The 111,099-nt window shown below is 63.3% G+C and carries 112 protein-coding genes, 2 tRNA genes, 2 rRNA genes, 4 pseudogenes and 1 other annotated feature (1 of these 121 only partly in view); of the genes and pseudogenes, 59 read left to right on the forward strand and 61 right to left on the reverse strand.

What is annotated here, in order from left to right:
• From PAA8504_RS11915 to PAA8504_RS11990, 17 genes are all read left to right on the forward strand, one after another.
• Positions 1 to 105 (forward strand): 23S ribosomal RNA (locus PAA8504_RS11915); the annotation flags it as partial.
• 108 nt (positions 106 to 213) lie between these two features.
• Positions 214 to 328: ribosomal RNA gene (rrf, locus tag PAA8504_RS11920) — 5S ribosomal RNA — on the forward strand.
• Between the two features lie 46 nt (positions 329 to 374).
• Positions 375 to 451, forward strand: a tRNA-Met gene (locus PAA8504_RS11925).
• A gap of 521 nt (positions 452 to 972) precedes the next feature.
• A complete protein-coding gene (locus PAA8504_RS11935) occupies positions 973 to 1,521 on the forward strand; it encodes a carboxymuconolactone decarboxylase family protein (protein WP_108894426.1) in 549 nt (182 codons plus the stop codon).
• Between the two features lie 72 nt (positions 1,522 to 1,593).
• Positions 1,594 to 2,058, forward strand: a complete 465-nt coding sequence (locus tag PAA8504_RS11940) for a nuclear transport factor 2 family protein (RefSeq protein WP_108894427.1) — start codon at positions 1,594 to 1,596, stop codon at positions 2,056 to 2,058.
• 10 nt (positions 2,059 to 2,068) lie between these two features.
• Positions 2,069 to 2,689: a pyridoxamine 5'-phosphate oxidase family protein gene (locus PAA8504_RS11945; RefSeq protein ID WP_108894428.1), complete on the forward strand. Its 621-nt coding sequence runs from the start codon at positions 2,069 to 2,071 to the stop codon at positions 2,687 to 2,689.
• 69 nt (positions 2,690 to 2,758) lie between these two features.
• Positions 2,759 to 3,769, forward strand: a complete 1,011-nt coding sequence (locus tag PAA8504_RS11950) for a helix-turn-helix transcriptional regulator (protein WP_108894429.1) — start codon at positions 2,759 to 2,761, stop codon at positions 3,767 to 3,769.
• 501 nt (positions 3,770 to 4,270) lie between these two features.
• Entirely contained in the window at positions 4,271 to 5,152 is an 882-nt protein-coding gene (locus tag PAA8504_RS11955) for a cysteine hydrolase family protein (RefSeq protein ID WP_245897612.1), read from the forward strand.
• A gap of 44 nt (positions 5,153 to 5,196) precedes the next feature.
• Positions 5,197 to 5,682 (forward strand): YHS domain-containing (seleno)protein, encoded by a 486-nt coding sequence (locus PAA8504_RS11960; RefSeq protein WP_108894430.1) that lies wholly within the window; start codon positions 5,197 to 5,199, stop codon positions 5,680 to 5,682.
• Between the two features lie 110 nt (positions 5,683 to 5,792).
• A complete protein-coding gene (locus PAA8504_RS11965) occupies positions 5,793 to 6,059 on the forward strand; it encodes a hypothetical protein (RefSeq protein ID WP_108894431.1) in 267 nt (88 codons plus the stop codon).
• Positions 6,060 to 6,125: 66 nt separating this feature from the next.
• Positions 6,126 to 6,851: a histidine phosphatase family protein gene (locus tag PAA8504_RS11970; protein ID WP_108894432.1), complete on the forward strand. Its 726-nt coding sequence runs from the start codon at positions 6,126 to 6,128 to the stop codon at positions 6,849 to 6,851.
• 226 nt (positions 6,852 to 7,077) lie between these two features.
• Positions 7,078 to 7,557, forward strand: coding sequence for an AraC family transcriptional regulator ligand-binding domain-containing protein (locus PAA8504_RS22695; protein WP_281259947.1), 480 nt, complete (start codon positions 7,078 to 7,080; stop codon positions 7,555 to 7,557).
• A complete protein-coding gene (locus tag PAA8504_RS22700) occupies positions 7,475 to 7,810 on the forward strand; it encodes an AraC family transcriptional regulator ligand-binding domain-containing protein (protein WP_281259948.1) in 336 nt (111 codons plus the stop codon). Before PAA8504_RS22695 ends, PAA8504_RS22700 begins: the two co-directional genes overlap by 83 nt.
• Positions 7,811 to 7,891: 81 nt before the next feature.
• On the forward strand, positions 7,892 to 8,083 hold the full coding sequence (locus tag PAA8504_RS22490) for a helix-turn-helix domain-containing protein (RefSeq protein ID WP_245897613.1): 192 nt from the start codon (positions 7,892 to 7,894) through the stop codon (positions 8,081 to 8,083).
• Positions 8,084 to 8,192: 109 nt separating this feature from the next.
• On the forward strand, positions 8,193 to 9,020 hold the full coding sequence (locus PAA8504_RS11980) for a Rossmann-fold NAD(P)-binding domain-containing protein (protein WP_108894433.1): 828 nt from the start codon (positions 8,193 to 8,195) through the stop codon (positions 9,018 to 9,020).
• Between the two features lie 25 nt (positions 9,021 to 9,045).
• Complete coding sequence (locus tag PAA8504_RS11985) at positions 9,046 to 9,474, forward strand: DUF4345 domain-containing protein (protein ID WP_108894434.1); 429 nt, start codon at positions 9,046 to 9,048, stop codon at positions 9,472 to 9,474.
• A gap of 60 nt (positions 9,475 to 9,534) precedes the next feature.
• Positions 9,535 to 10,038: an anthrone oxygenase family protein gene (locus tag PAA8504_RS11990; RefSeq protein ID WP_108894435.1), complete on the forward strand. Its 504-nt coding sequence runs from the start codon at positions 9,535 to 9,537 to the stop codon at positions 10,036 to 10,038.
• Between the two features lie 80 nt (positions 10,039 to 10,118).
• Here the strand turns inward: PAA8504_RS11990 and PAA8504_RS11995 are convergent, their stop codons facing one another.
• The 4 genes from PAA8504_RS11995 to PAA8504_RS12010 all read right to left on the reverse strand — a co-directional run bounded on the left by PAA8504_RS11995 (position 10,119) and on the right by PAA8504_RS12010 (position 12,731).
• Positions 10,119 to 10,799, reverse strand: a complete 681-nt coding sequence (locus PAA8504_RS11995; RefSeq protein ID WP_108894436.1) for a hypothetical protein — start codon at positions 10,797 to 10,799, stop codon at positions 10,119 to 10,121.
• Positions 10,796 to 11,260 carry an SDR family oxidoreductase gene (locus PAA8504_RS22495; RefSeq protein ID WP_245897614.1) on the reverse strand — a complete coding sequence of 155 codons (465 nt, stop codon included), beginning with the start codon at positions 11,258 to 11,260 and terminating at the stop codon, positions 10,796 to 10,798. The genes PAA8504_RS11995 and PAA8504_RS22495 overlap by 4 nt, the downstream gene beginning before the upstream one ends.
• 99 nt (positions 11,261 to 11,359) lie before the next feature.
• Entirely contained in the window at positions 11,360 to 12,043 is a 684-nt protein-coding gene (locus PAA8504_RS22500; protein ID WP_245897615.1) for an NAD(P)H-binding protein, read from the reverse strand.
• A 13-nt stretch (positions 12,044 to 12,056) separates the two neighbouring features.
• Positions 12,057 to 12,731, reverse strand: a complete 675-nt coding sequence (locus PAA8504_RS12010) for an IS110 family transposase (RefSeq protein WP_181375784.1) — start codon at positions 12,729 to 12,731, stop codon at positions 12,057 to 12,059.
• Positions 12,732 to 13,121: 390 nt separating this feature from the next.
• Here PAA8504_RS12010 and PAA8504_RS12015 point away from each other — a divergent pair.
• Positions 13,122 to 13,657: pseudogene (locus PAA8504_RS12015) on the forward strand (ATP-binding protein); the annotation flags it as partial.
• A gap of 751 nt (positions 13,658 to 14,408) precedes the next feature.
• Positions 14,409 to 16,217 carry a sensor histidine kinase gene (locus PAA8504_RS12020; RefSeq protein WP_108894438.1) on the forward strand — a complete coding sequence of 603 codons (1,809 nt, stop codon included), beginning with the start codon at positions 14,409 to 14,411 and terminating at the stop codon, positions 16,215 to 16,217.
• A gap of 266 nt (positions 16,218 to 16,483) precedes the next feature.
• On the opposite strand, the pseudogene PAA8504_RS22780 reads toward PAA8504_RS12020, so the two are convergent.
• The 11 genes and pseudogenes from PAA8504_RS22780 to mutM form a co-directional block, all read right to left on the reverse strand.
• Positions 16,484 to 16,639: pseudogene (locus PAA8504_RS22780) on the reverse strand (IS3 family transposase); the annotation flags it as partial.
• Positions 16,562 to 16,685, reverse strand: a sequence feature (AL1L pseudoknot). Its footprint overlaps the pseudogene before it by 78 nt.
• Positions 16,620 to 17,015, reverse strand: coding sequence for a transposase (locus PAA8504_RS22965; RefSeq protein ID WP_108894439.1), 396 nt, complete (start codon positions 17,013 to 17,015; stop codon positions 16,620 to 16,622). Its footprint overlaps the feature before it by 66 nt. The gene PAA8504_RS22965 and the pseudogene PAA8504_RS22780, both read right to left, overlap by 20 nt.
• Positions 17,016 to 17,065: 50 nt before the next feature.
• Positions 17,066 to 17,449: pseudogene (locus PAA8504_RS12030) on the reverse strand (transposase); the annotation flags it as partial.
• Positions 17,450 to 18,003: 554 nt separating this feature from the next.
• Positions 18,004 to 20,421: a DNA topoisomerase (ATP-hydrolyzing) subunit B gene (gyrB, locus tag PAA8504_RS12035; protein WP_108894440.1), complete on the reverse strand. Its 2,418-nt coding sequence runs from the start codon at positions 20,419 to 20,421 to the stop codon at positions 18,004 to 18,006.
• A gap of 178 nt (positions 20,422 to 20,599) precedes the next feature.
• Positions 20,600 to 21,679 carry a DNA replication/repair protein RecF gene (gene recF, locus PAA8504_RS12040; RefSeq protein ID WP_108894441.1) on the reverse strand — a complete coding sequence of 360 codons (1,080 nt, stop codon included), beginning with the start codon at positions 21,677 to 21,679 and terminating at the stop codon, positions 20,600 to 20,602.
• Positions 21,680 to 22,203: 524 nt separating this feature from the next.
• A pseudogene (locus PAA8504_RS12045) lies at positions 22,204 to 23,465 on the reverse strand (IS256 family transposase).
• Positions 23,466 to 24,012: 547 nt separating this feature from the next.
• A complete protein-coding gene (gene dnaN / locus PAA8504_RS12050) occupies positions 24,013 to 25,131 on the reverse strand; it encodes a DNA polymerase III subunit beta (RefSeq protein ID WP_108894442.1) in 1,119 nt (372 codons plus the stop codon).
• A 79-nt stretch (positions 25,132 to 25,210) separates the two neighbouring features.
• On the reverse strand, positions 25,211 to 26,602 hold the full coding sequence (dnaA, locus tag PAA8504_RS12055; RefSeq protein WP_219928928.1) for a chromosomal replication initiator protein DnaA: 1,392 nt from the start codon (positions 26,600 to 26,602) through the stop codon (positions 25,211 to 25,213).
• 492 nt (positions 26,603 to 27,094) lie between these two features.
• Positions 27,095 to 27,358 (reverse strand): 30S ribosomal protein S20, encoded by a 264-nt coding sequence (rpsT, locus tag PAA8504_RS12060; RefSeq protein ID WP_108894444.1) that lies wholly within the window; start codon positions 27,356 to 27,358, stop codon positions 27,095 to 27,097.
• A 155-nt stretch (positions 27,359 to 27,513) separates the two neighbouring features.
• Positions 27,514 to 28,290, reverse strand: a complete 777-nt coding sequence (locus PAA8504_RS12065; RefSeq protein ID WP_108894445.1) for an enoyl-CoA hydratase — start codon at positions 28,288 to 28,290, stop codon at positions 27,514 to 27,516.
• A 62-nt stretch (positions 28,291 to 28,352) separates the two neighbouring features.
• Positions 28,353 to 29,204, reverse strand: coding sequence for a bifunctional DNA-formamidopyrimidine glycosylase/DNA-(apurinic or apyrimidinic site) lyase (gene mutM, locus PAA8504_RS12070; RefSeq protein WP_108894446.1), 852 nt, complete (start codon positions 29,202 to 29,204; stop codon positions 28,353 to 28,355).
• An 87-nt stretch (positions 29,205 to 29,291) separates the two neighbouring features.
• Here mutM and ubiE point away from each other — a divergent pair, with 87 nt between their 5' ends.
• Both ubiE and ubiB read left to right on the forward strand, forming a co-directional pair.
• Complete coding sequence (ubiE, locus tag PAA8504_RS12075; protein WP_108894447.1) at positions 29,292 to 30,044, forward strand: bifunctional demethylmenaquinone methyltransferase/2-methoxy-6-polyprenyl-1,4-benzoquinol methylase UbiE; 753 nt, start codon at positions 29,292 to 29,294, stop codon at positions 30,042 to 30,044.
• Position 30,045: 1 nt separating this feature from the next.
• The gene (gene ubiB / locus PAA8504_RS12080) at positions 30,046 to 31,578 is read left to right on the forward strand and encodes a 2-polyprenylphenol 6-hydroxylase (protein ID WP_108894448.1); all 1,533 of its coding nucleotides are present in this window, start codon (positions 30,046 to 30,048) and stop codon (positions 31,576 to 31,578) included.
• 5 nt (positions 31,579 to 31,583) lie between these two features.
• Here ubiB and PAA8504_RS12085 read toward each other — a convergent pair whose 3' ends face one another.
• Together PAA8504_RS12085 and PAA8504_RS12090 are read right to left on the reverse strand one after the other, a co-directional pair.
• On the reverse strand, positions 31,584 to 32,276 hold the full coding sequence (locus PAA8504_RS12085; protein WP_108894449.1) for a flagellar hook capping FlgD N-terminal domain-containing protein: 693 nt from the start codon (positions 32,274 to 32,276) through the stop codon (positions 31,584 to 31,586).
• 9 nt (positions 32,277 to 32,285) lie between these two features.
• A complete protein-coding gene (locus tag PAA8504_RS12090) occupies positions 32,286 to 33,599 on the reverse strand; it encodes a flagellar hook-length control protein FliK (protein WP_108894450.1) in 1,314 nt (437 codons plus the stop codon).
• A 77-nt stretch (positions 33,600 to 33,676) separates the two neighbouring features.
• On the opposite strand from PAA8504_RS12090, the gene PAA8504_RS12095 reads away from it, so the two are divergent.
• The 10 genes from PAA8504_RS12095 to PAA8504_RS12140 all read left to right on the forward strand — a co-directional run bounded on the left by PAA8504_RS12095 (position 33,677) and on the right by PAA8504_RS12140 (position 41,668).
• Positions 33,677 to 33,940 carry a rod-binding protein gene (locus PAA8504_RS12095; RefSeq protein ID WP_108894451.1) on the forward strand — a complete coding sequence of 88 codons (264 nt, stop codon included), beginning with the start codon at positions 33,677 to 33,679 and terminating at the stop codon, positions 33,938 to 33,940.
• The gene (locus tag PAA8504_RS12100) at positions 33,933 to 34,268 is read left to right on the forward strand and encodes a hypothetical protein (protein WP_108894452.1); all 336 of its coding nucleotides are present in this window, start codon (positions 33,933 to 33,935) and stop codon (positions 34,266 to 34,268) included. Before PAA8504_RS12095 ends, PAA8504_RS12100 begins: the two co-directional genes overlap by 8 nt.
• 85 nt (positions 34,269 to 34,353) lie before the next feature.
• Positions 34,354 to 34,962: a CDP-alcohol phosphatidyltransferase family protein gene (locus tag PAA8504_RS12105; RefSeq protein ID WP_108894453.1), complete on the forward strand. Its 609-nt coding sequence runs from the start codon at positions 34,354 to 34,356 to the stop codon at positions 34,960 to 34,962.
• A gap of 10 nt (positions 34,963 to 34,972) precedes the next feature.
• Positions 34,973 to 36,163, forward strand: coding sequence for an ABC transporter substrate-binding protein (locus PAA8504_RS12110; protein WP_108894454.1), 1,191 nt, complete (start codon positions 34,973 to 34,975; stop codon positions 36,161 to 36,163).
• A gap of 15 nt (positions 36,164 to 36,178) precedes the next feature.
• The gene (locus tag PAA8504_RS12115; protein WP_108894455.1) at positions 36,179 to 37,852 is read left to right on the forward strand and encodes an ABC transporter permease; all 1,674 of its coding nucleotides are present in this window, start codon (positions 36,179 to 36,181) and stop codon (positions 37,850 to 37,852) included.
• The gene (locus tag PAA8504_RS12120; protein ID WP_108894456.1) at positions 37,845 to 38,477 is read left to right on the forward strand and encodes an ABC transporter ATP-binding protein; all 633 of its coding nucleotides are present in this window, start codon (positions 37,845 to 37,847) and stop codon (positions 38,475 to 38,477) included. The genes PAA8504_RS12115 and PAA8504_RS12120 overlap by 8 nt, the downstream gene beginning before the upstream one ends.
• A gap of 201 nt (positions 38,478 to 38,678) precedes the next feature.
• Positions 38,679 to 40,007: a flagellin N-terminal helical domain-containing protein gene (locus tag PAA8504_RS12125; RefSeq protein WP_108894457.1), complete on the forward strand. Its 1,329-nt coding sequence runs from the start codon at positions 38,679 to 38,681 to the stop codon at positions 40,005 to 40,007.
• A gap of 88 nt (positions 40,008 to 40,095) precedes the next feature.
• Positions 40,096 to 40,458: a flagellar biosynthesis regulator FlaF gene (flaF, locus tag PAA8504_RS12130; protein WP_108894458.1), complete on the forward strand. Its 363-nt coding sequence runs from the start codon at positions 40,096 to 40,098 to the stop codon at positions 40,456 to 40,458.
• Positions 40,455 to 40,859, forward strand: a complete 405-nt coding sequence (gene flbT, locus PAA8504_RS12135) for a flagellar biosynthesis repressor FlbT (RefSeq protein WP_108894459.1) — start codon at positions 40,455 to 40,457, stop codon at positions 40,857 to 40,859. The genes flaF and flbT overlap by 4 nt, the downstream gene beginning before the upstream one ends.
• Complete coding sequence (locus tag PAA8504_RS12140; RefSeq protein WP_108894460.1) at positions 40,856 to 41,668, forward strand: DUF1217 domain-containing protein; 813 nt, start codon at positions 40,856 to 40,858, stop codon at positions 41,666 to 41,668. Before flbT ends, PAA8504_RS12140 begins: the two co-directional genes overlap by 4 nt.
• A gap of 4 nt (positions 41,669 to 41,672) precedes the next feature.
• Here the strand turns inward: PAA8504_RS12140 and PAA8504_RS12145 are convergent, their stop codons facing one another.
• Complete coding sequence (locus tag PAA8504_RS12145; protein ID WP_108894461.1) at positions 41,673 to 43,001, reverse strand: FliI/YscN family ATPase; 1,329 nt, start codon at positions 42,999 to 43,001, stop codon at positions 41,673 to 41,675.
• Between the two features lie 89 nt (positions 43,002 to 43,090).
• On the opposite strand from PAA8504_RS12145, the gene PAA8504_RS12150 reads away from it, so the two are divergent.
• The 9 genes from PAA8504_RS12150 to PAA8504_RS12190 are packed head-to-tail and all read left to right on the forward strand — an operon-like array spanning position 43,091 to position 47,600.
• A complete protein-coding gene (locus tag PAA8504_RS12150) occupies positions 43,091 to 43,465 on the forward strand; it encodes a FlgB family protein (RefSeq protein ID WP_108894462.1) in 375 nt (124 codons plus the stop codon).
• 9 nt (positions 43,466 to 43,474) lie between these two features.
• On the forward strand, positions 43,475 to 43,852 hold the full coding sequence (gene flgC, locus PAA8504_RS12155) for a flagellar basal body rod protein FlgC (protein ID WP_108894463.1): 378 nt from the start codon (positions 43,475 to 43,477) through the stop codon (positions 43,850 to 43,852).
• Between the two features lie 24 nt (positions 43,853 to 43,876).
• Complete coding sequence (fliE, locus tag PAA8504_RS12160) at positions 43,877 to 44,155, forward strand: flagellar hook-basal body complex protein FliE (protein WP_108894464.1); 279 nt, start codon at positions 43,877 to 43,879, stop codon at positions 44,153 to 44,155.
• Positions 44,156 to 44,158: 3 nt separating this feature from the next.
• A complete protein-coding gene (locus tag PAA8504_RS12165; RefSeq protein WP_108894465.1) occupies positions 44,159 to 44,428 on the forward strand; it encodes a flagellar biosynthetic protein FliQ in 270 nt (89 codons plus the stop codon).
• Between the two features lie 3 nt (positions 44,429 to 44,431).
• The gene (locus PAA8504_RS12170; RefSeq protein ID WP_108894466.1) at positions 44,432 to 45,145 is read left to right on the forward strand and encodes a flagellar hook-basal body complex protein; all 714 of its coding nucleotides are present in this window, start codon (positions 44,432 to 44,434) and stop codon (positions 45,143 to 45,145) included.
• Positions 45,146 to 45,154: 9 nt separating this feature from the next.
• Positions 45,155 to 45,940, forward strand: coding sequence for a flagellar basal-body rod protein FlgG (gene flgG, locus PAA8504_RS12175; RefSeq protein WP_108894467.1), 786 nt, complete (start codon positions 45,155 to 45,157; stop codon positions 45,938 to 45,940).
• Positions 45,937 to 46,362, forward strand: a complete 426-nt coding sequence (flgA, locus tag PAA8504_RS12180) for a flagellar basal body P-ring formation chaperone FlgA (RefSeq protein ID WP_108894468.1) — start codon at positions 45,937 to 45,939, stop codon at positions 46,360 to 46,362. The genes flgG and flgA overlap by 4 nt, the downstream gene beginning before the upstream one ends.
• Positions 46,363 to 46,379: 17 nt before the next feature.
• The gene (gene flgH / locus PAA8504_RS12185; RefSeq protein WP_245897616.1) at positions 46,380 to 47,078 is read left to right on the forward strand and encodes a flagellar basal body L-ring protein FlgH; all 699 of its coding nucleotides are present in this window, start codon (positions 46,380 to 46,382) and stop codon (positions 47,076 to 47,078) included.
• A gap of 9 nt (positions 47,079 to 47,087) precedes the next feature.
• A complete protein-coding gene (locus PAA8504_RS12190) occupies positions 47,088 to 47,600 on the forward strand; it encodes a flagellar basal body-associated FliL family protein (RefSeq protein WP_108894470.1) in 513 nt (170 codons plus the stop codon).
• 74 nt (positions 47,601 to 47,674) lie between these two features.
• On the opposite strand, the gene PAA8504_RS12195 is transcribed toward PAA8504_RS12190, so the two are convergent.
• From PAA8504_RS12195 to PAA8504_RS12235, 9 genes are all read right to left on the reverse strand, one after another.
• Complete coding sequence (locus tag PAA8504_RS12195; RefSeq protein ID WP_108894471.1) at positions 47,675 to 48,025, reverse strand: hypothetical protein; 351 nt, start codon at positions 48,023 to 48,025, stop codon at positions 47,675 to 47,677.
• A complete protein-coding gene (locus tag PAA8504_RS12200) occupies positions 48,022 to 49,086 on the reverse strand; it encodes an EscU/YscU/HrcU family type III secretion system export apparatus switch protein (RefSeq protein WP_108894472.1) in 1,065 nt (354 codons plus the stop codon). Before PAA8504_RS12200 ends, PAA8504_RS12195 begins: the two co-directional genes overlap by 4 nt.
• A complete protein-coding gene (locus PAA8504_RS12205; RefSeq protein WP_108894473.1) occupies positions 49,083 to 49,859 on the reverse strand; it encodes a flagellar biosynthetic protein FliR in 777 nt (258 codons plus the stop codon). Before PAA8504_RS12205 ends, PAA8504_RS12200 begins: the two co-directional genes overlap by 4 nt.
• On the reverse strand, positions 49,856 to 51,934 hold the full coding sequence (gene flhA / locus PAA8504_RS12210; RefSeq protein ID WP_108894474.1) for a flagellar biosynthesis protein FlhA: 2,079 nt from the start codon (positions 51,932 to 51,934) through the stop codon (positions 49,856 to 49,858). The genes PAA8504_RS12205 and flhA overlap by 4 nt, the downstream gene beginning before the upstream one ends.
• Positions 51,935 to 52,073: 139 nt before the next feature.
• Complete coding sequence (locus PAA8504_RS12215; protein WP_108894475.1) at positions 52,074 to 53,975, reverse strand: hypothetical protein; 1,902 nt, start codon at positions 53,973 to 53,975, stop codon at positions 52,074 to 52,076.
• Positions 53,972 to 54,835, reverse strand: coding sequence for a flagellar motor stator protein MotA (motA, locus tag PAA8504_RS12220; RefSeq protein ID WP_108894476.1), 864 nt, complete (start codon positions 54,833 to 54,835; stop codon positions 53,972 to 53,974). Before motA ends, PAA8504_RS12215 begins: the two co-directional genes overlap by 4 nt.
• A 3-nt stretch (positions 54,836 to 54,838) precedes the next feature.
• Positions 54,839 to 55,306, reverse strand: coding sequence for a MotE family protein (locus tag PAA8504_RS12225; protein WP_108894477.1), 468 nt, complete (start codon positions 55,304 to 55,306; stop codon positions 54,839 to 54,841).
• Positions 55,307 to 55,419: 113 nt separating this feature from the next.
• A complete protein-coding gene (locus PAA8504_RS12230; RefSeq protein WP_181375786.1) occupies positions 55,420 to 55,836 on the reverse strand; it encodes a hypothetical protein in 417 nt (138 codons plus the stop codon).
• Between the two features lie 11 nt (positions 55,837 to 55,847).
• Positions 55,848 to 56,360: a flagellar basal body-associated FliL family protein gene (locus PAA8504_RS12235; protein WP_108894478.1), complete on the reverse strand. Its 513-nt coding sequence runs from the start codon at positions 56,358 to 56,360 to the stop codon at positions 55,848 to 55,850.
• 127 nt (positions 56,361 to 56,487) lie between these two features.
• Between PAA8504_RS12235 and fliF the strand changes: the two genes are divergently transcribed.
• From fliF to fliP, 4 genes are read left to right on the forward strand one after another with little or no spacing between them, the layout of a single operon-like run.
• A complete protein-coding gene (gene fliF, locus PAA8504_RS12240; protein WP_108894479.1) occupies positions 56,488 to 58,071 on the forward strand; it encodes a flagellar basal-body MS-ring/collar protein FliF in 1,584 nt (527 codons plus the stop codon).
• Positions 58,068 to 58,673, forward strand: a complete 606-nt coding sequence (locus PAA8504_RS12245; RefSeq protein ID WP_108894480.1) for a hypothetical protein — start codon at positions 58,068 to 58,070, stop codon at positions 58,671 to 58,673. The genes fliF and PAA8504_RS12245 overlap by 4 nt, the downstream gene beginning before the upstream one ends.
• Positions 58,666 to 58,962: a FliM/FliN family flagellar motor switch protein gene (locus PAA8504_RS12250; protein ID WP_108894481.1), complete on the forward strand. Its 297-nt coding sequence runs from the start codon at positions 58,666 to 58,668 to the stop codon at positions 58,960 to 58,962. The genes PAA8504_RS12245 and PAA8504_RS12250 overlap by 8 nt, the downstream gene beginning before the upstream one ends.
• Positions 58,962 to 59,687 carry a flagellar type III secretion system pore protein FliP gene (gene fliP, locus PAA8504_RS12255; protein ID WP_108894482.1) on the forward strand — a complete coding sequence of 242 codons (726 nt, stop codon included), beginning with the start codon at positions 58,962 to 58,964 and terminating at the stop codon, positions 59,685 to 59,687. Before PAA8504_RS12250 ends, fliP begins: the two co-directional genes overlap by 1 nt.
• A 57-nt stretch (positions 59,688 to 59,744) precedes the next feature.
• Here the strand turns inward: fliP and PAA8504_RS12260 are convergent, their stop codons facing one another.
• From PAA8504_RS12260 to bchF, 15 genes are all read right to left on the reverse strand, one after another.
• Complete coding sequence (locus PAA8504_RS12260) at positions 59,745 to 60,206, reverse strand: c-type cytochrome (RefSeq protein WP_108894483.1); 462 nt, start codon at positions 60,204 to 60,206, stop codon at positions 59,745 to 59,747.
• 102 nt (positions 60,207 to 60,308) lie between these two features.
• The gene (gene hemA / locus PAA8504_RS12265; RefSeq protein WP_108894484.1) at positions 60,309 to 61,520 is read right to left on the reverse strand and encodes a 5-aminolevulinate synthase; all 1,212 of its coding nucleotides are present in this window, start codon (positions 61,518 to 61,520) and stop codon (positions 60,309 to 60,311) included.
• The gene (gene puhE, locus PAA8504_RS12270) at positions 61,510 to 62,295 is read right to left on the reverse strand and encodes a putative photosynthetic complex assembly protein PuhE (protein WP_108894485.1); all 786 of its coding nucleotides are present in this window, start codon (positions 62,293 to 62,295) and stop codon (positions 61,510 to 61,512) included. Before puhE ends, hemA begins: the two co-directional genes overlap by 11 nt.
• An 11-nt stretch (positions 62,296 to 62,306) precedes the next feature.
• Positions 62,307 to 63,434, reverse strand: a complete 1,128-nt coding sequence (gene acsF, locus PAA8504_RS12275; RefSeq protein WP_108894486.1) for a magnesium-protoporphyrin IX monomethyl ester (oxidative) cyclase — start codon at positions 63,432 to 63,434, stop codon at positions 62,307 to 62,309.
• A complete protein-coding gene (locus tag PAA8504_RS12280; protein WP_108894487.1) occupies positions 63,431 to 63,757 on the reverse strand; it encodes an O2-dependent cyclase accessory protein in 327 nt (108 codons plus the stop codon). Before PAA8504_RS12280 ends, acsF begins: the two co-directional genes overlap by 4 nt.
• A gap of 1 nt (position 63,758) precedes the next feature.
• Positions 63,759 to 64,259, reverse strand: coding sequence for a photosynthetic complex assembly protein PuhC (gene puhC, locus PAA8504_RS12285; RefSeq protein ID WP_181375787.1), 501 nt, complete (start codon positions 64,257 to 64,259; stop codon positions 63,759 to 63,761).
• Positions 64,260 to 64,270: 11 nt separating this feature from the next.
• Positions 64,271 to 64,900: a photosynthetic complex putative assembly protein PuhB gene (puhB, locus tag PAA8504_RS12290; protein ID WP_108894489.1), complete on the reverse strand. Its 630-nt coding sequence runs from the start codon at positions 64,898 to 64,900 to the stop codon at positions 64,271 to 64,273.
• Positions 64,901 to 64,904: 4 nt separating this feature from the next.
• Entirely contained in the window at positions 64,905 to 65,660 is a 756-nt protein-coding gene (gene puhA / locus PAA8504_RS12295; RefSeq protein WP_108894490.1) for a photosynthetic reaction center subunit H, read from the reverse strand.
• 12 nt (positions 65,661 to 65,672) lie between these two features.
• Positions 65,673 to 67,097, reverse strand: coding sequence for a PucC family protein (locus PAA8504_RS12300; RefSeq protein WP_108894491.1), 1,425 nt, complete (start codon positions 67,095 to 67,097; stop codon positions 65,673 to 65,675).
• Positions 67,094 to 67,912, reverse strand: a complete 819-nt coding sequence (bchM, locus tag PAA8504_RS12305; RefSeq protein WP_245897617.1) for a magnesium protoporphyrin IX methyltransferase — start codon at positions 67,910 to 67,912, stop codon at positions 67,094 to 67,096. Before bchM ends, PAA8504_RS12300 begins: the two co-directional genes overlap by 4 nt.
• A complete protein-coding gene (bchL, locus tag PAA8504_RS12310; RefSeq protein ID WP_108894492.1) occupies positions 67,912 to 68,832 on the reverse strand; it encodes a ferredoxin:protochlorophyllide reductase (ATP-dependent) iron-sulfur ATP-binding protein in 921 nt (306 codons plus the stop codon). Before bchL ends, bchM begins: the two co-directional genes overlap by 1 nt.
• 62 nt (positions 68,833 to 68,894) lie before the next feature.
• Positions 68,895 to 72,443, reverse strand: coding sequence for a magnesium chelatase subunit H (locus PAA8504_RS12315; protein WP_108894493.1), 3,549 nt, complete (start codon positions 72,441 to 72,443; stop codon positions 68,895 to 68,897).
• The gene (gene bchB / locus PAA8504_RS12320; protein WP_108894494.1) at positions 72,433 to 73,953 is read right to left on the reverse strand and encodes a ferredoxin:protochlorophyllide reductase (ATP-dependent) subunit B; all 1,521 of its coding nucleotides are present in this window, start codon (positions 73,951 to 73,953) and stop codon (positions 72,433 to 72,435) included. Before bchB ends, PAA8504_RS12315 begins: the two co-directional genes overlap by 11 nt.
• A gap of 70 nt (positions 73,954 to 74,023) precedes the next feature.
• The gene (locus PAA8504_RS12325; protein WP_108894495.1) at positions 74,024 to 75,310 is read right to left on the reverse strand and encodes a ferredoxin:protochlorophyllide reductase (ATP-dependent) subunit N; all 1,287 of its coding nucleotides are present in this window, start codon (positions 75,308 to 75,310) and stop codon (positions 74,024 to 74,026) included.
• Positions 75,307 to 75,795, reverse strand: a complete 489-nt coding sequence (gene bchF, locus PAA8504_RS12330) for a 2-vinyl bacteriochlorophyllide hydratase (RefSeq protein ID WP_108894496.1) — start codon at positions 75,793 to 75,795, stop codon at positions 75,307 to 75,309. Before bchF ends, PAA8504_RS12325 begins: the two co-directional genes overlap by 4 nt.
• Before the next feature lie 164 nt (positions 75,796 to 75,959).
• On the opposite strand from bchF, the gene PAA8504_RS12335 reads away from it, so the two are divergent.
• Both PAA8504_RS12335 and ppsR read left to right on the forward strand, forming a co-directional pair.
• Entirely contained in the window at positions 75,960 to 76,736 is a 777-nt protein-coding gene (locus PAA8504_RS12335) for a cobalamin B12-binding domain-containing protein (protein ID WP_108894497.1), read from the forward strand.
• A 31-nt stretch (positions 76,737 to 76,767) separates the two neighbouring features.
• On the forward strand, positions 76,768 to 78,168 hold the full coding sequence (ppsR, locus tag PAA8504_RS12340; protein ID WP_108894498.1) for a transcriptional regulator PpsR: 1,401 nt from the start codon (positions 76,768 to 76,770) through the stop codon (positions 78,166 to 78,168).
• A 4-nt stretch (positions 78,169 to 78,172) separates the two neighbouring features.
• On the opposite strand, the gene PAA8504_RS12345 is transcribed toward ppsR, so the two are convergent.
• Positions 78,173 to 78,673, reverse strand: coding sequence for a cupin domain-containing protein (locus PAA8504_RS12345; RefSeq protein WP_108894499.1), 501 nt, complete (start codon positions 78,671 to 78,673; stop codon positions 78,173 to 78,175).
• Positions 78,674 to 78,766: 93 nt separating this feature from the next.
• On the opposite strand from PAA8504_RS12345, the gene PAA8504_RS22505 reads away from it, so the two are divergent.
• Complete coding sequence (locus tag PAA8504_RS22505) at positions 78,767 to 79,072, forward strand: HNH endonuclease (protein WP_108894650.1); 306 nt, start codon at positions 78,767 to 78,769, stop codon at positions 79,070 to 79,072.
• A gap of 16 nt (positions 79,073 to 79,088) precedes the next feature.
• On the forward strand, positions 79,089 to 79,985 hold the full coding sequence (locus tag PAA8504_RS12355; RefSeq protein WP_245897618.1) for a DMT family transporter: 897 nt from the start codon (positions 79,089 to 79,091) through the stop codon (positions 79,983 to 79,985).
• On the opposite strand, the gene PAA8504_RS12360 is transcribed toward PAA8504_RS12355, so the two are convergent.
• The 6 genes from PAA8504_RS12360 to PAA8504_RS12385 all read right to left on the reverse strand — a co-directional run bounded on the left by PAA8504_RS12360 (position 79,982) and on the right by PAA8504_RS12385 (position 88,144).
• Positions 79,982 to 83,329, reverse strand: a complete 3,348-nt coding sequence (locus tag PAA8504_RS12360; RefSeq protein ID WP_108894500.1) for an efflux RND transporter permease subunit — start codon at positions 83,327 to 83,329, stop codon at positions 79,982 to 79,984. The genes PAA8504_RS12355 and PAA8504_RS12360 overlap by 4 nt on opposite strands.
• Positions 83,326 to 84,792 (reverse strand): efflux RND transporter periplasmic adaptor subunit, encoded by a 1,467-nt coding sequence (locus tag PAA8504_RS12365; RefSeq protein WP_108894501.1) that lies wholly within the window; start codon positions 84,790 to 84,792, stop codon positions 83,326 to 83,328. The genes PAA8504_RS12360 and PAA8504_RS12365 overlap by 4 nt, the downstream gene beginning before the upstream one ends.
• 110 nt (positions 84,793 to 84,902) lie before the next feature.
• The gene (moaB, locus tag PAA8504_RS12370) at positions 84,903 to 85,445 is read right to left on the reverse strand and encodes a molybdenum cofactor biosynthesis protein B (RefSeq protein WP_108894502.1); all 543 of its coding nucleotides are present in this window, start codon (positions 85,443 to 85,445) and stop codon (positions 84,903 to 84,905) included.
• A 26-nt stretch (positions 85,446 to 85,471) separates the two neighbouring features.
• Positions 85,472 to 86,296, reverse strand: coding sequence for a glutathione-dependent disulfide-bond oxidoreductase (gene yghU, locus PAA8504_RS12375; protein WP_108894503.1), 825 nt, complete (start codon positions 86,294 to 86,296; stop codon positions 85,472 to 85,474).
• A 50-nt stretch (positions 86,297 to 86,346) separates the two neighbouring features.
• A complete protein-coding gene (locus PAA8504_RS12380; RefSeq protein WP_181375788.1) occupies positions 86,347 to 87,102 on the reverse strand; it encodes a uracil-DNA glycosylase in 756 nt (251 codons plus the stop codon).
• 19 nt (positions 87,103 to 87,121) lie between these two features.
• Positions 87,122 to 88,144: a complex I NDUFA9 subunit family protein gene (locus tag PAA8504_RS12385; protein WP_108894504.1), complete on the reverse strand. Its 1,023-nt coding sequence runs from the start codon at positions 88,142 to 88,144 to the stop codon at positions 87,122 to 87,124.
• 141 nt (positions 88,145 to 88,285) lie between these two features.
• On the opposite strand from PAA8504_RS12385, the gene PAA8504_RS12390 reads away from it, so the two are divergent.
• Positions 88,286 to 88,371, forward strand: a tRNA-Leu gene (locus PAA8504_RS12390).
• Between the two features lie 61 nt (positions 88,372 to 88,432).
• Positions 88,433 to 89,140: a DUF6538 domain-containing protein gene (locus PAA8504_RS12395; RefSeq protein ID WP_108894505.1), complete on the forward strand. Its 708-nt coding sequence runs from the start codon at positions 88,433 to 88,435 to the stop codon at positions 89,138 to 89,140.
• 31 nt (positions 89,141 to 89,171) lie between these two features.
• Here PAA8504_RS12395 and PAA8504_RS12400 read toward each other — a convergent pair whose 3' ends face one another.
• Positions 89,172 to 90,050: a LysR family transcriptional regulator gene (locus tag PAA8504_RS12400; protein WP_108894506.1), complete on the reverse strand. Its 879-nt coding sequence runs from the start codon at positions 90,048 to 90,050 to the stop codon at positions 89,172 to 89,174.
• A 99-nt stretch (positions 90,051 to 90,149) separates the two neighbouring features.
• Between PAA8504_RS12400 and PAA8504_RS12405 the strand changes: the two genes are divergently transcribed.
• Together PAA8504_RS12405 and PAA8504_RS12410 are read left to right on the forward strand one after the other, a co-directional pair.
• Complete coding sequence (locus PAA8504_RS12405) at positions 90,150 to 91,709, forward strand: proton-conducting transporter transmembrane domain-containing protein (protein ID WP_108894507.1); 1,560 nt, start codon at positions 90,150 to 90,152, stop codon at positions 91,707 to 91,709.
• Positions 91,706 to 94,072, forward strand: coding sequence for a YbcC family protein (locus PAA8504_RS12410; protein WP_108894508.1), 2,367 nt, complete (start codon positions 91,706 to 91,708; stop codon positions 94,070 to 94,072). The genes PAA8504_RS12405 and PAA8504_RS12410 overlap by 4 nt, the downstream gene beginning before the upstream one ends.
• A gap of 396 nt (positions 94,073 to 94,468) precedes the next feature.
• On the opposite strand, the gene PAA8504_RS12415 is transcribed toward PAA8504_RS12410, so the two are convergent.
• The 9 genes from PAA8504_RS12415 to PAA8504_RS12455 all read right to left on the reverse strand — a co-directional run bounded on the left by PAA8504_RS12415 (position 94,469) and on the right by PAA8504_RS12455 (position 105,060).
• The gene (locus tag PAA8504_RS12415; protein WP_108894509.1) at positions 94,469 to 95,173 is read right to left on the reverse strand and encodes a VIT1/CCC1 transporter family protein; all 705 of its coding nucleotides are present in this window, start codon (positions 95,171 to 95,173) and stop codon (positions 94,469 to 94,471) included.
• A gap of 49 nt (positions 95,174 to 95,222) precedes the next feature.
• Entirely contained in the window at positions 95,223 to 95,441 is a 219-nt protein-coding gene (locus tag PAA8504_RS12420; RefSeq protein WP_108894510.1) for a hypothetical protein, read from the reverse strand.
• Positions 95,442 to 95,771: 330 nt separating this feature from the next.
• Positions 95,772 to 96,437, reverse strand: a complete 666-nt coding sequence (gene fzlA / locus PAA8504_RS12425) for an FtsZ-binding protein FzlA (RefSeq protein ID WP_108894511.1) — start codon at positions 96,435 to 96,437, stop codon at positions 95,772 to 95,774.
• 60 nt (positions 96,438 to 96,497) lie between these two features.
• Complete coding sequence (gene mtgA, locus PAA8504_RS12430; RefSeq protein ID WP_108894512.1) at positions 96,498 to 97,214, reverse strand: monofunctional biosynthetic peptidoglycan transglycosylase; 717 nt, start codon at positions 97,212 to 97,214, stop codon at positions 96,498 to 96,500.
• Between the two features lie 44 nt (positions 97,215 to 97,258).
• A complete protein-coding gene (locus tag PAA8504_RS12435) occupies positions 97,259 to 97,507 on the reverse strand; it encodes a hypothetical protein (RefSeq protein ID WP_108894513.1) in 249 nt (82 codons plus the stop codon).
• Positions 97,508 to 97,556: 49 nt separating this feature from the next.
• The gene (locus PAA8504_RS12440; protein WP_108894514.1) at positions 97,557 to 98,237 is read right to left on the reverse strand and encodes a class I SAM-dependent DNA methyltransferase; all 681 of its coding nucleotides are present in this window, start codon (positions 98,235 to 98,237) and stop codon (positions 97,557 to 97,559) included.
• A gap of 119 nt (positions 98,238 to 98,356) precedes the next feature.
• Positions 98,357 to 102,895, reverse strand: coding sequence for a glutamate synthase large subunit (gltB, locus tag PAA8504_RS12445; protein ID WP_108894515.1), 4,539 nt, complete (start codon positions 102,893 to 102,895; stop codon positions 98,357 to 98,359).
• Positions 102,882 to 103,352 carry a GFA family protein gene (locus PAA8504_RS12450; protein WP_181375789.1) on the reverse strand — a complete coding sequence of 157 codons (471 nt, stop codon included), beginning with the start codon at positions 103,350 to 103,352 and terminating at the stop codon, positions 102,882 to 102,884. The genes gltB and PAA8504_RS12450 overlap by 14 nt, the downstream gene beginning before the upstream one ends.
• Positions 103,353 to 103,623: 271 nt before the next feature.
• Positions 103,624 to 105,060, reverse strand: a complete 1,437-nt coding sequence (locus PAA8504_RS12455; RefSeq protein WP_108894653.1) for an NAD(P)-dependent oxidoreductase — start codon at positions 105,058 to 105,060, stop codon at positions 103,624 to 103,626.
• A 229-nt stretch (positions 105,061 to 105,289) separates the two neighbouring features.
• Here PAA8504_RS12455 and PAA8504_RS12460 point away from each other — a divergent pair, with 229 nt between their 5' ends.
• Together PAA8504_RS12460 and PAA8504_RS12465 are read left to right on the forward strand one after the other, a co-directional pair.
• Positions 105,290 to 106,093, forward strand: coding sequence for an undecaprenyl-diphosphate phosphatase (locus tag PAA8504_RS12460; protein WP_108894517.1), 804 nt, complete (start codon positions 105,290 to 105,292; stop codon positions 106,091 to 106,093).
• A 50-nt stretch (positions 106,094 to 106,143) separates the two neighbouring features.
• Positions 106,144 to 107,001, forward strand: coding sequence for a D-amino-acid transaminase (locus PAA8504_RS12465; protein WP_108894518.1), 858 nt, complete (start codon positions 106,144 to 106,146; stop codon positions 106,999 to 107,001).
• Between the two features lie 4 nt (positions 107,002 to 107,005).
• Here PAA8504_RS12465 and PAA8504_RS12470 read toward each other — a convergent pair whose 3' ends face one another.
• Positions 107,006 to 107,371: a hypothetical protein gene (locus PAA8504_RS12470; protein WP_108894519.1), complete on the reverse strand. Its 366-nt coding sequence runs from the start codon at positions 107,369 to 107,371 to the stop codon at positions 107,006 to 107,008.
• A gap of 52 nt (positions 107,372 to 107,423) precedes the next feature.
• Positions 107,424 to 107,972 carry a TlpA family protein disulfide reductase gene (locus tag PAA8504_RS12475; protein WP_245897627.1) on the reverse strand — a complete coding sequence of 183 codons (549 nt, stop codon included), beginning with the start codon at positions 107,970 to 107,972 and terminating at the stop codon, positions 107,424 to 107,426.
• Between the two features lie 22 nt (positions 107,973 to 107,994).
• On the opposite strand from PAA8504_RS12475, the gene argH reads away from it, so the two are divergent.
• The 5 genes in view from argH to PAA8504_RS12495 are tightly spaced (at most 13 nt apart) and all read left to right on the forward strand, a layout consistent with a single transcriptional unit that may run on beyond the window.
• On the forward strand, positions 107,995 to 109,392 hold the full coding sequence (gene argH, locus PAA8504_RS12480) for an argininosuccinate lyase (protein WP_108894521.1): 1,398 nt from the start codon (positions 107,995 to 107,997) through the stop codon (positions 109,390 to 109,392).
• Entirely contained in the window at positions 109,389 to 109,541 is a 153-nt protein-coding gene (locus PAA8504_RS22080) for a hypothetical protein (protein ID WP_181375790.1), read from the forward strand. The genes argH and PAA8504_RS22080 overlap by 4 nt, the downstream gene beginning before the upstream one ends.
• Positions 109,541 to 109,867, forward strand: a complete 327-nt coding sequence (locus tag PAA8504_RS12485) for a DUF2834 domain-containing protein (protein ID WP_108894522.1) — start codon at positions 109,541 to 109,543, stop codon at positions 109,865 to 109,867. The genes PAA8504_RS22080 and PAA8504_RS12485 overlap by 1 nt, the downstream gene beginning before the upstream one ends.
• Before the next feature lie 13 nt (positions 109,868 to 109,880).
• Entirely contained in the window at positions 109,881 to 110,720 is an 840-nt protein-coding gene (locus PAA8504_RS12490; RefSeq protein WP_108894523.1) for an alpha/beta hydrolase fold domain-containing protein, read from the forward strand.
• On the forward strand, positions 110,714 to 111,099 hold the 5' portion of the coding sequence (locus PAA8504_RS12495; RefSeq protein ID WP_108894524.1) for a hypothetical protein. The gene runs 55 nt beyond the window's last position; 386 of the gene's 441 nt are visible here — the first part of the coding sequence; it begins with the start codon at positions 110,714 to 110,716; its stop codon lies beyond the right edge, outside the window. The genes PAA8504_RS12490 and PAA8504_RS12495 overlap by 7 nt, the downstream gene beginning before the upstream one ends.

Raw genomic sequence — 111,099 nt, forward strand, 5'->3', positions numbered from 1 at the left:
GGTATCCCTGAGGACCGTGGTAGACCACCACGTCGATAGGCCGGAGATGTAAGCGCAGCAATGCGTTCAGTTGACCGGTACTAATTGTCCGATAGGCTTGATCTGATCCGGAAGAAGGCTGACTGCCCTTCCAGACCAGAAGCATACATCCCAGTGATACTTGACTTGGACCCTATCCGGCGCACAACGCGCCGGGCATGGGCTTTTCCTCGGTTTGGTGGTCATAGCACGAGCAAAACACCCGGCTCCATTCCGAACCCGGTCGTTAAGTGCCGTAGCGCCGATGGTACTGCGTCTCAAGACGTGGGAGAGTAGGTCGCCGCCAAACCTAGAAAAAGCCCCAACGTATCTCTCATTCGATGAAACAAAAGCACCGCGGGGTGGAGCAGTCCGGTAGCTCGTCAGGCTCATAACCTGAAGGTCATAGGTTCAAATCCTATCCCCGCAACCAAATCCTGTTCGCGTTATTAAACGCCTATGAGCCGCCCCCGGGGCGACGTTTGCGTTTCCACCACACGTGGAAGCACTGGGGAAGCAAGAGGGGCCGAAGTCCTTCACATCGCTGCGTAATCCGCGCTCGTTCTCCAACACCCCCATTTGCCGGCGCCCCACCTCAGCGACGATGGTCGTTCTCGATCGAAAGAAGCCGTTCCGCTTTCACCATGTGACCGCTCGGTACCGCGTCTGGCGCACCGGCAGATACGAGGCTTCGACAGTGCGGATGATCTCAAGCTTTTCCGATGCGGAATACCTCATTCCTCGTACTCCCCATCCATTGCCGGAGCTGCCGCCCGAATTTCGGACACTGACATAAGCTACGATTTGCAGTCTGCTGAAGTGCAGTGAACGCAATCCACGTCGGCATCCTCTTCTTTGGCAGTCCCTGCAAAAGCGCTGGCAGACCCAGCCCATACGCGCAGGACAGATGATGCTTAATGTCGGGTCATCCAAAAACACCAAGGAAGACCCGTCATGTCCCGCATTGAAATTCCCGTTTCGATCGACGCGGCGCCCGCCGCCGCGCGCCCCCTGCTCGAGGGCGTCAAGAAGGCCCTGGGCAGCGTGCCGAACCTTTTCCGGATCACCGCAAACAGCCCCGCGGCCCTTGAGGGTTATTTGGCCCTGAGCAGCGCCGTCGCGAAAGGCACCCTGACGCCCCAAACCCGCGAGCGGATCGCCCTGGCGGTCGCGCAGATCAACGGCTGCGACTACTGTCTGGCGGCGCATACGTATCTCGCGCGGAACGTCGCGAAACTGGGCGACGCCGAGATCTCGGCGAACCGGGCTGGCGGATCCTCGGATCCCAAGGCCGACGCCGCCGTCCGCTTCGTCACCAAGCTCGTCCACGAGCGTGGCAGGGCTTCGGATGCCGACGTCGCGGCCGTCAAACAGGCGGGCTACACCGAGGCGGAGGTCGTTGAGATCGTGGCGCATGTCGCGCTGAACACGTTGACCAACTACCTGAACGAGGCGCTCGGCACGCCCATCGACTTCCCGGCCGTCAGCGCATCGGCAGCCTGACTGTCCGGGACCCCGGTCGCGCCCCTCCCACGCGACCGGGGTTCATTCCCCCATCTCGATCAGGTCCGCGCCATGACACGCCCCCCAATACCGCCTTTCGACGACACCTCGGCCCGGACAAAGGTCCGGCGGGCGGAAGACGCCTGGAACAGCCGCGCACCTGAACAGGTTTCGCTGGCCTATACGCCCGACAGCCAATGGCGGAACCGGGCGGAGATCTTTCAGGGCCGAGAGCGGATCGTCGACTTCCTGACCCGCAAATGGGCGCGCGAACTGGACTACCGCCTGATCAAGGAGCTCTGGGCGTACCGCGGCAATCGCATCGCTGTGCGCTTCGCCTACGAGTATCGCGCCAACGGCGGTGTATGGTTCCGGGCCTACGGCAACGAGAATTGGGAGTTCGACGGCGACGGCCTGATGCGCCGGCGCATCGCGTCGATCAACGATCTGCCCATCGCCGAGGAAGAGCGGCTGTTCCACTGGCCCCTGGGCCCCCGACCCGGGGATCACCCCGGCCTCACCGACCTCGGGCTCTAGGAGACGCACCATGTCGAATGCCTTTGCCAGGATCGCCTTCACGGCGCGCGTCCGCGAAGAACAGGCCCGGCTCGGGTCTGCAGGGACGTATGACCGTCGTCTGTCCCCGGATGTGGAATGCGACGACGAACTTGGCCCACGCGAGGCGGTGTTCTTGTCCGAGCGTGACGGTTTCTTCCAGGCCACGGTGTCGGAGGCTGGATGGCCCTATGTCCAGTTCCGGGGTGGCGCACCGGGCTTCCTGAAGGTCATCGACCAGCGGACGATCGGATATGCCGACTACCGGGGCAACCGGCAATACATCAGCGCTGGCAACCTTCGCCACGATGACCGGGTGTCGATCATCGCCGTCGATCATGTCCGGCGACAGCGCCTGAAGCTTCTGGGGCAGGTCCGGATCACCGAGGATCCCGAGATCGTGGACCTGTTGAACGGGTTCGACGGGCCTAAGGCCGACCGCGGCATTGTCATCCGGATCGCCGCCTTCGACTGGAATTGCCCCAGGCATATCCCGGTACGCCTTACTGATGCGGAACGCGACAGCGAGATTGCGCACCTCACTGCCCGTATTTCCAGCCTCGAACAGGAACTGGCCAACAAGGGCGTTGCGACGCCTCACGTCACCCCCTGAATGATAAGGCATTTCTCACTCGGCGGCAGAAATTCTGGTCAGGGGGTCACTTTCGGCATACGTTTGGCCATGCCTACCGTGATCGCAGGGTTCGCACGTGCCATGGCCAGCGCGGCCGGGATGACGCTCAGAAACGACGGGGCGCTCGTTTCTGGCGGAGTGGTCGTGCGCCGGCTGCCTCAACCCGCGAATGGCAAGCTGAAGGACACCGACTATTTCGAGCTTCTGGACTGGATCCGTCGCGGGCATGGGGACGAAGTCGTGCTGGTCGAAGCCTATTCCAGAATGATCCATGTCGACGATATCGGCGCGCTTGGTCTGGCGATAAAGACGGCGCCGACCCTGCGTGCCTCTTTGGAACGGGTCGAGAGGTACTGGCGGGTGGTCACCGACACCGCAGCCTATTGCCTGGATACATCCAGCGACCCCGCGCTTTTCATTTTCGAGGCCCGGACCAGGCATCACCCGGTACTCGAATTCCGCAACGAAGGTGCGCTGGCCGGGTTCGCCCGGAATATGCGCCGGTTCGTCGAGCAGGAGCTGGTCCTCGAGTACGTGGCCTTTCGCCACGAATGCCGTGGAGACCAAAACCGCTATGCGGCGCTGTTCGGATGCCCGGTGCATTTCGCGGCCGACCGGAACGCGATTGCCCTGAAGCCCGAAATGCTCGATCTTCCGAACCGTCTGGGCGACGAGGGGATATCGAATTTCCTGACCGCCCACCTCGAGACCGAGATTGGCACCCTCAGGGATGATCCTTCGGTCCGGGCCGAGCTTTTGCAACGGCTGGCCCCGTCGCTGAGCAACGGCGTACCTCAAGCAGCCGACGTGGCGCGGGACATGGGGATGAGCGAACGCACACTCTATCGTCGGCTGGCAGAAGAGGGGCTGACCTTTCGCGACGTCCTGACCGAAGCGCAGTCATCGCTCGCGCAGGAGCTTTTGCGCGACAGCTCTAGTTCGATCGCCGAGATCGCGTTTCTCACGGGTTTTTCCGAACAAAGCGCCTTTAGCCGCGCGTTCAAGCGATGGGTCGGACTGGCCCCGGCGCAGTTCAGGCACCAGGTTTCCCCATCTTAGTGACGTCAATATCTAGAACGGTCGGACGACTGGCAGACTTGGCCGAACCCCATATGAGGACAACGGCTGATCGTGGTCCTGCCGTGAGCCGGTGTCGTCCCGTGTGATGGCCTTTCCTTGGGTCATCAGGATCCCGACCCCGCGGACCGGAGGGGCCTAAGCACCTCGGATGATCAGCGTTTCACTACGTTCCGAGAGGACATCCGCATCGCCGGTAAGACCCGGCTCAGGCCTGAAGCACACGGGTTACCTTCGACCGAGAGACGCCGATCCTTTTTCCGTTTTGTACCGATAGCCTATCAGGTTCGATCTGCGCGCGAGAAAGTTCGCCGCGCCAAAAGCGTGGCAGGTGTGGCCAAGAGCTTGGCAGACCCGGCCGATACCCCGGTCCCGCCATCCGGCACATTCATCCCACCGACCCAAGGCAAGCGACCCAAGGCATGGCCCGACAGGACGCTTTCCCGCGGGAAGAGGTTGAAAGCCACGCGAAGGAGCCCGACAATGAACCACGATCACGATCACGATCACGATCACGATCACAATCGCAGTTGCACCTGCGATGCCACCCCGGAACGCGTCGACATGGCGCGTCGGCGGCTGATGGCGGGGGCGGCCGGCGCCGCGGCCACGGGCGCCGCAGCACTCACGCCCGGCAGTGCCGCTGCCGCGACCGAGGAGGCTGAAGCCTTCTATGCCGACCCCGTCGAGCCGGGGTTGCCGCAGGTCGACATGGCGATCGAGCGAGGCCGCACGGCACTTGTCGTCACCGATCCGCAGATCGATTTCCTGTCCGAGGATGGCGTCACTTGGGGCGTGGTCGGCGAAAGCGTGACCGAACAAGGCACCGTCGACAATATCGGGCGTCTGTTCGCCGCCGCCAAGGCCGCGGGGATGCCGGTCTTCATATCGCCGCATTACTACTATCCGCATGACCACAAGTGGCAGTTCGAGGGCACGCTGGAAAAGACCATGCACTCGATTGGCATGTTCGACCGGCCCGGTCCCCTGAACCTCGACGAATTCCAGGGCTCTGGCGCCGACTGGATGCCGCAATACAAGCGATACATCGAAGATGGCGAAACGGTCATCTGCTCGCCTCACAAGGTCTACGGCCCTGCGCAGAACGACCTGAACCTTCAGCTGCGCAAACGCGGGATCGACAAGGTCATCCTGGCGGGCATGTCGGCCAACCTCTGCACCCAGGCACACCTCTACGAGCTGCTCGAACTCGGGTACGAGGTGGCCGTGGTGCGGGATGCGACCGCGGGCGCAAAGGTGCCCGAAGGAGACGGATACCTCGCTGCGATCATCAATTTCCGGATGGTCGCCAACGGCGTGTGGTGGACCGACGATGCCGTCGACCGCATCGCGCGCCGGGCCTGATCGAACGACCCCTCTCACCCCAACCCCCTGGAAGGACCAGAACGATGAAGACCTCTCTCAAACTGTGCGTGCTCGTCTTAGGCGCCGCGATCATCGGATCCTCCGCCGCGTTCGCTGCGGACGAATACAACGTGACCAACAGCCTGACGGCGACGGGCAACCCGCTGGGGATGCACGGTGTGGACCCGGTGTCGATGTTCGAAAGCCAGACCCCGCAAACCGGCGATGCCGTCCATACGACGGCCCATGACGGGGTGGACTACTACTTCGCCACCGAAGACGCCCAGCAGAATTTCGACGCCGATCCAGCTGCGTACTTGCCGCAATTCGGAGGCTTCTGCGCCTTCGGTGTCTACAAGGGCAAGAAGCTCGACGGGGATGTCCGCTATGCCGACATCGTCGACGGCAAGCTCTATCTCTTCGTCAACGCGGCGATCTTCGATCAGTACCTCGAGAACCGCGAAGACGTCCTGTCAGGCGCTTACGAAACGTGGACGGATATCCAGTCCACGCCTGTCGAAGACCTCTGATCCGACCCGCCTCCGTCTGGAGGCATCCACCACCCCCACCAAACCGCAAAGCTTCGCAGCTTCGGCGCAAGCCGTTGGCCCGTAGCTATTTCCCCAAGAAAGGACACACCATGAACTTCCGACTTGCCGCCCTCGCCATCGCCGCCTCGTCCGCCATGGCCGCACCGATTGCAGCCCAGGACTACGACTTCGCGTCGATGCAGCAGGGGCTGACGATGCTGGAACTGAACGTCTCAAGGATCCTCCGGGACAACGGGTTCGACACCGACGTCTCCAAGCTATCCCTGTCTCAGATCGTACAGATCATCTTCATCGCCGAAAACACCGACGAGGACCGCAACGTGCGCAACAGGATCCTCGCCGCGATCGAGATGTGATCGCCCATTCAGCAGTCAGGCCCGGGGTCAGCCCCGGGCCTGCATTCGTCATAACAGGGGTCGACCATGCACCGCCTTATGTTCCTGATGGCAATTCCCTTTTTCACCGCCGCTACTGGGGGCGCATCGCCACCTATCGCCGCGGTTACGGCCCATGTCGGCGAGATGAGTGCGACTATCGCCACCAGGCCGGATGGGGCCCGTGAAACGCTTCGGTTCGAGCCGCTGCAGATGCTCGACGACCTGTTCCGCAAAGATATCGTGCTACTGATGCGGCACGGGCCGACAGACTGGAGCGTGCGTGACGAGGTCGACGTTGCACCATCCGATTGCGGCGGACAGCGCAATCTTTCCGATGACGGACGTCAAAACATGGTGGACCTCGGGGTTCTTCTGGCCGGCAACGGAATTCGTCCCGATACCATCGTCGCCAGCCAATGGTGCCGCAGCCGCGACACGCAAAATGCGTTGGTCGAGGGCTTTGGCCTTATTGACCCGGAGTACAGCCTCTCAGTCGCGCTTGCGGAGGACACCGGCGTCAATCTGCTGCTTTCCCTGCAAGGCGCGGCGACGGTGACACCATTGCGCGATCTGATTGCCGGTTGGACGGGAGAGGGGAAAACCGGGCCATTGCTGATCGTCAGTCATTTCACGAATATCGAGGAATTGACGGAATTTCATGTTTACGAAGGCGAGATCCTCGTTCTCGATCCAAAACGAGACGGCCGTGTTCTCGGGTATCTCCGATTGCGCAGTGCCGAACCCGATATCGGGCATTTTTCCCGGCATTGATCATTCCTCGGTGCCAAACGCGCTGAAAGCGACGGGGCGGGGGCCTGGCGCCGTCTGGAAGAGGCCGTGTCCGGCTCGCGGGCGGGAGTGACCACGCGGGTACGCTATCTGCGCCGCCTCGGGCGAATGTCAGCGCAACTTCACCGGGGCATGGCGCCACGGGCGACAGTAGCGCGCAACCAACCCGGCTCTCGGCAGACAGAACGCGCGCCGTAAAGTATCGGGCATGGGATACGTCACGTCGTTCTTCGCGCGCAAGATGGTGGCCGCGGCAAGCGACGGCATCGACACGGCCGGGATGTTGTCCCCGATCGGGATCGACCCAGAAGGGCCTCGGAACCCCAGTCAGATGATCCCCGCCGCGCGCTATTGCGACATGCTCGAACGCATGGCCGGGCAGATCGACGTAACAGGCATTCCAGTGCGCACGGGCGCGTCGATGCGGCTCGACGAATACGGCGCGCTGGGACCTGCGTTCAAGGCCGCGACGACGCTGAGGGCCTCTTACGCCCGGATCGAGCGGAATGCCCGCCTGTGGACCAGCGTCGTGCGGTACGAACTGCGGCCTGCGAGGGGGGGGTACGCTTTTCATCATGCACCGCGCCGGGGACAGGCGGCTGGGGATGCGGCTGTCGAACGAGGCGACCCTCGCCAGCGCCGTGTCGGTCGCACGGGAAGTCAGCCCCGTGCCGGTCACACCAAGTGAGGTTCTGGTGCGGCATGTCGGCCCGCGGTCCATTGCGGCTCACAAGGCGTGGTTCGGCTGCCCGGTGAGGTTCGACGCGGAGTATGACGCGATCCTCTACGCGGACGAGACGCTGGACCGGCCGAACATTCTCGGCGACGAGGGGATTTCCCGCTACCTGATCTCGCATCTCGACGCCGACCTGTCGCGGACCTCAGACGCCCCCGAAGTGATGAGCCAAGCCAGGGACGCCATCGCGAAAGCGCTGAGTTAAGGCAGCCTGAAGATAACAGAGATCGCGGGCGGCCTTGGGTTCAACGGGCGTTCGTTTCATCGGCGTCTGTCCGACCACGGGATGAGCTACCACACCCTGACCGAGGAGACGCGCCGCGATCTTGCCGAGGGGCTGCTTCGCGACGATTGGCATTCCCTGGCCGAAATCGCCTTCCTCACCGAATTCTCCGAGCACAGCGCCCTCACCCGGGCCTTCAAGCGCTGGAGGGGCATGACACCCAAAAGCTATCGCAAGGCCCGCGCGAACCCATGAAGCCGCCTTGGCGCCGTGGGTCAAAACGATGGCGAGCGCGGTCAAGATCTGGCCGGGCCCGCCCGGCTATTTACAAGGCTACCGACACTGAAAGCCAGGGAGATGATCCATGCAAGACCGACCCATCCTCGTCATCGGCGCGACCGGCAAGACCGGCCGCCGCGTCGTCAGCCGCCTCGAAGCGCGCGGCGTCGCCGTCCGCCGCGGGGCGCGCAATTCCGCCACCCCGTTCGACTGGGAAGCGCCTGACACTTGGGCCTCGGCCCTGACCGGCGCGCGCGCCGCCTACGTCACCTATTTCCCCGACCTCGCCTTTCCCGGCGCGGTCGAAAAGCTCGAGTCGCTCTGCGAGACGGCCCGGGATGTCGGGGTAGAACACCTCGTGCTGCTTTCTGGCCGGGGGGAGCATCATGCCCGTCTGGGCGAGGACGTGGTCCGCACCTCGGGCATGGGCTTCACCATCGTCCGCGCGGCGTGGTTCGCCCAGAACTTTTCGGAAGGCTACCTGCGCGACCCGATCCTCGCGGGTGTCTTGCCGATGCCGGGCGGCGACATCGCGGAGCCGATCATCGACATCGACGATATTGCCGACGTCGCGGTCGCCGCTTTGACCGAGAAGGGTCACAAGGGCCAGCTCTACGAGGTCACGGGCCCGCGCCTGATGACCTTCGCCGACATGGCCGCCACGCTCTCGCAGGCCACGGGTCGCGAGATCCAACACCTGCCGATCACCTTCGAAGACTTCCACGCGAACGTCGCCCAAGCCGGCGGAGAGTTCGTCGCCGACGTCTTTACCGGCATTGCGCGGGAGACGCTGGACGGCCGGAACGCGTACACCACCGACGGCGTGATGCGGGCTATCGGACGCCCGCCCCGCGACTTCGCCGACTTCGCGCACGCCGCGGCCCGCGTCGGAGCGTGGACGAGCGCCGCCTGATCACCGCCAGGGAAAGGAATTCGACATGCGCACCAGAATTCTCGAGAAAATCGCGCTCGGCGTTTCAGGCTTCACGGCTCTGTCCATCGGCAGCTTCATCGTCACCGTGCCGCATGCGTTCTACGCAGGCTACGGCATCGCGCTCGGCCCGGATGCATCTCTTCTCAGCGAGCTTCGCGCACTCGGCGCCGGCCTTGCCGCCTCCGGCATTCTCATTCTGCTCGGCCTCTGGCGACGCGCGTTCCGGCCTGTTTCGATCGCCGTTGCCCTCACTGTTTTCCTTGCCTTTCCGGCTGGGCGACTGATCGGGCTGGCCCTTGACGGCATTCCGTCCGGTAGCGTGATTGCGGCCCTCGCAATCGAGATCGCAATCGCCGCGCTTCTCCTCGCCGCGTTCCGACGGCCGCTGTTGGAGTCGGCCGCGTCGAACCCAGCCGCGCGTCCCGCACACTGACCATGCACGCGGCGCGGCCCACGCCGCCGCGCCGCCCCTAACGCCAAAGGAACCCGCCCGATGTCACCTCTCGTCTTCTACCTCGCTCACGCCACCGTTCTCGGCTATGCTCTGGTCGGTGGTGTCTTCCTCGCCTTCTCCGACTTCATCATGCGCGCCCTGTCGCTCACCAGTGGCCAAGGCGGCGCCGAGGCCATGCAGGTGATCAACCGCGAGGTTTTCCGCTGGGTCTTCATGACCCTCTTCCTCGGCTTGGCGGCTGTGTCGCTCGTGTTGGTCGTCCATGCCGCGTTCTGGCTCGATGGCGCTTTGGCCATGGCGATTGCCGCGGCCGGCATCGTCTACCTGCTCGGCTGCTTCGCGGTCACGGTCGTTTTCAATGTGCCGATGAACGAGGCGCTGGCCGGGATGGACCCGACTCAAGATGCGACGCGGAGCTATTGGACGGGTACGTACCTGCCACGCTGGACGTTCTGGAACACGGTCCGGACCATCGCATGCGGCCTAGCGGCAACGCTGCTGCTCTTTGGGCTGACGGCACTGTCCCGGGCGCAGCCTACGTGACGAGTGGGGGCAAGATCTGGGTCGGCAACGGCTGGAAGATGCGGTTGTAAAGCAACCCAAAGTCCCAGTGCGAAGGGACGTCATGCGGCGGTCTTCGTTGCAATAGAGGTCTCGCCGCCGCGGAGAAGCACAACTCCTGCAGCGCCGAACCACGCGATGGCGCCAAGGCCAAAGACGGCGCCGGCGATCTCTCCAAGCGGCGGCAGGATGGTCACGAGCCCCGCGGCCCCGCTGATCGCTCCGATCCCGACGGTGGCGCGACCGAAGAGGCCGGTCGAAAGGCCCGCGACGCTGACCGCCAAGATCCACGCGCCTCCGGCGATTTCATTACCGCTGCCGAGGCCCAGTTCGACCGCGTGAAGCGTCTGCCACAGGGCGGCTGCGGCATCCGGATCGGCGGCAAGAGCGTGGGCCCGTTCGACGGCGACATTGGCGATCATCCCGGCGCCGAGGACGAGGGTGGCCCAGATCAGGCCGATCGCCCCGGTCAGGGCGGCGGCGTCGGGCCGTGATCGCGCGATCTGCTGGCGGAGCGCGACGACAAAAACAACCAGTGCCAGCGCGTTCACGACGTAGACCGTGGTATTCCAGGAGATCAGCAGGCCCGGACGCTCGGAGATGACGGCCGCGATGGCGGCGGCGTCGATCTCGTCCGGCCCAAAGCCCAGCGGGGCGAGTACGGTGAGCAGCAGCGCAAAGCCCACAAGGTAGGTTGCCGCACAGGTCAGCGCGGCGAGGTCGCTGGCGTTGCGAAGGGTCATGAGCGGGGTCCTTGCGGTATTGCGCCGTCGCGGCGGCGAAGGGGTGCGAAGTGGTCGGCCAGATGCCGTGTTCCGAACCGGGGCGCGACCATGTCGAGTCCAAGCGCGGTCAGGAAAAAGCGCGCGGGGCCGCTCAACCGGCGCGGCAGGATCGGCAGGACGCCCAGCGCGGTCCGGCGCAGGGTGTCCGGCAGGTGGGTGATGCGCGGCTTGGCCCCGAGGGCGGCGAAGGCGGCGCGGGCGATCTCGTCCTGCGTCATCACGTCGGGCCCGCCGATCTCCACCCAGCCTCTTTCGGCGTCCGTTGCGTCTGCGATGGCCGTCGCCAGGTCGGCGCCGTGGATTGGGTTGAGGCGTTGCGAGCCGTCCCCGAACAGCCAAACCCGGCCGCGTCGCGCCATCGCCAGAATCTCGCCCATGTCGGAAAAGTATCCGGTCGGCGCGATCACCGTGGCGGGCATGTCGGAGGCACGGAGCGCCCACGAAGGCGAACTTGGCCGCGACGAGCGGCACGCCCGTCATAGCGTCTGCGTTCAGGACATGAACATAGGCAAAGCGGCCTACGCCCGCAGCCTCCGCCTCGCGCAGCAGGTTGAACTTGGCCTGATAGTCGACGTCCCGGTAGCCAACCCGTCGGCCTGCCGCGTGATGCCGAGCGAGGAGACGACGAGCTCCGTGCCGTCAATGATCCCCTTGAGCGTATCGGGCCGCGTGGCCTCGGCCTCGACCGTCAGATCGGCAAGGGTCCCGGCCCGCCGGGCGTCGCGAACAAGGGCCGTGACGTGGTGCCCGCGCCGGGCGTATTCCGCGCAAAGGAAGCGCCCGAGATAGCCGGTCGCACCGGCGACGAGAACGTTCATGGATCGACTCCGGGGTTCAGGACAGGCCCACGCCGAGCGCGGCGGTGGCCATGGAAAGGAGGACTGGCGTCCAGAGCAGGCGCTCTGGGCGCGCGGGCTCGCGGCATTCGCGGCAAGGGACAGCAGGGTGAGTGCCACTGCGGGCCAGAACAGCGCTGTTAGCGAGAGGACGCCAATGCCATCCCGGGCGAGCACCGCGCCGGCCATGGTTCCGAGCAGCGCGGCCTGAACTCGCGCCAGCGCCCGCCACACGGGGGGCAAGCGGCCGGGAAAGCGGCCGCCGACCGTGAACCGACCGAGCGGAGCGCCGGCGGCGTTTGCCAAGTGCATCAGCACCGGCAACGCCGCCAGTCCGGCATAGGCGAAGGCAAGGGCCTGGGTCATCCGCCGCCCCTCATCACCGCCGCAAGCGCGCCTGAAGGAAACGCCGCGGCGCGCGCGCTCTCCCCTCCGCGAGGCCGATATCGCCCCAGAGGCGTCGCGGCGGATAGGAGCTCCGCCATGAGGGCTGGCGCGGCCCTCCGGTCAGAAGGTGATGCAGACCGGCCATGCGGGTGTGGATGTCGTGCCTTGCGCCCTGCCGCTCGACCTGTGTCAGCCGTTGCGTGAGAAAACGGCGCAGGACCACTTGCCTTGCCATCTTGAGCCGCGTTCTCGCGGCGGTGCGATCCTTGATCAGGCCTCGGCGGAACACCAGTAAATCGCGTAGATCTGCAACGACTTCAGGCTGTGCCACCGTCGGTTCGAGCTGCAGGGTAGCCCCCATCCTGGCCAGCATCTCGGCGTCGAGTCGGTCTGTCTTGGCAACACGCCCGATCGCTTCCGCGAACCGTCGTGCCTGTCGGGGATTGACCTTCGCGAAGGCCAGTCCCCGGCGCGACAAATGACGCTCGAGTTCCCGATGATATGCGCCGGACGCTTCGAAGACGATGACCGCAATATCATCCGACGCCCACTGCTCAGGCGCGGCCAAGCCAGCGGCATCATTCGGAAACTGCCGGTACTCATTTATCAGTGAGCAATACGCAACGAGCATGGCCTTGGAAACGTCGACGCCGATTGCATCCTGCATGGAGTATCTCCCACCTCGTCTTGTCATGCGGGCCGGCAGCCCAGGTATCCGTTCAGGTTCGAAGACAAAGCGGGGGCAACCATACTCGGCAACGGTCCCTGACGACCAAGAGGGGTACGATCCATCCCCCGCCACCACGCCGATTTGCGCGATCTGCGTGGTGGCTCCCATCATGCAACAAGAGCTGAGACATCAATAAGACAAGAGGGCACTATCACATGAAGGCGGCACGCTTCCCTGCCTACAAGGATCTCTTCGACTTCGCCGGTCGTCCAGAAGGGCGCCATCGGTTCGAGCCTGATGGACGACGAAATCAACGAGGCCGCGGTGCGGGCGCTCCATCGCGTGCCGCGTTCATGCAAGGGGCAAAGAACGTCTGTGCTGATCGGTGGGCCGGGCACTGGCAAGACCCACGTCGCGGTCGTGCTGGAAGCACGCCTCCGGCGTGACCCTCGGCGTTCAGGCTGTCGAGCATCACCGGCGAAAGGTCCGCTTCCTTTCCACCATCGAGTTAGTCAACACGCTCGAGCAGGAAAAGGCCAGAGGCAAGGCAGGGCAGATCGCCGAGGCCCTTACCAAGCTCGACCTGGTGATCCTGCCCTCCCGTCAGCATGCCTTGGATGCGCCTGCCGGGTAATAGACGAGTTGGGCTACCTGCCGTTCAGCGCCCCGGGCGGCGCGCTGCTCTTCCATCCGGCTCGAGCAAGCTCTACGAGCGCACCAGTGTCGTCATCACCACCAATCTCAGCTTCAGCGAATGGGCCACGGTCTTTGGCGACGCCAAGATGATCACCGCCTTACTCGACCGCCTGACCCACCGCCGCCACATCCTTGAGGCCGGAAACGACAGCTTCCGCTTCAAAGCCAGCTCAGCAGCCGCAGCCCGGAAAAAGAAGGAGACAAACCCGCCCGTGACCCCTGCATAACCCGAAATCCATAGTTAGACGTGGCTCACTTCTCGATGGAAAACCCGGCTCAGCTCTGGGTGAAAATCGACAGATCCACGGGTCCGAAATTTCAGGGGAGCCGTTCCCCGAAAGGACGCCACAAGATGCTGTTTTATTCCGAAAAAGAATCGATATATTGATTTATTTACCTTTCTGCGGCATGTGAGACCTTCAGGTGATGCTGGTAAGTCGGTCGCCGGCCTTTGCCCCGCACGGCTTGGTCAAGCACCGCCTCAGCTGACGGCCAGGTGCTACCCGAGCTGGCTCTCTAGCGGTCGGCCCTCTGCCGCCGTTCACCGCTCCCATGTTAACCTAAGGTGCGGCCCGCCAAACCGGCCATTCATGCACCGTTCAGCAATTCTCAGACACGAAACTTAACCAGTTTGACGAGGCTAGTTTAGTTTCCTACCGCTAATGTAATTGTGAAGAAGGGAGCGCTCTTCGTTTCTCATACTGGTTGTGGGCCAAAGGCGGATATGTATTACGCTTTTGGGGGAGTCCCTGCTCGCAAGAAGTCGCTGAACCCGGAAAAGCTGCTGAAAGCCTTGACAGCAACTTTGAAACCGTCGTTTCTTCAGTGATATTACCTAAGGTAACAGAGGCAAATGGTCGTTTTTTCTTGATCAATATTGCGCATAAGCTCGGGCGAGCCTGCTTACGGAATTGAGACAGCCGTTCTCGTTGTTTTTCCAACGCATTAGCTGGCAGGAGCTACGGCCAGGAGGTCTGGATGAGGACGAAAACAATCGAGCTTTCGTTCGCCGATGCCTATCCCGGGTTGGGTAGCTACGTCTGGCGTCCGGCAGACGGTCGTCTCGACTGGTCGCCAGGATTGGCCAGAATATACGGCCGTGGGGTCGCGCCAAGCACGGAGGCGGAATTCATGTCATGCCTTCACCCTGACGACCGGCTACGGGTTGAAGGAGAGACCGAATCGTTTCTCACGGGCAGCGCGTCAACTTACTCGCATAGTTTCCGCATCCTGCGTCCTGACGGTGAAGTCCGCTGGCTCGTCGATCGCGCTTGGATCGAGCGTGACGCGCAGGGCCGCGTAAAGGCGATTCACGGCGTAAACATAGACGTGACCGAATCCCGTCATCTCGACCGCGTCATGCCCTATGGCGATGAGCACGATGTCGAATTGCGCGCAGGCCAATCTCCGCGCAACTACTCCGACTGGGCGCATCTCGAGATCGGTGCACGCACCGGCGGCATCGCGCTCGCTACCATTGACTATCGTGCGGGCACCTTCGTTCTGAGCGCGGCCGCGGCGCGGCTCTTCGGCCTCGGCGACGCCGAGATGACCGTCTCCCGGGAAGCCATTCACGCGACCTTCCATCCCGATGACCGCGGTCGCGTAGAGAGCGAGACCCGCGCCGCGATTAACCCCAGTTCCGGAGGTCGGCTTTCTACAGAGCACAGAATCTTGCGACCGGACGGTTCGGTTCGCTGGGTACGGGTCCAGAAGAGAATTGATTTCGAGAGCCGCGACGGTCAGCGGCATCCTGATCGCGGCATCCTGGCGGCGGTGGATATCTCCGAGCAAAAGCGCGCCGAGACCGAATTGCAGGAGAGTGAAGAGCGGCTCGCGCTCGCGCAGGAGGTTGCGGCGATTGGCGTCTGGGATCTTAACCTGAATGAGAATTCTGCCGTCTGGACTGACAAGCTCTACGACTTGCTGCAAATTGAGCGGGGCACACCGCCGTCCGTGGACCTATTCTACCAATATGTTCATCCTGAGGACATTGGCGCGCTGCGACAGGCACTTCAGACCTCGATTGATCAGCGGCTTGAGTTTCATGCGGAGTTCCGGATCGTGCGACCCGATGGAAAGGTGCGCTATTTCCTTGGCCGGGGACGCGTCGTGGAGGAGGTAGAGGGCCACCCCGTGCGGATGATTGGAGTCAACTACGACATTACTGAGCGCAAGGAGCAGGCGGCGCACACAGAATTCCTCCTGGAAGAAGTCAACCACCGGGCCAAGAATATGATCTCTCTGATCGGCGTCATCGCCAAGCGCACTGCCGAGTCCGGGATCGAAGGTTTTACGGAGCGGTTCTCGATGCGCCTCTCAGCCCTCGCGGCAAACCAGGACTTGCTGGTGAGCGCAGAGTGGAAAACCGTCGATCTGGAGGATCTGGTTCGTGCGCAGTTGGCGCATTTCAAAGACCTTCTGGACCGCCGCATCTTGATCGAGGGGCCAGCCCTGTCCCTCTCTCCGGCGGCGGCTGAAAGGTTCGGTATGGCGCTGAACGAACTGGCAACCAACGCCGCGAAATATGGGGCTCTGTCGCGATCCGAAGGGGTCGTGCAGATTACTTGGCGGATTGAAACAGACGGGGAGGCGCCATGTCTTGTTGTCGTGTGGCAGGAGGCGGGCGGCCCATCAGTGAATTCTCCGACCCGCAAGGGTTTTGGTAGTCTTGTCTCCGGGTCGATCCTCGAGGCGGCCTTGAATGGCAAGGTCGAGGCCAATTACGCTGAAGACGGCTTGCGCTGGACGATGCGCTGTCTACTCGATCACATCGCAAACGGCTGAACAGGTCGTCAGCTGCGGCAAACGGACGTCATCCATTCATCTAATGAAGAGGACCCAGTGCTCGTCACGCGACGAGTTCCGCGCAAAACGATGACAAATATTAGACGATTCTATTCTGCAAAGACACTTGTATGAAAATCTGTTGGCACGCGTCTCGCGTTTCTTGAGGGTCCGTTCTGTATCATTGGTTATGATACCGTCGGGGCGGCGGCGGTCACATGATTAGAGCCTATCATCGCCAGTTCTACCAAGCGTCAGGAGAGGTATAGCGCATCATCGCGCCGGACGCGTTTGGACGCCCGCGAAGGGCCCCGGGCGATCGCCTTCTGCTCATAGTAAGTGGACGGGGCGATCGGCAGCACGCGACAGATCGGCTCGACCCCGAACTCCTCCCGGAAATCATCAATGAATGCAGTCATTTGCGGAACGGGCGGTCGAGCTCCGTCCCGCTGCGCGGCAACACATGCTTGCATGTGTGAGAGCGGGGGCAAAATACGCACTGGCCGTCTTCAGGATCTCGTTCGCCTGGCGCAGTTCGCGCACCTCGCGCACCTCGCGCTCCAGCTCCTTTATCCGGGCCTTCTCTACGCTGGTCGGGCCGGCTTCCTTGCCCACGTCACGCTGGGCCTTCTTGTACCAGACCCGCAAGCTATCCGCGGAGCAGCCAAGCTTCTGGGCAATGTCGCGCACCGCCGCCGTCAAAGTGCTGTAGCCATCGAGATGGTCCGCAACCATCTGCACAGCCCGCTCGCGGAACTCGGCCGGGTACGGGCTCGTCGTGTTCTTCTTCCTGTCCATAGAAAGCAATCCTTTGAGAGGTTTGCTCTCCGGGCAAGCCGGGGCGGTTCAGTCACCTCGAACAGGTTTCGCAGCAGCTCGCTGTTGCGAAACCGGCCATGGCGGTTCTTCGAGAACGTCGAGTGATCCGGCACGCGGTCGGCGAGGTCGAGGTGGCAGAACCAGCGATACGCCAGGTTCAGATGCACCTCTTCGCACAACCGTCGCTCCGACCGGATGCCGAAGCAATAGCCGACCAGCAGCATCCGGATCAGGAGCTCGGGATCGACGGACGGACGGCCGGTATGGCTGTAGAAATCCGCGAGATGGCCGCGGATGCTCCTCAGATCGACGAATCGGTCGATGGATCGCAGGAGGTGATCTTGAGGGATGTGATCCTCCAGCGAGAACTTATAGAACAGCGCCGGTTGCGCCTCCTGCCTCGGTCCCATCATCGCCGGCCCTCCCGCCCAGTGGTGGAATTGAATCAGCCCGATGCCCAAATTAAGCCGAGTTGTTCAACAGAATACGCCGTCTTCTCCAAACGCCGCGCAAGCGTGGAGGGAGATAATGCACCCGCAAACGGTAGGGAGGTCCGCACAGCAGGCCTCCGGATGGTGCGCCGAAGGCCCGGTTACCGCCCTTCATGTCGGGGGCGGATTTCGCCTTGGGGCGGTTCCCATCGCGGGCCAACCGAGCAGCAAGCCACACCGTCTCATTCGGCCCGTATCGGAAATCCTTCGCCAAGCCTGTCGTTTTGCTGCTGACCGTGGTGGGTTCGCGCATGGCCTAAGCCGCCGTTCGTGGCCGGGCACATGCTGCGTCGTAGTTCCCCAAAGCGGGCATGGCCTCAGACTTGGCGACAGAGATGCAGGCCACCCCCGGCCCAAACCGTCATGTAAGGTGCGGTCCGCCACTTGGGTGCCGCGTCCTACCTGTGCGCAAGCTTTTGGGCAAATCGCGCAAACTTATGGGGATCGCGCACAATTGCACTCGATCCTACAAAAACTCAAGTGTCCAAGTTCTCGACTGAAAGGGCGTTCGAGCGTATGAAGTCGCGGCGGGGTTCTACGATGTCTCCCATCAGCTTTGTGAATACGTCATCAGCTTCAGCGACGTCCTCAATCTTCACCTGCAACAGCGTCCGCGCTTCTGGATCGAGGGTTGTCTCCCAAAGCTGGTCGGGGTTCATCTCCCCCAGACCCTTATAACGCTGGAGGGTCAGTCCCCGCTCGCCCTCGTCGGTGATCGCGTCGAGAAGGTCCAGCGGACCATGTATTTTTTGCTCCCGCTCCTTGCGCACGAGCTGAGCCGGGTCGGTGTAAACGCCTCGAAGGCGATCGGTTTCGTTGCCCAGTCGGCGCGCTTCGCCGGAACGAAGAACGGCACCATCAAGGGTGCGCAATTCCTCGACCCCGCGCAGGACACGGCTGAGGCGAATGCCATGATCCTGGGTGATGCGACCTTGCCACCCGGTCTCGTACTCCACCGCGATCTGATCCAAGCGGCTTGCGACCCGATCCGCGACGCTTTGCAGGTCGCTGTCTACCTCGCCGACGGCGAACGCCCCGGCAATGGCAGCCTGTTCCAGGATTTTCTGGCTGTAGTGCGTGGGGAAGGATTGAAGGATACGACGTACCTGCCGCGCTTCTTCGATGACGCGCAGAAGGTCATTCCCGGCAATCTCATCGCCGTTGTTCAGACGCAGAACCGCACCCTCGGCGCCTTGTTCGATCAGGTAATTCTCGAGGCTGGGCTCATCCTTGAGATAAACCTCGGACTTGCCGCGCATCACCTTGTATAGCGGAGGCTGCGCGATGTAGAGATATCCACCCTCGATGATCTGGGGCATCTGCCGGAAAAAGAAGGTCAGAAGCAGGGTCCGGATGTGCGCGCCGTCGACATCGGCGTCCGTCATGATGATGATCTTGTGATAGCGCAACTTCGAGATGTCGAACTCGTCCCGTCCGATCCCGGTGCCGAAGGCGGTGATCAGCGTACCGATCTCGTTCGAGGCGAGCATCCTGTCGAACCGCGCACGCTCGACGTTCAGGATCTTGCCGCGCAGGGGCAGCACAGCCTGATTGAACCGCGCACGGCCCTGCTTGGCCGATCCGCCGGCACTGTCGCCCTCGACCAGGAACACCTCGCGCTGCGCCGGGTCTTTCACCTGGCAATCGGCCAGCTTGCCGGGCAGGTTCGCTACGTCCAGCGTGGACTTCTTCCGCGTCATCTCGCGGGCTTTGCGGGCGGCTTCGCGGGCCAGCGCGGCTTCGACGATCTTCGTGACGATCTGGCGCGCTTCGTTCGGGTTCTCCTCGAACCACTCGGCCAGCTTCTCGTTCATCAGGCTTTCGACCGCCGGGCGCACCTCGGACGAGACCAACTTGTCCTTCGTCTGGGACGAGAACTTCGGATCGGGCACCTTGACCGACAGAACGGCCGTCAGACCTTCGCGCGCGTCATCGCCGGTGAAGTTGACCTTTTCCTTCCGCGCGATCCCGGATTGCCCGGCATAGATGTTCAAGGTGCGGGTCAGGGCGCCGCGAAAACCCGCCATATGGGTCCCGCCATCCCGTTGGGGAATGTTGTTCGTGAACGGCAACACCATCTCGTTGTAGCTGTCGTTCCACCACATGGCGACTTCGACCGTGATGCCGTCACGCTCACCCGTGAAGAAGATGGGTTCGGGGATCATCGACGATTTCGAACGGTCCAGGTACTTCACGAACTCCCGGACTCCGCCCTCGTAGTAAAGTTCGGTCTCCAGTGGTTCGGCTGGACGCTCATCCCGGATGACGATGCGCACGCCCGAGTTCAGGAAGGCCAGTTCCCGCAGCCGGGTTTCCAACGTCTTGAAGACGTAGTCCAGATTGCTGAATGTGCTGGTCGACGCAAGGAACCGAACCTCGGTGCCTCTCTCACCGTCGGCATCTCCAACGACTTCCAGATGTTTCACGGTTTCGCCACGCTCGAACCGGGCATGGTGCTCCTTGCCGTCCCGCCAGATCCGCAGGTCCAGCCAATCGGACAGGGCATTGACGACAGAAACACCCACGCCGTGCAGTCCGCCCGACACCTTGTAGCTGTTCTGGTCGAACTTCCCCCCGGCATGAAGCTGGGTCATGATGACCTCGGCGGCGCTGACGCCCTCTCCTTCGTGGATGCCGACCGGAATGCCGCGTCCGTTGTCGCGGACAGAGACGCTGGCATCGGAATGCAACGTGACAGTGACACGGTCGGCATACCCGCCCAACGCCTCGTCAATGCCGTTGTCGACGACCTCGTAGACCATGTGGTGCAGACCCGATCCATCATCGGTGTCGCCGATATACATGCCGGGGCGTTTGCGCACGGCTTCCAGGCCCTTGAGGACCTTGATGGAATCCGCGCCATACTCTTCCTGTCGAAGCGTGCTCTCAGCCATGTCCGCCTGCGTCTGATTGGGTGTATGACGTCTACCTCCCCTAGGCGGGAATGTCACGCGCATGCCACAATATTTGGTAGTCTCGAGGCACCCTTGCGACCCTTTTGCGGGGACGACCGGAAACGGTTGCAGACTTAGGGCGCGCGGCCACACGGAAATGTGCAATATCCTGCTTCAATCAGGGGCCAATACGGCTCTCGCCAGCGCCTTCCGTCACTTCCAAGTGAAGCGCCCGTTCGCCCAGGCCCGCGAAAAGCTCCGCCCCCGTTCCCGTCATCCAGGCCTGCGCCCCCAGCCCTTCCATCTCGTCATAGAGAGCCGTTCGCCGCGTAGCGTCGAGATGCGCGGCCACCTCGTCCAATAGGAGAACTGGGGCAGTGCCAAGATCGCCCTTCAGGGCGCGGGCATTGGCAAGGATCAGAGAGATCAGAAGCGCTTTCTGTTCCCCGGTGGAGCATTGTGCCGCCGGGACCCCTTTGTCGCGATAAACGGCCTGAAGGTCGGCGCGATGTGGTCCCGCCAGTGTGCGGCCGGCCGCCAAATCGCGCTGGCGGTTCTGCTCAAGGATGTGGACGTCGAAATCGGATGCTCCCTCAGGAAACACGATCTTCAGGTCAGATACAGGAAAATGTGTTATCGCAACATTCTGGGCGGCTGCTACCTTATCAAGCGCATGGGCACGACCGGCGATGATGTCCCGCCCGGCATCGGCCATCTGTGATTCCAGCGCGCGATACCAGACCGGATCACGCACCTGATCCTTCAGCAACCGGTTACGCTCCCGCATGGCTTTCTCGTAGGCCAGCGTCGCTTCGGCATGGCCGGGCAGGAAAGAAAGGGTCATGCGATCCAGGAAACGGCGCCGCCCGTCTGCCCCCTCTGTCCAGAGCCGGTCCATCGAAGGCACCAACCACAAGATGCGTGCGATCCTGGAAAGGGCCGATTGGGGCACGGCCTTGCCGTCGATCCGCACGATGCGACCGTGATCCGGCTCGGCCCGGGTGTCGACGTCATGGACCGTCCCATCCTGTGAAATCTCGGCCCCCACGCGCCAACCCAGCGACTGTGGTCGCCGCATCAGCTCATCTGCACTGGCGCGACGCAGACCGCGACCGGGCGACAGCAGGGAAATCGCCTCGATCAGGTTGGTCTTGCCCGCGCCGTTCGGGCCATGGATCACCACCGGTCGCGCGTCGCATTCGACGACTGTTCGCCGATGCGACCGAAAATATGATAGCTCCAGCCGCTTTAGATGCATCCAGGCTCCGCTTTTTCACCCTTGGGAAATACCCCGGGGGAGTCCGGCACGGCCGGACTGGGGCAGCGCCCCCGTGCGCGGCCGATAATTCCCATGGTGCCCGACTGATATTCACGGACAGCAGCTTTGGTTCCTTGCTCAGATTGTCAAGCTATCGCCCCGGCCAAGTGATACCCTTTTCCCAGAGCGCCGATCGCGCTGGGCAGGGCGACCAATCGCTCCGCACAACCGATCTGCGCGGGCTACCAAACTATGCCGACGGAACGCAGGCATTCGGCCGGCCATTCTGGATACTCACCGACCCTGGTCGGCAGGCAACGGACATTCCGACGTGGGCCCGTGGCCCGAAGTGTCATTCAGGCCCGCCCGGCAAACTGTCGAGATCCGGTTGGATATCGACAGCAAGGCGACCTTCGGCCTCGGGGTCCGGTGTAAGGGTGATCACTGGCATCAATTTGGGTCGTGTCGCGAATGCCGTGGAAATTCCCTGGCAGCGTGCTCCGGGCATATGAAGGTTCGGTTTCTCAGGCGGCGAGGTCAAGGGGTATGGGTTCGAGGGGCTGAGAGGGGGTTTCCCAGCCATCTACCTTGCGCATCTGGATCTGCCCGGAGGCGAGCAGCGCCCAGAGCAGCATCGGCTCAGTCTCGGCACCGGGCAGCACGGTCTGGGTCTTGATGAGGCGGCGGAACTCCCCGTTCAGACGCTCGATCGCGTTGGTGGTCCGAGCGGACTTCCATTGCGACGGGTCAAGCCGTGTGAAGGTGAAGAGCCGATCGCCTACTTCTTCCAAGCTGTCGGCCACCGCCCGGCCCTTCAGGCGCCATTTGCGCAGGAACGCCTTGCGCCTCTTCTCGATGTCGGCCGCTGTGCCGGCGTAGATCATGTCGCGATAGTCTTCGTTCAACTCGTCGTGGAGATGCTTCGGCGCATGGGCCAGGAAGTTGCGTTGTTCGTGAAGCGTGCAGCGCTGGATCGGCAGGTCCTCGCCCCACAGCGCGACGAGCGCGGCCTCCAGCCCCGGTGCGCCATCGACGATCACGAATTCGGGCCGTTTCAGGCCGCGTGCGTCCAGATCATCGAGAAACTAGCGCCAGGCGGCCGAGCTCTCGCCGCCCATATTTCTGATGGATAGCAATACCTTCTGGCCATCCACTGCCCGGCAGGCGATTGCGCAGCAATCTGACGATAGGGGCGGCGCACGCCGATGGCGGCCAGCACCGAGATGTTCGTGGCTTTCCGGTCCAGCCGTGTCCGGATGACGGTACCGTCGAGGATCAGGCGGACGATGTCCTCCCCGGCGAGGTCGCGAGCGCACCAGGCGTCCCAGTGCACCTTGCGCCAGGCGCGACTGACCACGTCCTTGCTGACGGCACCCTCGAAGAGCCCGAACAGCGCTCGTTTGACCCGGCGCGTGTCGGTACCGGCGAGGTAGACCGCGGCGATCAGGGCCTTGGCTTTCTTCGTCAGCCGTTGGTAACGGGGCAGCGCCTTCGAGCGCCATTCGGTCACCTTGCCTGTCTCGTCTTCGATCCGGGCGCGTGGCACCCGCACCTTCTCGGTCCCGAAGGTGCCGGTGAACTGCCGTTCGCGGTGCCCGTGGCGATACCCTTTCGACGGGCCGTCGCTCCGGTCTTAGCGAAGGCGGCCGAGAAAGGTGGCGAGCTCCTCATCGAAAACGGCCTCGATGGTCGCACGCACGCTCGCGCGCAGCCGATCCTCGATCGGATCGAACCCGGCGTCGCTCCCCGGTAGCGGAAAGGCCGAGCTGTCGGCAATCTGGTTCATGGCGTGATCTCCCTGGCGGTTGCCGCCGCCGGTTGGGTGGGTGTCAGTTCACCCGGAGATTACGCCGCCTTCAAATTTCCATCACTTCTGAGACACGACCTCAGTTTGCCCAGCTGCTCGTTGGCCTGATGGATGAGACCCGGCTCTGTAAGTATGCGCCCCACCTAACCGTCAGAATTCCCCAAGCGATTCTCTCTCTTCGATTTGCACAACAACGCCAGTCCACGCGGACCGTGTTTTTCGCAGGCCGTGAAGAGGTCGCGACGAATAAAGACCGGACGCTCATTAGCGAGCAGGCCCCGAGACCTGCCTCGACCCACACGTAGTCCGCCGTGACGCTGCGTGCGGTTCGGGCCACGCCTAGCTCCGAGGCTGGGGCGTTTTCCACGCCGCATTACCAGCCGAACGCTTCGCCAAACGACGCTTCCAGTATACAGTCCCGGCAGCCGTTGCCTTCAGTGTTCTACTCAACAGTCTGATCGAGATTTCGGCAACACCGCCTCGCTGCGACAACCAACCGCCGGGCAGCGCGCCCTAACACCGCGTGTCAGACGCGCATGGGCATGACAACGTAGACCGCGCTGGTATCCGCGCCCTCGCGCATCAGCGTGGGATCCCCGGAAGAGTTGAATAGAAAGACGGCGTTCTCCCGATCCACCTGGTTCGCGATCTCCAGAAGATATTTCGCGTTGAACCCGATCTCCAGCTTCTCGTCCGAGTAGGAGACGACGAGTTCTTCTTCGGCGTTGCCGGCATCGGGTGCATTGACCGACAGGATCAGGCGGTCGTCCTCCAACTGAAGCTTGACCGCGCGGCTACGCTCGCTTGATACGGTGGCCACCCTGTCGACGGCACGCGCGAAGTCGCTGGCATCGACTTCAAGGCGCCGTGTGTTGTTCTGGGGAATGACGCGCATGTAATCGGGGAACGTGCCGTCGATGACCTTCGAGGTCAGCGTGATGTCAGGTGTGGCAAAACGCACCTTCGTCTCGCTGACCGACACGGCGATTTCCATGTCATCGTCGTCTAGAAGTTTGCGCAGCTCCCCCACGGCCTTTCGGGGAACGATCACGCCTGGCATCGTTTCCGCCCCGTCGGGCAGGCCGGCGTCGATGCGCGCCAGCCGATGGCCATCCGTCGCGACGCAGCGCAGCACGCGACCCTCTTCCGAGTCGGCCACGTGCATGTAGACGCCGTTCAGATAGTACCGCGTTTCCTCGGTCGAGATCGCGAATTTGGATTTGTCGAACAGACGGCGCAGCACCGGGGCCGGGGCCCTGAAATTGGCGCCGTACTCGGCGTTCGCCATAACGGGAAAATCCTGCCGAGGCAGGGTGGCCAGCGCAAAGTTCGATCGACCTGCTTCGACGGTCAGACGACCCGAAGCGTTGTCGTCGGTCAAATTGACCAAAGCGCCGTCGGGCAGTTTGCGCACGATCTCGTGGAAAACCACGGCGTTGACAGTGGTCGATCCGGCGCGTTCGACCTTGGCCGGGGCCTTGTCGACAACCTCGATATCAAGGTCGGTCGCCCGGAACTGAACCTCGTCACCCTCCGCCTCGATCAGCACGTTCGCTAGGATCGGAATCGTGTTCCGTCGTTCGACCACCGATTGCGCCCGGGCCACCGCGCGCAGAAGGGCGCCCCGCTCGATGCTGATCTTCATGTCCGTCTCCTGAGAATCCCCGGGAGCGTCACGCTAGCCGGATCGTTGGCCCACGCAACCGGTTTATGGCAATTTACCGTTATTGCGCCTTCAGTGCACGGCGGAGAAGGTCCACGTCCTCGGCAATGCCCTGATCGCTGTCGATCAATTGTTCAACCCGCCGGACACCGTACATGATCGTGGTGTGATCGCGCCCGCCGAACTTCCGCGCGATTTCGGGAAGGGACCGGTCGGTCATCTCTTTCGCCAGGAACATCGCCACCTGCCTGGGACGGGCGAACACCCGGTTCCGCTTGTGACTGAGAAGGTCCGATACACGAATGGTATAGTGATCGGCGACCTTGCGCTGAATCTCGTCGATGGTCACCTTCCTGTCGGCGTCTTTCAGGAGGTCGTACAGGAATTCCTGCGCCATGTTCACGTCAACCTCGCGCCCGAGGAACGACGAATGGGCGAAAAGCCGAGTCATCGCCCCTTCAAGTTCCCGAACATTCTGAGTGATCCGGTGGGCAAGGAACTCCATCACGCCGTCGGCGATACGGGCTCCGGGGAACTGATTGGCGAAGATCTCTTCCTTGCGCTGCAGGATACCTAGCCGCAGTTCGTAGCTCGTCGGATGGATGTCGATGACGAGGCCCGAGTTCAGGCGACTGACGATCCGTTTTTCCAGACCGTCGATATCCCCGGGGGCCGCGTCCGAGCTCAGGATGATCTGCTTCTTCTGGTCCACCAACGCATTGAACGTATGGAAGAATTCTTCCTGGGTATTGTCCTTGCCGGCGATGAACTTGATGTCGTCGACCATCAGCACGTCCACAGATCGGAAAAGCTCCTTGAAGCCCATCATATCCTTTTCGCGCAGTGCCTGGATAAAACGGTACATGAACACTTCGGCCGAGATGTAGAGGACCCGGGCCGCCGGGTTGCGGGCCTGCAGTTCCCACGCGATGGCGTGCATCAGATGCGTTTTGCCCAAGCCAACGCCCCCATAGAGGAATAGCGGATTGAACGTCACCGGGCCCCCGTCGGCCACGCGCCGGGCGGCAGCATGCGCAAGCTCGTTCGGCTTGCCCACGACAAAGGTGTCGAAGGTTTGGTTTTCGTCCAGGCGCAGCGAATCGACCGCTGCGGGTTTGGACGGAGAGCGGTCGGGCCTGATCGCGACCGGAGTGGTGGCATCGGCGACCTTCGGGGACGGCTTCGCAACCGCGGCAGCATCGGCGCTGACACCTTTCTCGACGATAAAGCTCAGGCGGGTAACGGTGATCCCGAAGGCGGCAGCTTCGCGGCAGATTGCATCTCGGAAATAGCGATCGACCCAGTTTCCCATGAAGTTCGACTGGACGCGGAAGGACAGAGAGTCGCCCGAAAAAGCTTCGAATTTCAGGGGTTCGATCCAAGTGGTGTAGTTATTGTGGCCGATCTTCGCCTTCAATTCCTGCCGAATTTTTTCCCAAATTTCAGCCGTCATTGCATCCACCATCCTGTCGAGCCCCTGGCGGCCCGGATCGGGCGCCTTCCTTAGCGTACATGACCAGGCGACAAACGGTCCCCATCCGCGGCAATAAATTGCCGCGCAAAGGCCGTTCGAACGGCAAAGATCGACATGTCCAACAGGTGGCAGCCTGTCAGCCATAACGTCTGAACTACTCGGACAATCGACACCGCTGCGCCGGGTTCAATCCGGCTTTCCGCGTCAGGGACAAGGTCGTTGGAAGCGCTTCACCGCGCTGTCGTGCCTTGTCGTCGGTCGATCTGTCGTCCCCCAGCATGAATCGCCAGAGGACCATAACGACCGCAGGCCAGCCGACACAAGACAGACAAATCCGTTGACTCTTCTTTAACGCCGTCGCGCGTGTTGGCGCGAGATTCGGGGTGGGCGGCAGGGGCTGAAGACCGTTGGCCCTATGTAAAAAAGCACGCCCGGTGGGCGTGCTTTCAGCGCATCGTCAGGCAGTTTCGGTCAGGCCAGCGATTTAACCCGGCTCGACAGGCGCGAGACTTTTCGTGCTGCGGTGTTCTTGTGAAGGATGCCTTTCGTCACGCCGCGCATGATCTCGGGCTCTGCTGCGTGCAGCGCCTCTTTCGCGGCGGCCTGATCTCCCGAAGCGATCGCTTCTTCGACGCGGCGCAGGTATGTGCGGATGCGCGACCGGCGGGCCTTATTGATTTCGTAGCGGCGCTCGTTCTGGCGTGCGCGCTTTTTCGACTGCGGGGTGTTTGCCATGGGGTCTACTCTTTCGGGTCAGCTATATAATTTGTCGCGCGAGCAAACCCGATAGCCCGGGTTCCCACCGGGTCGATCCGGCCTAAGCGGGCCTCACACGCATTACCGGGCGCCACTACACCAAAAAGTCGCATCTGTGAAGGGCCCCGCAGGGTCTATTTATCCCGAAACTGCGCCTCGCGCTTCTCCAGAAAGGCGGCCATCCCTTCCTTCTGGTCCTCAGTGGCGAAGAGGGCGTGGAACAGGCGGCGTTCGTGAAGCAGACCCTCGGCAAGGGACGTCTCGTAAGAGCGGTTCACCGCTTCCTTCACCGCCATGACGGCCATCTGGCTCTTCTCGGCGATCTTTTCGGCGGCGGCCATCGCCTCTTCCATCAGCTTCTTGGATGGAACGACCCGGCTGACGAGGCCGGATCGTTCGGCCTCCTGCGCGTCCATGAAACGTCCTGTCAGATGCATTTCCATCGACTTCGACTTGCCGACGAAGCGAGTCAGTCGCTGTGTGCCACCGATACCGGCCACCACCCCAAGATTGATCTCGGGTTGGCCGAATTTGGCGCTGTCCGAGCAGATGATGAAGTCGCACATCATGGCAAGTTCACATCCCCCGCCCAGCGCGTATCCCGACACTGCGGCGATGATCGGCTTGCGGCAGGTCTCGATTGCGTTGACCTCCCGACCGAACATATCTGTCGTGAAGACGTCGACGAAGTTCTTCTCCGACATTTCCTTGATATCGGCCCCGGCGGCGAATGCCTTTTCCGATCCTGTCAGGACGATGCAGCGGACCTTCTCGTTCGCCGACGCGTCACTTACGGCTTGGGCAAGTTCCTTCAGCAAGGTGCTGTTCAGGGCGTTCAGCGCATCCGGCCGGTTCAGCCGGATGAGTGCGATGTGATCCTCGATTTCGACGACAATGGTCTTGAAGGCCATGAACCTGCTTTCGCTGTGGACGTCAAAGACGCAGCCTTACCAAGCCGCACGGGTGGATCAAGTCATCTTTGACACACAGCACAATGGAAGGTCGAGCGTCCGGACTGCACGATACGACGTACCGTTCCCGGGCAGTCAGGCGTGACGCACGCCGCATTCTCTCGGTCATAGACGCGGAACCCATGCTGGAAATACCCAAGGGCTCCGTCGGCCTGACGATAGTCGCGCAGGCTGGAACCGCCGGCAGCAATTGCATCCTGCAACGTTTCGCGGATGACCGGCACGAGCGACCTGACGCGACGTTCCGAGATGCGACCGGCCTTGCGACGGGGCGAAATTCCCGCCCGATGAAGGACTTCGCAGACATAAATATTTCCAAGGCCGGCCACGACGCGTTGATCCAGAAGCGCGGTCTTGACTGGTGAGGTCTTCCCGCGGAACGCTGCGACCAGATGGTCCTCGTCGAAGCGGTTTCCCAGCGGTTCCGGTCCCAGACGGGCCAAAAGCCAGTGATCCTCCAAAGCTTGACTCGGCGCAAGATCCATGGCGCCGAACCGACGCGGATCGTTGAACGTCACCCGTCGCCCGTCCTCCATGTGGAACACGACATGATCGTGTTTCCCGGCGGCGACGATGTCGGTGTGGAAATCCGCTGTGCGAGAGCCGTCCACCTGCATTCGGCCGGACATCCCGAGATGCACGATCAACGTCTCTCCCCGGTCCAGATGCAACAACAGATATTTCGACCGACGCCCCAGGGCTTCGATCCGCGCCCCGGTCAAGCGGTCTGCCATCTTGTCGGGGAAAGGCCAGCGCAAATCCGGTCGGCGCACTTCGGCGCATGCGATCACGCGGCCTTCCATCGCGGGTGTCAGGCCGCGACGAACCGTCTCGACTTCGGGCAATTCGGGCATGGGGCCTCCTCTGGCGGGGGCGGTCGCATTGTAAGCGCCGGGCAGCGGCCTATAAGAAGGACCGAACCTCAAGGACCGCAAGACCCCATGGCAAACCGCGACGACACAACCACCCATTTTGGCTTCGAAACGATTCGCGAAGACGAAAAGGCCTCGCGCGTTCACGGCGTCTTCACCTCGGTCGCCTCGCGCTACGACATTATGAATGACGTGATGAGCGTGGGGATCCATCGGCTGTGGAAGGACGCTATGATGGACTGGTTGGCCCCCCGGCCGGGTCAAAACCTGCTGGATGTCGCCGGCGGCACTGGAGATATCGCGTTCCGCTTCCTGCGCCGCGCGCCGACAGCGAAGGCCACCGTGCTCGACTTGACGTCGTCGATGCTGGACGCTGGGCGACAAAGAGCTGAAGCCGAGGATATGGCCGGTCGGCTAGATTGGGTCGTCGGCGATGCGATGGCCTTGCCTTTCGCCGCGAACAGTTTCGACGTGTACACGATTTCCTTTGGAATCCGGAACGTGACACGGATCGCGGATGCACTTTCGGAGGCTTACCGCGTCCTGCGCCCAGGCGGGCGCTTGATGGTGTTGGAGTTCAGCCAGATTCCCAACGACATGATGCAGAAGGCCTACGATTTGTACTCGTTCAACGTGATTCCGCGGATGGGGCAGGTGATCGCGGACGACCGGGCATCCTACCAGTATCTGGTCGAATCGATCCGCCGCTTTCCCGACCAGGAAGCCTTCGCCGGCATGATCCGCGAGGCCGGGTTCGAGCAGGTGAAGTATCGCAATCTTTCCATGGGGATCGCCGCGCTGCATTCCGGCTGGAAGCTCTGAGATGCGCGGGCCGCACAACATCTGGCGGCTGATCCGCACTGGCGCGACGCTCGAGCGGACGGGTGCGATGATCGTCGTGCTGGACGCCTTTCGCGCACCGCGATCTTTGCGAATCGCCGCCCGAACTTTGGGCTGGCCATTCAAATGGCTGGGATACAAGGGCGATCCGGCCCTGCCCCCGGCGACGCGCGCGATCCAAGCCCTTGGCCCGGCCTATATCAAGTTTGGCCAGGTTCTGTCGACGCGGCCCGATGTGGTCGGCGACGAGTTGGCGACGCAGCTCCGGGTTCTCCAGGACAGGCTGCCCCCGTTTCCCCGGGATGTTGCCTTGGAAACAGTTCGACGCGAACTCGAGATAGATCCAAACGAAGTTTTCGAGGAATTTTCCGAGCCGGTGGCCGCCGCCTCGATCGCGCAGGTGCACCATGCCCGTTTGCGGGACTCCGGCAAGGAAGTCGCGATCAAGGTGCTGCGTCCGGGGATCGAACGGGCGTTCAGACGCGATGTTGATGCCTTCTATCTGGCTGCGCGACTCGTCAATTTGCTTGCGCCATCTGCCCGTCGCCTGAGGCCGCTCGAGGTCATACGCCATTTCGATGGCGTGGTAAAAGGTGAACTCGACCTGCGGCTCGAGACCTCCGCATCGGCGGAATTTGCCGCAAATACCGCTGAGGATGCGGGTTTCCGCGTTCCGGAAATTCACTGGTTCCTGTCTTCCCGCAGGGTCATGACCCTGGAATGGGCCGACGGCATCTCGGCAAGCGATATCGCGGCGATCGATGCGGCTGGCCATGACCGCAAGGCACTCGGCGAACGGGTGCTGCGTCTATTCCTGAGCCATGCGTTGCGCGACGGTTTCTTCCATGCCGACATGCATCAGGGCAATCTGAAGGTCGCGCGCAACGGTGATATCATAGCGCTTGATTTCGGGATCATGGGCCGGCTCGACGAGTATACGCGCCGGGTCTATGCCGAGATCCTGTTCGGCTTCATCCGGAAGGATTATCGTCGGGTCGCAGAAGTTCATTTCGAGGCCGGCTACGTTCCCGCCGATCAGGACATCGACGAGTTCGCGCGCGCCCTGCGTGCTGTGGGGGAGCCTATTTTCGGAATGGATGCGACGCGCATCTCGATGGGACGACTTCTGAATTATCTATTTGAAGTGACGGAGCGGTTTGGCATGCCGACCCGGACCGAGCTGATCCTGCTTCAGCGAACCATGGTTGTCGTAGAAGGGGTCTCCCGCTCGCTTTACCCGCAGATCAACATCTGGGAGGTCGCGCAGCCGATCGTCGAGGAATACATTCGCGAAAATATCGGTCCCAAAGCCCTTTTCCGGGATATGGCCCGGACGCTTCGCGTCCTTGCGCGGTTCGGGCCAAAACTGCCCAAAATGGCGGAAGACACCCTGATCTGGAGCGCCGTAGAAAGGGAGGAGGAGCGGGCGATGTCCTTGTTCTCACACCCCGTCGTTGTCGGCGCGGTTTCCTCCCTGGTGACCACGATCGTCATTGGCGCAGTTTTTCTGATCTAGGTCGGTTATGTCCCCGGTCTTTGCCGAACCGCGGTCACGGCATCTGCCGGAATCTCCAGGTCCTCCCCGAAAGACAGAATGGGACCCGTCGCGCTCATACGTACTTCGGATACCGGTGCGTAGACCGAAGCGCCCTCTGCGGCGATCAATTCGCCCGACTGGAACCCTTCAACAGTGAAGCTGTACGCACCCGCGGTCGCCGTCTGCCCGGAATGCGTCTGGCCATTCCAGTTCACGGCTGTTTCCGACCCGTTGAGGGTCTGGCGGAAGACCTCCGTTCCAGCTGGATCTCGGACGACAAGCTGCTGAATTTCGCCTAGGCCTCCGGTCGGCGGCGAAACCGTGATTGGCGAACCGGTAAACTGCGCCGGCATGACCGCCTCGACTTCCTTGCCGATCCACTGCGTCATGCCGGTGAATTCGGCTTGGCTGGCTTGCTTGGCCATATCTGCAAGAAGCTGGTTTGTCTGCACCTGTTGTTCGACACTGGAGAACGTCGCAAGCTGCGTGGCAAATTCTTCGGCCTTCATCGGATTGAGCGGGTCCTGATTGGTCATCTGCGTTGTGAGCAGTTTCAGGAACATCTCGAAATCCGAGGAAATTTTAGTGCCGTCGCCGGATTTTGTTTCCGTACCGGCCTTTGCGCCGGTATTCTGAGACGCTGTGATTGATTGTGGTGTGGTCGTAACCGTGTCCATTCGAAACCTCTAAAAGCGCAGATCTAGGCCATCGGCTTGGGGCTGGCCGATGGTTGCGGGAAGCGGGGGCGTTTCGGCAGCTAGCTGTACAGTCCCCAATATTGCAGGCTGGCGGGTGAACGACTGTTGTTGACGTTTGTTGGCGCCGGAATCCCCAAAATCAATTTGCGCATCCGCGATCCCCGCGTTTTTCAGTTCCGCAGCCAAGTCGGCTGCATGGCGGCGGAGAAGTTGCATGGTATCGTCCCTGTCAGCAAAGAGCCTGACGATCATCCCGGCGTCGCTCGATGACATTGTGATGCGGACTTTGCCCAATTCTTCGGGTGACAGCGCGACTTCACAGGTATTTCCATCGGATCGAACGATCGCACTGGCGAGGCTTTGCGCCACGGGACGCGCCTCCGCCGGTGTGGAATGCGAGACACTATTCAGAACGGGGTTATGGGAAGATGCCTGAATCAGTTCAGGGCTTGAACTGTTGCTCAGCTTGACGCTGGAGCTTCCTTCAAGGGACAGTTGAGCGATCGGGCTAAGTTTCGGGCGATCCATCCAGAATATCTGGGGGGCGATTGCAGGTTGCGTGTTTGCCTTGGGCTGCGCGGGCTCCGCCGTGACGGAACTGCGCTGAGCTAACTCGGTCCCAATTTCGTGTCCGGTCTCCTTTCGCGAGGTGGGTGAGCTGTGACTCGTCAAATCACTGGCAGACTTTGGAGAAGCATCAAGAGAGTGGCGCTGCTTCAGGAGGTCGGTGCCAACTGTTTCTTCGCCATCTGAAGTCGGCACGCCGGGGTTGGGGTCAGTTTTTCCACCCTTATCCGACGGGGTGCCGGCAGCATCGACGATAACCGTACCCAAAGCCGCTGGCCCATTCTCGCTGGGACCGGCGGACGTGGAAGCGCTACTATCTATCGAAAGTTCCTTCACCGAGCCTTCGGGTGCTGTTGCGTTTCCCAGCGGCGGCTCCGCCCCGGCAAACCCACTATCTCCGTACGCTAGGTTTTGTGTTCGCGGGAGGGGCGGTTCGTCGGGATCACCGCCCGGCTCTTCGGCGATGCCAAGGAGAATTTCGGTGTCCTCGGAGCCATCGTCGGTTCCCTGTAATCCATGATCATCCGGCGCGTCTGCCCTTCCTGGGCGTTTTGTATCCCGGGGGGGCAACGCTTCGGTATCAACAGCGTCCCAAGTATCTGTTTTCCCCCTCTCTTCGGCTTTCTCCAGCGCGTCTTCCCAACCGCTCCCCTGCCCCTCCTTCGGAAGGGTTCCGGCAGCGGGGCGATTGGGCTTTGGTGCCAGGATAGTCTGTGGTGCATTGATCTGGGTCATGAAGCGACTGAAACGCGAAATGCTTACTATTTCTTTACCCGGAAAGAGAATGGTGTCGGAAACGCAGGAGTGAACGCATGGAAATTCTCGCAGCAGGACCGACTACGCCGCGGGCCGTCGAAATGAGGAAAACAGCTGAGAAAATGGAGGCCGCCTTCCTTGCCGAAATGCTGAAAGGGGCGGGTCTGGGTGAGATGGACGGTGAGTTTGGTGGAGGCATCGGTGAAGGGCAGTTCGCCTCACTGATGCGTCACGAGCAGGCGAAACTGATGGTGGACGCCGGGGGAATCGGATTGGCCGAACACTTATTCCGCGCAATGGGAGATGCCGAGAATGCGTAACCCTCTGCGGCGGCTCGAAAAACTTTTGAAGCGGGAGCGCGATGAGCTTCTTGTCGGGAATATCCAGGGTGCTCTGGCCCTGCTGGACGAAAAAGAACGGCTGGTGCGTGACCTCGAGAACAGTCAGCCCGAAGGCACGGAACTTCAGAAAATTCAGACCGAGGCTGCCCGAAACCTTGATCTGATAAAGGCGGCCTGGAACGGGATCACGGCTGCACGATCCCGTATCGAGGTTGCGCAATCGACACCTTCCCTGAGAACCTACGGCGCGGATGGGCATTCCTCGGAGGTGTCCGGGCGGAAGAACGGGCTGGAGCGACGAGCGTAAGCTGCTCGCAGGTTTCACGTTTTCGACAGGGTGATTGCCTGAGCATTCCGAACTGTGGAAGGTCCAGCGGCAAAGAGGAGGCCGCATGCTGGATCCCGTGGTCCGAAGGTTCATCGATCCGCCGCTCGACCGCGCAGGACGGGTTCTGGCAGGGTGGGGCGCTTCTGCCGACGCAGTTACACTGGCCGGACTTGCCCTGGGACTTCTCTCGGCAGGCCTGATTGCGCGGGGCCTGTTCGACTTGGCGCTGGCCTTCCTTTTGGTGTCGCGGATTGCGGACGGGCTCGATGGGGCTGTCGCTCGAGCCTCGGTGAAGACGCAGTTCGGAGGGATGCTCGATATTGCCGCCGATTTCCTGTTTTACGGCGCGATCCCGCTGGCCTTCGCAGTCGCTTCTCCTTCGGAAAACGCCGTCGCTGCGGCTTTCCTCTTGCTTAGTTTTTACTTCAACGCGACGACATTCCTCGGGTTTGCTATCCTTGCGGAAAAACGGGGAATGGATACCGCCGCGCAGGGCGAGAAAACGCTCTACTATTCGAACGGACTGCTCGAGGGGACCGAGACGATTGTGTTCTTCGTCGTCCTGTGTCTGTTGCCGGACTACTTCCCCACGCTAGCCTACGTTTTCGGTGGTTTGTGCTTCATCACCGCGACGCTTCGCCTTCTGGCGGCGCGTCGGATTTTCGCGAACTGAAAGGACTTGCATGCGATCTTTCTTGCCCATCGTTCTCTCACTGGCGCCCCTGTCGGCGCTCGCTGAAACGGCCCTGCTGGATTGGGATTCGATCCTCGAGGAGGCCGAGGGGCAAACCGTGTATTGGCACGCATGGGGCGGGTCCACGGCGACGAACGACTTCATTACGTGGCTGGGCGATAAGGTCGAGGACGAGTACGGAGTGACCCTTGAGCATGTGAAGCTGACCGATACGGCCGATGCGGTTACCCGGGTGCTTAGCGAGAAGCAGGCCGGGAAGGATGATGAGGGGGCGGTCGATCTTATTTGGATCAACGGGGCGAATTTTGCCTCTATGAAAGAGGCCGGACTTCTATTCGGCCCTTGGTCCGAGGGTATCCCGAATGCCGATCTGGTCGCGGACGACGAGATCGTGGCCAGTGATTTCGGCACCGCGGTGGATGGGCTGGAGAGCCCATGGGCCAAGGCGCAGTTCGTCTTCATGTACGACAGCGCGGATGCCGAGCCCTTGCAGTCCATGGACGCGCTGCACGACTGGGCTGCCGAGAATCCCGGTCGCTTCACATTTCCCCAGCCGCCCGATTTCCTGGGGACGACTTTCCTGAAACAGGCACTGGTCTCGCTGGTCGAATCGCCCTCCGTCTTGCAGGAGCCGGTCGATCAGCATGACTTCGAAGCCGTTACCGCACCGCTATGGGCCTATCTCGACTCGCTCCAACCTAACCTGTGGCGCGAGGGGCAGACCTATCCCGCAAGTGGACCGGCGCAATTCCAACTGGTCTCGGACGAGGAGATCGACATAGCACCTACTTTGTCCCCCTCGGAAGCCTCGACCGCGATCGCCAATTTCCAATTGCCCGACAGTGTGCGGACTTTTGTGCCCGAGGGAGGGACCATCGGGAATGCCAGTTTTGTGGCGATCCCGTTCAATTCGGGCTCCAAGGCGGGTGCGATGGTTGTCGCGAACGCAATCCTGTCGCCCGAAGTGCAACTGCGTCAGCAGGACCCGGACGTTCTCGGGTACGGCACCGTACTTGATATGGACAAACTCAGCGCTGATCAGGCGCAGGCGTTTGATGAGCTTGAACTTGGGATCGCGACATTGGGTCCGGCCGAATTGGGCCCGGTTCTGCCCGAGCCGCATTCCAGCTGGTCCGCCGCTGTCGAGGAGGCATGGATCGAACGCTACGGCGCCGACTGACGGAGCGCGCTGGGAATGGGACGGGTTTTTCCCGCGCTTGCCGTTGCCGTCATGATCGGCCCCGTTTTGGCGGGCCTCTGGGGGGCCGCGTTGCCCGCATTCGGGCACCTTCCCAGCGCCGGATTCCAGGGTCCGTCGTTGATCGGTTTGCAGAGGCTGATCGAATGGCGCGGCGTTGTTGAAGCGTCTGTTCTTTCTGTCACGACCGGAGTGTCGGCCACCCTCGGGTCTCTATGCATCGTCGTCCTGATCGTATCGGGTTGGTCGGGCACGATGGTTTTTACATGGTTGCAAAGGGTGCTCTCCCCCCTGCTTTCGGTGCCGCACGCTGCGGCCGCTTTCGGCCTGGCGTTCCTCGTCGCGCCTTCGGGTTGGCTTCTCCGACCAGCGGCCCTGTTTCTGGGGTGGGAGAGGCCGCCGGACATGCTGGTGGTCGGCGATCCCCTTGGGTTGACGATGACGGCCGGGCTGATCGCGAAAGAGGTTCCGTTCCTCCTACTCATGACCTTGGCGGCGTTGCCACAGGCCGATAGCCAAAAGTCCAATCTGATCGTGCAAAGTTTAGGCTATGGGCGCGTAACGGGTTGGCTGAAGTCAGTTTTCCCGCGGGTCTATGCTCAGATCCGCCTGCCGGTGTATGTCGTTCTGGCATATTCGATGTCGGTCGTGGATGTCGCGATGATCCTCGGTCCGACCACGCCGCCCACGCTTTCGGTTCAGATTGTCGAGTGGATGGGATCGCCCAACCTCTCGAACCGCCTGACAGCGGGGGCGGGGGCCATATGGCAACTGGTTCTGGTCTTGGCGGCGCTTCTCGTATGGCGGGCCGTCGAGCGGCTGTGCGCGTGCCTTGGGCGGAAATGGGCCGGTGAAGGTCAGCGCGACGTGGGCGATGCGCCCGCGCGCGCAATGGGGTTCGGATTTCTGATCTTCACGTCCGGCGCCGTGCTGTTGGGCCTTGCCGTGGTCGGCCTTTGGTCAATAGCGGGCTTCTGGCGTTTTCCCGCCATGGTTCCAGATACCTTGACGCTTGGCATCTGGGCACGCCACTCCGACGATCTCGCCGCGACCGTCGCGGACACATTCGTCGTCGCGGGCATTGCGGTCGCTATCGCCATGATACTGACGGTGGGTTGTCTCGAGACTGAATATCGCAGGCGCCGCCCCATGACGCCCGCCGCGGTTTGGCTTCTCTACGCGCCGCTCCTTGTCCCCCAGACGGCGTTTCTTCCCGGTCTTCAAACCCTGCTTCTCTCTTTCGGGGCCGATACCGGGCGGGCCCCGGTAGTGTTCGCGCACCTCGTGTTCGTCCTGCCTTATGTGTTCCTGTCGCTGGGGGACCCGTGGCGCGCGTGGGACACACGCTATGCCACGACTGCGGCAGCCATGGGCGCGTCATCCACCCGTGTGCTTGTTTTCGTTCGTTTCCCGATGCTGGTGCGCCCCTTGCTGACGGCCATAGCGATCGGTTTGGCTGTAAGCGTGGGTCAGTATCTTCCGACATTGCTGATCGGTGGCGGGCGGGTTGCCACGCTTACCACCGAAGCTGTTGCACTGGCCTCGGGCGGCGACCGGAGGGCGATCGGGGTGTTCGCCGTCGCGCAGACCCTAGCGGCGCTTTTTCCATTCGCGCTTGCCCTCGCAGTACCGGCGCTGGTCTTTGCGAACAGACGAGGCATGCATGTCTGAGGGGCTGGTTCTCTCGAACGTCACGATTAAACTTGCGGGGACCGAAATCGTCGCCGTGAACAGGCGCATCGGTCCGGGCGAAGTTCTCACTGTCATGGGACCTTCCGGATCGGGTAAATCGACGCTGCTCAGTTATCTGGTCGGAACGCTTCCCCGCGCGTTCGAGGGGGCGGGCGGGATCGAGTTGAACGGGCGAAAACTGAATGGCTTGCCGACGAACCGACGCCGAATCGGCATACTATTTCAGGACGATCTGTTGTTTCCGCATCTCTCGGTGGCCGGTAATCTGGGGTTCGGGGTTCCGCCTGGACCACGCAAGGACCGACGCCAAACCATCGAAGCGGCCCTGGACGAAGTTGGTTTGACCGGGTTCGGGCCACGTGATCCGGCAACGTTGTCAGGGGGGCAAAAGGCGCGTGTCGCCCTGATGCGAACGCTACTGGCCAGGCCCGAAGCGCTGCTGTTGGATGAGCCGTTTTCCCGTCTGGACGCCGACCGACGGACGCGCACGCGTGACTTGGTATTCTCGATCACACGCGCGCGCGCACTGCCGGTCCTTCTCGTGACGCATGACGCCGAGGATGCGGCCGCCGCCGGTGGCGAGCCATTCCTTCTAGGTGGTTAAAGCTCGAATTATTCCAAATTTCCCAGTTGTTGCCATGGTCTTACCCCGGCGTTGTTAGGCCTCTGTTAGAACTTTTGCCCCACGTTGCGGATGTCGAAAACAGACGCACCGTCCCTGGGCGGACAAGGTCAGAACGGCCACAGCATTTGCCCTAGGGGCGATTTCCGGGCGCATAAAGCGGCCCGAACGAAGAGGGAAATTATGTCCAGCATTCTGACCAACACCGGCGCGATGGTTGCGCTGCAGTCGCTGAAGTCGATCAACAAAGGCCTTGGCGAAACCCAGAGCATGATTTCGACCGGTAAGAAAGTCGCCAATGCGAAGGATAACGCGGCGATCTATGCCATTTCGAAGGTCATGGAATCCGACGTCTCCGCTTTCAAGGCCGTCAGCGAAACGCTGTCGATGGCCGAATCCACTGTCGGCACGGCGGCAAACGGTGCCAAGAAGATCGGCGAACTCCTTGTCGAGATCAAAGGCAAGATCACGTCGGCCAGCGGCGACGGCATCGACACGCAGAAAGTCCAGGACGACATTACTGCGATGGTCGGCCAGATCACCAACATCGTCGACTCGGCCCAGTTCAACGGTGTGAACCTGCTCGACGGTTCGAAGGACACCGATGGCTTCTCGGCACTGGCTTCGCTGAACCGCTCTGCTGACGGGTCTGTCAACAACGATTCGATTTCGTTGGCGACGGCGGACTCCAATCTGTCCACGTCGAGCGGCACCGCACTCACCGTAGGTGACGCAGCTGCGGGCGTGACCGGCACCGAAGTATTCAACGTCGGCAACCAGGACAACTCGGGTGCGAGTGGCATCGTGGACGGCGCGGTCACGCTGACAGCTGCTGACGGGACGGCCACCACCGACGGTATCACGATCGGCGGCTTCGACTTCCAGGATGCTGCCGGTGCTACCGGCGGACTGTCCGCGCGCGCGGCTGATGCTGCCGGTGTGGATACCGCAAGCGTCGCTGCCTTGGTCGCTGGCGATGTGATGACCATCGACATCGGCAATACTCAGGCGCGCTACACCATTCGCGAAGGTGACACGAATGGCGATGTGTCGTCGGGTCTGCGGACGGCTCTGCTTGATGCCGGTCTGGATACCGACAAGACGAGCGTCGGTGTCGATGCGAACGGGTTCCTGCAGATCTCGAACCTGACGACCGACGATGTTGAAGTGAACATCTCGTCTGCTCGGGCGAGCGGCGGCCTTGCCGGCTTGGACAATCTGAACGTTGTGAGTGATCTTTCCGGCGCCCAAGCAGATATCGAGACATTCATTCAGAACGTGGCTGATGCCGAGGCGACGCTGGGTACCACCGCCAAGCGTCTGTCGATCCAGAACGAGTTCGTCTCGACCCAGATCGACTCGTTCAAGCAGGGTATCGGTGCTCTGGTCGATGCCGACATGGAAGAAACCTCGGCCCGCCTTCAGGCGCTTCAGACCCAGCAGCAGCTCGGTGTTCAGGCGCTGTCGATCGCCAACCAGGCACCGCAGTCGATCCTGTCGCTCTTCCGCTAATCTAATTCGCGGGGCGCCATAACGGCGCCCCGCGTTTTCCGTCTCATTCACGCGAACTTAACGCGCACGCTCCCAAAAAGGACAAGACGTGAACGCATATCTCATGGCTCGAACGGCCTATACCGAAGCGCCTGACACGATCAAGTCGGCAAAGGCCGCTGAATACGATGTTTTCGCGAAAGCCACAGCCGCGCTCAAGGTCGCGAAGTCATTTCCGGAAATCGCCAAGGCGATCTCCGACAATCGCCGCCTCTGGACATGTATTGCAGTCGATGTTGCCGGAGATGGTAATCGCCTGCCGGTTTCCTTGCGCGGGAACCTCCTTTCTCTCGCCCAATTCGTTGCTCTGCAAAGCAGCAAAGTCTTGCAGTCGGGGGAAGGGATTGAAGAATTGATCGAAATCAATACTGCGATTATGTCCGGCCTACGTCAGAACGGTCGATCCGAATGAGCGGCTTAGTTTTGAAGCTCGCGCCGAGGGAGCGCCTGCTGATCAATGGCGCCGTCATCGAGAATGGGGCACGTCGCGGTAGGCTCAATATCATGACGGCGGGTGCGCATATCCTGCGACTTAAGGATGCAATTCACCCTGAAGAGGCCAACACACCCGTCCGTCGGCTATGTTATGCTGCGCAGCTCACCCTATCTGGTGATAAGCGTATTGAAGACCTGGCCCCGGAACTCCTCGTCGGGATTGCCGAACTGTCTTCGGCGCTGCGTGATGCGGGAAGTCACGAGATTCTTTCCGAGGCCCGCCAAGCAGTCGTCGCCGCACAGCCGTATCAGGCGTTAAAAGCGCTGAGGAAACTACTTCCCGTGGAAGATTCTATTCTGGGAGTTCCTGTAGCATGAGTTTTTCCCCCATCGTTCCCATGGGAGGGTTGGGGGGCTTCAGGTTCCTCAACAGGACCCGCGAAACGCAGCAGGCGACATTCGAAGCGCAACCCCGAATATCGCGAAATATCGAGGCGTTCTCTGCGCGAATAGCAACCGTTTCTTCGGCCAAGGAGCTGGTCGAAGATCGTCAATTACTAGAAGTCGCACTTGGGGCCTTCGGTCTCGATGAAGACATCAATAGTAAATATTTGATCGAACGTGTTCTCTCGGAAGATCCGGATAACGATACATCTCTTTCCTCACGTTTTGCCGATAAGCGCTATCAAGCCCTATCTGACGCGTTCGGTTTCGGCAAGCTCGGTGGACCAAGTACTGCCTTTCCCGGTTTCTCGGATAAGATAATCGCGCAATATACGGATCGGCAATTTGAAGTCGCAGTCGGAGAAGTTGATCCTGACATGCGCCTTGCGCTTGGGTTTTCGCGCGGTCTAGAAGAAATTGTTGCAAAAGACATGTCGAATGACGCTGCGTGGTTCACCGTCATGGGGAATCGTCCGCTCCGCACAGTGTTGGAGACGGCGTTGGGGTTGCCAAAAAGCTTGGGAACGCTCGACATTGATCAGCAGCTCGAGGTCTTCAAGGATCGGGCAAAAGCCAAATTCGGTACGAATAGTATCAATGATATTGCGGCAAAAGATATGAGCGCGACCGTCACGGACACATTCCTGCTCAGGAGCCAAGTGAACGCCCTCGCCGAAAATCAGCTCTCTGGTGCGAGTGTCGCGCTCTCGCTTCTTCAGAGCGCGCCTCGCTTTCTACTCTAGGGTATTAGCTGCCTTCCTGCCGGCGAGATAGGCACCTAGCAAGCGCTACGAAGCTTTCGTGTGACGTTCCAGCCTCGCTTTGCCCAAGGAACGCGTCGAGTTTCGGCCAGGCCTGAACCGCTGCGTCGAGCGTTCGATCGTTACCTGCAGCGTATAGACCTGCTTGGATCATCATCTCCGACCTCTCGTAGGCGCCGATGAGGCGCCGCGCCTCGCCGATCAAGGCATTTTCCTGGTCTGAAGCTGCGTCCGGCAGGGAGCGGGATACCGACCGCGATAAATCGATCGCGGGAAACCGACCCCGTTCTGCAATGGTCCGGTCCAGAACGATGTGCCCGTCCAAAAGCCCGCGTAGAACGTCAGCGACCGGGCTTTCCATGTCGCTGCCAGCGACGAGAACCGTCAACACCGCGGTGATATCGCCCTTCTCGTCCTCCCCTGGGCCGGTACGTTCAACAAGTGAAGCAATCTCGGCGGCCATCGATGCTGGGTAACCGCCCAGCGCCATGGCTTCCCCTCGTGCTGCGGCAACCTGACGGTGTGCTTCTGCGTGGCGGGTGATCGAATCGCCGAGCAAAAGAACCTGCCGGCCTTCATCCCGGAAATGCTCGGCTACGGTGATAGCGGCCGGAAGGCACCGGGCGCGGACGGATGCTGGAGCGTCCGAAGTGGCCGCCACGATCACGCTCCTCGCCAAACCTTCGGGCCCCAGAATACGTTCGATGAAATCCCGGACTTCCCGGCCTCGTTCGCCGACCATTGCAATGACGATCACATCAGCTTCCATTCGGCGGGTCAGAGCGCCCAACAATGTGGATTTGCCGACTCCGGAGCCCGCGAACAAGCCGACTCTTTGACCTCGCACGATCGGCAGAACGGTGTTCAGCGCCCGCAGACCCGTTTCGAGGCGTTTCCCGAAACCCCGTCGATTCACGGGATCGGGCGCGTTGCAGGTCAGCGGGCGCTGCGTATGCCCCGGAAGCAATTGCCGCCCGTCGATCGGTCGCCCGTCGGGGTCTATGACGCGCCCGAGCCAGCCGGAATCTGGCGCAATCTCTCTTACCCCGATACTGACGACCGGATCCCCGGGGCAAAGGCCAGTCACCGGACCGTCGGGCATGACGACCAAGCTGTCCGAATCACCACCCAGTATCTCGCCCGCCACGCGGCGCCCGGAATGACCGAGACGCACCCGGTGTCCCACCGCCGTGGAACCCGAGAGGCCTCCTATTCGGACCACGGGGCCTTCGAAGGCCAGAATGACACCCATGGGACGCTCTAGGCGTATGTCGGCAAGGGCGGCGGTGACGTTCTCGAACGATGAAAGTGACATATCGGGTTCTCCGCTGATCGTAACTCAACCTCTCATTAAGGAATCTTTCTTAAGCCTTCGTTGAACCGAAACGATGGAGCAAAGCCAGGATGGCCGACCTCGGTGTAAGTGCGATGGCACACAGGCTTGCGGCGTATTCCGCTGCCCGCCAGGAACAGATCGCCCGGAATGTGGCGAACGCGGACACCCCAGGGTATCGGGCGACGGATCTGCCCGATTTTGCCCAATCCTTGGATCAGTCACAATCCATGCGCGCAACGCGCCCCGGCCATTTCGGAGCCGATGATCATATCAACATCAGCCCCATGTTCCGAAGCGATGAGGCTTCGCCGAATGGCAACAACGTCTCGCTCGAAAACGAGATGATGCAGGCCGCGACCGCGCGTCAAAGCCACGATCTGGCCCTTTCCGTTTACTCTAGCGTTAGGGGCATCCTGTCCACTGCGCTCGGCCGGCAGAGATAAGGATAGATCATGTCAGATATCATTGGCTCTCTGGGGATTTCGGCGAGCGGAATGCATGCGCAATCGATGCGCCTGCGCCATGCGTCGGAGAATATCGCGAACGCCGACACCCCAGGCTATCGCCGCAAGACGATCCCGTTTCAGGAACTTGCGGATGGCGGCGTTGCCCCAGGTCGCGTCCGACTGGATCGGGGAGAGCTTCCGAAGGTTTATGATCCATCCCACCCCATGGCCGATGGCAGCGGCCATTATGCGGGGTCGAACGTAGACCTGATCGTGGAGATCGCGGACGCGCGCGAAGCGCAGCGATCTTACGAAGCCAACCTCAAACTGTTCGATCAGTCGCGGCAGATGGCCCAGGGGCTACTCGATCTGCTCAAACGCTAATCACGTAAATTCAGGAGATCCAGAATGGATATTTCAGCCGCCTTCGCCGCGCAGCGCTACGCCGCGGCTCGCCCTGCGATGCAGCCCGACCCCGCCGTGGAAGCCGCCGCTCAGGCCGCAACCAGCTTTGCCGAAACCTTGCAGAAGGGCGAAGAGACCGCCCGTTCTGCGATGACCGGCGACGCCAGCCCCCACCAACTTGTCGAGGCGTTGGGAAAAGCGAAATTCGCTGTCGATACGGCCGTGACGGTGCGGGACAAGGTCGTGGAGGCGTACCAGGAAATCCTGCGCATGCCGGTCTAGGCCATGATGACGGAAGGGGTTTTCTACGACACGTTGCGGCAGGGGCTTTGGATCGCTGTCGAGCTCTCGGCGCCGATCCTGTCGGTTGCGCTTATCGTCGGTCTGACGATTGGCCTGTTCCAGGCCCTGACCTCCGTCCAGGAAATGACGCTGACGTTCGTACCCAAGCTCATGGCGATCGGCGCGGTGTTCTGGGTCACGATGGGGTTCATGACCCGGACGCTCGTTACCTATTTCGACGCAACCATCGTGCCGCTCGTTGCAGGAGGCTGATCTATGGATAATGCAGGTTACACGTCCCTGACCAGACTTTCCGGTCTCTCGCGCGAAATGCAAACTCTGGCCAACAACGTCGCGAACGCATCAACGCACGGGTTTCGCAAAGAAGGGGTGATCTTTTCGGAGCATGTCGCCGCAATCGATGATGCTCCATCGCTCAGCATGGCCTCCGGAGATGTCAGAATGACGTCGTATTTGCAGGGATCGGTCGAACCCACAGGCGGGACTCTGGACCTTGCGATTGAAGGAGAGGGCTTTTTCCTGGTCGAAACCCCTGAAGGAGAGGCTTTGACGCGAAACGGCGCCTTTCTCCCGAACGCGGCCGGCGATCTTGTCAATGCGGATGGAATGCGGGTTCTCGATGCCGGGGGCGCGCCGATCTTTATTCCGCCCGATGCTGGTCAAATTTCGGTTGCGCGGGACGGTACCCTGTCGATCGACGGCCAACCGATGTCGCAGATCGGCTTGTGGAAGCCCGCCGCGCCCGAGGACATCGAACGCCGCAGCGGTCTGCTTTTCGCGCTCAAGAACCCGCCCGAGCCGGTCGAGGCCCCGACGATTCTCCAAGGACACCTGGAAGGATCGAACGTCAACGCTCTGACCGAGATCAGCCGCCTCGTCGAAGTCCAGCGCGCGTATGAGCTGGGCCAAAGCTTCATGGAAAAAGAGGACCAGCGCATCCGCTCGGTTCTCAACACACTCGGACGATAGGAGACCGATATGCGTGCCTTGTCCATTGCCGCCACCGGCATGAGCGCCCAGCAAACGCGGGTCGAAGTTATCTCGCACAATCTCGCGAATATGAGCACGACAGGGTACAATGCCCGCCGTGCCGAGTTTGCGGACCTTCATTACGAACAGGCGGTCCGGCCTGGAACTCTATCGTCGACCACCGGAACCGAACTGCCGACCGGGGTGCAGCTTGGCCTCGGGGTTCGGACATCCGCCGTGACGATGGAAGTCGCCCAAGGGTCCCTCGTCCAGACGGGTGGCGATCTCGACCTGGCGATCGAAGGCCGGGGGTATATCGAGGTCGAACTTCCCTCGGGTCAGGCAGCGTACACGCGGGATGGATCCCTCAAGCGCTCGGCCGAAGGGCAGATCGTCAATTCCGAGGGTTATCCCGTCGCGCCCGACATTACGATTCCGGAGGACACGCGCACCGTAGCCATCAACGCTGACGGCGAAGTCTATGGTTATTTCGAAGGCCAGGTCGAGCCGCAGCTCCTGGGGCGCATCTCGCTCGTCGGATTCTCGAACGTCAAAGGCCTCGAAGCCATCGGGTCGAACCTGTTCGTCGAATCCCCCGCCTCGGGAGCGCCTGTGGTCGGCGATCCGGGAACGGAAGGGTTGGGCACGTTCCGCCAAGGCTATCTCGAAGAAAGCTCGGTTGATTCCGTACGCGAGATCACCAAGCTGATCGAGGCACAGCGAGGCTATGAGCTGAACGCCAAGGTCATCACGGCCGCCGACCAGATGCTTGGTGCGACGACGCAAATCCGATGATCCGACTCGCTATTCTTCTCGCCCTGATGGCGCCGCCCGCGCTCGCGGATATCCTTGTTGCCGCCCGCACGATCCGTGCGCAATCGATGATCGGCGCAGAGGATCTGTCCCTTACGGCGGGAAGCCCTAATGGCCTTTTGTCCGATCCATCCGATGCCATCGGAATGGAGGCCAGGGTCACGCTTTATGCCGGGCGGCCAATACGGCCCGGCGATATTGGCCCACCGGCCTTGATCGAAAGGAACCAGATCGTGACGATCCACTACGCCCAAGGCGGCCTTCGTATCAGGACAGAAGCCCGTGCGCTCGACCGGGCCGGTGCGGGTGACCATGTGCGGGTCATGAACATGTCTTCGCGGGCAACGGTCTTCGGCGAAGTGCAGCCGGATGGCTCGGTCCTAGTAACGGGAATGTATCAATGAAACGTGTCGCGATTCTCATGATGGGCCTTGCGGCTTGCGGGCAAACTACGGGCATAAACGCGCCACCGCCATTGACGCCGGTCGCCGAAAGCCCGGAGCTTGTTGCCATGCAGAGCCCGGGGTTGCCGCTTTCTCTAGACCCCGGATTTCCGGCCCAATCGGCTTCCCTCTGGGCGGGCGGCCGCGATTCCCTGCTTGGTACGAGTCGGGCCGAGACCCGAGGCGATATTGTCACTGTCATTATCGAGATCGACGACAGGGCCGAATTTTCCAACAGTTCGGACCGATCCCGAACCGGCAGTGAGACGATGTCAATGCCCAGCCTGATCGGTATTCCGCAGCGATTGAACGGGCGTCTGCCCGACGGCGCAACGATGGAATCCGCCGTTGGCCTGAATTCGGACAGTAGTTTTTCGGGCGACGGGAAGACGTCCCGCAACGAGAAACTGACGCTGCGGGTTGCAGCGACTGTTACTGACATTTTGCCCAACGGTAGTTTTGCGATCGAGGGGCGGCAAGAACTCCGGCTGAATTACGAGCTGCGTGAACTGGTCGTCACTGGTTTCGTCAGGCCAGAGGATATTTCACGCCGCAACGAGATCCTCTACGACAAGATCGCAGCCGCCCGCATTTCGTATGGGGGGCGCGGACAGATCACGAATGTTCAGCAACCGCGATACGGCCAGCGCGTGGTCGATGCCGTCCTGCCATTCTGAGGTGATCCAATGGGAAAGATTCTGCCCCTGATAATTGCACTGATCGGATTGGGCGGCGGCGTGGGCGCAGGAATTGCCCTGCGGCCCGATCCTACGTCCAACCTTCCGGATGTCGCGTCTTCAGAAGCGCCATGCGGGCCGGTGGGCACGCCAGATAATGCCGTGACCGATCCGCAGCCAATTGTCGAGGAGCCTGCGGAAGGTATCTTTTTCGAATTGGGAAACCAGTTCGTAATTCCGGTCTTGGATGCCGGGCGCGTCGACTCTCTCGTCGTCGTGTCCCTGACGCTTGAGATTGCCCCCGAAATCGAAGCCGCCGTTGCCGAGCGCGAACCGCGCCTGCGGGATCGGTTTCTGCGGGTGATGCTCGACCATGCCAATACCGGCGGCTTCGACGGTGCGTTCACTTCGAACGGGGCGATCGACAGGCTGAAGAAGTCCTTGGAACAGACGGCGAAAACCGAGGTTGGCACCGGCTTCTTCGGCATCCTTCTCACGGATATCGGCAAGCAGGAGGCTTGAGCCGGCATAGGCAGCTGGGGAAAGCAAGCGCATCCACGGGGCATTCGTGAGAACGGCGAACCTCAGGTCCCCGGCTATCGCCTTTTGCCGGCACCCTCGGCCAAGCGCCGCGCCACATCGGCGCGGCCAAAAGCTTTCCGGGCCACGTCAAGAACTTGCTCATGGCCAGCACGCAGACGGGCGTGCTGGCTTTGCAGCACCCGCAGGCGTTCCTCGGTCGCGGCCATCCACGCCATTTCCGCTCCGGATACGCGGGCAAGATCCAGTGCAGCGTCAGCCTGACGTGCCGCACGCTGGTCCTGGATTTCCGCGATCTCACTTCTTAGTCTTGCCATTTCCGCCATGATGACGCGAACCTTCGAGAGTTCGCGGTCGCTGATGACGCCGGCAATGTCGGCCAGGTCTTCCAATTGTTTATGGTTCACCTTGCTTTCGCCTTTCTGCGCATATCCTCCGAGAACCTGATCGCGACCGCGACAGCGGCATAGTGCTCGGGCCGGATCTCGTGCCCGATTTCCACGGCGCCGTATATGGCTCGCGTGGTCGGCGGATCGGGATGGATTGGAACTCCGGCCTCGATGGCCACCTCGCGGATCCGTGCGGCCACGACATCTACGCCCTTGGCAACGCAGACGGGCGCCCCCGGATTGGACCGCGACCATTTCAGCGCAACGGCATAATGGGTCGGGTTTACAAGGACGACGCTGGCATCCGGAACATCCTGCAGCATCTTGTTCGAGGCGATCTCCATCCCTTTTTGCCGGCGTTGCTGCTTCATGTGGGGATCGCCCTCGGAGTCTTTGTGCTCGTCCATCAGTTCCTTGCGGGACATGCGGTGCTTGCGCAGGTGTTCGGCCTGCTGAAACAGTAGGTCGACGAAGCCGATGGCTAGCGCGACGATCAGCACAATGCTCATGAACTGCACTGTCATGGACAGGGCTCGGGCCGTGCCGATGGCGGGTTCGACCAATACCAGGGAAAGGATAGACGGCATGCTCTGCGCAAGGAACACGAACAGCGCGACGGAATAGATCACCAGTTTCGCGGTGCTCTTGGCGAACTCGAACAATCCCGCGCCGCCGAACTTCTGCTTTGCGTTCGAAAGGATGGAGATACGGCTGATCTTGGGTTTCAGCTTGGTGCCGGTCACCGTGAAGGACCGCTGCCCGAGAATTGATAGCAGGGCGAAGGCCATGGGAAGCAGGATCCATGGGGTCAGGACAAGGCCCAGAGCGAGGCTGAGCGGAAGCAGGACGGCCCCCGACGGCGGCTCGAACGGCGCGCTCTCCAACAATCGTGCTAGATTGGCCCCAGCCTGTTGCAGGGAGGTCGCCCCGAAAACACCCGCGGCCAACAACATCCCGGCATAGCTTGCGGCGGTGGTCAGGTCAGTCGACTTGGGGACTTCACCCTTCTTGCGCGCATCGTCGAGCTTCTTCTGACTTGGCTCGTGGGACTTTTCGGCTTCGTCGTCGGAACCGCTCATCTGGCCGCTCCGGTCGGGTCGAGGAAGAAGGCGTCCATCGTGGACAGCCAGACCTGAAGGGCAAACGGAAGCGACAGTGCGACGAGAACCAGCCCGCCGAGCGTGATCGCCGGGGCCCCCACGAAAGCGACCATCAGCTGGGGCATGGCGCGATTGATGACGCCCAGGGTCAAGTTATACAAAAGCGACGTGATCACGAACGGCATGGCCAGCCCGAACGCCAGGGCGAAAGCACGGGCCACCCGCGTAATTCCCCAATCCAACAGGTCCCCCGGCACCGGCAATTGTCCGGGCGGCAAAAGGTCGTAGGAATAGACGAGGTAGGCCGCGATCTTGACGTGCAGGCCCAGCATGACAGCCAAGGCCAGTCCCGCGACGACCATGATGTGCGAGATCGTCGGTTGCGGATCGAGACCGGCGCCGCCGAAGATCTGCGCCAGTGAGATCGACTGCGCAGCCATGGCCCCGGCGACTTGAAGGGCGATCACGAAAAGGCGTAGGATCGCCCCCAAGGTCAGGCCGATTATCGTCTCGCTCAGCAGCAGCCGCCCGATCAAGTCCGCGGGCCCGACATCGGGAAGGGCGGGTGCCACGGCCGGGGTCGCGATCAGCGTGAAGGCAAATGCCACGACCAGGCGGACGCGCACCGGGACGGTGCGCTCTCCGAATGCCGGCAGAAGCGCCATCGCCGCTCCGATGCGAAGGAAAACGGCGAACGCCGCCAGGAAGGCGACGCCGACCAGTTCCGTCAGGGCGGTCAGGGCGGCGATCACGCTGGAACGGTTCCGACCAGGGCTGGCTGCGCTTCGGTCCCCAACTCCTCGAAGCTGAGCACAGGGTTGGTCAGGCCTTTTGCGGATAGAACCATGCGCAGGAAACGCCGTCTGTTGGCCGAGGTTACAATGGCGGGGAAGACGCCGCGTTCTGCCGCATCGTTAAGCGTTCCCGCAGCGCCCTCGATCAGCCTGTTGAAGGCGTCCGGCGGCAGTGCCACGTTCGCCGCCGCGGCCTCTCCACCCAATTGATGCTGCTGGAACGTTTGTTCCCACTCCGGGGCCAGCTGGATCAGCGGGACGGACCCGTCGGGCCGTTTCAATTCGGCGATGAGCTGGAAACTCAGGCGCTGACGCACGATCTCGCAGATCGCCTCGGCCGTCGCGGCCTGCCCTCGACCCTGGGCGATTGCTTCGAGGATCAGCGGCAGATTGCGGATCGACACACGTTCTTCCAGAAGAAGCTTGAGGACTTGAAGCAGAAGCTCGTTCGGGACCTTGTCCGGAACAAGTTCCTCGATCAGCCGCCGGTTGGCGTTGGCGCGGTCGGGATCCGACAAGTTGACGTACTCGTCCAGCAATCGCCGGAGCGTCTTGAGTGTCATCAAGCGGTGAAGGTTCCTCTTGATGATTTCCAGCAAATGCGTCGCCAGAACCTCGGCGGGGCTGACCGTCGTGACGCCAAGCGTCGCGGCGTCGTCTTGGGATTCGGCGTCGATCCAACGCGCCGGCGCACCGTAGACAGGCTCTTCGACATCCGATCCGGGGGGCAAGGCCGCGCGGGACGTATCGCCCAGCAAGGCCAGGACGCGCGAAGGTTCGATGACGCTTCTGACGCGTTCGACCCCGTGAATGCGAATGACATAGGTTCCATCCGGAAGGCCCGGATCGTCGGTCAATCTAATTTCAGGAAGAACCAGGCCGAAGGATCGGGCGACATGCTGGCGCATGTTTCCAATCCGGGAGTCGAGACCAGTCCCTGGATCCAATACAAGCGGGACGAGATCCGGCGCGAACTCCAAGTGGATTTCGTCGAGATCGAGCGTATCCCCCATGGATCTTGGGGGGATCGCTTCGGTTTCAGGCGCCTTGGCTGCCTGTCTTTCGCGTGCCAGCGCCGCTTTGTGGGCCGAGTAGGATAGCCATCCGAGTCCTACCGCGCCGGCCATGAACGGCACGAATGGCAGACCCGGGACAAGGGCGAACAACCCCAGAAGGAATGCTACGGTGGCCAATGCGGACGGGTGGCGGCCGAACTGTTCGAAAAGGGCAATGTCGGTCGATCCGTTGGCGCCCCCGCGTGCCAGCAACAGCGCCGACGCGATCGAGATGATGACGGCGGGGATTTGCGTAACCAGACCGTCGCCTACCGTGAGGATCGCATAGGTCTCGAACGCGGATCCGATCGGCATCCCATGGACAATCGTCCCCATGGCGAGTCCCATCACGAGGTTCAGGAGCGTGATGAGCAAGCCTGCGACCGCATCGCCTTTCACGAATTTGGAGGCGCCGTCGAGCGAGCCGAAGAACGTCGTTTCTTGCTGTTCCGTCTCACGCCGGCTCTTGGCCTCGGCATGGTCGATCGCGCCGGCGCTCATGTCGCTGTCGATGGCAAGCTGCTTGCCCGGCATCCCATCCAGCGCAAAGCGTGCACCAACTTCGGCCATCCGGCCGGCACCCTTCGTGATGACGATGAAATTCACGATCATCAGAACGCCGAAAACCACGAGGCCCAGGAACAGGCTGCCCCCCATGACGAACATGGCGAACCCTTCGATCACGTCTCCCGCCGCACCGGTACCGGTATGACCCTGGCCGATGATCAGTTTGGTGGAACTGACATTCAGCGAAAGGCGAAGCATCAGCGCAGCAAGAAGAACGGTCGGAAAGGACGAGAAGTCCAAAGGCCGTTCGATGAACAGCGTCGTCGTGAACATCAGAATGGCCAGCGCGAAGGACGCAGCCAACCCTACATCTAGAACCCACGCGGGCATCGGCAGGATCATCATGACGATGACCGCCATCAATGCCATCGACAACAGCACAGTCGGCTGGAAGACTGCGCGGATGTTCATGGCACCTGCCTGCGATGCGGGTAACGCAGGCCGGACTCGGAAGGCGTTGTTTGACGGCCCATTCTAGGCGCACCTCAAATCGGTATCGGTACGCCCTGAGTAGCAGTCATTTCGTTGACAAAGTCCTAAGCGCGTTTCCCTATTCCGAGAGGATCTGGGAAAGCTGTTCCCTCAACGCGGCGGTATCCTCCACTAGGCGCGAACTCCGGGCGGTGACGGTGTCCGAAAGCACCGGCGCAGGCGGGGGGGGCTCGGGAATACGGCTGGCGATAAGGGCTGTCGCCTGCTGTCGCAGTTCTTCAGCATCTTCGCCTTCGATACCGGCTAGAAGTGTTTCTGACCGTTCGGGCTCATCCTTCGAGATGGCGATCTGGGCCCGTAGAAGTTTCTCGCCCCGCAACGGCAGCCCTATGCCACGGTCAAGCACGCTGATCGCGAGGTCCGGAACATGCAACCTCGTTGCGCGACTGGCGATCTCAAGTCGAAGCTCGGCGTCCGCGATAGGGTGATCGGAGAGCCGCATCATCTGGCGCAGGAAGGTGGCATCGCCAAGGCCCAGTACACTTTCGAACAGATGCCGATTCAGATCCACGGCCAAAGCTGGCGTATGGGTTGCAACGTCGCGAATTTCATCGCTCGCTTTTTCGAACCGCGCACCGGCAATCTCCGCCAGGATGACCGCCCTGACGATACGATCTTTTTCCAGGCCTGTGATTTCGGGCAGCAGGGCACGAGCTTGATCCAACACCGAGACTGGCACGCTGTCCCCCGCGTCAAGAATGTTTTCGATCATGACGCGGATGGCTTCCGCAGCCTCCGGGGTTCGACGGGATACGATAGCCTGCAACTCGTCGCTCGATGGTGGGGCGTCCTCCATGGCGATCGAGGCCAGATCAGGCTGAGGATCGTCGCCTGCTGATCGAGTAGCGTTCCGAAGAATGGTGGCTTCTTCCTCACGCCCGAGGGCCAGCAGACTGGACATGGCGCGCCGTTCCAGGAACGGGCGGACCGGTTCGGGCGCGCCTTGGAGGGCAGAAACGATGGTAGCTACGCGATTCGGCAGGACAGGTGGATCGGCGATCAGGGCCATCAGCGACATGAGCGGTCCGCACTCGGCCGCTTGGGCAACTGCGGGAGCTTCGATGCTGTCATCCATCAAGTACGCAAGTTCTGTCAGAATCTGACGGTCTGAACCCGGATCCGGATACGCCTCTAGAAGCCGAGCCGCTTCGATACCCATGCCGGCTGCGATCATCCTCTGCGCCTCGGCCGTCATCCAGGTTAGATCGCTTTCGGTGCTCGGCACGTTGCGGCGAGCCGTCATCCAGTCTTGCAATTCGTCTTCGGCAAATGGCGGACAGACGATCTGCGGCGGGACACTGGAATACCCTCGGCCATCGCGCGTCTCAGTCTCTTCCGCGCGATATTGGGCGCCTGGTTCGGCGCCCTCTTCTTGCCTGCTTTCCAATACGCCACCTGAGGCTGCAAGAAGGTCACCCTGCAGGCGCGACCGAAGGGCCGCTACCCGATCTTCATGATCTTCGGAGCGGGGGGGCGCAGAGACATTGCGGGTCAGCAAGCCGGGCAACAATGACACAGGGGGAGCGATCGGTCCTGCCGGGGCTTCGAACCTCGGTTCAATCCGAGACTCCGCGAACTCGGGTTCCGGCTCTTCCAGGGTTGGATCGGTGCTAGCGGGTCCGTCGAATATATCGATGGCGAGCCCTCCGTTGGGGAAACGGAACGTCTCGAACCTGCAATCGCATTCCAGGTCGATGGTTAGGGAATTGGCGGAGTTTTGGGCAAAATCAGCAACGCGGTCTCGGTCGATCCGTCGAAACACATCCGAGAGATCATACGCAATTGCCCGATCCGTACTCAGTACGAGCGACGTGTCCTCCCGGGCAAGCGTCCAATCCGGGAAAGCCGAATAGTCGATTGCGACCCGAGTGAATCCCTGATGCTCGGCGGTGCGGACCGCAGCCTCCTGCGCCGAAGCCACCAGGGGGACGATCACGAACAGGATCGACAGGCGGATCATGCGGACTTCGACCCCTTCAGCGCTTCTTCCAGATCGTCGAATGCAGGGCGCTGATGACCGGGGACGTTCTGGCGTCCGACCTCGATACAGATCGAAGGGCTGTGGTGATGCAGATTGGCGACGAGCACTTCGCGGATCAGCTGATAGAAATGCGCATCTTCCTCGGCCACGGCCTTCATCTTTGCGGCGAACGGACCGACGAAACCGTAAGCCAGAAACACGCCGAGAAAGGTGCCCACGAGTGCTCCGCCGATCATTTTGCCCAGGACCTCGGGCGGCTGATCGATTGCCGCCATGGTCTTGATGACCCCCAACACCGCTGCGACGATGCCAAGGGCTGGCAAACCATCCGCCATATTCTGCAAGGCGTGACTGGAGTGAAGCGCCGCGTGAAGGTGCGCCTCCATACGCTTGTCCAGGACTTCTTCCACCTGATGCGGATCGTCGTAATTCATGCTGGCCGAGCGCAGTGTGTCGCAGATCAACTCGACGGCTTCACTATCCCCCTGAATCTTCGGATAGGCACCAAAAATCGAGCTCTCGGCCGGGTTCTCGATATGCGTTTCCACAGCCAGCGGATCGGACTTGGCCATCCGGATCAGCTCGAACAGCAGGCACAGCAGGTCGCTGTAGTCTTCGGGTTTCCATTTCACACCCTTGAAGACCTTTTTAATGTCCTTGAGGGTGTGCTTGACGGTTGCGCCGTCGTTCGACAGCAGGAATGCCCCGACCGCCGCCCCCATGATCATCGTCATCTCGAAGGGGAGGGACGTCAGAATGATACCCAGTTTTCCGCCGGCGGCGAGATAACCGCCGAAAACCATCACGAAGACGACGACAACGCCGACGATAGCGATCATGACTTACTCCTCAGGAAGATCGGCGTGACGCCCTGCCAGCATGACGCTGATGGCATAGGCGACGTCGGCCGGCATGGCGGCCAAGATTGCGGCGGAGGCGGCCGGCGACATGAGGCCCATGAACCCCGCGGCGAAGGCGGGCGGCATCTGCTCGAACAGCGGGGCGGCCTCCGCGGGCTTCATGTTCTCATAAACGGTGGCTAGGCGACTCAGATCATCCTCGGCCGCGCGGTCTGCCAGTTGAAGCAATTCGCGTAACTCGAGCTCCGCCGTTTCGATTTCTTCCAGTTGAAGGGCAAGGGCCTCGCGTCCCGCTTCGAGGCGGTCCGCCTCGGCCTGAAGCTCTTCCTCGCGCGCGTCGAGGTCTGCCTCCCTGGCTTGCAACGCTGCCAATAGCGTGGCGATCTCGTCTTCGGGTTGCTCCGGGGTTGCAGCGTGCGCCTGTGTCACCCTGACGATTTCGCTGGCCATCGCGATGGCTGTCCCATCCCCCAAACGCAAGATTGCCGAAGCTAGAAGGAATCCGGCCAAGACCGGCAAGGCTCCCAAACCGACTCGGCGAGCCTTGTGGCGGAATTTCCGTTTCATCGGACACCTACCGTGGAGCGCTGAGCGAAAAAGGATTGTGTGGCTGGCGCCGCGCTTCGATCGGCCGAGCGGGCCGAAGACGTGAATATGGGCGCGGGGGACGGCGTGCTCGGCGGAGGCGGGGGGGCCGTGTCGACGTCGTGCAGGGCTGCGACATGCAGTTCCAGCCGGCGAGCCACGGAATCGGCCCGTTCGGTCAGCTCCTTCAGCGTGGCTCCAGAGCTATCGGACGACGCTTTCGCGGCTTCCAGCGCTTTGGTCAGATCGTCGACCTGCGCAGAGAGGACAGCCACGGCTCCGCCAACTCCGCGTTCGAGGTCGGTGAAGCGCGTCAGTCGTCGAGACAGGACGAAGCAATAGAATGCCGCGCCAATGGCGCCGGTAATCAGTAAAATATCGGCGATAAGGTCCATTCTGGTGCCTTTCAGCTTAATACAAATTCCATGACCAGGACGTCGCGCACCTTCCCGGCGCCGACGACCATGTCGACCCGACGGAGGAGCTGGGCACGGATCTGCATCAGTGCTCCGGCGGTGCTTAAGGACGAGGGCTCAACCGCGCGCAGATAGCCGTTCATGACGTCGATGACCCGCGGCATGAGGTGTTCCACGTCCGCTTTGTGCCGATTCGCCACCTCCAGTTGTGCCCGAAAGCGCAGGTGACGGTTGTTGTTCTGGCCCGACAAGGAGACGACCAAAGGCTCTACGGCGATGAACCCTACCTCCTCGGCAGTCAGCGATCCAATGATCTCTATCTCTTCCACCGCGGCGCCATCATCTGCGCCGGCGGATTCGACCTCTTCCGAAGCACCGCCCAGAATCAGTCCGGACCAAACTGCATAGAACCCGCCACCGCCCAGAAGGACTGCGGCAATCGCACCAATGATCAGGCCCGTTCGCCCCTTCTTGGGCGGTTCGTCTTCGCCGTCCTCGGCCATGCGATCCCGTCTCCGTCTTTCGTTCCGGTGAGATCAAATAAACCTAAAGACACTAACCAATTGTTAAGTCCGGACGGGCAAGAAGACCGCAAGACGGGCAGAAGCCCCGGGTGACAGGAGGTCGGTCGTGCAGGAACTGATATCGGTGTGGCAGGCATTGTCGCTGCAGCGTCGTATCGTCGTGATCGGGGCGACGGTGGCCATGTTCGCTCTGGTCCTTGGTGTGGCGCGCATGGCATCCAGGCCTGAAATGTCGCTCCTTTATTCCGGTTTGGAGCCCGGTGCTGCGGGTGAAGTAGTGCAGGCGCTGGAACAGCGGGGCGTCGTCTACGACGTGCGGGCCGGGGCGATCTTCGTCGAGGATTCCCAGCGTGACGGCCTGCGCATGACCTTGGCAAGCGAAGGGCTTCCGGCCGATTCTTCGGCAGGGTACGAGCTTTTGGATCAGATGTCCGGGTTCGGGACCACCAGCCAGATGTTCGACGCGGCCTATTGGCGCGCAAAGGAAGGCGAACTGGCACGTACGATCGTCGCGTCGCCGTCGGTGCAGGCCGCACGGGTGCATATCGCGAACACGGGCACGAAACCGTTCCAGCGCGATGTCACGCCCACCGCGTCGGTCACGATCACCCCGGCGGGCGGGGGCATTTCGACGTCGCATGCGAAAGCGCTTCGGTTCCTCGTCGCGTCCGCCGTGGCCGGTTTGTCGCCGGAACAGGTATCGATCATCGACGGGAATGGCGGTGTCATTCTGGGCGGTGAGGACACGCCGCAAGGTGGACAGGGCCAGAGCAAGGCCGAGCAACTCAAGCGCAACGTAGAGCGCTTGCTGGAAGCCCGCGTGGGCTACGGCAACGTCGTCGTCGAGGTGAATGTCGAGACGGTGAACGAAACCGAACAGATCGTGGAGCGGCGAATCGACCCCGAGAGCCGCGTCGCGATCAGCCAGGATATCCAGCAGAGCAAGGAATCGAGCTCAGATGCCGGCGGTGGTAACGTCACCGTGGCCTCGAACCTCCCCGGTGGCGATGCCGAAACCGATGGCCCTACCGCGTCGAGCCAGATGAGCGAGAGCCGCGAGACCGTCAATTACGAGGTTTCGCAGATCGAAAGGCAGGTGACGCGGGCCCCCGGTTCAGTCTCGCGCATTACCACCGCCGTCCTGATCGACGGGGTTACCCAGACGGCCGAAGACGGCACCGTCGAGTGGAGTCCGCGCCCCGAGACCGAGATCGCCGCCCTGCGCGAGCTTGTCGCCGCCACCATCGGCTTCAACGAGGACCGTGGCGATACCCTGTCGGTTCAGAGCATGAGGTTCGAGCCGCTGCCCTCCGAAGGAACAGCGCCGGGATCGGGGGCCTTCACTGGGCCGATCGACGTGATGCGCCTTGCTCAACTTGCGATCCTCGCACTTGCCGCGATCGCGCTGGGTCTGTTCGTCGTCCGCCCGATCTTGGCCAAAGGGTCCGCCGCTACGGCTCTTCCCGCGCCCGATACCGATACGGAAGAAGACGGCGAAGTGCTCTCGGGCGAGGTGTTCTTCGGCGACGGTATGCCAATGATGGGAGATGGGGGCGGGTTCTTCGTCGGCGACGACGAACCGTCCGAGCCTACCGCAGTCGAACGCTTGCGCCAGTTGATTGACGAACGCCAGGAAGAATCGCTCGAAATCCTGAAGTCCTGGATGGAAGATGATGGAGAGAAAGCATGAATGCGCGCCCCCTCGAACTTGAGGACTTTAACCTCTTCGTGGACACGGCGGTTGCCCCAGTCGAGGCTTTCGACGGAGAGCGACTGGAAGCCGAGAAGCTGGAATCCTTCGACAAGGGCTATACGGCCGGATGGGACGACGCCACCGAAGCGGTGCAGCGAGATACCGAATCCCGTTCGCAGGTCTTCGATACGCGCCTGGAAGAACTCTCTTTCACCTTCCACGAGGCCCGCGCCCACGTGATGCGCGGTCTGTCGCCCTTGATCGAAGCGATTGTGAAAACCGCCCTGCCGCGCCTTCTCCACGAGACCCTCGGTCCGCGCTTGATCGAGGCGTTCGAGGACATGGCGGGGGATCTTTCCAACCCCGAAATTCGGGTCCTGACCGCGAAGGGTGAGGCCGCCGAGGTGATGCGCGCCCTGGGCGACAAACCGCGTTTTCCCGTCGAGGTCCTGGAAGAGGAAAACCTGCCAGAGGGCGTTCTGCAGGTCCGACTGGGCGACAAGGGGCGCGAGATCGATCTTGGCGCGATGGAGCAGGTTCTGACTGACGCGCTGTTTGCGCTGGACACACATAACGAGGAGCTTCTGTCCCATGGATGACGACATCCAAGAAACGCCGGCCGAGCCGATACGATCGCAAAACCCGCTGCATCACGTTCCGGTCGAGATCACCGTCGCCGTCGGCAAGGCGCGCCCCAAGCTGTCAGAGCTTCTTAAGATGGACCAGGGGGCCGTCCTGACGCTGGACGCCAAGGTCGAGGATCCTGTTCTTCTTTATATCGGCGACCGGCTTATCGCCAAGGGCGAGCTGGAAGAGTTGGAGGGCGAAGATGCGGGCCTTCTGGCCGTTCGCCTGACCGAAATCGCGGATATGGAAAGCGGCCTCTGATGCGTCTCGGCCTCTGGCTTCTGCTGTTCGCCGCCGCCGTGGCGCTGCCGGCAGAGGCACAGCAGATCTCCATTGATTTCGACGGCGAAGGTACGCTGGCGGGGCGGGGCATTCAGTTGCTGGTGCTGATCACGGCCCTAAGCCTGGTGCCTGGACTTCTGGTGATGATCACGTGCTTTCCGTTCATCGTCACCGTTCTGTCGATCCTGCGCCAAGGCATCGGACTTCAGCAGTCTCCGCCCAACATGCTGATTGTCACACTGGCCCTGTTCCTGACCTATTTCGTGATGGAGCCTGTATTCACCGAAGCTTGGGAAGTGGGCGTCACCCCGCTGGTCGACGGAATCCTGTCGATCGAGGAAGCGCTGCCCCGGGCATTGGAGCCATTCCGAGTCTTCATGGCCGGCCGCGTCGACCCCGCGACCTATGAAGCGCTGGCGACCCTGCGCCCCGAAACTGCAGACACCGGTCTTGCGCCGGACTCCCCCCTGTCGATGCTGGTCCCCTCCTTCCTTCTGTCCGAGATCGAACGGGCCTTTCAGGTGGGCTTCCTGGTGTTCCTGCCATTCCTGATCATCGACCTCGTTGTCGCCGCGGTTCTGATGTCTATGGGTATGATGATGGTGCCACCTGCAATCGTATCTTTGCCCTTCAAGCTGGCTTTCTTCGCCGTCGCGGACGGGTGGACGCTGATATCCGGGGCCCTGGTGACAAGCTACTTCTGAACGACAGAAGGCCGCCCGGGGGGGGGGGCGGCCTTCCGGGATTTCAGGACGTTGACCTCAGCTGCCGCTGTCTTCCGACATCTCTTCGTCCGGCCCGAGGGACTGGAGGTAGGCGAACACGTTCTGGGCGTCTTCCTCGTTGCGCAGGCGGAACGACATCTTGCCGCGCGCGCGACTGTCAAGAAACTCGGAAAGGTGGCCAGAGGGGTCCTGAACATACGGCACGAAATTGGCCAAGTCCCACTGCAGACCCGCCTCTCCAGCTTCGACCATGGCATCGGAATAGCGGAAATCCTCGACCGTGCCCGCTGTGCGTCCCACGACACCATAAAGGTTGGGGCCCGTGCGGCCGGCGCGACCGGCCAGCGTCTCACCCTCGTCGTTCACAACGACATGGCAAGCCTGGCACTGGTTGAACACCGTTTCGCCGGCCGCTGCATCGCCCGCCATCTCATGACTTTCGGCAAAGGCCGGTGCTGCCAAAAGACTGGCGGCAAAAGAAAGCACGACTAGTTTCATAGGAAATTTTCCTCCCATTGCGGGGCAAGTCCGCCCCGTGAACTTTTCTTTTGAAAGAATAGCTTTGAGAAAGCACCAGTCAATTGGCTGGCCCTTGGGCAATCAAGCAACTTGTCGCGACAAGGCGCATTGCTTCCACAGACCGTTCAGCGCCTCGACCAAATGGTCGATATCGGCGTCCGAGTGAAGCGGCCCTGGCGTGAAACGCAGCCGCTCGGTGCCCTTCGGAACAGTCGGATAGTTGATGGGCTGCACATAGATCCCGTAGCTTTCCATCAGTACGTCCGCGATCATCCGGCATTTAACCGGATCGCCGATCATCACCGGAATGATGTGGCTGGGGTTCGGCAGATGCGGGATGCCCAGCCGGTCCAGCCGCTCACGCAAGCGCGCAACCTGACGGCGCTGCCGCATCCGCTCGATCTCGGAGGTCTTCAGGTGCCGCACCGCGGCCGTTGCTGCAGCCGCGACCGCGGGCGGGATCGCTGTTGTGAAGATGAACCCCGACGCGAAGGACCGGATGAAGTCGCACAACGCTTTCGAGCCGGTGATATACCCGCCAAAGCACCCGAACGCCTTGCCCAGTGTCCCCTCGATCAGGGTGATGCGGTCCATCAGCCCTTCGCGCTCAGCCACGCCACCGCCGCGGGGGCCGTACATGCCCACGGCGTGCACCTCGTCCAGATAGGTCATGGCGCCATGCTTTTCGGCGACATCGCAAATCTCGGCGATGGGGGCGATGTCGCCATCCATGGAATAGACGCTCTCAAAAGCTACAATCTTCGGCACGTCCGGCCCGTAGGCCGACAGCTTGCGGTCCAGATCCTCGGGGTCGTTGTGCCGCCAGATCACCCGCTCGGCGCGGGAATGGCGCATCCCTTCGATCATGCTGGCATGGTTCAGCGAGTCCGAGAAGATGACCGCCCCCGGCAGCCGCGATCCCAAAGTCGACAGGGCCGCCCAGTTCGACACGTAGCCCGACGAGAACAGCAGCGCGTCATCCTTCCCGTGCAAATCGGCCAGTTCGTGCTCCAGCGCGACATGGTGATGCGCCGTCCCCGAGATGTTGCGGGTCCCGCCCGCACCGGTGCCGCAAGATTGCGCCACGTCGACCATCGCTGCCACCACGTCGGGATGCTGGCCCATGCCCAGGTAGTCGTTCGAGCACCACACCGTCACTTCATCGGGTCCCGGTCCGTGGTTCCTTACCTTCGGGAACTGGCCGCAGACGCGCTCCAAGTCGGCGAAGAAGCGGTAGTTTCCTTCGGCTTTCAGGGCCGAAAGCTGATCGGTGAAGTGCCGTTCAAAGTCCATTCTTCGCCCCTCCTTCGGGCATTTTCGTCTTGGGGGCCGGGATCGCCCAGCTCCAGAGTTTCGCGTCCGGCAGGGGCAGGACCATCAACCAGTGTTCCAGAAGCGCCAGCCCCGTCAGAGCGGCCAGGAGGGCGAACTGAACGTCGCCCGTAAAGATCGACCGTTCGATCCAGCAATAGACCGCGGCCGTCAGCAGAAGGATCGAGATCGGAAACAGCCACGAGACCGGCCCCTGCCGGAAATAGCTTGGCAGATGCGCTAGCGGACGCGGCAGGAATTCGGCATTGATGCGCGGCACGCCCAGAAAGATGTTCAGCTTGGCCGAGATGCGCGCGCCCCAAAGTACCGCATAGGTCCAGAAGCCCGTCGGGTTGCCTTCGAAAGCCAGCGCCCAGAAGAACACGAGGCCCGCGGTCAGCAGAAGCTCGTGCCAAGCGATGACCCGCCAGGCCGCGCGGAAGCGCTGGGCGCCGGTCACGCAGAACGGCATCGGCGCGCGCGACGGGCCGGTAACGCAGCCGGTCAGGAACGACAGTTCGATCCAGCCCCAGACCGCCAAGGCCGACAGGAACCCGCCATATGCCGCACCGGGCATGCCGGCGGTCACGATGGCCCCGGCGATGCCGGCGACCAACACGGGCAAGGCGCCCAGGACCACGCGCCCATGCGCCCCCCGGCCGCGTCCGTCGGCGCGCTGGACCACCCACAGGATCGCGCCGGTGGAGAACCACCAGACGAAAAGCGCGAACAGCGCTGCGATCCAGGGGGTGTCCACGGCCGTCTCCCTCAGTAAGCCGGTTCGAGGCGCACGTCGTCGGGCACCGCGTTCTTCTTCACCGGCATGGTGTAAAGCGACACGAACGCCGCGGCGGCCTTCGCCCCCGCCGCCGCACGCCCCATCATGCCGGACACACCACCGCGCGCCTTGGCCGCATCCATCTGACGCACAGCCCGTTCCATGGCACGACAGCCGTTGATGAAGCGTGGATTGTCGAGGTCCAGTTCGACCGGGAAGACCTGCCGTGCGATCTCGCTGGTCTTGCGAAAGACCTCCATGTCGTACCAGTCGATATCGACGCCAAGCGCCTCGTGGAACTTCGGCCGCGCATGGTCGCGCACCCACATGGTCGAGAACACGGCCGTCAGGAAGAACCGGATCCACAGCTTGTTGGCAAAGCTCTGCGTGATCTTGGGATCGGTCCGCATCAACAGGGCGAAGGCCTCACCATGGCTGAACTCGTCGTTGCACCACTCCTTGAACCACTTGAAGATCGGGTGGAACCGATGCTCCGGGTTCGCCTCGAGGTGGCGATAAATGGTGATGTACCGCGCATAGCCGATCTTTTCGGACAGGTAGGTCGCGTAATAGATGAACTTGGGCCGGAAATAGGTGTACTTCTTCTCGCGCGTGAGGAAGCCCAGGTTCACCGCCACGCCCGCCTCGCGCAGCGCGTCGTTGATGAAGCCCGCATGGCGTGCCTCGTCGCGTGACATGTAGCTGAACAGCTCCTTGATGTCCTCGTTCGTGCCGCGGCGCTTCATCTCCTTATACAGCACGCAGCCGGAGAATTCGGCCGTGCAGCTCGAGATCAGGAAATCCAGAAGCTCGGCCTTCAGCTCGGGCTCCATCCCCTCCCAGTCGACATGGTCCCAGTCCTCAGTCTTGCGGAAGTGGCCTTTGTTGGGGTCGTTGCGCATCTGCTCCATCAGCTTGTCCCAGTCCGCGCGGACGGGGCTGACGTCGATGGCGTCTAGCTCGGCGAAATCGGTAGTATAGAAGCGCGGCGTCAGAAGCGTGTTCTGCATCGCAAGCGCGGTGGCGGCCTCGCTGTCGAATTTCGACTGGGCCTGCTGGATCGCCAGGCCTTCCTCGACCGTGGTGGCGTCGGCGGTGTGAGGGGTTTGCACGTTCATGCCCGGCACTCCTCTCCGCCGGTGCCGCTGGCCGACACCTCGTCACTGAACGAGAACTCGCATAGCTCCATGAACTCCATGTCGCCGGTCAGCTTGGTCCACAGACGCTCCAGCCCCGAGGCGCGGCGGATCGTGGCCATGCGGCTTTCACGAACCTCCTCGCCCCAGCCGGCCATCACAGGCGTGCCGTGGACCTGAACCGTGTCGCCGGGGTGGATGACCGCCCCGTTATCCAGCCGGACATGTGCCGACAGTTCCTCGAACTTGTGGACGACCTCGACCGTGCAGGGCGCGGTCTCGACCGTTTTCGTGAAAAATCCCATCTCATTCCCCTCCTTGGCTGCTGCCCGGGGCATCCCCGAACAGGACCTCCCAGTGCCGGGCATTACCGGCCCCGAAAGAGGTCAATTCGGCGCTCCACCCCGTGGCGGGGTCGGACAGCACCAGCCGCCCGTTGGCGAGACGGGCGAGCGTCACGGGCGGGTTGCCCGAAATCCGGTGAACGACGCGCTGTCGGTTCAGCGCATCCCCCACCACGGCGATGAAGGCGCCGTTGTCGGTATCAAGAAGGATGGTGCCGTCCGGCGCAATGGCCGTGGCGGCGATCGAGTCGCTTTCCAGCACGAAGGTCCGGCTTTCGACCACCGCCGCAGCTTCGGGCACGCCGGACAGGGGCCGGTCGGTAACGCTGGCCCAGGTCGCAAGACCCAGCGCGCTCAGCGCCATGGCGCCCATCGCGACCAGAAGCTTGCGCGGAATCATCTCGCGGTCGCGTTCCTGCATCTCGCGCCGCTCGGCATCGTAATAAAGGCCCGTGTTCCGCATCGTCCTCATCCTCACTCGGCGGCCATGGCGCTCAGTTCGGGGCGCGTGCTGCGCGCCTCGACCGCGTTGGCCAGTATGCCTGCAATCAGTTTCGCGTCTTTGACACAGCGCAAAGCGGGCTTCACGTCGCGCATGTGCCACGGCCGGACATGCGGCCACAGCACCACGTAGGACAGCCGCGTCTCGCTGGCCGGCGTCAGCGCGATGGTCCCCGTCCCGGAGCGTCCCAGCGCCAAGTCGGCCGACGCGATCTTCGGGAAGGGCAGGTTCACCGTCAGGGTCAGCGCCGCGCCGATGCGCATGGCGACCCGCTCGGTCGTAATGGTATAGACGGTCGCGCGCGCCTGCACCCAAGCGATCGCGAACAGGATGGCGCAGGCCACCAAGCCCACCGCCAGGATCGGTACGCCGTAGCCCATGGCGCGCAGCCATCCGAACTCTGCCGCCAGCGAGGCGCCCCGCGCGAAGGCCAGCAGCACGAAATACCCCGCGATCCATTTCAACGACAGGGACGACACCGCCAGCGCCCAGGCGTCCGGGCGGCCCTGCCACAGGACCGACTCGCCGCGGGGCAGCGATTCGGGCAGGCCGGGGATCTCCTCGATGGTGAAGTCGGGATCGTTGCGATAATCGCGGGGCATCGGATCAGGCTCCCTTACAGTAAAGTTCACCGCCACCGTAGAAGGCGACGATCTTCTCTTCTTCCAGCAGCGTGATCTCGCGGTCCGACTTTGTCTTCGGCACCTGCGCCATACGGGCGGTGTTCAGCGTGCGGATGTCGACATAGCGCTGCTTCATCCGGACCAGCTGCATCGGCGCAAGGCAGCGCCCGCCTGCCTCCAACTCGATCTCCAGATAGCGGATCATCTGCTCGGGCACGTCGATCCACAGGTCGACAACCGTGCCGGCGACATGATCGTCGTTGCACACGACCGGCATCCCGCGCGGATCGCGCCCCGCGCTGACGAAGAAAGACTCGTGCTGTGCCATGGGCTGGATCTTGGCGTGGCCGTTGCCGTCCCGCTCGACCCGGTCACGACGCGGCACCCAGCTGGCCGGGCCCACGCCGTCCAGCATCGGATCGCCGGTGGGCTTGTGCGGGAACCCTTCCGACAGGGCGGTCCGGGCCATGGCAAGTTCGGCGCGACGATGCTGCTCTTCGTTCTCGGCAGAGGGAACGATGACATCGGGCATGCCGTCGGGCATCAGGAACGCCTTGGGCTTGGGCACCGGGAACGGCCCCTGGTTCGGGGCGACCGTGCCGTCCTCTTTCTCAAGGGGATAGCCTTCGCGCATGTTCTCGGTCTGCAGGTAGTAGACCAGCAGCGCGAAGAACAGCCAGAAGCCCCAGATGGCGACCGCCGCCAGATCCGTATCTCCGAAAAATTCAACACCGACCATGATGTCCTCCTGTCAGGTTGGGAAGTCGGCAAGACCGATCTTGCCGTCTTCGCGGGTCTCTATGGGATGGACGAACGACAGGCGGACCAGAGGCCCGAGGACCGCAAGCGTTCCGAACAGCAAAGCAATTTCAATATGGTAAACCGTGGTATAGCCGATTGCGGGCGTATCCAGCGTCGCCCCCAGCGCGCCCGAAGCGGCCAGCGCGCCCACCCCGTCCTTCACCGCGCCGCCCAGCCCGATGGCCAGCCCCGCGGCGGTGGCCTGCGCCGCCCCCCACGCGCCCAGCGCCAGCCCCCGGCCGGCAACGCCGCGGGCGGGCAGGGTCATCGCGGCCGTCAACGTCGCGACCGAGAACAACCCCCCGCCCAATCCGATCCCGATGGCCCCGGCATAGAACAGCGCGGGCGCCTGCATTGGCGGGGCGAATATCACGGCCGAAAACGCGCAGACCCCGAACAGGATCCCGCGCGCGGCCATGCGGAACGGGTCCAGCCCGCTGGTCAACCACCGCGCCGCGAAGGCAAAGCCCACAAGCGCGCCGCCGGCCCACATCGCCGACAGCCACGTGGTGTGCCCGACGCTCAGCCCCAGTATCTCGCCGCCGTAGGGCTCCAGCAGCACGTCTTGCATGTTGAAGGCCAGCGTGCCCGCAAACACTACGGCCAGCAGCCGCCCGGCATCCCCGCCGCTGGCGAAATCGCGCCACGCTTCGCCGAAGGCAGGCCGCGGTTCGGCCCGCTCAGTGCGGTTCTGGGGGCGCACACGCTCCTGCTTCCACAGGGCGATCAGGTTCAGCGCAACCGTGGCCAGCGCCGCACCCTGCACGACCCGGATCAGGGCTAGCGGGGTGAAATCCGCCAATAGCCAGCCCATCACCAGCGCCGAAATGCCCATGCCCAGCAGGAACATCACGTAAAGCAGCGCCACGACCCGGGGCCGCGTGTCTTCGTCCGCGCGGTCGCAGGCCAGCGCCAGGCCAGCGGTTTGCGTCATGTGCAGCCCGAAGCCCGTCATGATGAACGCGGCTCCCGCCAGCACTTCGCCGGCGAAGGGCACGTCGTGAACCGTGTCGCCGCCCAGCACCAGCAACGCGAAAGGCATCAGCGCCAGACCGGCCATCTGCCACAGGGTTCCGAACCAGAGGTAAGGCACCCGCTTCCAGCCGATGGCGCTGCGGTGGGTGTCGCTGCGATGACCCAGAAACGCCCGGAACGGCGCGACCAGTACCGGCAGCGCGATCATCGCGGCCACCAGCATCGCGCCCAAACCAAGCTCGACGATCATCACCCGGTTCAGGGTGCCCAGAAGCAGCACGCTCGCCATGCCCACGCTGACCTGGAACAGCGACAGCCGCAGAAGCTGCCCGATGGGCAGCCCCTCGGACGCGGCATCCGCGAAAGGAAGATAGCGCAGGGGAAGGCGAGCAAGGCTCATGTGGCGACCTCCAGGCAGGTCGAGATATAAAAGCCCGAAGAGATCCGATCGACGACCGAAAGCTTGCGCACGCATCCCCCCCGTTCCAGGTGCCGGGCCAGGCGGCGCGGGGCGTGGGGAATCATCACGGGCGATCTGTCGGATTTGGGAAACAGCCGCCCGATCCCCCACATCGCCGTCAAAAGCGGCGTGCGCGGGGCGACGGTAAAGACGATCTTTCCCTCGGTCCGGTCCGACAGGTCGGCCAGCAAGGAACAGATGTCGAGGGCGTCGTAATACAGAAGCGAGTCCATCGCGACCACGTGGTCGAAACGCCCGAAGGCATCGTCACGCAGATCGCCGGTGCGGAACTCGACACGTGCGGCCAGATGGTCGGGGAGCCGGGTGCGTGCCACATCCAGAAGGCTCTCGCTGATATCAACTGCAACGACCTCGGCCCCGCGCTCGGCCAGCGCTTGGCTCAACTGCCCGACCCCGCACCCTGCATCGAGGATGCGCATCCCGCTCAGATCATCTGGCAGGCGCGACAGGATCAACGCGCGCATCTCGTCCCGGCCCGCGCGCACAGTGCGCCGCACCCAGCTCACGTCGGCGTCCGAGGTCAGGCGCGTCCACACATCCGTCGCGGTGCGATCGAAATAATGCTCCACCCGGTCGCGGGTCTCGTGCCAGTCCGACCCGTCGGGACGGTTGCCCGACGTTTGTCCGGCGTTTGACCGGCCGGTGTCCGGCGCAGAGCCGCCCCCGGCACGGCCCATGTCCGACGCAAGCCCGACAGGTGCGGGACGGATTTTCCGGGCGGGGCGCAGGGGCATCAATCGAATCCCAGAAGCTCGAAGATGTCGCGATCTTCCATCGGTGCGGGCGCCAGACCTTCCGTTCCGGCATACAGCGCCGTGGCCAGACGGATATATTCCGCCCGCGCCCGCACGATGTCCTCTTCGTCGTCCATCTCGAAAAGCGTTTTCTTTTTCAAACGACTGCGACGGATCGCGTCGATGTCGGGCATATGCGCGATGCGCTCGAACCCGACGGTGTCGCAATAGCGATCGACCTCGTTGGTGTCCTTGCTGCGGTTCGCGATGCAGCCGGCCAATCTTACGTTGTAATTCCGGGACTTGGCCTGCACCGCCGCGATGATCCGGTTCATCGCATAGATCGAGTCGAAGTCGTTCGCGGTCACGATTACTGCCCTATCGGCATGCTGCAACGGCGCCGCGAACCCGCCGCAAACGACGTCGCCCAACACGTCGAAAATGACCACATCGGTGTCCTCAAGCATATGATGTTGCTTGAGAAGTCGGACAGTCTGCCCCACCACGTACCCACCGCAGCCGGTGCCCGCGGGGGGGCCGCCTGCCTCGACACACTGGACGCCGTTCCAGCCGACGGACACGAAATCCTCGGGGCGCAGTTCTTCGGCGTGAAAGTCGACGTCCTTGAGGATGTCGATCACCGTGGGCTGAAGGCGCCCGGTCAGGGTAAAGGTGGAATCGTGTTTGGGGTCGCAGCCGATCTGAAGAACCCTGTGGCCCAACTTGCTGAACGCGGCCGACAAATTCGACGAGGTGGTCGATTTCCCGATGCCGCCCTTGCCATAGATCGCGAACACCTTGGCCCCGTCGATCTTCATCGACGCGTCTTGGTGGACCTGAACGGACCCCTCGCCATCTTCCCCGAGGCGCGGAACCCCGGCGGCTCTCCTCAGCGTCTGAACGTCGTCTTTCGGGCTCATTGCGTGCCCCCCTGAATTCGTGTGGCGTGGCCTGTTTTCGGAATGAAAACAGACTTTTGCGGCTATTCTGCCGCGATGCCTTCCATGCGGTCTTCCAACTCGTCCGCCGCGCCTTGAAGGGCGGCCAGCGTCTCTTCGTCCGGTTGCCAATAGGCCCTGTCCGATGCCTCCAGCAGGCGTCCCGCCATCCGTGCCGAGGCGGTCGGGTTCAGCTCGGCCAGGCGGCGGCGCATCTTTTCGTCCAGCACGAAGGTCTCGCTGAGGCGCTGATAGACCCACGGCTCGACCTCTCCGGTGGTGGCCGACCAACCCATCGTGTTCGTTACATGCGCCTCGATCGCGCGCACGCCCTCGTGCCCGTGCTTCAGAAGCGGCTCGTAAAAACGCGGGTTCAATGCACGGCTGCGGGTTTCCAGCGAAACCTGCTCCTGCAGGGTCCGGACCTTTCCCGCCCCGCGGGTCTGGTCGCCGATGTAAACCGGTGCGGCAGTCCCCTTGGCCCGCTTCACGGCGCGGCTGATGCCGCCCAGCGTATCGAAATAGTGATCGACGGTGGTGACCCCCAACTCGACCGACTCAAGGTTCTGATAGGCCAGATCGACCGTTTTCAGCGTTGCCTGAAGCAACGCGGCCTGTGCGCTGGGCTTGCCGTTTCGGCCGTACGCGAAGCCCTTGCGGGCCTGGTAGGCGTCGGCAAGCTCATCCTCGTGCCCGAAGCTCGAGGCATCGACCAACTGGTTGACGTTCGAGCCGTATGCCCCTTCCGCGTTCGAAAATACGCGAAGGCTTGCCGTTTCCATATCGCAGCCTGTCTCGGACGCGTAGGCCAGCGCGTGGGCGCGGACGAAGTTCTGGGCCTCGGGCTCGTCGGCCGTGGCAGCTTTCCACGCCGCCTCTGCCAGCATCCGGGTCTGCAGCGGAAGCAGGTCACGGAAAATCCCCGAAAGCGTCATCACCACGTCGATCCGGGGGCGCCCCAGCTTTTCCAGAGGCACCAAGTCGGCACCACACAGCCGCCCGTAGCTGTCGAAGCGCGGGCACGCTCCCATCAGCGCCAGCGCCTGTGCGATCGGTCCGCCATCGGACTTGATGTTGTCGGACCCCCAAAGCACAAGCGCGACCGAACGCGGAAGCGACTTGTGCGTCTCCAGCAGAAGCTGCGCCTGCCGTGCGCCGTCGGCCATCGCCCAGGCGGTGGGCATCCGGAACGGGTCGAAGGCGTGGATATTGCGCCCGGTCGGCATGATTTCGGGGCTCCGGATCAGGTCGCCGCCAGCGACGGGGGGAACGAACCGGCCGGCAAGCGCCCGCAGAAGGGCCGGGATCTCGGTCTGCTGGGTCAGTGCCGCGTCAATGTCCGCGCGCCGCTCGGCGTCCATCGCGGGCATGGCGTCCAACATCCGGGCGCGCTGCTCGGCATCCATGCCGCGGCCGACGATGTGAAGCCCGTCGGTGATCAGCGCCTCTTCCGTCTCGAGCAGCCGCAGCCACAGATCGCCGGGGGCCGTGCCGCCCAGATCGACCGCCTCGGCTTGCGTTGCGATCAGCGTCTCGACCTCGGCCCGCGCTTCGCCCGGGGGCGTCCCGCGCCAACGGGTCAGCGTTTCCTTCAGCTCGGCCAGTCCCTTGTAAAGGCCGGCTTGGCCCAGAGGCGGCGTCAGGTGCGTTACGCAGACGGCGTTCGCGCGCCGCTTGGCCAGCGTCGCCTCGGACGGGTTGTTCGCCGCATAGAGATAGACGTTCGGCATGTTGCCGATCAGCCGGTCTGGCCAGTCGGCCCCGGACAGGCCCGCCTGCTTGCCGGGCATGAATTCCAGCGCGCCATGCATTCCGAAATGCAGTAGGACATCCGCCCCGAAGCTTTGCTTGAGCCAGCGATAGAAGGTGACGAAGGCGTGGGTGGGGGCGAAGCCTTTCTCGAACAGAAGGCGCATCGGGTCGCCTTCGTAGCCGAAGGCCGGTTGGACACCGACGAAGACGTTTCCGAACTGCGCGCCCAGAACGAAGACACCACGCCCGTCGCTTTGGTGACGACCGGGGGCGGACCCCCAGGCGGACTCGACCTCGGACAGCCACGGTGTGTCGCGCACCATGTCATCGGCCGGGACGTGGGCGGCGACGTTGGCCTCCTGCCCGTATTGCGCGGCGTTGCCCTTGAGGACCGCGACGCGCAGCGCGTCGACATCGGCGGGTAGATCGACATTGTAGCCCTCGTCGCGCATGGCGCAAAGGGTGTTCCACAGGCTTTCGAAGACCGACAGATAGGCGGCCGTTCCGATGGCCCCTGCATTCGGGGGAAAGCCGTAGAGGACGATGGCGGCCTTACGTTCGGCCACTTTCGACCGGCGCAGGTCCACCAGGCGCCCCACCTTGTCGGTCAGCGCGACGATCCGTTCCGGGCAGGGCGCCATCGCGCGGGCCTCGGCGGTCGGGCGGCAGGCGCGGCGGCATCCATCACATCCGGTATCGCTATGGCGGCCAGCGAAGACGGTGGGGTTGGTCGCGCCGTCAATCTCGGGCAGGGCAACCAGCATCGTGGTCTCGACCGGGCCAAGCCCCTGCGAAGACCCGGCCCATTGGCCAAGCGTCTGGAATTCCAGCGGATGAGCGGCGACATAGGGCACGTCCAGCCGGGACAGGACACCGACCGCGGCGTCGCTGTCGTTGTAGGCCGGGCCACCCACCAGGCTGAACCCGGTCAAGGAGACCAGCGTATCGATCCGGTCGTGGAAATAGCTTTCGACCGCGGGGCGTCCGTCGAGGCCGCCGGCGAAGGCGGGCAGGACACGCAGCCCATCGGCTTCGAGGGCACGGATGACGGCGTCGTAATGGGCGGTATCGCCAGACAGGATGTAACTGCGCATCATCAGAAGACCGACGGTGCCGCGGGGGCTCTCAGGCTGCGGAAGCTTGGCGGGGTCCGTGACGATGCGGTCGGTCAGGTCCGGGTGATACAGGCCGACTTCGGGATACTCGACGGGCAACGCGGCCTCGGCGCCCCGCCACCGGGTCTCGGACGTGTAGCGCGAGATCAGGAAGCGGATCATCTGTTCGATGTTGTCGTCCGAACCGCCCAGCCAGTATTGCATGGTCAGGAACCAGGCGCGCATGTCCTGCGCCTTGCCGGGGATGAAGCGCAGGATCTTCGGCAGCCGGCGCAGCATCGTCATCTGCCGCGCACCGCTGGCCTGACCGGGCTTGGACGAGCCGCGCAGCTTCTTCATCAGCTTGCCCAGGCCCGACGGCGGGGCGGCCATGTCCAGATCGCCCATCCGGGTCAGCTTCACGATGGCCCCGTCCGAGACCATGCCGACCATCGCGTCGCACCGGTCGCGGGCTGCTTCGAGGTTGGGCAGGATCGCGCGGATATGTTCCTCGAGGAAGATCAGCGAGGTGACGACGATATCGGCCCGGTCGACAGCCTCGCGCGCCGCCTCTAGGGCGGCCGGATCCTCGCCCCATTCGGCAGCGGCATGGACTGTGACGGCAAGCCCGGGGAAATCCCGTTCGAGCCGGGGCAGGACGCGGGCGGCCGGACCCGCGGCGTGGGCGTCCAGCGTCACGATCGCGATGCGATAGCCCGCCTGCATATGTCCAAGCTCATCGCGCATAATGGGCCTTTGCCTCGTACAGGGTGTCCACCCCGATCTCGCTGACGCCGCGTTCGGCGGCGAAAGCCTCGGTATTGCGGCGGGCCTTCGGGCGCACGAAGAAGGGGATCTTCTTCAATTCGCGCTCGGCTGCCTCCAGCCAAACGACCGCATCCGTGGGGGCGGGGGCCTGGGGGGCCGTGTCCTCGGACCGCGCGACGGCCTTGCCGCCATGGTGGCTGGGGCCCGCTTCGTCGTGGAACTCGAAATCATCGCGGAACATGTGCAGAAGGTGTTCTTCCAGGCCCATGACCAGCGGGTGGACCAGTGTGTCGAACAGGACGTTCGCCCCCTCGAACCCCATGATGGGGGAGTAGCGGGCAGGGTAGTCCTGTACATGTACGGGGGCAGAGATGACGGCGCAGGGAATGCCCAGGCGCTTGCCGATATGACGCTCCATCTGGGTGCCCAGGATCATCTCGGGGGCGGCCTCTTCGATGGCACGCTCCACGTCCAGGTAATCGTCGGTGATCAGCGGTTCGACGCCGTACTCCTTGGCGGCCTTGCGCAGGGCGCGGGCGAATTCGCGATTGTAGCAGCCCATGCCGGCCACTTCGAACCCCATCTCGTCACGAGCGACGCGGGCCATGGCGATGACGTGGGTGGCGTCGCCGAAGAGAAAGACGCGTTTGCCGGTCAGGTAGGTCGAGTCGACCGATTCCGAGTACCAGGGCAGGCGCAGCCCCGCCTCGGACGGGCGCTGGGCGTCGGGTGCCAGTTTCAAAACCTCGGCGACGAAATCGCGCGTCGCCCCGACGCCGATCGGCGTGGTCTTGGTGTAGGGCTGGCCGAAGGTCTTCTCGCAATGCCGGGCTGCGGCTTCGCCAGTTTCGGGATAAAGCAAGACGTTGAAATGCGCGGCCCCCATGCGGACGATGTCCGCGGGGCTGGCCCCGAGCGGTGCGGTGACGTTCACCTCTATCCCCATATCGGCCAGAAGCGACGTGATCTCGGCGACGTCGTCACGGTGACGGAAGCCCAGGCCGGTGGGGCCGAGGATGTTGCAGGTCACACGTGCCGTCCGTTCGACCGGCGCCGCGAGGGCGCGCACGATCTGGTAGAACGTCTCGTCCGCGCCGAAATTCTCCTTGCGCTGGTAGGACGGTAGTTCAAGCGGGATGACCGGAATGTCGAACCCCATCGAGGCCGCCATGCCCCCGGGGTCGTCCTGGATCAGCTCAGCCGTGCAGGACGCACCGACAATGATCGCCTGCGGATCGAACCGCGCCACGGCGTCCTCGCAGGCGGTGCGGAACAGGTCGGCGGTGTCGGCGCCAAGATCGCGGGCCTGGAAAGTCGTGTAGGTCACGGGCGGGCGGTGGTTGCGCCGTTCGATCATCGTGAACAGAAGGTCGGCATATGTGTCGCCTTGGGGTGCGTGCAGGACGTAGTGCAGACCGGTCATCCCGGTTGCGACTCGCATCGCGCCCACATGGGGCGGGCCTTCGTATGTCCAGACGGACAGCTTCATGGCTGCCACCGGGGGCTGCGCGCCCCCGGACCCCCGCGGGGTATTTGACCAAGGATGAAGGCCGAAGGGGTCATTCCGCGACCTCCTTGAGCTTCAGCTTTTCCTTGCGGCGGATGGGCCGAGCAAAGAGCTCGGCCAGATCGCCCGCCTGTTCGTAGAAATGGACCGGGGTGAAGACGAGTTCGATCGCCCATTTCGTGGTCAGGCCCTCGGCCTCGAGCGGGTTTGCAAGCCCCAAGCCGCACACGGTCAGGTCGGCCCTCGCGGTACGGGCGCGGTCCAGTTGGCGGTCGACGTCCTGGCCTTCCGAGATCGTGGGACCGGCAGGGAGCAGATCCAGATCGGGGCCGACGATGTCCCGGTGGATATAGGGGGTGCCGACCTCGACCGCGTCCATGCCGCATTCACGGGTCAGAAAGCGGGCCAGTGGGATTTCGAGCTGGCTGTCGGGAAAGAAGAAGATGCGTTTGCCCTGAAGCGTTTCGGTGGCCCGGGCTACAGCCTTGCGGGCGCGGGCCCGGGGAGCTTCGGTCACCGCGTCGAAGGTGTCCCGGTCAACGCCGAACTCCCGCGCGATTGCGGAGAGCCAGGCGGTCGTTCCTTCTTCGCCGAAGGGAAGCGGGGCAGGGATGTGACGTGCGCCTCGCCGGGTCAGTTCGGCATGCGTCTCGCCCAGGAAAGGCTGGGTGAGGGCGTAGACGGTGTTGGGGCCGATCGAGGGAATGTCGTCGGCCCGGCGGGCGGGCAGGGTTCGGATCCCGTCGATTCCCATCTGCGAAAGCAGGCCAAGTGCCTGATCCTCGACCACGTCGGGAAGCGCCCCGATCAATAGCAATTGGCGCGCCTCGTTGCGCGGCAGAACGGGTACCATGGAGGCCAGGCACGCATCCTCGCCCTCGGTGAAGGTCGTTTCGATTCCCGAGCCGGAGTAGTTGAGCACCCGAACGTGCGGCGCGTGAACCCGGGTGAGCCGTTCGGCCGCCTTGCCCAGGTCGAGCTTGATGACTTCGGAGGGGCAGGAGCCCACGAGGAAAAGCTGCCGGATGTCAGGGCGACGCTCGAGCAGGCGGCCGACTTCGCGGTCGAGTTCGTCCTGGGCGTCGGCCATGCCGGCAAGGTCCGTTTCCTCGAGAATCGCGGTCGCGAAGCGCGGTTCCGCGAAGATCATTACTCCGGCGGCCGATTGCAGAAGATGCGCGCAGGTCCGTGACCCCACCACCAAGAAGAAGGCATCCTGCATTTTCCGGTGAAGCCAGATGATTCCCGTCAGGCCGCAGAAGACTTCGCGCTGGCCGCGTTCCTTCAGCACGGGGGCGGCGCCGCAGCCCAGTGCGGGTGGTGGCGGAAGCTGAGTCATGAGCCCACCCGCGCGCGGCGAAATTTAAGAACGAATTGCGCCGCGTTCAGCATATAGGCCCCGTACGCCATCAGCGTTAAAACCATCAGCGAGATCGGGTCGAGCGCCTGCGTGAACAGCGCCCAGAGATACGCGGTGTGAAGGGCGATCACGACGAAGGACACGATGTCTTCCCAGAAAAACGTAGGGGCCAGAAGATACTGGCCAAAAACGACTTTTTCCCAGATCGCCCCGGTTACCATGATCGTATAGAGAAGGACTGTCTTCGTCACGATGGAAGCGGTCGCGATAGCATAGCCGTCGCCCGTGACGAGGAACCGCACCACCAGCACGAGGGAAATTGCGAACACTGCGAACTGGAGCGGCGCCAGGATGCCCTGCACCATGGTCCAGCGGGTCGCGTCACGGCGCGCCCTTTCCTCCGCCGAATACAGCGGGGCTGCGGAAGCCTGGGGCTGGGAGATGGTGAAAGCTGCGTCATTCATGAACCGACAAAAGCACCGTGCGGGTGAATGTGTCAACTCAAACTTACACATTTGCGTCTAGGTGGCCTGACCAATTTATGGGCGAAGCTGTCAATTCTTTTTGACATGGCTTCGGCGTTCGTCGATCCTTCGACAAGTTTCTTGAACGTGCAGCGGGGGCGGACATGAGGTCGAAACAGCAGACCCGGTGGGACGTGCCACTGCGCAACGGGGGCGACCTCGACGATCTTGTCTCCCATGCTTTGGGGCTGACGGCGCGCAAACATCGTGCGGCGTCGAGCCAGGGCGGCGCAAAATGGGTGGAGCGTCTTCGCGATGCCGTGGTCGACACGCATAGCGAGCGGCGACTCGCCGTTCTGGCCGAGATGCGGGCTTCGGGGCTGTCTGTGCGGGATATGTGTGACGTCGTGATTCCCGAAGTCGCGCGCAACCTGGGGGAGGCCTGGGTTGACGATCGAATGAGTTTCGCGGACGTCACGATCGCCTGTGCGCGGCTGCAGTCGCTGTTGCGCGAAGATATCCTGGCCGGAACGGGCGATTATTCCGAGAGAGCGGGCGAACTTCTTGTCCTTGTACGGGCCGACGAGCATCACACCCTGGGGGCGCTTGTCCTGACCGGGCAGCTTCGCAGCCACGGGGTGTCCGTCCGCCTGATGATGGGCCGGCCCGAACCCGATGTTCTGACCTTAGTCGAAGATTGCGATTTCGATGCAATCCTCTTATCGATCTCACGCGCCGACGCGTATCCGGGGTTGCTTCGGTCGGTCGCTGCGATCCGATCTGCGGCTGGCGGCAATGTTCCGGTGATCGTCGGTGGAAGTATCTTGGAACTGGGAGAACCGATGGCGCTTGAGGTGTCCGGTGCGGATTACGCGACGAACGACATTTTCACTGCCCTTGCCGTATGCCGGCATGACGACCGAACGAACCGAGCAAATTAAGACCGATGTTGAGTTGCAGTTGGGAAACAGTATGACCAGCCGAGGAACCCGTTATTGGTCCAATGGGGCGATTCCGCTCATCGGGCCGGACGTTCTGGGCGAGATTATCGCCGCATGCTCGGATATTTCGGTCGTCGTGTCCGATATGGGTGACATCCTGTCGGTCATGGTCAATCCGAACCATGAAAGCCACGGCGTGCTGATTGATTGGGAAGGGCAGGACATGAGGTCCTTCCTCGCCTCGGAAAGTATTCCGAAGTTCGACCGCAAGATGTCCGAGATCCTGTCGGGGGCAGCGACGTCGCGCCCGGTCGAGTTGAACCATACGGCGAAGACCGGACTGACCTTTCCGCTCAGCTACTCGTTCCACACCATCGGGCCGGACGGGGCGATCCTGATGATGGGCCGGGATTTGCGGCCGATTGCCCAGATGCAGCAACAGCTTGTCGACGCCCAGATTGCCCTCGAGCGCGATTACGAGAAGCAGCGCGAGACGTCGACCCGCCTGAAGGTCCTGCTGGAGACAACACGGGACGCGGTCGTGTTCGTCAGTGCCGCATCGGGGCGCATCGTCGACCTGAATGGTCGCGCGGCGCGCCTGTTGCGTGGAACCCTCGATGAAATAAACGGCACCCTTCTGTCGCGCTGGATCGCATCCCCGGAGGGCGAGCTGGACCTGCGGGCGCTGGTCGGGGTGGCGCAGGGCGATGACACGACGCCGTTGACCCTTGTCCTTCCGTCGACACGGTCCGAGGTTCAGCTTCGCCCCACCTTGTTTCGCGCAGCTGGCGAACGGCTGATCCTGTGCCGCTTCGACCGCGGTAGTGAGCCGACGCTGACCAGCGAGACGGACTCGCGGGCCCGCCGCCTGTTCGAGAACACGCCTGATGGGGTGGTCTTCGTCGACCGGGCCGGCGCGGTTCTGGCGGCGAACGATGCCTTTCTGGCCTTGTCCGATCTAGGCGACACCGCGGCAGCAAGGTCCAAATCTCTGGCCGATCTGCTTGTGCGCGGTGGCGTCGATGCAAAGGTCATTCTGGATAATGCCGTCCGGAACGGCCAGATGAGAAACTACGCGACCCGCCTTGTGACGCCATTCGGCGCCGAGATCCCGGTGGAGATTTCTGCCGTTTATCTTGAGGATCCGTCGAAACCGGCGATTGGCTTGGCAATTCGCGATACGAGCCGGGCCGACGGCGTGCGCACCGGGACAGTGGAAAGCAACGTGCGGCCAAGCCGGGATCTCGTGGGCTCTGCGACGTTAAAGGAGATCGTGGCAGAGACGACGGAAGTGATCGAAAAGATTTGCATCGAAACAGCGATCGAGCTGACGGACAACAACCGGGTCGCCGCCGCTGATATGTTGGGTTTGTCGCGGCAGTCCTTGTATGTGAAGCTCCGCAAGTACGGGCTGCTGACCCGCGAAGACTAGGCGATCAGGAAGACCACCGTTCGGTCAGCGGACCGGTGCCACCCGTAGTGGGATCCGTCTTTGGCAGGGGAACCCGGGCAATCCGATCGACACTGTCTGCCACCCCATCCTCGATGCGTCGCGTCTCCAATTGATCCAAGCCCGGTGGATAGGCGCCGCAGACCTGAAACCCGCCGTGGTCGTCTTCCAGTTTGTGACCGGTGCCCGCTGGCAGGATCAGGCAATCGCCCGCCTTCACCTCGACGGCTTTCCCGCCGGGGCCACCGAGGACAAGCGTCGCGGCCCCCGCGCTCACGGCCAGGGCCTCGTGCGCGTTTGGGTGATAATGGTGGTATGAGAACACCGACCAGGTCCAGGTTCCGGTCCAGCCGTTCTCCTCCAACCGGGAGCAAATGTCATCCGCCCCCACCCCACTGAACGCGCCTTCGATTACCACCACGGGCAGGGCAGAATTGTTCGGAACGCCATTGTTGGACGTGAAATGAAAGACCTGCACCTTGGCCATGGTCGATACGACTCCGTGTTTTCAGGCAGAACGCAAAGGTCCGACGTCAGGTTCATCCTTGCCGCGGTGCCGCAGCCGACCGATCTTGGGGCCATGGAAGATGCCATCCCCATATGCGGCCTCTGCGGTCGGCCGATCCCACCGGACGTTCCGCAAAGCCTGCATCATTTGATCCCGAAGCTTCGCGGCGGGAAGGGTGGCCCGACCGTCCTTCTGCACCAAGTTTGTCACAGCGAGATTCACGCGACCCTTTCGGAGGCCGAATTGGCGCGTTCCTACAACACGATCAATGCCTTGCGGTCCCACCCCAGGCTTGAGAAATTCGCTGCGTGGGTTTCGAAACGGCCACCTTCGTTCCGCTCGAAGATTCCCACGGGGCCAAGGAAGCGCCGCAGATGACCAGGACGACCGTCCCGTGATATCCTTGCGATGGGCCGCGATAGGCGCGGTCATTCTCGCCGCCGCGTTGTGGGGCAGCACCGGCACGATCCAAGCGCTTTTGCCGGAGGGGCGTGCGCCCGTGGCAGTCGGGGCATTGCGCCTTATCGTCGGCGCCGCCACGCTTTTGCTGATGGCTGCGGTCCGGCCGGACAGCCGTGCTGCCTTCGCTGGCCTGCCATGGCGCGGCGTGGCGTTTTCGGGCATCGCGATCTGTGCCTACAACCTTTTGTTCTTTTGGTCCGTCTCGCTGACCGGGGTCGGGATTGGGACGGCCATCACCATCGGCAGCGCGCCAGTCTGGACATCGCTCTATGAGATCGCAATCGCACGCCGTCGTCCGCCGCCGCGCGCCTTGGTGGGACAAGCTATTTCGATCATGGGTGTCTTGATCCTCGCCACGTCCGGTCAATCCGGTCAGGCCGGGGGCGTCGGGATCCTCCTCGCGCTAGGCGCGGGCGCCTGCTATGCGGCCTATTCGGTGTCGACCTCGCGGATCGGACACACGGCGCCTTCGGTCTCCATTGCCGCCGCGACGTTCCTCGTGGCAGCGCTTTGTGCCGCGCCGGTCCTGATCTTCGTCCCACTCGGCTGGCTTGCGGGTCCAGTGCCTTGGGCGGCCATGGCCTTCCTGGGAATTGGCGCCACCGGGCTATCCTACGCCCTGTATACGTGGGGACTGACGCATATCACGGCGTCATCTGCAGTGACCCTCGCGTTGGTCGAGCCGTTGACGGCCTGGATTCTTGCCACGGTCGTCGTTCTCGAGCCTCTGACGTCGGGCGCGGTTCTTGGGGCACTTCTGGTTTTTGCGGGTCTGGTCCTCGTGACCACTGCTTCAGCGAGGACGCGTGCGCCCTTATCGAACGCCTAGGCCGATCCACCCTGGCGCGGTCCCAACCGCACGGCAGCGCCAAGGGCGACGAGCGTCAGGATCAAGGCCGTTCCCAGGATGAACAGCGCGAAGGCAATGGCAGCCCCCGCATCGGGGAGTCCGGGTACGTCTCCGGTGACGATCCACGTCCCCAACGTCGCCGCGAAGACGCAGATCACGGCAAAGGCCGCCCCAAGAACGGGGCCGCGCGTTCCCCTGGACCGCGGAGACACGGCGCGGCGTAGCGCGGAAAAGGCGCGGCGCGTATCCTCCTGCATCGCAAGAAGGGCAGGGACCAGTAAAAGCACCAGCACCATGCCGAACCCAAGCCCGTAGACCAGAGTGATGACCGTCGGCTTCAGGAATTGCGCTTGGCTTGAGGATTCGTAAAGAAGCGGCGCAAGCCCCAGAACGGTCGTCAGGGTCGTCAGAAGAACGGGCCGCAGGCGGTCGCAAGCGGCATCCACGATGGCGGGTCGCATGGCCCTGTCCTGGGAATACTCGTCCACCGTGGTGACCAGAACGATGGAGTCGTTGATGATGATGCCTGTCATCCCGATCAGTCCCACGACCGAGAACATCGAAAGCGGAACCTCCCAGATATAGTGGCCCCAGACGGCCCCGATCAGACCGAAGGGGATGATCGACATGATGACCAGCGGTCGTGTCCAGCTTGCGAAGATCCACGACAGGACAAGGTAGATTCCTAGAAGGCAGAACAGGAAGCCGATCAGCGCGTCGTTCAGAAACTCGTCTTCCTGCTCGGACAGGCCCGACAGCTCGGTCGAGACGCCATAGCGTTCCTGCAGGCGGGGCAGGATGTCGTCGGACAGGATCGTCATGACCTCGGCCGCGCGGGCCGGATCGTCCCCCGCCAGATCGCCGGTGACCGTGACTTCGCGGACGCCGTTCTCGCGACGGATGGTGGAAAAACCGTCCTGTACCGTGACGTTCACGATATCTTTCAGCATCGCTGTCCCGCCCGAGGCCGTCGGCAGGATCACGCGATCCAGGAAATCGGCGGTGAACTCGTCCTCCGGCAGCTCGACCCGGATCGCGGCAGAGCGTGTCCCGTCCGGGTAGGTCGCCGCCTCAATCCCCTCCAGGCGATCGCGCAGGATGCGGCCGATCCCGTCAATAGTGAATCCGAGCGCTTCGCCCTGTGCGGTCAGATCGAGGACGTATTCCTGCTTGTCGTAGGCAAGACTGTCCTCAAGCGCCGAGACCTCGCCGAATCCCGACAGCTCGGATTTCAGGGCCTCGGCCGCGTCCTTCAGGATCTGCGTTTCGGCCCCCGACAAACGCACGTCGATTGCGTCCCCTCCAGGCCCCGAGCGCCAGCCGCGAAACGACAGCTCTTGCATGTTCGGATGACGCGGGACGGCGTCCTGAAGGGCCGCGACGAATTCGAAGCTGGAATATGGGCGCAGATCCGGGTCGATCAGCTCGATGGAGATCGCACCAAGCTGATCGGGTTCCAGGTTCTCGGTCCCCGAGAGGCTTCGCCCGGCATTGCCCCCGATCTCGGCCAGGGCGTAGTCGATCGGGTTTGCGCCATAGTCTTCTGCGTATTGCGCACCCAACTCGTCCAGGGCCTGCTGGATCAGGGCCAGCTGCTCCAGCGTGTCCTCGCGCGGGGTCCCTGCCTGCATCGCGAAGTTGCCGGTAACGGATCCCCGCTCGGGCGAGTCAAAGAAACGCCATTGTACCTGACCGGAGATGAAAAGGACCGCGATAAAGGCTAGCAAGGATAACGCCCCGGCAAGCACGGGATAGCGCGCCTTCGTCACCAACCGCATGAGGGGGCGGAACGCATGATCGCGCAGCCATCCGAAACCCCGGTTCACCATCCGGGACGGCGCATCGTACCAGTGTTTCTTGGCCGAGTGGGCCAACGCATGGGACAGGTGGTTCGGTAGGATCAGGAAGCATTCGATCAGGCTGGCGATCAGGACCGCGATGACCGTGAAGGGGATGTCGGCGATCAGTGCGCCGAACGTGCCGCCGATGACCACCAACCCGAAAAAGGCGATCACGGTGGTGATCGTGGCCGAAAAGACCGGTGGGAACATGCGCCGCGCCGCGTTCTCGGCCGCGGTGACGGGGTCTTCGCCCAGCCGCCGGACGCGGAAATCGGCGTGCTCGCCCACCACGATGGCGTCGTCGACGACGATGCCCAGCGTGATGATCAGCGCGAACAGAGAGATCATGTTGATCGTCAGCCCACCAGCATACATCAGCGCAATCGCCGCGGTCATGGCAACCGGGATGCCGGCCGCCACCCAGAACGCGATGCGGGCGTTGAGGAACAGGAACAACAGGCCGACGACCAGCGCCAGGCCCATCGCGCCGTTGTCCAGCAGGATGTCCAGACGCCCCGAGATGTATTCGGCGCGGCCGCGGATCAGGTCGATTTCGACCCCTTCCGGCAGGGTGGGGCGAACCTGCGCCGCCACCTCCTCGACCTGGGCCTGGATCTGCAGCGCGTCGCCCTGCTGGGACCGCTGAACCTGGATCGACACGGCGGGGTTGTCGCCGACGAAATAGGCTCGTTCGCGGTCGGCCCCTTCGACGACGACGCGGGCCACGTCACCCACGGTCAGGGGCGGCCCGTCCGCGCGGGATCGCAGGACGACATCGGAAATCTGCGCGGCCGTCCGACTTTCCGTGCCGGCCCGGACCCGTGCGGTGCCCCCCACATCGCCTGCGGGGGAGGCATCGGTTTCCGCGCCGATGGCGCTGGCGATCTCGGCCAGTGTCAGGTCGTACTGGACCAGCGTCAGCGAGGGGACCTCGATCACGGTCTCCGGCGCGGCGATGCCTTGCGTGATGGTCCGCGTCACGCCCGCCTGGAACAGTTGCGTCACGAAATCGTCGGCGATGCGGGCCAACTGATCGACGCCGACCGGACCTGTGATGACCACGTCGGTCACGCGATCGCGCCACCCGCCGGATCGGATCTCGGGTTCCTCGGCCGAGGCCGGAAGGTCGGAAAGACCGTCAAGCGCCTCTTCGACATCCGCGTTCGCGACGGCCATGTCGTAATTCGGCTCGAACTCGACCTCGATCGAGGCACGCCCTTCGGACGAGCGGGATTCAACTTCGACCACGCCTTCGACCGCGATCAGCGCAGGCTCCATCACGCTGACGATAGCGTCGTCGACCGCTTCGGCCCCGGCGCCGGGCCAGGCGATCGAGATGTCGATATTGTCCGAGATCACGTCGGGGAAGAACTGCGCGCGCATTCGTGGAAGTGCCGCGATTCCAAGTGCCAGAAGGATCAGCAAGAGCAGGTTGGCGGCGGTGCGGTGGCGGGTGAAATACCCCAGAAGCGAACCGATCATCCCCCGCGCGTCCCTTCAAGCCGTTCCACGACCTGGGCCGGGACCTGCGCTTTCTGAAGCTGGGCCAACACCCGCGCCTTGGCCTCCTCGGGCATGCGGGCGTTGTCTTCGACCATCGCGATCAGCGCCGCGCGCCGCTCCGGGGTCAGGTCCATCATCTGGGCGCTGTCCTCGGCGGCCGGGGCGTCACCGTCGGACTGGCGCAACGGGCGCACCTTGATCCCCGTCCCCAGAAGGGGGGAGCGTTCGGCCACGACCTCGGCCCCTTCCAGGTCGGGGGCCCGCACCAGAACGCTATCGCCCTGGGTTCGCAGCAGTTCGACCTGGGCCAATTGGAGGCGGTCGTCGTCGGACAGATACAGAACCGTCTGTGCCGCATCGACGGCGCTGGCGGGAAGCTGGGCAACATTCTCCAACGGGGGCTCGGTCACGCGGACCCTTGCAAAATCCCCGGGGCGGAAGCCCTGAGGCTCTTCCAGCCGCGCAAACAGCCGGCGGCCAGTCTCCCCCGTTCCGACAGCCGGGGCTTCGCGGGTGATGGTGGCGGGCGACGTCAGGGTGTATCCGCCAACTTCGAGACTGACGGTCGCCTGTTCGGCCGCCAGGGTGCCGTCCTCGTTCAGCAAACGTACGTAATCGGGGGTGGACAGGCGAAACGCGATTTCGAGGCGACCGGGGTCGATCAACGTCGCTAGTTGCTCGTTGGTGGAAACCAACCCCCCTTCGCTGACCGTGAGGTCAGAGATCGTCCCGGCAAACGCCGCTTCGATCCGGGTGTCAGCCAATGTGCGCTGGGCCTCGGCGACCGCAATTTCTCGGCGCGACAAGGCGGTGCGGGCCTGTGCGACGCGGGCATCGGCCTGCTGCGCGGCCGATCGCCGCGACAGAACCTGTTGGCGGGCGGACGCGGCCGAGATCTCCGCTTCCTCGACAGAGGCTTCCGTGCCCACGCCGCGGTCGGCGAGGTCGCGTTGCCGTGCCAGTGCTCTTTCACGCAAGTCGGCCTGTTCTCGGGCGGCGTCCACATCCTCGACCGCCAGTTCGGCGGCCGCCTGGGCATCGCTCCGTTCAGCCTCGGCATCCTGAAGGTCGGCTTCGGCCAGGGCGAGGGTGGTTTCGGCATCGGTAGGATCGATCGCGAACAGAAGCTGACCCTCGGTCACGCGCCCGCCTTCCTCGACGCCGGGCCCAAGCTCGATCACGCGTCCGGCCACGGGCGCCCGCAGGTCGAGGGACCGGCGCGCGCGGATTTCGCCGAAACTCGTCAAGGTGGGGGTGATCGTCTGCTGCGTGACGAAGACGACGTTCGCAGCGAACACCTGCTCTCGCCCCGGCCGCTGACCCGGTTCGCGATTTGCGCGTTCCTGCAACGCGTCGCGTAGGCTTCCCCCTGCCAACGCAAGAAGCCCCGCCGTGATAGCCAGCAAAAAAAGGCCGGTCAGGGCCCGCGTCAGAAATCGCATGCGTCGAATATCTCCGGATCTGTGTGCAGTATAGACCGTCACCTTGCGGGCACAAAGCACGCCGGTGTGAGTGATACGTCATGCCACGCCGGCTCCGTCGCGAAGCTCTGCTATTTTCTGCGCTTGTGCTCGTCGAGCCTGGGCATGATCTCGATGAAGTTGCAGGGACGGTGCCGGTAATCCAACTGCCATTTGAGGATCTCGTCCCACGCGTCCTTGCACGCGCCGGTCGAACCGGGAAGCGCGAACAAATACGTCCCGTTCCGTACACCGCCGCAGGCCCTGCTCTGCACGGCAGAGGTTCCGATCTTCTGCATTGAGATCAGGGTGAAGACCGTCCCGAAGGCGTCGATCTCCTTCTCGTAGACATCGCGATGGGCTTCGACCGTAACATCCCGCCCGGTCAGCCCGGTCCCGCCGGTCGACAGAACCACGTCGACGGCATCGCCATCGCACCAATCGCGCAACTGGTGCGCGATGGCGACCCGGTCGTCCTTGAGAAGGGCACGCGCGGACAGGGTGTGGCCCGCCTCCTCCAGTCTGGCGACAAGCGTATCGCCTGACCGGTCGTCCCCCATCTCGCGGGTGTCGCTGACGGTCAGGACGGCAATACGGGCCGGGATGAACGCGCGCGTTTCGTCGATGCGGGACATGTCGGGGCTGGCCTTGTCGGTGTGGATCAGAGGTCGAGCTTGTCGAAATCCGAAGGTGCGTGCCGCTCCAGAAGGAAGTCATCCCCCTTGCGGTTCACGCGCTTGCCACGTTGCACGCCGGGGCGGGCGTCGATCTCTTTCGCCCAGCGGATGACATGCTCGTATTCATGGACGCTCAGGAACTCGCCGGCCTCGTAGGCCTCGCCGAAGACCATGCGCCCGTACCAAGGGAAGGTCGCCATGTCCGCGATGGTATAATCGTCCCCGGACAGGAACCGATGCTCGGCCAGATGCCGGTCCAACACGTCCAGCTGGCGCTTCGTTTCCATGGCGAACCGGTTGATCGGGTATTCCATCGGTTCGGGCGCGTAGGCATAGAAATGGCCGAAGCCACCGCCGAGATAAGGCGCCGAGCCCTGAAGCCAGAACAGCCAGGACAGCATTTCGGGACGGTTTGGCCCCAGGAATACATCATAGCGCTCGGCCAGGTGCATCAGGATTGCCGCGGATTCGAACACGCGGAGGGGCGTTTCGCCGGATCGGTCCAAAAGGGCCGGGATCTTCGAGTTCGGATTGACCGATACGAAGCCGGACGCGAACTGGTCGCCATTCGCGATGTCGATCATCCAGGCGTCATACTCCGCGGGATACCCGGCTTCGAGCAGCTCCTCGAACAGGATCGTGACCTTCTGCCCGTTCGGCGTCCCCATGGAGTAAAGCTGGTAGGGGTGTTCCCCCTCCGGCAAATCCTTGTCATGGGTGGAGCCGGCGATGGGACGGTTCAGGCTGGCCCATTTGCCGCCCGACTCCGTGTCCCAGGTCCAGACCTTGGGTGGCGTATAGTTGGTCATGTTGGCTCTCCTGCCGGTTTGGGCGGAGGGTAACGCCCCTGCGCCCTCCGTCAATCCAGCCGGTCCTTCAAAGCAAGAAGATCGGCCCATGCCTCGCGCTTGGCGACGGGGTTCCGCAGCAGATAGGCGGGGTGGACCATCGGCAGGGCAGGGCGGCCCTGCACCTCTGCCCACTTGCCCCGCATGCGCGTGATCCCCCGGCGTCCCAGAAGCGCATCGGCCGAGATGTTGCCCATCACGATCAAAACGTCGGGCGCCGCGATCTGGATATGGCGATGAAGGAAGGGACGCATCATCGCGATTTCCTCGGCCGAGGGATCGCGGTTCTGCGGGGGGCGCCAAGGCAGAACATTGGTGATGTAGAGGCTGCCGTCCCCCCGCGACAGGCCTATCGCGCCGAACATTCGATCCAGAAGCTGCCCGGCACGACCGACAAAAGGCTTTCCCGCAATATCCTCGTCACGCCCGGGCGCTTCGCCGACGATCATCACGCGCGCGCCGGGGTTTCCGTCCGAGAACACGAGATTGCGCGCGCCGCGCTTGAGATCGCACTCCTCGAACGCAGACATCGCGGCCCGCAGACCGTTTAGATCGGCACTCGCCCCGGCGGCGGCTTTTGCGACGGCCACAGGATCGGTCGTCTGAACAGCCGGGCCATGATCAGGTTGTGCGGCCACCTTTTTCGGGGCCACCGGTTGTTCTTCGTACCTGTTTACAGGTGTGTCCTGGATCGCCTCGTCGACCCCGAGGTCGACCTGCCATTCCAGGGCGGCCAGCGCATCGTGGAAAGCGTCGGTGTCCAGCATTACACCGCTCCGGCCGCGGTCAGGAGAAACCGGCCCGGTTCGATCCACCCTTCACGCCACCCGGACCCGAACGCAGGTTGTCCGCGCTTTCGTTCGCGCTGGCATATTGTCCCGAAGGCCGGAAGCGCCACAGGTAATCAGGCAGGATCGCTTCGGTCGCCAGCGGCTGGATCCCGAGATCGGCAAACGTCTTCACGCCATCTCCCACGACATTGTCCTGCCCAAGGTTCTGAACCTGATCGAAGGTCAGCGGGGGCTGGATCAGTCCGCCGGACAGCCATTTCACACCGTCGAACCCTTTGCCCATCAGCTTGGCGATGGGCATCGGCGTGTTGATGATCAGGGCCCGGCGCTTGATGACGGCCAGCATTTCCTGCATCCACTCGCGGAACGTAGAGACATCGGGCCCGCCCAGCTCATAGACCCCGGGATCGGCTTTCCCGGTGACTCCCATCTGGATCGCTTCGGCCACGTCGTCGACATATACCGGCTGAAACTTGGTCCCCGCCCCCACCATTGGCAGAATCGGCGCCATGCGGGCCATGCCGGCGAACCGATTGAAGAACTCGTCCTCGTGCCCGAAAATGATCGAGGGGCGAACGATCATCGCGCCGGGGAAGTTCTCCATCACGGCTTTCTCGCCAAGCGCCTTCGTCCGCGCATAGGCCGACGGTGCCTTCTCGGACGCGCCGATCGCCGAGACCTGAACCAGGCGCTCCACTCCGGCCTCTGCCGCCAGTTTCGCAATGCGGCCCGCGCCTTCGTGCTGCAGCGCGCGGAAGTTCTGCTTTCCGTTCTCGGCAAGGATCCCGACGCAATTCACGACGGCATCAGCACCCCGCAGTACGCCACGCACACTTTCGTCGTCACGGATGTTGCAGAACACCGGTTCGACCTGGCCGACCACGCCATAGGTCCGCACGAATGGAGAGTCGTTCGGGCGACGGCAGGCGCACCGAACCCGCCAACCTTCCTTGGCCATGCGCCGGGCAACATAGCGACCTAGAAAGCCGGTTCCGCCAAAAATGGTGACGAGTTTCATGGGGTATCCCCTCCGCGAATTCCGGACGACCCGGGTTTAGGCCGCCGCCCTATATGAAACAAGCGCCAAACCTTTCAAAGAGGTCCCGTTTCCCGTTGACACCCTTTCGCGAGGCCATTAGATCGCGGCCTCACGACACCGGCCCAGGTGGCGGAATGGTAGACGCGCTAGCTTCAGGTGCTAGTGTCCGTATGGACGTGGAGGTTCGAGTCCTCTCCTGGGCACCACTACTTCTGTTAAGCCGTTGTTACGCCTCAGCTTTATCTCTGGATGGAGCAAGCGTAGTACATGGCGGAGTACAGAACTGCACCCCGCGCATTTGTCAAAGCAGGTGTCTTCTACTTCAGTCGGCGGGTGCCGAAGGACCTTCAGCAGCATTATTCGTCGTCGCGAGTATCTTTTTCGCTACGAACCAAGTCGGCAACGGTAGCCACCTCACGAGCGCTGCGGGCCGCGCAGAAACTCGATGAATACTGGTATCACCTACGGGTTCAGCAGTGCGACCTGCCAGGAAAGCACCTCCTGCGTGATCAGACACCTGACCGTGGAACTCCGGGGAACGGCGAGAACAAGGCTGAGAGCGATGCGGTCGAGTTGTCCGAGGCCGTCGCAATCTATCTCCGCCTGAAGGGTCAGAACCGGCCCAACACATTCAAGCGGGCGGCAGAACGATCGTGTGGCTACCTGATCGACATCTGCGGCAACAAGAGCATCACCCGATACACCCGCAAGGACGCCAACACGTTCCGGGACGCCCTCATCGCAAAGGGCCTCGCCGGTAGCAGCATCACGCGAACCTTTGGCACGGTGCGGTCAATTATTAACTTTGCCGCTGCGGAGATCGGAATTGATCTGAACAACCCCTTCGCGAAGGTGTATTTCGACAGGAAGGCGGGAGTGATCGAGCGGAAGCCGATCCCAAACGAGGCAATTGCAACGATCCAGTCTGTTTGCAGGGAGGTCGCCTTCTCCCGTACTCGCACGAGAAGCCTTTGAAAACAGCTTTGCCGCCCCTTGGTTGAGGACGTCACAGAGTATCACGGTCGTCCAAGGGTTCTGAAAGCTGACCCAAAAGCGGATGCGGAAAGTTTCGCGGCGTGGTTACGGCGTAGAAGCTCTCGACAACGTCGAGCGGGAACGGGGCGGTCGCCAGCACACCTTGTGCCAGCTCGTCCGCCAGGACCACAGCCGGTGTCACCGCAAGGCCGAGGTCTTCGCGGGCGAGCAATCGGATCATGGCCATGTCGTCAACGGTTGCCGCAATCTTCGGGGTCACGCCCAGCCGCGCCACGAGGCTGTCGAAGCCTGTCCTGATCGAGCTTTCTGTTGGCAGGATGACAGGCTCTGCGCCCAGAAGAGCCGCAAGAGAGTGATGGCGCAGCCGCCGTTCCGTTCCATGAAGCCCCACTGGCTGCTCGGCAATGCGATGCGCGACGAGACTGGGGAACGTATCGCGGGGCGGCGGATCGGTCAGCAGCACCACGTCGAGGGCCAGAGTCTCGAGCGCGCGCAGCAGGGCCTGGCTGTTCCCCGATGAAAGTATCAGGTCGACGTTTCCCGCCAAGGCCGGTTGCAGGAAGCGAAGCTGAAAGTTCCGTGACAGTGTGGACAATGCGCCGACGCGCAAGGGGGCCTTAGCCGCACCGCCCGCTGTGAGGGTGGCGACCAGATCGGCGCCGACGTCGAAGATTCGGTCCGCATGGTCCAGCGCGATCCGTCCCGCCTCGGTCAGGATCATCGTCCGGCCGGTACGCTCGAAAAGCGCGTGTCCCAAACGATCTTCGAGGTGACGGATCTGCGTCGAGAGCGCGGATTGCGACAGGTTCAGCCGAGCTGCCGCGCGGGTCAGGTTCCCTTCGTGGGCGACCTCCTGAAAATATCGCAAGTGATGATAGTTGAGCCGCATGGCTTTCTAATAAAGCGAACGAATTGATCCAGACAATGTATTTTTCCTGATGGTCGCGCCCCTCTAACTCGTCCGCACGTCCACTTCCGGAGGTCTGCGATGACTGCTCTGATCCTGTTTGCCCCGTTCGTCCTTGCCGCCTCGGCCCTTGCGATGCGTCTCCGGCCGCCCGTCCGCGGGAACTGGCGACTGGTGTTGCCCGAGGCCGCCGCCCTTGCCGCGCTTTTTGTCGGGGCGCTTGCCGCTGTCGACCTCGCCGTCTCGGGCTCGTCGACGAGCCCGCTTCTCGGGGTGGCCTCGATCGGCCTGTCGGCTCGCATCGATATCGTCAGCATAGCAATGATGCTGACGGTGGCCTTCGTCGGGTGGGTAGTCCTGCGCTTCTCGCGCGTGGCACTTGATGGTGAAGCGCGCCAGCCCGCCTTCATGGGATGGATGGCGGCAACTATTGCCTGCGTCCTGTTGCTGGTCAGCGCGGGGAACGTCGCGCAACTTGCCATAGGTTGGGTCGCGACGGGCGTGACCCTGAATCGCCTGCTGCTGTTCTATCCACAACGGCCCCGCGCCCGCCGGGCGGCCCGGAAGAAGGCAGTGAGCGGGATCGTCGGAAGCGCGGCGCTGCTGATCGCCGTCGGCATCCTGGTCGCGGGTTTCGGCACGTCCGATATTGCCACGATCAACGCGGCAGCGCAGGCGGGCGAGGGCGCCGGCCTGCTCTGGCTGGCCGGGCTGCTCCTTGCGCTTGCGGCAATCTTCAAGTCCGCGCTGGTGCCGACGCACGGCTGGCTGACCGAGGTCATGGAAGCACCCACGCCGGTCTCGGCCATGCTGCATGCGGGCGTGGTCAACGCTGGCGGGTTCCTCCTGATCCGGTTCGCCGACGTGCTGATCGCAGCCCCCGGTGTTCTGGCGATCCTGGCGCTTGTCGGCGGGTTCAGTGCCCTTCTTGGCGCTGCTGTGGCGCTGACCCAGCCTGCGGTCAAAACGGCCCTGGCTTGGTCCACCTGCGCACAGATGGGTTTCATGGTGCTGCAATGCGGGCTGGCGCTGTTCCCGCTGGCGCTGCTGCATATCGTGGCGCATTCACTTTACAAGGCGCATGCGTTTCTGGCCTCGGGCGGTGCGGTGCGCGAGGTGGCGTCGATCCGACGGCCCGGCCCCGTCGCGGTGCCTGACCTTGCCGCGGTGGCGCGGTCATTCGGCCTGGCGCTGGCGCTCTATCTCGTTGTCGGGCTGGCCTTCGGGATCGCGTCGAAGCCGCCGCAGGCCGTCGCGGTTGGGGCGATCCTGATCTTCGGGGTGGTCTACCTGATCGCCCAGGGCCTCGCCGATCTCGCACCCCGTGCACTTGCCTGGCGCACCGTCGCGCTCTCGGTCGTTGCGACGGTCGCCTACTTCGCCTTGCATCAAGGGGCGACCTGGGCCTCGGCGGGCACCTTGCCGCCACCACCGCCGCCCGACGGGCTGATCTGGGCGACCATCGTCCTGGCCCTCGTCAGCTTCGCCGTCGCTGCGGTTGCGCAAACGACCTTCCCGCTCTGGGCCGGACATCCGGTGGCGGCCGGGCTGCGCGTGCACCTGATGAACGGCCTCTACCTCAATGCGGTCTCGGATCGGCTTTCGGGCCGCTGGGCCCCCAAATCCGGAGCGATCCAATGAACGTCCACATGACCTGGCCCGGCCCGACGCTTGAACTCTTCGCGGCGGCAGAGCACGCTATTCACCAGATTCCGCCGGCCTTCCCGCTCGAGGCAACCGTCGCGGTCAATCCTTGGCTTGGCCAGTCGCACGAGGATCGCACCGTCGCGGCTGCCCGCGTGGCCCTCGCGGGCGGCGGAAGGATGTACCTGCCACGCAAGGCCGTTGCCGCGATGATGGATGCAGGAGAGGTGACGGCGAAGGACCTGTCGGACGCTGCGGCGGCACGGGGCCTCGACCCGAACGATCTGGTCCGCGCCGCGAATGAGAAGGCCCATGTCCAAACGGCGCTGCCGACCGTCGCCGACCTTGCAAAGCATGACGAGGGTATCGACTGGCCAGACCTCATTGAGGAGCGGATCGGTCACTGGGCAGCCGTGCAATTCGACCGCGGGCAGGCATTCTGGCCCGCGCCGTCGGCCGGCGCCTGGACCTCGTGGCGGGCCTATGCCAGCCGAGACCTGACCCCGGGCGTCGCGGGCCTGTCGGGCTTCGCAGCCCGGGTAGAGGCGATGCCGACGGATGTGCGCGCTGCCTTCGCGGAAGCCTGCCGGGCGCTCGACCTGCCGGCAGACGCTGCGCCCCTCTACTTCCACCGTCTGCTTGTGACCCTCTCGGGTTGGGCCCAATACGCACGCCATATCGGCTGGATCAGCGAGCGCGACGGCGGGCGGGACAGCACGCTCTTCGAACTTTTGACCATCCGACTGGTGTGGGAGGTCGCCCTCCTTGCGAAAGGCGGTGCCGCCCGCAAAAACGCATGGCAGCGGGCGAAAGCCGATTACGCACGCCCGGTCGAGCCTGACCGGAACCTGACGCTTGATTCCGCGCTTCAGGAAGCTGTCGACCGCAGCGGCGAACGGCACCTCGCAGAGAAACTCTCGGGGGGAACCGACACCGATGCGGGGGCGCCCCCCGCGATTCAGGCGGCATTCTGTATCGATGTGCGGTCCGAACGCCTGCGCCGGGCCCTCGAATCCGCCGATCCTAAGATCGGGACGATCGGCTTCGCGGGCTTCTTCGGCCTCGCGGTCCGGCACCACCCCCACGCCTCGGACACCGTCGAGGCGCGGGCGCCCATTCTGGTGAAACCCGTTATCGAAACACATGCAGTTGGGGATGGCACGGCTGAGACGAGCGCGCGCGTGCGGCTGCGGACGATCCGCGCCTGGGGTCGCTTCAAGCGGGCCGCGGTCTCGGCTTTCGCGTTCGTCGAGGCCGCTGGGCCTATCTACGTGGGCAAGCTCATCCGCGACAGTCTTGGCGCCCGCGGGCCATCTTCGGACGGCCCGGCCCCGGCACTCGACTTACCCCTCGACGAGCGGATCGCGGCGGCCGAGGGTGTTCTGCGGGCGATGTCCCTGACCTCGGGGTTCGCCCGGTTGGTGTTGATCTGTGGACACGGCGCCACGGTCACGAACGTGCCCCATTCCAGCGCGCTGCAATGCGGGGCCTGCGGCGGGTTTGCGGGCGACGTCAACGCGCGTCTCCTGGCCGAACTTCTGAACAACGAGGAGGTCCGTGCCGGTCTCGCCGCCAAGGGGATCGCGATACCACGCGATACGAGCTTCGTTGCCGGGCTGCACGACACCGTCTCCGATGACGTCCGGGTTTTCGAAGACCATGCGGCCGCAAACCGTAGGGTAGAGATCGATCGTCTGCGCGTGGCGTTGTGGAAAGCGGCGATGCTGACCCGGACCGAACGCGCACGGGGGCTGCCCCGGGCATCGGCCGAAACGCTGGAGCGGCGGGGTCGCGACTGGTCCGAGATCAGGCCGGAATGGGGGCTTGCGGGCTGCTGCGGCTTCATCGCCGCGCCCCGGGCCCGAACTGCGGGTCGCGATCTTGACGCTCGGGTCTTCCTTCATGACTACGACTGGCGGCAGGACAACGACGCGACGACGCTCGAACTGATCCTGAGCGCCCCGGTCGTCGTCGCGAGCTGGATTGCGCTGCAATATCAGGGCTCGGCGGTCGCGCCCGAGACATTCGGCGCGGGCAACAAGCTTCTGCACAACGTCGTCGGGGGGATCGGCGTCCTCGAAGGCAACGGGGGCGCGCTTCGGGCCGGACTGCCTTGGCAATCGGTGCATGACGGCGAAACGCTGCGGCACGTACCGAGCCGGTTGGTCGTCGCCGTCGAGGCCCCGGAAGAAATGATCACCCAGGTGCTCGAACGTCAGTCCGAGGTCCGGGCGCTTTTCGACAATGGCTGGTTGACGCTCCTGACACTGGAAAGCTCAGGGAAACTGAGCCGCCGATACGAAAAGGGCGCATGGACGGATCGTGACGCGTACGGTGCGATCGTCCCCGCGGCGGCCTGAAGTCCCACAACGGCTGGGATGTTCGGCAATCAGCGGGCTTTTGATCTTAGTTGGGACCGACCGTCTGAAGACCCGGGTTGTCATGACGCCAATCCTCGGAACCGGCGCGATCGGCCTCTTCACTGGCGGGACGGGCCGCACGGCAATTTCGTTTTTTGGCGCCGGTCCGGAGGTTGTCGTGTTCCTCGCTATCGGTTCCGGTCGTCATCCGCGACCGCCTACGCGAAGGCCAACCCGTCTACGACACCGCCGGGTTCGGAACCGCCACCGTTCCCGGGCTTCCCTGGTGGAAACCCAATCACGCATGCTGCGGGGGCATTTTTCAGCAGCCAGTACCCAAAAACGCGAATGCCGGTGGAAGCCATTCGAAGCTCGCAAGCGGCCGGGTCGACGTGGCTATACGCTGACGCCGAACAACCAGCCCGTCGCGCCCGTGACGGCCATGGCAAAGACACCCCAGCCGACCACGCGCACGATCGCGGGCACCAGCGGGGCGGCGCCTGCCTTGGCCCCGGCCGCCCCCAGAACGGCAAGCGCAAGGACAGTAACGGACAGGACGGACGGCACAATCGCGGACGACGGCGACAAGTATGCGGCGAGTACGGGCAGGGACGCGGCAACGCTAAAGGTAGCCCCGGACGCGACGGCCGCTTGAAGCGGGTTGGCCGCATGAATTTCAGACAGACCGAGTTCATCGCGGACATGTGCGGCAAGGGCATCCTTGTCGGTCAGTTCGCGCGCGACGGCCTCGGCCGTTTTTCGGGTCAACCCCCGGGCTTCGTAGATCGCGACCAGCTCGGCCAACTCTTCCTCGGGCATCTCGGCCAAGGCGGTTTCCTCGCGTTTTATGTCGGCCCGCTCGGTATCGGATTGGGACGAAACCGAGACGTATTCTCCGGCCGCCATGGACATTGCACCGGCCACGAGCCCTGCAACGCCAGCGATCAGGACGGCGCGCGGGGCAGGGTCCGCCGCAGCGACGCCGACAATCAGCGATGAGACCGAAACGATTCCGTCATTGGCACCCAGAACCGCAGCGCGCAGCCACCCGGAGCGCGTCACATAGTGCGGATCATCCGGGTGAGCGCTAGGATCGGTCATGACTTCCCTCTTGCGGCAGGAGCGGCGGGCCGAGCCTTGTGCGTTCCGTCTACGCCAGTTTCCTTTTCGCGAAAAAGGCTTCGATCACCTCCGACAGATGACCCCGGGCAATATCGAGACCGGTTTGCGTGTAGAACATCCGCGACAGCAAGCAGCTCAGTTCCAGCATCAGAAAGATCACGCAGAATGTCAGGGTAACCTCCGCCCCGGGTTCGAGCGTCAGGCGCTGTGTTCCGATCTTCCCGGCCTGCCGAAAGTTCTCGACCACCCCTCTGATGAAGAACAGGGCACATATGGCCTGAACGAGAATGCGCCCCGCAGGAACCGATGCACGCCATTGTGTCGTCTTGCGGGGTCTCGGCTTTCATTCGATCTGATGTCCCGGCGGAATGACTTTCCTGCCATCTATCATGGCGCGCCCCAGATTTACACGCTGGCTCGGGGGCTGATGCGGTGTTCTGGCGCTACCTCCCGATCGCGCTGCCGTGCGTCGCTACATGCCATCGGGGCGCCCACGCCACGTGATTGAAGGATGCGCCCCGGGCGGAGATGTCCGGTACTTTAGCAAAAATGCAATCGGCGGCCGGGTTGCAGCCTATCAGAAGTCGAGATCCGCGTAGTGAGGCGGCGGGGGGAAGCCCGGGACGACATCTGCCAGTAGCCCGCGGAAGGCAGGGCGCGACTTGATCTTGGCGTACCAGTCCTTCACCGCCTCGTTACGCGCCCAATCCACGTCGCTCGTGTAATCCAGAGACGACAGCTGCGCGGCGGCGGCGAAATCGGCCAGCGTCATCACGTCGCCGGCCAGCCAGCGCCGCTTTTCCAGCAGCCACGCCATGTAGTCGAGGTGGAACTTCACCGCTCGGGCGCCTGCCTTCACTTTCATCGAGTCCGGATACCCGGTGTTCTGGACCTTCTTGTTCACCCGCTCGTACAACAGGTTCTCGGTCACCTGCCGGAAGAACGCGTCGTCGAACCATGCGCACAGGCGGCGGACCTCGTAGCGGGTGTCGGCATCCTTCGGCATCAAGGCGGGCTCGGGGTGCTGGTCCTCCAGCCACTCGCAGATCGCCTGGCTTTCGGGCATGTTCCGCCCCTCGGCGCGCAGCACGGGCACCTTGCCCGCGGGGTTCCGCCGCAGGAAATCCGAGTCGCGCTCCCAATAGCGTTCCTCGACCAGTTCCACCTCCACGCGCTTTTCTGCCAGGACTAAACGGACCTTCCGGCAGAAGGGCGACAAGGGGGCGTGGTAGAGGCGATACATCGGTGAACCATCCTTAACAGAAAACGACACGGGCTTAACTGCCCGCTCTGGAGGCGCCGTTCAACCCGGTGCAGCGGTCTGAAAGCAGGCGGCCCGTCCGTCCCGGTCGATCGTTGCGGCCCCGTCGCGGATTCCCGCCGCCCGCCGTTCCAGCGTGGCGCTGGGCGCGGCGGCCGATCGACCCTTGGGGTTCGGCAGGACTGCGGCCAGCCGGGCGGCCTGCGTGGCGCCCAACTCGGACGGGCGGACCCTGAAAGCGGCGTAGGCTGCGGCGTCGATCCCGAACACCCCTTCGCCGAACTCGGCCACGTTGAGGTACACTTCGAGAATGCGTCTCTTGGTCCAGAAAGCTTCGACCAGGGGGGTCAGCATCGCCTCCAGCGCCTTGCGTGGCCAGCTGCGTCCCTGCCAGAGGAACACGTTCTTCACCACCTGCTGCGTGATCGTCGACGCCCCCCGTTCGCCCCCGGCGTCGATGGCCGCACGGATCGCGATCACGTCGAACCCCCAATGCTGACAGAACCGCGCGTCCTCGGCGGCGACGGCCGCGCGGGCCATGACCGGGGCAATCTGTTCCATCGGGATCCACTCATGATCGACGCCCCCCAGCCGGCGCGCTTCGGCCGCCATGTATGGGGTCGTAGGCGGGTTCAGGACCGAGAACAGCGCCACCAACCCCAGGATCAGCACGACGATTCCCGCAGCCACCCGCAGCGCAATGCGCCTGAAGCCGCGTCCGACGGTCTTTCGCTTCTTGCCCGTGGTCTTTTTCGCCATGCCCCCAAATCCACCGGAAGCGGGGAAGGGTCAAGCGTTGTGGATCAGGGCAGTGGGTCCTCTGTCAGGGCCGACCGCAGGGCATATCGCTCTTCGGTGACGTCCCCCACGAAAGGATCGAGGTCGGCCTTGCGATACCAGTATTCCGCGTTTTGCCCATCGCCCTCGACCCGGTGCAGATGGGCGTGCAGCCAAGCCGCCTCGCGGCTGTCATCCTCGGCCACGATGTCATGCGCCGCGTCCCAGTCGCCGCCTTCGATCATGTCGAGCGCCTGGATCAAAAGTTTCGTCATGGTCCTACCTCCTGTACCCGGCGGGACCTAGGGCGGGGCGCGGGCAGGATCAGGGCGTCGCGGTCTTTCTGGCAAGAACCAGCGCACAGCCCGTCTTGCCGCCCGACAGCATCATCTCGAAGCTGGTTTCACGGAGCGACAGAACCTCCAGCCCGACGCTGGTCAGAAGGCGGCGCAGGGTGTCGGGGTGCAGCTGGGTGAAGATCAACCCGAAGCAGTCCCGCCCGGACCGGTCGCCGTCCTCGAACCCCTCGCGCCACGTGGTCATGCCCAGATGCAGGATGCCGCCCGGAAGAAGCGCATTCGCCGCCAGGGAGAGAAGGGGGGGCACATGCTCGATACAGATATGCGAAAGGCCGAAATTCGACCAGATTCCTTGGTATCGCGGGGTGGAAGAGAGGTTCTCGAACGGCTCGACCCGAACCCGGATGCCAAGACCGGCGGCCAGCTCGGCCATTTTCTGGCTGGCATCCGTCGCGTGCCCCTCGAACCCCAAGGAGGCCAGCATCGCGGCGGTGTTCCCAGGCCCGCAACCCCAGTCCAGGATCGGCCCGGCGCCGGGGTCCAGAAGGCGGATGAAGGCCTTTAGGTCGTCATCCGGTGCATCGCGCGAGACGATTTCGGAATACGTCTCCGCCATGCGGTCGTACCAGGCGAGCGTCCCCGCATCTGCCGTCCGTGGCATGGCCCCGGTCGGTGCAACCAAGGTCGAATCCCTTGTCAATTGCATGAAACGCACCTCTCGTTCATCCCCTGCAGCCTAGGCGGAAACCCGTCACCGAACCGTTAAGATCGGGAAGCGCGACGGTACGAGAGGCGTATGGGGCGCCGTTCTGACGCCCCATGATGTCATTCGGCCGGCACGGCTTCCTGCTCGATCCCGACAGGATGATCCAGTTTGCCCAGCATTTCGATCGGACAGATCTGCACGAAATTCGGCAGCTCCATCTCCCAATGCTGCAGGATATCGGCCGCCCGGCGCGATCCCGTCTCGGCGTGGTGCCGCTCGATCAGGCCTTTCAACAGGTCCGCCCAGTAGTCGGTCGTCACCGCGCAGGTCACCAGCGTTTCGGGGTTCATCAACGTGTTCGCCCGGTCATTCGGATCGTACAGGAACGCCATGCCCCCGGTCATCCCGGCCCCGAAGTTGGCGCCGATCTCACCCAGGATCACGGCGACCCCGCCGGTCATGTACTCGCACCCGTTCGACCCGCAGCCTTCGATCACCGCATGAGCGCCCGAGTTGCGGACCGCGAACCGCTCGCCCGCGCGGCCGGCGGCGAAAAGGAAACCGTCGGTCGCCCCGTAGAGCACGGTATTGCCGATGATCGTATTCTCGGCCGCCTGAAGCGGGCTGACCATGGGCGGGCGCACCACGACGATACCCCCCGACAGGCCCTTGCCGACATAGTCGTTGGCATCGCCCGACACCTCGATTTTCAGCCCCGGTGCAGCGAACGCGCCCAGCGACTGGCCCGCGCTGCCGGTCAGCTTCACGTGCAGGTGGTCGGGTTGAAGATCGTTGCGCATTCCGAAGCGCCGCACGATGTGGCTGGCCGTCCGCGTGCCCACCGTCCGGTGCGTGTTGCGCACGGCATAGGACAGCTGCATCTTTTCGCCGTCCTCAAGGAAGCGTTGCGCGTCGCGCACGATCTCGGCGTCCAGCGTGTCGTCCACCGCGTTGCGGGGCTGGTCGCGGTCATACACGATCTCGCCGGTGTCATCGACGGTGATCAGAAGCGGGTTCAGGTCCAGATCGTCCAGATGCGCGCTGCCACGGCTGACCTGCATCAGCAAATCCGCCCGCCCGATCACGTCGTCCAGCGACCGCGCCCCGATCGAGGCCAGGATTTCGCGCACCTCGGTCGCGTAGAAGGTGATCAGGTTCACCACCTTGTCCGCGTTGCCGGTGAACTTGTCGCGCAGCGCGTCGTCCTGCGTGCAGACGCCCACTGGGCAGGTATTCGACTGACATTGGCGGACCATGATGCAACCCATGGCGATCAGGGCCGCCGTGCCGATGCCGTATTCCTCGGCGCCCATCATCGCGGCCATGACGATGTCGCGTCCCGTGCGCAGTCCGCCATCGGTGCGCAGCGTCACGCGCGACCGCAGGTCGTTCATCGCCAGAACCTGATGCGCCTCGGTCAGGCCCATTTCCCACGGCAGGCCGGCATACTTGATCGACGTGGCGGGGGAGGCCCCCGTGCCGCCATTATGCCCCGAGATCAGGATGATGTCCGCCTTGGCCTTCGCCACACCGGCCGCAATCGTGCCGACGCCCGAAGACGCCACCAGCTTCACCGTGACCTTGGCGCGCGGGTTGATCTGCTTGAGGTCATAGATCAGCTGCGCCAGATCCTCGATCGAATAGATATCGTGGTGCGGCGGCGGGCTGATCAGCGTCACCCCGGGCGTCGAATGCCGCAGCTTCGCGATCAGCTTGGTGACCTTCATCCCCGGAAGCTGTCCGCCCTCGCCGGGCTTGGCCCCCTGGGCGATCTTGATTTCCAGCTCCTCGCAATGCAGCAGATATTCCGCCGTCACGCCGAAACGCCCGGAGGCGACCTGCTTGATCTTGGCCGAGCGGTTGTCGCCGTTCGAATCCGGCGTGAAGTCCTTGGGATCCTCGCCGCCTTCGCCGCTGTCGGACTTCGCGCCGATCCGGTTCATGGCAATCGAAAGCGTGCGGTGCGCTTCGGGCGACAGCGCCCCCAACGACATGCCGGGCGTGACGAACCGCTTCCGGATCGAGGTGATGCTCTCGACCTCCTCGATGGGGATCGGCGCGCCCAGCGGGTTGAAGTCCATCAGGTCGCGCAAATGGATGGGCTTCGCGCTCTGCATCTTCTTCGAATACTGCTTCCACATCTGATAGCTGGCCTTGTTGCAGGCCATCTGCAGCATGTGCATCGAGGTCGCTTCCCACGCATGCGCCTCTCCGGAACGTCGCGCCTTGTAGAAGCCCCCGATGGGCAGCACGTCCTTGCCGCCCCGGAACGCGCGGGCATGGACCTCCTCAGCCTTCAGCTGGATGCCATTCACGCCGATGCCGCTGATCCGCGACTGCATGCCGGGGAAGAACTCGGCGCACATGGCGCGGGACAGTCCCACCGCTTCGAAGTTCAGGCCGCCACGATAGGAGGAAATCACGCTGATCCCCATCTTAGACATGATCTTCAGCAAGCCCGCGTCGATGGCCTTGCGATAGCGCGCCACCGCTTCGGTCAGCGACACGTCCATCAGCCCCCGGTCGATCCGGTCGGCCAGCGAATCCTCGGCCAGATAGGCGTTCACCGTGGTCGCACCGCAGCCGATCAGTACCGCGAAATAGTGCGGATCAATGCACTCGGCCGAGCGCACGTTGATCGAGGTGAACGTCCGCAGCCCCTGCCGCGTCAGCCAGCTGTGGACAGCGCTGGTCGCCAGGATCATCGGCATCGCCACGCGGGTGTCGCTGACGCCCTGGTCGGTCAGCACGATATGCCCCGCGCCCGAGCGCACGGCATCCTCGGCCGCGTGCCGGATCCGCTCCAGCCCCTTGCGCAACGTGCCGTGGCCCTGACCCGCATCGAAGGTGCAGTCGATCTCGACCATGGGCGAGTTGAACGCCTCGACCATCCGGTCGAACTGCGCGTTCCCGACGAACGGGCTGTCCAGCACGATGATCTCGGTTTGCGCGCTGCTTTCGTCCAGCACGTTCTTGAGGTTGCCGAACCGGGTCTTCAGACTCATCACCCGGAACTCGCGCAAGCTGTCGATAGGCGGGTTCGTCACCTGGCTGAAGTTCTGGCGGAAGAAATGCGACAGCGGCCGGTAGGTCGTGGACAGCACGGCAGACGGCGTGTCGTCCCCCATCGAGGCCAGCGTCTCCTTCCCGTCCTCCGCCATGGGCGCAAGGATCTGCTCCAGCTCCTCTATGGAATAGCCCGCCGCGATCTGCCGCCGCTTCAGGTCGGTCCCGTCGAACAACGGCGCCTCGTCCACTTTGGCCAGCTCCGAATCCAGCTCGGTGATCTTGCCGACCCAGTCGCCGAAGGGCTGGGCAGACGCCAGCTTGTCCTTGATCTGCGCGTCGTGGAACAGTTGCCCGGCCTCGATATCGATGGCCAGCATCTGCCCCGGACCCAGCGCGCCCTTCTCGACGACGCCGGCCTCGTCGATCGGCACCATCCCGGCCTCGGACCCGGCGATCACCAGCCCGTCGCCCGTCACCACATAGCGCATGGGTCGCAGACCGTTGCGGTCCAGCCCCGCGCAGACCCAGCGCCCATCTGTCATCGCCAGCGCGGCTGGCCCGTCCCACGGCTCCATCACGCTGTTGCAGTAGGAATACATGTCGCGCCAGGCCTCGGGCAGCTCTTCGGCCTGCTTGGACCACGATTCAGGCACCAGCAGCGTCTTGGCCATCGGCGCCGACCGGCCCGAGCGCACCAGAACCTCGAACACCGAATCCAGCGCGGCCGAATCGCTCGACCCTTGCGGCACGATCGGCTTGATGTCCTCGGCCAGGTCCCCGAAGGCGGAAGATGCCATGCGGATCTCGTGGCTCTTCATCCAGTTCAGGTTGCCCTTCAGGGTGTTGATCTCGCCGTTATGGGCCAGCATCCGGAACGGCTGCGCCAGCCACCATTGCGGGAAGGTGTTGGTCGAATACCGCTGGTGATAGATCGCAAAGGCGCTCTCGAACCGCTCGTCCTTCAGATCCGGATAGAACTCGGCCACGTCCTGCGCCAGCATCATCCCCTTGTAGATGATCGACCGGCACGACAGCGACGCAAGGTACAGTTGCGGCACGCCAGCCGCGACACTGGCCTTCTCGATCCGGCGGCGGATGACGTAAAGCTCGCGCTCGAACGTCTCCTCGTCCACGCCCTTCGCGTTCGAGATCAGGATCTGCTCGATCTCCGGCCGCGTCGCGTTCGCCTTCGACCCCAGGCAGCTGATGTCCACCGGCACGTGCCGCCAGCCATAGATGTAATAGCCCATCCGCAAGACCTCGGTCTCGACGATGGTCCGGCAGGTCTCCTGCGCGCCGAAATTCGTGCGCGGCAGGAACACCTGACCGACGGCCAGGCGCTGCCCTTCGATGGGCGTATGCCCGGTGCGCGCGATCTGGTCGGCAAAGAAGGCCTGCGGGATCTGGATGTGGATCCCCGCCCCATCCCCGGTGCGCCCGTCCGCGTCCACGGCACCCCGGTGCCAGATGGACTTCAGCGCGCTGATCCCGTTCTCGACCACCTGGCGCGACGGGGTGCCGTCGATCGACACCACGAACCCGACGCCGCAGGACGCATGCTCATCCTCGGGGGAGTACAAGCCGTTCTCGGCCATGAAGGCCCGCTTGGCTTCCTCGCGGGCGACCCAGTTTGCATCATGTTCCGTCATGTCGGACCTCCGATTGAAGATGCGGGTTTTCCGCTTCGTATTGCGCTGCCGGCACCCGGGCGATCTCGCCCGGCCCGGTCATGTCGTATCCTTCCGGCGCACGGTCGGCATAGTTGACCCGCGCCAAATGTCCGCCCCCCGCATCGGGAAACAGCCCAGGCGTCAGTTCCAGGTACCCCGCATCCCGCCCAGCGGTATAGCGAAACCACAGATGCGTGCCGCAAATGTCGCACCACGCCCGCTCCGCGATCGCGGTCGGCCATGTCTTTACCGGGCCAGTAACCTCCACCGTCTCCGCGGGTGCGTCCAGTCCCATCTGCACGCCGCCGCCCCAGACCCGGCAGACGTCGCAGAAACATGCGCTGATCTCGTGGCCCAGACGGGGCACGAGAATCTCGACCGCACCGCAGACGCAGCCTCCGACCGTCTCGCCCGTTCCCGTTCCCTCCGCCGCCATGTCGGCTCCCCTCATCCGGGACGACCCACCGCCCCTTCATCCTTGACTAAATACCCCGGGGTCCGGGGCAGCGCCCCGGCCGGTCGCTTCCGGGGCCAATCCGTTGCCTGCGCCAGATGGGTCATCCAGCATGACCTTGTCCGCTTCTGCCCTGTCCGACCCCGTCCCGACAGATGTCCGACATGTGTCCGGCGCGCGCCCGGCTTTTGACCGGCCGGAACCCGGCGCCGGCCCGGCGGGAACCCGACAGATGTCCGACAGTTGCGGGACGCTATTCCGCAGCCACTGCGGCCGTTGAACCGAACTGAGCCATCATCGCCTGCGCGGCCTCGCGCCCATCGCGGATCGCCCAGACCACCAGCGACGCCCCCCGCTGGATATCCCCGCAGGCATAGACCCCCGGCAGGCTCGTCTCATGGGTGTGGAAATCGGCCAGAACGGTGCCCCAGCGCGTCACCTCCAGCCCTTCGACCCCCCACAGCTTCGGCAGGTCCTCGGGCTCGAACCCCAGCGCCTTGATGACAAGGTCGGCCTCTTCCACGTACTCGGCGCCCTCGATGATCTCGGGCACCTGCCGCCCGGTGGCGTCCGGCTGGCCCAACCGCATCTTGCTGACCATCACGCCCTCGACCGTCTCTCCGGTGAAGCCCTTGGGGGCCGACAGCCAGACGAACTCGACGCCTTCCTCCTCGGCATTGGCGACCTCGCGCTGCGAGCCGGGCATATTGTCACGGTCCCGGCGATACAGGCACTTCACCGATTTCGCGCCCTGCCGGATCGCGGTGCGCACGCAATCCATCGCCGTATCGCCGCCGCCGATCACCACGACCCGCTTACCTTCGGCGTTCAGCTCGCCGCTTTCGAACTCCGGCACGCTGTCGCCGAAATTGGCCGCCCGGTTCGACGCGGTCAGGAAGTCGATGGCCCGCACGATCCCCTTGGCGCCCACGCCGGGGGCCTGAAGATCGCGGGTCTTGTAGACGCCCGTGGCAATCAACACCGCATCATGTGTGTTCCGGATCTCCTCGAAGGTGATGTCGTCCCCCACGTTGCAGTTCAACCGGAAGGTCACACCGCCATCTTCCAACTGGTCGATGCGCTTCATGACCACGTCCTTCTCCAGCTTGAAGCCGGGGATCCCGTAGGTCATCAGCCCGCCCGCGCGGTCATAGCGGTCATAGACCGTCACCTGCACGCCCTCGCGGCGCAGCATGTCGGCACAGGCCAGACCGCCGGGCCCCGCGCCGATGATCCCAACGGATTCGGGGCGTTCCTGGCTTGGGCGGATCGGCTCTACCCAGCCGTTCTCGAACGCGGTGTCGGTGATGTATTTCTCGACTGCGCCGATGGTGACGGTGCCGTGGCCGGATTTCTCGATCACGCAGTTCCCCTCGCACAGGCGGTCCTGCGGACAGATGCGGCCACAGATCTCGGGGAAAGTATTGGTCAGCTGGCTGATCTCGTAGGCCTCTTTCAGCCGCCCTTCGGCGGTCAGGCGCAGCCAGTCGGGGATGTTGTTGTGCAACGGGCAATGCGACTGGCAATAGGGCACGCCGCACTGACTGCACCGCCCGGCCTGCTCGCCGGCCTTCTCGGTCGCGAACTCGCCGTAAATCTCCGCGAAATCCTGACGACGTAGATCGGGCGCGCGCTTGTCCGGCATGTCCCGCTGCACGGTCGTGAACTTCAGCATCTTCTGATTAGCCAAGGCACATCCCTCCTGAACCGCCGCCCCCATACACCCATTCCACGCCCCGATAAAGGGAAAATTCGACACTAGGTCACTAGTGCATACCTAAATATGGGTGGTGAGGGTCGAAACCGGTCGCTCGGCATCGCCGCGCCGCAAAACTAAGGCCGAAGCGGATATATTTATCGGATTTCCCTTGTGCATAAGGGACCCTATGGTCGCGTTAGCCACCGTTCGGATACCCCCAATGCCCATTCTGCACCTCTTCCTAATCGCCCTCGTGCAGGGCGTCACAGAATTTCTGCCGATTTCGTCATCCGGACATCTCGTCCTTCTCCCCGCCTTGACTGGGTATGAGGACCAGGGCCTCCTGATCGACGTCGCCGCCCATGTCGGCACCTTGGGCGCAGTTGTCCTGTTCTTCTGGTCTGACGTCCGTATAGCGCTCAGCGGTGTGCCGCAGTTGCTGCGGGGCAGGGTAGCGGATCAGGGAGCATGGCTTGCGCTATGCCTCGTCGTGGCAACCATCCCGGTCATCTTGGCCGGACTGATCCTCAAGGTCACGGGGCTGTCGGATGCTATGCGCTCGGTCGCGGTGATCGGCTGGACCACGATCCTCTTCGGCCTTCTGCTTTTTGCGTCGGACCGGCGCGATGACGCCACTCGCACTGTCGGGGAATGGTCGCTGAAACACGCCTTGATCATGGGGGTCTACCAGGTGATCGCATTGATTCCCGGAACCTCGCGTTCCGGTATCACCATCACCGGCGGGCGGTTTCTGGGCTATACCCGCCACGATGCGGCGAAGCTGTCGATGCTGATGTCGATCCCCACGATCCTGGCCTCCGGCGCGGTCCTGTCGCTCGACCTGATCGGGCAGACGGATTTCTCCCTCCTCCGCGACGCCGCAATCGTGGCCGTGCTGTCGCTAATCTTCGCGCTGATCGCGCTGAAGCTCATGTTCCGCTTACTGCAATCGGTCAGCTTCACGCCATACGTCGTCTACCGGCTGATCCTGGGCACGGGGCTGCTGATCTGGGCCTATACTTGAGGCAATCCCCCCGCTAAACGCCGCCCATGACCCGTGAAGGAGGCCCCATCATGTCCCGCATCGTCTATGTCAACGGCGCGTTCGTCCCCGAGGCCGAGGCGACGGTATCGGTCTTCGACCGCGGCTTCCTGTTCGCCGACGGCGTGTACGAAGTCACCAGCGTCCTGTCCGGCAAACTTCTGGATTTCGACGGACACGCCCGCCGGCTGGAGCGCAGCCTTGCCGAACTCGACATGCCGATGCCCATGACGCAGGATGCCCTGCTCGAGGTGCATCGACGTCTGGTGGCCGAGAACGGGATCGAGGACGGGCTGGTCTATCTGCAAGTCACGCGCGGCGCGGCCGACCGTGACTTCGCTTATCCTCCGAAGGACACGCCGCAGACCGTGGTGCTGTTCACCCAGTCGAAGCCGGGTCTCGCCGACAACCCTGCGGCGCAAACGGGACTGAAGATCGTGACGCTGCCCGATCTGCGCTGGGATCGGCGCGATATCAAGACGGTGCAACTTCTGTATCCGTCGATGGGCAAGATGGCCGCCAAGGCGCAAGGCGCCGACGATGCCTGGATGGTCGAGGACGGCGTCGTGACCGAAGGGACGTCGAACAATGCCTATATCGTGAAAGACGGGACCATCGTGACCCGTCATCTAGGCAACGAGATCCTGCACGGCATCACCCGCGCCGCCGTCCTTCGCTTCGCGCAGGAGGCCCAGATGAAGGTCGAGGAGCGCGCATTCTCGGTCGAAGAGGCGCAGGACGCCGACGAGGCGTTCGTCACCTCGGCCTCCGCCTTCGTGATGCCCGTGGTCGAGATCGACGGGGCCGCGCTGGGTAATGGCACGCCGGGACCAATCGCGAAACGCCTGCGGGAAATCTATCTGGACGAAAGCCGCAAGACCGCGGTCTGAGGGGTCACCGCCCCTCGATCCGGTCGGTCCAGGCGGCCGCGTCGCCGGAAGGCAGGGCCACGGTGATCGGCGCCGTTATGCCGTCCCTGAAGCGGATCGTCAGCCCGCCGGGCACCTGATCGACCTCGGTATCGTCGATCCGGCAGGCTTCGGCCCCGCCATGACACAACAGGCCCGCGCCCCAGTCCGTGGCGACCAGCGCAGTGCGTCCGTCCATGGCGACGACCTTGTCGGTGACATGGTCGCCCGGGAAGGTCGCGGCCCAGTGACGTTCGACGTCCTCTGCCGCGATCCGCCGTCGGCGCATCAACAGGCGCAGGCCCGAGACGCCACCGAAGGCGGCGATGGCGATGGGAACGACAGGGAGCATGGGTGACCTCCGTGGACAGGCCGCCGGGATATGGCGGCCCGTTCCGTGCCGTTCAAGTGCCGGGCGCGACCAGCGCGTCGATCACAGCCTGCGCTTCGGGACCGGCCCAGTCCGCGCCGCCGGTCAGGCGAGCAACCTCGCGCCCTTCGGCGTCGATCAGCACCGTCACTGGCAGGCCGAGCACCGCCATCTGCCGTGCCGCACCCTGTTTGAGGTCCAGAAGGATGGGTAGTTCGGTGATCCCCTCCTCCTCGAAGAACGTCATTATCCCGTCGACGGAGTTCTTGCCCGTGGCGACGGTCACTACCTCGACCGCGCCATCGCGAGTGGTCTGGACCTCCTGCAAGGCCGGCATTTCCTCCCGGCAGGGGGCGCACCAGGTCGCCCAGAAATTCAAGACCACGGGCGTGCCGGCATAGTCCGCCAGCGCGACGGTTTCGCCGTCGGGGGTGTCGAAGGTCACGCCGGGCACCGCTTCTGCGGTGTCGTGGACAACGAGCTTGCGCATGTCCCCTTCCAGCGAAACGTCCGACAGATCAGCGGCGTTTGCAGCGCCTGCCAGCGCCAGATAAGAAGCAGCCAACAGATATTTCACGTCCATCCTCCGCAAATAGGCCTTGCCCATGTCCAACTCCGACAGCACCTCGAACGCCATGTGGGGCGGCCGCTTTGCCGGCGGTCCCGACGAGATAATGGAGGCGATCAACGCGTCCATCGGTTTCGACCGGCGGCTGGCGGCCCAGGACATCGCGGGCTCTCGGGCCCATGCGGCAATGTTGGCCGCACAGGGTATCCTGACGGATAAAGACGCCGAGGCGATCCGGGAAGGCCTCCTCACCGTGTTGTCAGAGATCCAGGCGGGGACGTTTCAGTTCTCGACCGCGCTGGAAGACATTCACATGAACGTCGAGGCCCGCCTGATCGAACTGATCGGCGACGCGGGCCGCCGCCTGCACACGGGGCGGTCGCGCAATGACCAGGTCGCAACCGATTTCCGCCTGTGGGTGCGCGAGCAGTGCGACGCGGCAATCGAGGGGATCGCCGCTCTTCAAAAGGCACTGATCGGTCAGGCCGAGACGGGGGCCGACTGGGTGATGCCGGGCTTTACTCACCTACAAACCGCGCAGCCGGTGACCTGGGGCCACCATATGCTGGCCTATGTCGAGATGTTCGCCCGCGACGTCAGCCGATTCTCCGACGCGCGGGCGCGGATGAACGAATGCCCGCTGGGCGCCGCCGCGCTGGCCGGGACCAGCTTTCCCATCGATCGCCACGCCACGGCCAAGGCGCTCGGCTTCGATCGGCCGTCCGCCAACTCGCTGGATGCCGTGTCGGACCGGGACTTCGCGCTGGACTTCCTGTCGGCTGCGTCGATCTGCGCCATGCACCTGTCGCGCTTGGCCGAAGAGCTGGTGATCTGGTCCTCGGCCCAGTTCCGCTTCGTCGCCATGTCCGATCGGTTCTCGACCGGGTCCTCGATCATGCCGCAGAAGAAGAACCCCGACGCCGCCGAGCTGCTGCGGGCCAAGATCGGCCGAATCTTCGGGGCGCAAGCCGCGCTGCTGATGGTGATGAAAGGGCTACCTCTGGCCTATTCGAAGGACATGCAGGAAGACAAGGAGCAGGTCTTCGACGCCGCCGACACGCTGATGCTGGGCCTCGCCGCGATGACCGGGATGGTGTCCGACATGGCCGCGAACCCCGAGGCGCTGCGTGGCGCGGCTGGGCAAGGGTTTTCCACGGCGACCGACCTTGCCGACTGGCTGGTGCGCGAGGCCGGCCTGCCGTTCCGCGACGCCCACCACGTGACCGGCACGCTGGTCGCGAAGGCCGAGGCGAAGGGCTGCGATCTGCCCGACCTGTCCCTTGCCGAGATGCAAGAGGTCCACGGGGCGATCACGGAATCGGTGTTCGACGTGCTGGGCGTGGACAACTCGGTCGCGTCGCGCACATCCTACGGGGGCACCGCGCCCGACAACGTGCGCGCCCAGATCGCCACGTGGAAGGACCGCCTCGGATGATCCGTCTTCTTGCCGCCGCCCTGATCGTTCTGACCGCCTGCGGCGAGGCCGCGCCGCCCGAACGGCGGAACCCGCAGATCGCCGTCTCCGACGGGGTATCGGTCAGTGTGTCGGGCACCGCCTCCATCGGCGTGGCGGGCAGCTTCTGATGCGGTGGGTGTTCCTCGCCCTGGCCGTCTGGGGCGCGGTGCATCCGATGTACTGGTTCTTGGCCTACATGAACGAAGGGCACGGCTTCGGTGCGCTGATCGAAGCGTGGTACGTCAACGCCTCGACCACCGGGCTTGCGTGGGATTTGACGATCTCGGCCCTGACGTTGACCCTCTGGATCGCGTGGGACAGCGTGACCAGCCGCGACTGGCTCGGCCTTATCGCGATCCCGGCGATCTTCGGTATAGGGGTCAGCTGCGCGCTGCCGTTGTACCTGTTCCTGCGGACCCGGCCTGCGAGGGCGGCGTTGCCCAAAGCATCCTGAACGAAGGCCTCCCATGACCGACCGTCCCGCCAATCGCGCCGCCCTCGAAGATCGCATCCGCAGCACCCCCATCGCTGGAGATCCGGACAAGATGCGGGCCGCTTTCGATCACATCACCGGCCCCTTGGCCAAAGTGCGCACGACGGACATCGCCGGCATCCCCTGCGGACTGTTCGGGGAGGGCGCCCCGATCCTGTGGATTCATGGTGGCGGGCTTGTCCTAGGGTCTTCCGCGACCCATGCCCGGGCGGCCGAACACGTTGCCCTTGCGACAGGCCGGCAGGTTGTCGTGCCGGACTATCCCCGCGCGCCAGAGGCTGCGTGGCCCGCGCAGCTCGACGCGTGTCTCGCCGTTCTGGATGCACTGCCCGGTCCGCTGCCGGTCGTCGGCGATTCTGTCGGCGGCCAGATTGCCGTGCTTCTGGGCCAGGCGCGCGGCGGGCGGATCGCATCACTTTCGTTGATCTCGCCGAACTCGGATCGGACCGGGCAGTCGACGACACGCCATCGCGCCTCTGACCTGATGAACGACGACGAGGGGGATAGGACCTTCGCCCGCATGGCGATGGGCGACTACGATCCGCGCGATCCGCAGGTCTCGCCCGCGATCTCGGACCTCGCCGGTCTGCCTCCCACCCTGATCCTGGCGGCGGGGGACGAGATCCTTCTGGATGACGCTTTGATCCTGGCGCGTGCCGCGGCCCTGCATGGGGTCGCGACGCAGCTTCGGGTCTTTCCCGGGCTTTTCCACCTCTGGCCGCTTTGGCCCGACATTCTGCCCGAAGGCGCCGCCGCGCTTGACGCGGTGGCCGCCCATATCGAAACCACGACCAATGGAGACATCTCATGCTAAGAATTTTCGCTCTGTCTCTTCTGGCCGCCGCCCCTCTTCACGCCCAAGCGACCCGTGACTGCAACACCTGGGTCTCCAACGCACGTAACCTCGCTATGCCGTACGAGGACGCGACGCGAACCTATGCTCAGGGGAGCATCGCTTTCCTGCTGCTCGACACCGGGGAACCGGCCTGCTGTTCGGATCACCTCATGGTCCTCTATCCCGACCCGGAGGAGCCGTTCCGGATCTGCCAGCTCATCAGCCTGCGCGATGGTCTGGGCTATTACGAAATCCGGCTTGGGGACGCGCAGGCGACATATGACCCGTTGGAAGGTCTGTCGGTCCGCATACCTGCCTTCGAATACGGCGAGGTTGAAGCGATGCCCCGGTCCCTCGA

It is taken from the genome of Palleronia abyssalis (genome assembly GCF_900302445.1).
Classification (GTDB): Bacteria; Pseudomonadota; Alphaproteobacteria; order Rhodobacterales; family Rhodobacteraceae; genus Palleronia; species Palleronia abyssalis.

Coding starts and splice junctions, on each gene's coding strand:
- puhA (WP_108894490.1), bottom strand. CDS start 65,660: ATGGTCGGTGTTGAATTTTTCGGAGATACGGATCTGGCGGCGGTCGCC.
- bchB (WP_108894494.1), bottom strand. CDS start 73,953: ATGAAGCTGTCCGTCTGGACATACGAAGGCCCGCCCCATGTGGGCGCG.
- PAA8504_RS12470 (WP_108894519.1), bottom strand. CDS start 107,371: ATGCTCCCTGTCGTTCCCATCGCCATCGCCGCCTTCGGTGGCGTCTCG.
- flhA (WP_108894474.1), bottom strand. CDS start 51,934: ATGAACATCCGCGCAGTCTTCCAGCCGACTGTGCTGTTGTCGATGGCA.
- ubiE (WP_108894447.1), top strand. CDS start 29,292: ATGGCAAACCGCGACGACACAACCACCCATTTTGGCTTCGAAACGATT.
- PAA8504_RS12360 (WP_108894500.1), bottom strand. CDS start 83,329: ATGATCGGTTCGCTTCTGGGGTATTTCACCCGCCACCGCACCGCCGCC.
- PAA8504_RS12095 (WP_108894451.1), top strand. CDS start 33,677: ATGGAAATTCTCGCAGCAGGACCGACTACGCCGCGGGCCGTCGAAATG.
- PAA8504_RS12120 (WP_108894456.1), top strand. CDS start 37,845: ATGTCTGAGGGGCTGGTTCTCTCGAACGTCACGATTAAACTTGCGGGG.
- PAA8504_RS11965 (WP_108894431.1), top strand. CDS start 5,793: ATGAACTTCCGACTTGCCGCCCTCGCCATCGCCGCCTCGTCCGCCATG.
- PAA8504_RS12395 (WP_108894505.1), top strand. CDS start 88,433: ATGGCGGAGTACAGAACTGCACCCCGCGCATTTGTCAAAGCAGGTGTC.
- PAA8504_RS12010 (WP_181375784.1), bottom strand. CDS start 12,731: ATGCAGGATGCAATCGGCGTCGACGTTTCCAAGGCCATGCTCGTTGCG.
- PAA8504_RS22500 (WP_245897615.1), bottom strand. CDS start 12,043: ATGACCCAGGCCCTTGCCTTCGCCTATGCCGGACTGGCGGCGTTGCCG.
- PAA8504_RS12215 (WP_108894475.1), bottom strand. CDS start 53,975: ATGATCCGCCTGTCGATCCTGTTCGTGATCGTCCCCCTGGTGGCTTCG.
- PAA8504_RS11995 (WP_108894436.1), bottom strand. CDS start 10,799: ATGACCCTTCGCAACGCCAGCGACCTCGCCGCGCTGACCTGTGCGGCA.
- fzlA (WP_108894511.1), bottom strand. CDS start 96,437: ATGTATCGCCTCTACCACGCCCCCTTGTCGCCCTTCTGCCGGAAGGTC.
- PAA8504_RS12475 (WP_245897627.1), bottom strand. CDS start 107,972: ATGGACGTGAAATATCTGTTGGCTGCTTCTTATCTGGCGCTGGCAGGC.
- PAA8504_RS22490 (WP_245897613.1), top strand. CDS start 7,892: ATGAGCTACCACACCCTGACCGAGGAGACGCGCCGCGATCTTGCCGAG.
- flbT (WP_108894459.1), top strand. CDS start 40,455: ATGAGCGGCTTAGTTTTGAAGCTCGCGCCGAGGGAGCGCCTGCTGATC.
- PAA8504_RS12410 (WP_108894508.1), top strand. CDS start 91,706: ATGAACGTCCACATGACCTGGCCCGGCCCGACGCTTGAACTCTTCGCG.
- PAA8504_RS11955 (WP_245897612.1), top strand. CDS start 4,271: ATGAACCACGATCACGATCACGATCACGATCACGATCACAATCGCAGT.
- ppsR (WP_108894498.1), top strand. CDS start 76,768: ATGACCAGCCGAGGAACCCGTTATTGGTCCAATGGGGCGATTCCGCTC.
- bchM (WP_245897617.1), bottom strand. CDS start 67,912: ATGCCCCTGCGCCCCGCCCGGAAAATCCGTCCCGCACCTGTCGGGCTT.
- PAA8504_RS12150 (WP_108894462.1), top strand. CDS start 43,091: ATGGCCGACCTCGGTGTAAGTGCGATGGCACACAGGCTTGCGGCGTAT.
- PAA8504_RS12335 (WP_108894497.1), top strand. CDS start 75,960: ATGAGGTCGAAACAGCAGACCCGGTGGGACGTGCCACTGCGCAACGGG.
- argH (WP_108894521.1), top strand. CDS start 107,995: ATGTCCAACTCCGACAGCACCTCGAACGCCATGTGGGGCGGCCGCTTT.
- PAA8504_RS11985 (WP_108894434.1), top strand. CDS start 9,046: ATGCGCACCAGAATTCTCGAGAAAATCGCGCTCGGCGTTTCAGGCTTC.
- PAA8504_RS22495 (WP_245897614.1), bottom strand. CDS start 11,260: ATGCCCGCCACGGTGATCGCGCCGACCGGATACTTTTCCGACATGGGC.
- PAA8504_RS12115 (WP_108894455.1), top strand. CDS start 36,179: ATGGGACGGGTTTTTCCCGCGCTTGCCGTTGCCGTCATGATCGGCCCC.
- PAA8504_RS12400 (WP_108894506.1), bottom strand. CDS start 90,050: ATGCGGCTCAACTATCATCACTTGCGATATTTTCAGGAGGTCGCCCAC.
- PAA8504_RS12225 (WP_108894477.1), bottom strand. CDS start 55,306: ATGGCCAGCGAAATCGTCAGGGTGACACAGGCGCACGCTGCAACCCCG.
- PAA8504_RS12280 (WP_108894487.1), bottom strand. CDS start 63,757: ATGGGATTTTTCACGAAAACGGTCGAGACCGCGCCCTGCACGGTCGAG.
- PAA8504_RS22505 (WP_108894650.1), top strand. CDS start 78,767: ATGGAAGATGCCATCCCCATATGCGGCCTCTGCGGTCGGCCGATCCCA.
- PAA8504_RS11980 (WP_108894433.1), top strand. CDS start 8,193: ATGCAAGACCGACCCATCCTCGTCATCGGCGCGACCGGCAAGACCGGC.
- PAA8504_RS12260 (WP_108894483.1), bottom strand. CDS start 60,206: ATGAAACTAGTCGTGCTTTCTTTTGCCGCCAGTCTTTTGGCAGCACCG.
- PAA8504_RS22080 (WP_181375790.1), top strand. CDS start 109,389: ATGATCCGTCTTCTTGCCGCCGCCCTGATCGTTCTGACCGCCTGCGGC.
- gltB (WP_108894515.1), bottom strand. CDS start 102,895: ATGACGGAACATGATGCAAACTGGGTCGCCCGCGAGGAAGCCAAGCGG.
- PAA8504_RS12245 (WP_108894480.1), top strand. CDS start 58,068: ATGAATGCGCGCCCCCTCGAACTTGAGGACTTTAACCTCTTCGTGGAC.
- fliE (WP_108894464.1), top strand. CDS start 43,877: ATGGATATTTCAGCCGCCTTCGCCGCGCAGCGCTACGCCGCGGCTCGC.
- PAA8504_RS22695 (WP_281259947.1), top strand. CDS start 7,078: ATGGGATACGTCACGTCGTTCTTCGCGCGCAAGATGGTGGCCGCGGCA.
- PAA8504_RS12200 (WP_108894472.1), bottom strand. CDS start 49,086: ATGAGCGGTTCCGACGACGAAGCCGAAAAGTCCCACGAGCCAAGTCAG.
- rpsT (WP_108894444.1), bottom strand. CDS start 27,358: ATGGCAAACACCCCGCAGTCGAAAAAGCGCGCACGCCAGAACGAGCGC.
- PAA8504_RS12125 (WP_108894457.1), top strand. CDS start 38,679: ATGTCCAGCATTCTGACCAACACCGGCGCGATGGTTGCGCTGCAGTCG.
- PAA8504_RS12105 (WP_108894453.1), top strand. CDS start 34,354: ATGCTGGATCCCGTGGTCCGAAGGTTCATCGATCCGCCGCTCGACCGC.
- puhB (WP_108894489.1), bottom strand. CDS start 64,900: ATGCCCCGCGATTATCGCAACGATCCCGACTTCACCATCGAGGAGATC.
- PAA8504_RS12490 (WP_108894523.1), top strand. CDS start 109,881: ATGACCGACCGTCCCGCCAATCGCGCCGCCCTCGAAGATCGCATCCGC.
- PAA8504_RS12165 (WP_108894465.1), top strand. CDS start 44,159: ATGATGACGGAAGGGGTTTTCTACGACACGTTGCGGCAGGGGCTTTGG.
- PAA8504_RS12415 (WP_108894509.1), bottom strand. CDS start 95,173: ATGACCGATCCTAGCGCTCACCCGGATGATCCGCACTATGTGACGCGC.
- PAA8504_RS12450 (WP_181375789.1), bottom strand. CDS start 103,352: ATGGCGGCGGAGGGAACGGGAACGGGCGAGACGGTCGGAGGCTGCGTC.
- mtgA (WP_108894512.1), bottom strand. CDS start 97,214: ATGGCGAAAAAGACCACGGGCAAGAAGCGAAAGACCGTCGGACGCGGC.
- PAA8504_RS12145 (WP_108894461.1), bottom strand. CDS start 43,001: ATGTCACTTTCATCGTTCGAGAACGTCACCGCCGCCCTTGCCGACATA.
- flgH (WP_245897616.1), top strand. CDS start 46,380: ATGATGGGCCTTGCGGCTTGCGGGCAAACTACGGGCATAAACGCGCCA.
- PAA8504_RS11950 (WP_108894429.1), top strand. CDS start 2,759: ATGCCTACCGTGATCGCAGGGTTCGCACGTGCCATGGCCAGCGCGGCC.
- PAA8504_RS11940 (WP_108894427.1), top strand. CDS start 1,594: ATGACACGCCCCCCAATACCGCCTTTCGACGACACCTCGGCCCGGACA.
- PAA8504_RS12170 (WP_108894466.1), top strand. CDS start 44,432: ATGGATAATGCAGGTTACACGTCCCTGACCAGACTTTCCGGTCTCTCG.
- PAA8504_RS12250 (WP_108894481.1), top strand. CDS start 58,666: ATGGATGACGACATCCAAGAAACGCCGGCCGAGCCGATACGATCGCAA.
- PAA8504_RS12345 (WP_108894499.1), bottom strand. CDS start 78,673: ATGGCCAAGGTGCAGGTCTTTCATTTCACGTCCAACAATGGCGTTCCG.
- PAA8504_RS22965 (WP_108894439.1), bottom strand. CDS start 17,015: ATGGACAGGAAGAAGAACACGACGAGCCCGTACCCGGCCGAGTTCCGC.
- motA (WP_108894476.1), bottom strand. CDS start 54,835: ATGATCGCTATCGTCGGCGTTGTCGTCGTCTTCGTGATGGTTTTCGGC.
- moaB (WP_108894502.1), bottom strand. CDS start 85,445: ATGTCCCGCATCGACGAAACGCGCGCGTTCATCCCGGCCCGTATTGCC.
- PAA8504_RS12325 (WP_108894495.1), bottom strand. CDS start 75,310: ATGACTCAGCTTCCGCCACCACCCGCACTGGGCTGCGGCGCCGCCCCC.
- PAA8504_RS11970 (WP_108894432.1), top strand. CDS start 6,126: ATGCACCGCCTTATGTTCCTGATGGCAATTCCCTTTTTCACCGCCGCT.
- gyrB (WP_108894440.1), bottom strand. CDS start 20,421: ATGGCTGAGAGCACGCTTCGACAGGAAGAGTATGGCGCGGATTCCATC.
- dnaN (WP_108894442.1), bottom strand. CDS start 25,131: ATGAAGATCAGCATCGAGCGGGGCGCCCTTCTGCGCGCGGTGGCCCGG.
- PAA8504_RS12090 (WP_108894450.1), bottom strand. CDS start 33,599: ATGACCCAGATCAATGCACCACAGACTATCCTGGCACCAAAGCCCAAT.
- PAA8504_RS12435 (WP_108894513.1), bottom strand. CDS start 97,507: ATGACGAAACTTTTGATCCAGGCGCTCGACATGATCGAAGGCGGCGAC.
- PAA8504_RS12315 (WP_108894493.1), bottom strand. CDS start 72,443: ATGCGCGATGAGCTTGGACATATGCAGGCGGGCTATCGCATCGCGATC.
- fliP (WP_108894482.1), top strand. CDS start 58,962: ATGCGTCTCGGCCTCTGGCTTCTGCTGTTCGCCGCCGCCGTGGCGCTG.
- dnaA (WP_219928928.1), bottom strand. CDS start 26,602: ATGACGGCTGAAATTTGGGAAAAAATTCGGCAGGAATTGAAGGCGAAG.
- PAA8504_RS12065 (WP_108894445.1), bottom strand. CDS start 28,290: ATGGCCTTCAAGACCATTGTCGTCGAAATCGAGGATCACATCGCACTC.
- PAA8504_RS12460 (WP_108894517.1), top strand. CDS start 105,290: ATGCCCATTCTGCACCTCTTCCTAATCGCCCTCGTGCAGGGCGTCACA.
- yghU (WP_108894503.1), bottom strand. CDS start 86,296: ATGACCAACTATACGCCACCCAAGGTCTGGACCTGGGACACGGAGTCG.
- PAA8504_RS12380 (WP_181375788.1), bottom strand. CDS start 87,102: ATGCTGGACACCGACGCTTTCCACGATGCGCTGGCCGCCCTGGAATGG.
- bchF (WP_108894496.1), bottom strand. CDS start 75,795: ATGAATGACGCAGCTTTCACCATCTCCCAGCCCCAGGCTTCCGCAGCC.
- PAA8504_RS12385 (WP_108894504.1), bottom strand. CDS start 88,144: ATGAAACTCGTCACCATTTTTGGCGGAACCGGCTTTCTAGGTCGCTAT.
- PAA8504_RS12365 (WP_108894501.1), bottom strand. CDS start 84,792: ATGCGATTTCTGACGCGGGCCCTGACCGGCCTTTTTTTGCTGGCTATC.
- PAA8504_RS12100 (WP_108894452.1), top strand. CDS start 33,933: ATGCGTAACCCTCTGCGGCGGCTCGAAAAACTTTTGAAGCGGGAGCGC.
- ubiB (WP_108894448.1), top strand. CDS start 30,046: ATGCGCGGGCCGCACAACATCTGGCGGCTGATCCGCACTGGCGCGACG.
- flgG (WP_108894467.1), top strand. CDS start 45,155: ATGCGTGCCTTGTCCATTGCCGCCACCGGCATGAGCGCCCAGCAAACG.
- PAA8504_RS11945 (WP_108894428.1), top strand. CDS start 2,069: ATGTCGAATGCCTTTGCCAGGATCGCCTTCACGGCGCGCGTCCGCGAA.
- PAA8504_RS12110 (WP_108894454.1), top strand. CDS start 34,973: ATGCGATCTTTCTTGCCCATCGTTCTCTCACTGGCGCCCCTGTCGGCG.
- PAA8504_RS12235 (WP_108894478.1), bottom strand. CDS start 56,360: ATGGCCGAGGACGGCGAAGACGAACCGCCCAAGAAGGGGCGAACGGGC.
- PAA8504_RS12405 (WP_108894507.1), top strand. CDS start 90,150: ATGACTGCTCTGATCCTGTTTGCCCCGTTCGTCCTTGCCGCCTCGGCC.
- PAA8504_RS12020 (WP_108894438.1), top strand. CDS start 14,409: ATGAGGACGAAAACAATCGAGCTTTCGTTCGCCGATGCCTATCCCGGG.
- flgA (WP_108894468.1), top strand. CDS start 45,937: ATGATCCGACTCGCTATTCTTCTCGCCCTGATGGCGCCGCCCGCGCTC.
- flgC (WP_108894463.1), top strand. CDS start 43,475: ATGTCAGATATCATTGGCTCTCTGGGGATTTCGGCGAGCGGAATGCAT.
- PAA8504_RS12190 (WP_108894470.1), top strand. CDS start 47,088: ATGGGAAAGATTCTGCCCCTGATAATTGCACTGATCGGATTGGGCGGC.
- puhC (WP_181375787.1), bottom strand. CDS start 64,259: ATGCGGAACACGGGCCTTTATTACGATGCCGAGCGGCGCGAGATGCAG.
- recF (WP_108894441.1), bottom strand. CDS start 21,679: ATGCATCTAAAGCGGCTGGAGCTATCATATTTTCGGTCGCATCGGCGA.
- PAA8504_RS12085 (WP_108894449.1), bottom strand. CDS start 32,276: ATGGACACGGTTACGACCACACCACAATCAATCACAGCGTCTCAGAAT.
- acsF (WP_108894486.1), bottom strand. CDS start 63,434: ATGAACGTGCAAACCCCTCACACCGCCGACGCCACCACGGTCGAGGAA.
- PAA8504_RS22700 (WP_281259948.1), top strand. CDS start 7,475: ATGCGGCTGTCGAACGAGGCGACCCTCGCCAGCGCCGTGTCGGTCGCA.
- PAA8504_RS11935 (WP_108894426.1), top strand. CDS start 973: ATGTCCCGCATTGAAATTCCCGTTTCGATCGACGCGGCGCCCGCCGCC.
- PAA8504_RS12485 (WP_108894522.1), top strand. CDS start 109,541: ATGCGGTGGGTGTTCCTCGCCCTGGCCGTCTGGGGCGCGGTGCATCCG.
- PAA8504_RS11990 (WP_108894435.1), top strand. CDS start 9,535: ATGTCACCTCTCGTCTTCTACCTCGCTCACGCCACCGTTCTCGGCTAT.
- bchL (WP_108894492.1), bottom strand. CDS start 68,832: ATGAGCCCGAAAGACGACGTTCAGACGCTGAGGAGAGCCGCCGGGGTT.
- PAA8504_RS11960 (WP_108894430.1), top strand. CDS start 5,197: ATGAAGACCTCTCTCAAACTGTGCGTGCTCGTCTTAGGCGCCGCGATC.
- PAA8504_RS12300 (WP_108894491.1), bottom strand. CDS start 67,097: ATGAGCCTTGCTCGCCTTCCCCTGCGCTATCTTCCTTTCGCGGATGCC.
- PAA8504_RS12440 (WP_108894514.1), bottom strand. CDS start 98,237: ATGCAATTGACAAGGGATTCGACCTTGGTTGCACCGACCGGGGCCATG.
- PAA8504_RS12140 (WP_108894460.1), top strand. CDS start 40,856: ATGAGTTTTTCCCCCATCGTTCCCATGGGAGGGTTGGGGGGCTTCAGG.
- PAA8504_RS12465 (WP_108894518.1), top strand. CDS start 106,144: ATGTCCCGCATCGTCTATGTCAACGGCGCGTTCGTCCCCGAGGCCGAG.
- PAA8504_RS12230 (WP_181375786.1), bottom strand. CDS start 55,836: ATGGACCTTATCGCCGATATTTTACTGATTACCGGCGCCATTGGCGCG.
- mutM (WP_108894446.1), bottom strand. CDS start 29,204: ATGCCCGAATTGCCCGAAGTCGAGACGGTTCGTCGCGGCCTGACACCC.
- hemA (WP_108894484.1), bottom strand. CDS start 61,520: ATGGACTTTGAACGGCACTTCACCGATCAGCTTTCGGCCCTGAAAGCC.